This is a genomic window from Litorilinea aerophila (assembly GCF_006569185.2).
Taxonomy (GTDB): domain Bacteria; phylum Chloroflexota; class Anaerolineae; order Caldilineales; family Caldilineaceae; genus Litorilinea; species Litorilinea aerophila.
Genome location: NZ_VIGC02000002.1, coordinates 115,344 through 230,686 on the forward strand (window position 1 = coordinate 115,344; position 115,343 = coordinate 230,686).

Consider the following 115,343-nt stretch of genomic DNA (forward strand, 5'->3'; position numbering starts at 1 on the left):
AGGGTTTGACGGCCGCGCTCCCTGCCGCTATACTGATACACAAATCGAATACGACTGACAGAGTACCTTCGGGGCAAGGTGAGGACCCGGCCCAGGGCTGGGGTCCAATTCCTGACCGGCGGTGATCTGGCCCAACAGGGTCAGTAAGCCCGCGAGCGGCCTGGCGTACCAGGCCGCAGGAGTGCGGTGCGCTGGGAAACCAGCAAAGCCGACGCCGACGGTATAGTCCGGATGGGAGAAGGTCTTGACAGAGACAGCGCAACCGGAAAGGCCGGTTGGCGCCTCTTTGTGCTACGGATTTGTGCTACGGAAAACGCCCCGGAGTCTTGACATCCAAGACTTCGGGGCGTTGTGATCCGGCGGGCAGCTAACCCCGCCAGGAAGCCCGTGGACACCGAGGAGGCGCCTGCCGTCTGATGCCTGGCCGGTGGGCTGTGTCCCCGCGGGCTGGGCCCTGGGGAGGCGAGACGTGGACAGGTCCCGAAGTGTACAGATGAAACTTCGGGACCTTCTTCATTGGAACTTTATTGGAAGAGGAGCCCGGAGAGAATGAGGAGAAGAGCGCGGCCATGACCTTCGAAGCAAAGGTGAAAACCCAGACGGACCGTCCCCGGGGCGAGGGGACCTCAGCGCCGGGGCATTCAGCGGGCTGGCTCCTGCAACACCTGGAGTACCTGCTGGTGCCGGTGGTGTTGGGGCTGGGCCTCTTCGTGTGGGATCGGCTGGTGGTGTGGCAGGGCTATCCGCCCTTCATCCTGCCGGCACCGGCGGTTGTCTTTCGCAAATTTCTGCTCACCCTCCAGGATGGCACCCTGGTCCGCCACGGCCTGGTGACCCTGCTGGAGGTCCTTTTGGGACTGGCCCTGGGCCTGAGTCTGGCCTTCGTCCTGGGCTATTGGCTGGGGAAACATCGGGGCGCGGAGCGGCTGCTCTCTCCCTACATCGTGGCCAGCCAGAGCGTGCCCATCGTGGCCATTGCCCCGCTGCTGGTCATCTGGTTTGGCAGCGGCCTGCTGAGCAAAGTCCTGGTTTGCGGGCTCATCACCTTCTTTCCCACCCTGGTCAGCACCATGGTGGGCATCCGCAACGTGGACCGGGACCTCTACGACCTCATGCGCAGCCTGCGGGCCAGCCGCTGGCAGATCTTCCGGCTGTTGGAGCTGCCGGCCGCGCTGCCCATCATCTTCGGCGGGCTAAAGCTGAGTGTGATCTTGGCGGTGGTGGGCGCCGTGGTGGGCGAATTCTCCGGCGCGGATGTGGGGCTGGGCTTCCTGATCAACCTGGCCCGGGGCGTGTTGGACACGCCGCTGATGTTCGTCGCCGTGATCGCCCTGATCCTGCTGGCCCAGCTCTTGTATCTGGGCGTCTCCCTGTTGGAGAGCTACTGCCTGCGCTGGCAGCGGGCAGCCTGATGGTGTGGAATCCGACTTCAACGGAATGGAGTGACTATGCGCAAACTCAAGCTTGTGACACTTCTGCTGGCGGCCGTTCTCCTGGCCCTGGCCGGGTGCAGCCCCATCACGCCGCCGGGACAAGGGACAGGGGACGTCCCGGCCCTGACGCCCGTCACCCTGGGCGTGGGCTTCATCCCCAACGTTCAGTTCGCGCCCTTCTATGTGGGCATCGATCAAGGCTTCTTCGCCGCGGAAGGACTGGCCATTAACCTGGACTACGGCTTCGAAAACGATTACCTGAAACTGGTGGGCACCAACCAGCTTCAGTTCATGGTCGGCAGCGGAGACCAGGTGGTGTTGGGACGGGCCCAGGGCTTGCCCGTCCGCTACATCATGGCCTGGTATACCCGCTATCCCGTGGTGATCTTCGCCAAAAAGGACGCCGGCATCGTCCAGCCCGCCGACCTGGCCGGCAAGCGCATCGGCATCCCAGGCCCCTTCGGCGCGTCGTACGTGGCCCTGCGGGGCATCCTGGAGGCGGCCGGCCTGGAGGAACAGGACGTTCACCTGGAGAGCATCGGCTTCACCCAGGCGGCGGCTGTGAGCGAAGGGTTGGTGGATGCGGCCGTGGACTACGGCGTCAATGGGCCGGTCATCCTGGCCCAGGCCGGCATCGAGACCACCCAGATCGCGCTGGACGACTACCTGCAGATCCCTTCCAACGGCCTGATCTCCAACGACCAGACCCTGGAGCAGCATCCTGAGCTGGCGCGCCGGCTGGTGCGGGCGACCCTCCGCTCCATTCAATACACCCTGGAGCACCCGGACGAGGCCTTCGAGATTGCCCTGAAATTTGTGCCGGAAGCCGGGGGCGAAAATCGGGCGGCCAATCGCGCCGTCTTCGACGCCGTGTTGGCCTATTGGCAGCGCCGGCCCGGCACTCAGCCCGGCGCAACCCGGCTGGAAGACTGGCAGGCCGCGGTGGCATTCATGCAGCGTATCGGGCTGGTGGACAGCCCGGTGCCGGCGGAGGAGCTCTTCACCAATGAATTCGTCGTCGAATGAACGGGCGGTGGAGTGGCCGCCGCCATCGTCCGGCGTCGGCCAGCCCCTCCTGGTGGTCGACGGCGTGGGCAAATCCTTCACCGAAGGCCCGACGCCCATCCGTGCCCTCCAAACCGTGAGCCTTCAGGTCCAGCCCGGCGAGATCGTCTGCCTGCTGGGCCCCAGCGGCAGCGGCAAGAGCACCTTGCTGCGCATTGTGGGCGGCCTGATCCGCCCGGACCGGGGCCGGGTCTGGTTTGACGGCCAGCCGGTGCAGGAACCTCACCCCAGCATGGGTTTCATCTTCCAGAGCACCAACCTGATGCCCTGGCGCACGGTGCTGGACAATGTGCTGCTGCCTGTGGAGGTGCAAAAGGGGCGAGTGGAGGCCCGGGACCGGGAGCAGGCCCAGGAGCTCCTGGCCCTGGTGGGCCTGGACGGCTTCAGCCATCTCTATCCCCGACAACTCTCAGGTGGCATGGCCCAACGGGTGGTGCTGGCCCGGACCCTGCTCCATGGCGCCCGTCTGCTGCTGATGGATGAGCCCTTCGGCGCGCTGGATGCCCTGACCCGGGAACGGATGAACCTGGAGCTGCTGCGGATCCATCGCCTGCAGGCCAAAACCATCCTCATGGTGACCCACAGCATTGCCGAGGCCGTCTTCCTGGCCGACCGGGTGCTGGTGATGAGCGAGCGGCCCGGCCGCATCGTGGCCCAGCTCCCGGTGGACCTGCCCCGCCCCCGCACCATTGACATGATGGCCGGCGAAGCCTTCGGCCGCCTGACCCTGCAGGTCCGCCGGTACATCGGCGAAGTAGGGGAGCTGGACTGAAGGACCGGGTTCAGATTGACGCTGCCAGGTCCATATGGTACGCTTGGGGCAATTCTGAAGATGGCCCATCTGCCACAAATGTGCGCTACCCACCCCTGTTTCGCAGGGAACCAAGCAGATTCGCACACATTTGGGAGATGAGCTTCTGAACATTCTTTCTTGGGACATACTCTGGCAAGGACGTTGGCATGATGACCGAAAAAGGCAAAGGAGCACGGGTCCGTTTTGCGCCCAGCCCAACGGGCCCGCTTCATCTGGGGGGGCTGCGCACCGCCCTCTTCAACTGGCTCTACGCCCGCCACACCGGCGGTCAGTTCATCCTCCGCATCGAAGACACGGATCAGAAGCGCTACGATCCCCAAAGCCTGGATGAACTGATGGACGGCCTGCGCTGGCTGGGCCTGGACTGGGACGAAGGCCCGGACATCGGTGGGCCCTATGGGCCTTACATCCAAAGCCAACGCCGGGAAATCTATGCTGACTACGCGCAGAGGCTGGTGGAAAGCGGCCACGCCTACCGCTGCTACGCCACGGCGGAAGAGCTGGAGGCCATGCGGGCCGAACAGAAGGCCCGAGGCCTTCCCCAGGGCTACGACCGCCGCTACCGCTACATCAGCGACGAGGAGCGGGCGCGCCTGGAAGCCGAAGGGCGCCCCTCGGTCATCCGCTTTGCCGCCCCCCTGGAAGGCAAGACCGTCGTCCACGACCTCATCCGGGGCGACATCGAAATGGACAACAGCCGGATCAACGACCCGGTCCTGCTGAAGAGCGACGGCATGCCCACCTACCACCTGGCCGTGGTGGTGGACGACCACCTCATGCGCATCACCCATGTCCTGCGCGGGGAGGAGTGGATTTCATCGGCGCCACTCCACAAACTCCTCTACGATGCCTTTGGCTGGGAAATGCCCGTGCTGGTCCACCTGCCCGTCATCCTGGATCCCAGCGGCAAGGGCAAGATGAGCAAGCGTAAGAAGGTGGTGGGCGGCAAAGAGTACCTGGCCCTGGTGCGGGAGTTCCGGGAGGCGGGCTACCTGCCGGAGGCCATGTTCAACTTCCTGGTCAACGTGGGCTGGAACTTCGACCCGGAGCGGGAGATCTTCACCCGGGAGGAGGCCATCGAACGCTTCGACCTGGCCCAGATCAACCCCACCGCCGCCGCCCTGCCCTACGCCAAACTGGAGTGGCTCAACGGCGTCTACATTCGAGAAATGGATCCGGCTGAACTGCAAAAGCGGCTGGCCCCTTTCCTGGCCAAGCAATTGGGCCTGGATGAGGAAACCTTGCGTACCAGCCCGCGCCTGGCCAAACTGATCCCGTTGATTCAGGTGCGCATCAAGCTGCTCAGCGAAGCCGCCGACATCGTGGACTGGGCCTTCAAAGAGGCGTCGGAGATCACCTATCCGGATCCCACTCTGCTCATCGGCAAGAACATGGATACCGACCAGGCGGTGGCGGCCCTTCAGCGGGGGCTGGAGCTGCTGCGCAGCGTGGAGCCCTTCGATGCGGCCACCCTGGAGGCGGCCTTCCGTGCCGCCGCCGCGGAGATGAACGTGAAGGTGGGCAGCTTTTTCGCGCCCTTCCGGGTCGCCATCACCGGCAAAACCGTGGCCCCGCCCCTGTTTGAAAGCATGGAAGTATTGGGGCGAGAAGAGGTGGTCCGCCGGGTGGAAAACGCCCTCCAGGCCCTGGAAAGCTACGCCGCCCAGGCTGTCTGACGGGGTAGGCGGTCCCTGTCCCTGGCAAATTTTCCGTTGACAGCGGGGTCGGGTCGGCACCCGACCCCCTACCGGAACCAACTATGCGGTTCCAGCATAGACGAAAAAAGATGTGATTTTTTAACCCCATTTTTTGCCCGGTTTCAGGTGTATGTGGTATAGTTGAAAACAGTCAGGCGATGGGGGATAGTTTAATCGGCAGAACGTCTGACTCTGGATCAGATAGTTGGGGTTCGAATCCCTGTCCCCCAGCCTTCAAAGACCAAGTTCCCTGTGGGTCGCCAAACCATGAGCAGGGAACAAGGCCGAGCAGGCGTCCTGGTTCCGATGTTCATCTTGAAGTCGGGGCCGGGGCGCTTTCTTTTTTGCGCCTCAGCCCCGACCACCGCATGCAGTGTTCCCATGCCATCCGTCCAGATGACCACAGATTGGGCCAGATTCCTCTCTGAACATCCTTTACCACTCTCTTTGCAGATTTGAATCGATCCACAGATTCCACAGATGCACACGGCTTTGTATCGAGCTCTATTTGGGCAATCTGTGGCTAAACTCAAGTGCAAAGATGGTGTACTGGGGATGCCACTGAACTTCTGGTATAATCCTCCCGCGCAACGTTTTGTCATCTTGCCGTTACCCATTGACCACAAGCATTGACCACAAGGGATGGATGCTAACGCCATGGCCCCGCCCACCAATTCGAGCACCCCTGTGGTGGCCCTGGAACATGTGAGCAAAACCTTTCCCGGTGTGCGAGCCGTGGACCAGGTCTCCCTGGCCGTCTACCCGGGCACGGTACATGGGCTGGTGGGCGAAAATGGCGCGGGCAAATCCACCCTGATCAAGATCCTGGCGGGTGCCGTCCCCAAGGACGCCGGCCAGATCCGGGTCCACGGACAGCCCGCGACCATCAGCCATGTGCAGGATGCCCGACGCCTGGGCCTGGCCTTCGTGCACCAGGAGCTCAATCTGGTGCCCTACCTGGACGCGGCCGAAAATATCTTCCTGGGGCATCCCCTTCCCCAAACATGGTATGGCAAAATTCGCTGGCGCGAACTGCGCCGCCGCGCGGCCCAGATCCTGGACGAATTGGGGTGCGCCATCCCGGTGGATGTCCCCGTGGCACGGCTCTCGCCCGGGCAGCAGACCCTGGTGGCGGTCGCCCGGGCCTTTGCCGCCGATGCCGCACTGGTGGTGATGGATGAGCCGACCGCCACCCTGACGGAGCGGGAAATCGATTCGCTCTTTGCCGGGATCCGACGCCTGGTGCGCCAGGGGGCCGGCATCCTCTACGTCTCGCACCGCCTGGCTGAAATCTTCACCATCACCGACTGGGTAACGGTGATGCGGAATGGCCAGGTGGTGGCCACACGTCCCACCCAGTCCTGGGATCAGGAGCAGTTGATCCGGGCCATGACCGGCCGCGCGCAGGAGGTCATCTTTCCCCCACGCAGGCAGCAGCCCGGCCCGCCCGTCCTCTGGGCCGAGGAGCTCCATGGCGAGCGGATCCAGGGCGTCTCTTTCACCCTGCACCAGGGCGAGGTCTTGGGGATTGCCGGCCTGATGGGTTCAGGCCGCTCGGAACTGCTGCACCTGCTGTTCGGCGCAGCCCGGCTGCGAGGGGGCAGGCTCTGGCTACAGACGCCGGCCGGCGCACGGCACCCTCTGACACCCCGCTCTCCTGCCCATGCCCTGCGCCACGGCATTGCGCTGGCACCCGAGGAACGGCGCACCCAGGGGCTCCTCCTCTCCCGGCCGGTCTACGAAAATGTGACCCTGACCCACCTGGCCCGCTTTGCCCGGGGGCGCTTCCTGCTGGACCGGCAGCGTGAGCTGGACGCGACCCAACGGCTGGCCCAGAGCCTGGGGCTCAAAGCGGCCAGCCTGAAGCAGCCCGTCTACCAGCTTTCGGGTGGGAACCAGCAGAAGGTGGTCTTTGCCCGCTGTCTGGCCGGAACGTTGAAGATCCTCCTGCTGGATGAGCCGACCCGGGGCATCGATGTGGGCGCCAAATTGGAGGTGTATAAGCTGATTCAGGAGCTTACAGCGCAGGGCGTGGCCGTGGTGCTGGTCTCCTCGGAATTGCCTGAACTCCTCGCCCTGTCCGACCGGGTGCTGGTCCTCCATGAGGGACGTCCCGCCGGTATTCTGGATGCTACCGGGGCGGATCCGGAGGCGGTACTCCGCCGCTGCTACGGCGTGGATCGCCCGGCGGATGGGCCAATGCGCTAAAAAAACGAATTCACGGATCTGGAAAACACGTCTGGAAAGCACGTCTGGAAAACACGAAATCCATGGAAAGCCGGTTGGAATCCCAAAACACCCAGGTTGCTCCTGAGTCCCTGCCCTTCTCCCGGCGGCGTCTCGGCCCGTGGCTCCGGGCATACGGCACCTTTGCCGGCCTGTTGGCCCTGTTTGTCACCTTTGCCCTGCTGCGGCCGGGCGTCTTCCTCAGCGTCAACAACCTGCGCAACATCACCGAACAGGTGGCCATCCTGGCCATTGTGGCCACTGCGATGACGGTGGTGATGGTGGTGGGCGACTTTGACCTCTCGGTGGGGACGCTGGCCAGCCTGTGTGGCGTGGTGGTGGCGGATCTGCTCATCCGGGGCTTCGGACTGTGGCCCAGCATCGCCGTGGGGCTGGCAGTGGGCCTCCTGGCGGGCATGCTCAACGGCCTGCTGGTGGCGTACGCCGGCCTCTCGGCCTTTGTGGCTACCCTGGCCACCATGACCGCCTTTCGAGGCCTTTCCCTCTGGTACACCGGCGGCGCGACCCTGTTTTCGGGCATCGATGAATCATTCCGCTTCATCGGCCAGGGCATGACCGGCCCTGTCCCCAATTCGGTCTGGCTGATGCTGGCGGTGGTGGCGGTCACCTGGTTCCTGATGGAGCAGACTGCCTTTGGCCGCCGGCTGTACGCGGTGGGCGGCAACCCGGAAGCCTCTTTCCTGGCGGGCCTCCACGTGCGCCGGCTGCGCCTGGCCGCGTTTCTCTACTCCGGCCTGGGCGCGGCCATTGCCGGCATTGTGCTCACCAGCCGACTTTTCTCGGCCCACCCCACGGCTGGCGAGCCGTTGATGCTCACCTCCATTGCCGCGGTCTTCCTGGGCATGACCATGTTCCGGGAAGGGGAGGCCCACGTGCCGGGCACCGTGTTCGGCGTGCTGCTGTTGGGGGTGCTCAACAACGGCCTGAACATCCTGCACGTCAATTCCTACATCCAGAACGTCCTGACCGGCGCCATCATCGTGGCCGCCGTGTTGCTGTCGGGCCTGTCCCGCCGGGCACGCTAAACAGGGAGGTGCCTGCACGCCCGCTCCAAGCGCATCGTTCTGCCAGAGCCCCCCTGGCTTTGACCGTTAAAGACCGGTTCACGACCGGACACCATCCACAAACTCCAGGCCATTGCAAAGGATTGAACCCATGAACCGCATCGTGCGAACCTGCTACCTGCTGATCCTCATCAGCATCCTGTCTCTGGCTGGCTGTGTGGCCCCCCCGCCGCCCACCGCCGACACCGGTGCGTCCACCGGGTCGGAAACGGCGGCAGAAGCCACCACCGACACCGCCAGCGATACCGTAACCATTGCCGTCGTGACCCCGTACATGGCCAACGCCACCACCAAGTTCGTCATCGACCGCTTTGTGGCCTACGGCCAGGAGCAGGGCTGGGAGATCTCGGTGACGGACACCAATGCCGACTTCAACGCCCTGGTCAGCCGCATCGAAGACGCGGTCACCCAGGGCGTGGACGCCATCGTCCTGGGGATGGGCGACCCGGCCCAGATGACCAAAGGCCTGGAGAGCGCCCAGGCCGCGGGCATTCCCGTCTTTGGCCTGGACGCGGGCACCGGCCCCGGCGTGGTCCTCAATATCACATCGGATAACGCCCAGTTGGGCCGGGAGACCGCCCGCTACCTGGTGGAGGCGCTGGGGGGCGAGGGCAACGTCATCATGTTCACCCACGACCCGCATCCGGGCGTCCGGGCCCGCGCTGTAGCCGCGGCGGAGGTCTTCGAGGAAGCCCCGGGTATCACCGTGCTGGAGAAGAAGCACATCGAGGTGCCCGGCCCGGTGGACTTTGCCCGCAGCCTGACCCAGGATCTGCTGACCGCCTACCCGGAGCCCGGCTCCATCGCCGGCATCTGGGCCGGGTGGGATGAGCCAGCCCTGGGCGCGGTCCAGGCCATCGAGGCCGCAGGCCGCACAGAAATTCGGGTAGTGGGCATCGACGGCACCGACTTTGCCAAGGCCGAAATTGCCAAGGGCGGCCCCTTTGTCGCCACCATCGAGCAGGACTTCGACGCCATGGCCGCCGAGCTGGTTCGCATCATCGCAGACTACCTGGCCGGCAACCCGCCGGAAACGGACCTGGTCACCATCCCCGGCCGGCTGATTACCGCCGAGACCCTGGCTGAATAGCTGAGCCAAAAGCATGCAGACCCTGATCGCCGTTGACGTGGGCACCACCGGCGCCAAGGTGGCCCTGGTGAACCAGGACGGCGCTGTCCTGGCCACCGCCTACCGCGATTACCCCACCCTCAGCCGGCCGGACAACGGAGTGGAGCAGGATCCCGAAGCCTGGTGGCGGGCTGTGTGCCATGCATTGCAGGAAGTGGTCCAGGGTGGCCTCCACCAGGAGGTGGCCGGCATCATGCTCAGCGGGCAGATGCAGGACCTCATCCTGCTGGGGCCCGAGGGTGCCCTGGGCCATGCCATCCTCTACTCGGACCAGCGGGCCCAGGTGGAGGCCGACGAACTGGAGGCCCAGGTGGGAGCCGAGACGCTGATCCAGGTCACCGGCAACGCCCAGGGCGCGGCCAGCCTGCTGGCCAAATGGCGCTGGCTCTGCCGCCACGAGCAGGACCGGGTGCGGGCCTGTCGCTACCTGCTGCCTGGCGCCCATGACTACATCGCCTGGCGGCTGTGCGGCGTGGCCGCCACCGACTACACCACCGCGGCCACCACGGGCCTGCTGGCCCTGGCCGCTAACCAGTGGGCCACGCCGCTGCTGGAAGCCGTCCAGCTCCCTGCAGCGCTTTTGCCGCCCCTACGGCCAGCCGGCAGCCGCCTGGGTCTCCTCCACCAGGCGGCCAGCCAGGCTACCGGCCTGCCCGAGGGAATCCCGGTGTTGCAGGGCGTGGGCGACCTGGGCGCGGCCACCGTGGGGGCAGGCGCTGGCCGACCCGGACGGGCGTACGCCTACCTGGGTACCAGCGGCTGGGTGGCCTGTTCCGCTACCCAGGCCCAGCCCGATCCAGGGCGCGGGCTCTTTCTGCTGCGCCATGCGGATCCCCGGGGCTTCATTCAGGTGGCGCCCATGTTAACGGCAGGGGGCAATCTGGCGTGGCTGCGGGGGGTGCTTTCCAGTGAAGCGCTACTGGACTACGACCAGGTGGTGCGGCTGGCAGAGGCAGCGCCGCCGGGCTGCCGGGGCCTGCTCTACCTCCCCTACCTGGCCGGCGAGCGTTCGCCCTTCCAGGATCCCAACGCCCGGGCCTGCTTCCTGGGCATCTCCCAGGGGACAGGCCGGCCGGAGCTGGCCCGGGCCGTCCTGGAGGGGACCGCGCTGGCCTACCGCGCCCTCTGCGACGTGTTGGCCTTGCCGGCAGGCGCGCCCCTCTCCCTGGTGGGTGGCGGCGCCCAGTCGCCTCTGTGGTGCCAGATCCTGGCCGACGTGCTGGACAGGCCCGTCCACGTCCTGGCCGACGCGGCCAGTGTGCCGGCTCGGGGCGCCGCGCTCATTGCCGGCCGCAGCCTGGGCTGGTACGCGGACCTCTTCCCGGGCGAGGCCTTCTTTCCGACGGTGCGCACCCATCGCCCCGAAGCCGCGCACCGGTCCCTCTACGACCACCTCTACGGGCTGTTCCAGCGCCTCTACCCCAACCTGGCAGAGACCTTTGCCGGGCTGGCCCGACTGCCCCAGGTGGCCCCATCCGGCCCGGCGTGAAGGCTCCTGAAACGCCATCACGCCACCGCCGTTGCCCAGGAGAAGCCCATGCTGGAAATGGTCATCATCGCCTTCACCACCCTCTTCGCCACGGTGGGCCCACTGGATGTGGCGGCCATCTTCGCGGTGCTCACAGCAGAGCTGACGCCCCGGGCCCGGCGCGCCGTCGCCCTTCGGGGGACGGCCATCGCGACCGGGATCCTGGTGCTCTTCGCCTGGAGTGGAGAGACCCTGCTGGATCTGCTGGGCATCTCCCTGCCAGCCCTGCGGGTGGCCGGCGGCATCCTGCTGCTCCTCATCGGCATCGAGTTGGTCTTTGCCCGCAGTTCCGGCAGCACCTCGGCCACCGACGAGGAAGTCCAGGAGGCGACCACCCGGCAGGACATCTCCGTCTTTCCCCTGGCCACGCCCTTAATTGCCGGCCCCGGCGCCATGGGCGCCACCATCCTCCTCATGACCGGCACCCACGGCGACCCCCTCCTGCAGCTGGCCGTGATGGTGGGGCTGCTGGCCGTCATGCTCCTCACCCTGGCCGGCCTGTTGCTGGCCAGCCAGGTACAGCGCATTTTGGGCGTCACAGGGATGCATGTGGTCAGCCGGGTCTTCGGCATCCTGCTGTCGGCCCTGGCGGTCCAGTTCATCTTCGACGGCATCGCCCAGAGCGGCCTGCTGGGCCCCTGAACCGGTCAGGCCTGAGTCACGGGAGGACGTGACGCCCCTCCGGCACGCTGCTGCCGGGCCAGATCCCACACCAGAAAACCGAGAGGCAGGACCAGCAGGTAGTTCAGGCCCAGGGCTACCGGAAAGCCAGCCTGTTGGGCCACCACGCCGGTCCAGAGGGGAGGCACCATGGCCCCCAACGTCATGGCCACGTTGAGGGTGCCGGTCATGGTGCCCGTCTGCGCGGGATACAGGCGGCTGCCGTAGGCCAGGGCCGTGGGGAACAGGCCGGAGAGGCTCAACCCAGAACAGAAAACCCCGGTCGCCATCCAGAGCGTCCCCAGGTTGAGGAAGACCAGGGGATAGGTGAGGGCCATGCCGGCAGCCAGGAGGGCCAGGGTGGTGATGTATCCCAAGCGCTCGGCAAAGGCCGCACAGAGGAAGCGCCCGGCGGTCAAGGCCAGGTAGAAGAGGGAAATGAAGGAGACGGCGAAGAGGGCGGATGGGTTGCCCTGCTCCTGGGCCATGAGGGCGATCCAGCCCAGGAGACTATAGGCGACGCCATTGTAGATGAAAGCGATCAGGAAAAGGGCCACGAAGGAGCGCTGGCGCAGCATACCCAGATCCAGCTTCTGGGAGGCGGCCGATCTGGCCTCCGGTTTTGCTGCCCGGTAGAGGCCGTAGGCGCTGACGGCGTAGATCAGCCAGATCAGCCCTGTGCCGGCCAGGCTCCAACGCCAGGAAAGGCCCTGATCCAGGAGATAGCCGATGGCCAATGGGGAAAGGGCTGCGCCCCCGCCATAGACGCCGTGCAGAATATTGAGCGCGCGCGCCTGGGCCTGGAGATTGGCATCGGCGATCATGGCGTTGATGCCTGTGGACAGGGCTCCCTGGGCCCCGTTGGCCAGGAGAAATCCCAGCAACAAAAGCAACCAGGGCCTGGACGCGGCGGTCAGGCCTAACGCCCCGGCCAGCAGAAGCGCGGCCAGCCAGACCAGGCGCGGCCGGCCCAACAGGTCCGAACCGATGCCGGCCAGCACGTTGCCCAGGATGCCACCCAAGGCCCGGGCCGGGAAAATGAGCCCGATGGCAGCCAGGGTCAGGCCGGCTGCGCCAAATTCGGCGGTGATGGCGGGCATGACCGACGGGATCAATACTGCCGCGGTGCCGATGAAAAGATAACCAACCAGGCCGAGGAGCGTCTGCTGCCGTTCCATGGGGGCTTCCTTGAACATGGGCATTTGGGCACTAATGTCGTTACCTTACCAGCAACGGCTCCTTTTTCCAACCTGGGCGCCTTCAAATGGGCATTCTTCACCCGCGGCGGCAAGTTTTTCGGCAGGTGCGCTCCATCCGGTCCCATCCCGCTGCCATGGGGCCCTGGGGCGCCGACTTAACCCATGTTTCGGCCATGGCTCAAGGCCGTTTGAATTGGCATTTTACCGGCGCTGAATTCCCCGCTTAAACCTCCTTCGCTCATTCCTCAACCGGCGCCAAAAGCAGATCCGGCCAAATTCGCCCGCGAAACGTCGCCAAACCATGCTAGCATACGGGACGTGTTGGCCTTCAGACCCGGGAAGACGGCTTGTCCGGTATGGAAACCGGACCTGCGAAATCATGGGCGCTACTTCGCAAGGCAATCAGAATGAGTCATCGGCAAATCCATTGGGAAGGAGTGAGCATGTGTCAACAGATGTGGATGCTGGCGGAACAGAGCCATACCCGCTATGTCAGCCAGTGTGAACATGGAACCGTCCACCTGGTCTGGGACGGGGTGAGCGTCCACCTGGCGCCTGAGGCGTTCGCGCGCCTGTCCGGCCATCTGTTGCGCCTGGCCGCCCAGGCGGAAGCCCAGGTGGCTGGCGCGGGGGTGGTTGAGGCGGGCCAATGCCGCCTGCAGATCGGGAGCCTCTCGGTGGGGATCCCCCTCCAGGAGCTGGCTTCCATGGCGGCCCTGGTGGCGACGGCCGCCTCCTCCCTGGCCGGGGACCGACCGGCCACCCGTCCCCTGAGCGCGCTGCCCCTGTGGCAGGGTGAGATCCGCTGGTACTGCAACTGATTGCCCATCGGAGCTGGTGTCATGGAACCTGCTTTCATGGAACGACGGGTGGTTGTGAGCATGACCCTCCTGCTGGGCGTGCTGGCGGTTCTCTCCCTGTTCGTGGGCGCCCATACCCTGACCCTGAACGGGCTGCTTGCGTGGGACTCGACCCAGTTGCGGGTCTTCCTGGCCAGCCGGGTGCCTCGGCTGGTGGCGATTCTGACGGCCGGGATGGGGATGGGCGTGGTCGGGCTGGTGATGCAGCAGCTGGCACGCAACCGCTTTGTAGCGCCCTCGACCGCGGGCACGGTGGAATCGGCCACCCTGGGCATACTGGTGGCCTTGCTCCTGTTTCCCGCAGCCACCATGCTGCAGAAGATGGGCATTGCCTTCATCTTTGCGCTGGCGGGCACGGTGCTATTCCTGCAGATGTTGGCCCGCATCCCCCTGAAGGATGTCATCATCGTGCCCCTGGTGGGCATTATGTTCGGGCGGGTCATCGGCGCGGTGACCACCTTTTTCGCCTACCGCCACGACCTCCTGCAGAGCCTGGGCGCGTGGACCAACGGCGACTTTTCCGGCGTGTTGCGGGGACGGTATGAGCTTCTGTACGTGGCCATTCCGGCCGTGATGCTGGCCTACTGGTTTGCCGACCGCTTCACCCTGGCCGGCATGGGCGAGGATTTCGCCCGCAACCTGGGGCTGAACTACCAGCAGGTCCTCTACCTGGGCCTCTCCATCGTGGCCCTGGTCACCGCCGTGGTGGTCTTGACCGTGGGTGCCATCCCCTTCCTGGGCCTGATCGTCCCCAATGTGGTCAGCCTGCTGCTGGGCGACCACATGCGGCGGACCCTGCCCTACACGGCCTGGGGCGGCGCGCTGCTGGTGCTGGCCTGCGATCTGCTGGGCCGGCTGATCCGCTACCCCTACGAGATCCCGGTGGGCACCATCGTGGGCGTGCTGGGCAGCGGCATCTTCCTCCTGCTCATCCTGCGGAGGGAGGCCTATGCGGCTGGATAGTCTTTTGGCCCCGGCCCAAGGAAAGGCCCGGGCCGGCCGGCGGTTGCCCTGGGTCGAGTTCGGCAACAGGCCGGATGGGCGGCTGTGGGTGCTGGCCGTGGTGGCGGCGCTGCTGATCCTCCTCTTCCTGACCATCGACGTCCAGGGGCACTGGGACTTTGTGCTGCCGCGGCGGGGGCGGAAGGTGGTGGCCATGGTGGTGGTGGGCTACGCCATCTCCTACGCCACCGTGCTCTTCCAGACGGTCACCAACAACCGGATCCTGACCCCCAGCATGATCGGCTTCGACTCCCTCTACATGCTGATCCAGACGGTGGTGGTCTTTGCCTTCGGGGCCCTGACCCTCACCACCATGCCCCCTGGCATCCGCTTCCTGATCAACGCCGGGCTCATGATGGGGTTCGCGGGCCTGCTGTACCGACTCCTCTTCCAGCGGGAAGGCCGCTATCTCTACTTTCTGGTACTGGCCGGCATCATCTTCGGCACCTTTTTCAACAGCTTCACCAGCTTTCTCCAGCGGCTGATCGACCCGAACGACTTCGCCGTGCTGCAGGACCGCATGTTCGCCAGCTTCAACAGCGTTCCCGAGGAGCTGCTGTTGGTGGCCGTGGCGGGTGTGCTGGCCGCCACCGGCTTCAGCCTGCGGGATGCCCATCGGCTGGACGTCCTGGCCCTGGGCCGGGATCATGCCATCAACCTGGGGGTGGAGCACGAGCGGGTGGTGCAACGCCTGATGCTGGTCATCGCCGGCCTGATCGCCGTCTCCACGGCGCTGGTGGGCCCCATCACCTTCTTTGGGCTCCTGGTGGCGAACCTGGCCTACACCCTGATGCCCACCTACCGCCACCGGTACGTGATCCCGGCCGCCGCGCTGCTGGGGATCATTGCCCTGGTGGGCGGCCAACTGCTGGTAGAACGGGTCTTCACCTTTTCCACCAGCCTCAGCGTTATCATCAACTTCATCGGCGGAAGCTATTTCATCTTCATGGTTCTGAAGGAGTCTCGTGCATGATCCAGCTTCATCACGTGACCAAACGGTATGGCACCAAGGTGGTGGTGGACGATGTCTCGTTGACGGTGACCCGCCGGGGGATCACGTCCTTCATCGGCCCCAACGGAGCCGGCAAGAGCACCCTCCTCTCCCTCATCTGTCGCCTCCTGCCCCGGGATGCCGGAGAAATCTGGATCGACGGTGCGGAAATCAGCCGCACACCCAGCCAGGCGCTGGCCCGGAAGATCGCCATCCTGAAGCAGGAGAACCAGGTGCACGTGCGTCTGACGGTGCGGGAGCTGGTCAACTTCGGGCGCTTCCCCTATTCCCAGGGGCGCCTCAACCAGGAGGACCAACAACACGTGGAGCAGGCCCTGCACTACCTGGAGCTGGAACCCCTGGCCAACCGCTACCTGGACCAGCTCAGCGGCGGGCAGCGCCAGCGGGCCTTCATCGCCATGGTCCTCTGCCAGGATACGGACTACATCCTGCTGGACGAACCCCTCAACAACCTGGACATGCGCCACGCGGTCCAGATCATGCAGATCCTGCGGCGGCTGGTAACGGAGCTGGACAAGACCATCATCCTGGTGCTGCACGACATCAACTTCGCCTCCTGCTACTCCGACCGCATCGTGGCCCTGAAGGATGGGCGGGTGGTGGCCCAGGGCGACGTGGCCCACATCATGCAGTCCCCCACCCTGCGCCGGATCTACGACATGGAGATCCCGATTGAGGTGATCAACGGCCACCGCATCGGCGTCTACTTCGCCGCCGAGGACGGCTGTCCAGAGGTGATGCCAGCATGGGCCGGCGCCTTCCCGCCGGCGACCTGAATAATTCAGTTGATCCACCCGATCCCGGGGCTGCTCTGGTTATGGTGGACGGGAACCGGCAGCCCCGGATCGGCTTTCACTCAGTACAGTCTGGCGTAAATACCACGGCAGCAATTCGGCAACAACACCTACTACCTCCGGTGGATACTATCGCCGAATGTCTGCCGGGATTTACCAATCATCAACAACTTCAAAACGTTCAAGTGTGTTAAGGAGTGAAACGGATGCGTTACCAGACCAAACGACCACTGCTCTCCCTGCTCGGGCTGACCGTCGCCATTCTCCTGGCCGGCTGCGTGGCCGTGACGCCCACCACCCAGGGTACCTCTGCCACAACGGCAGCGGTGGATACATCCGGCCCGGCCGAAACCGAATCGGCCCAGGCAACGCCGGAGACGGTGACCATCACCCACGTGCAGGGGGAAACCCCCGTGGTCAAAAACCCCGAGACGGTGGTCGTCTTTGATTACAGCCTGCTGGACACCCTGGACCAGTTGGGCATACCCGTGGCCGCGGTGCCCCAGTCCAACCTGCCGCCGTTCCTGGCCCAATACGCCGACCCGGCCTACGCCAATGCCGGCACCCTGTTCGAGCCGGATTACGAGCAGATCAACGCCTTGGAGCCGGATCTCATCCTGGTGGCCGGACGCTCGTCCGGGGCCTACGGGGAGCTGGCCAAAATCGCCCCGACCATCGACATGACCATCGACGTGGCCAACTTCCTGGCCGACTTTGAGACCAACATGCGCCACATCGGCCTGATCTTCGACCGGGAGGAAGAGATCGAGGAGCGGCTGGCCGAGATTGAGGCTTCGGTGGAACGGGTGCGGGCGAAGGCAGCGGACAGCGGCCAGAACGCCCTGATCGTCCTGGTCACCGGCGGCAACGTCACGGCCTACGGCCCGGGCTCCCGCTTCGGCGGGATCATCCACGACCTGCTGGGCGTGCCGCCTGTGGTGGAGGATATCGAAGCGGCCACCCACGGGGACGCCATCTCCTTCGAGTTCATCCTGGAGCATGACCCGGACATTCTCTTCGTGATCGACCGGGATTCGGCCATCGGCCAGGGGACGGTGGCCGCCCAACAGGTGCTGGACAACGAGATCATCCACGCCACCAAAGCCTGGCAAAACGACAAAATCGTCTACCTCGATCCCGCCATCTGGTACCTGGCCAACAGCGGCCTGCGCACCTTCCCCCAGATGATCGCCGAGGTGGAAGCGGCCCTGGAGTAATCGGTCGCGCCGCCTCCCCGGCTCGTGGGGCCCCGTCCGGGGCTCCACGAGCGGACCGCCATCCGTTGAGAACAACCTGTGCCAATCATTTCAGGAGAGCCCATGACCCAGGAAACAACAGTCACCAGCGAGCAAAACGGCCCAGGGCCCCGGCGTACGCCCCCTCGGCTCCTGCAGGTGCTGCGGGCGAACCAGGTGACGCCCCGCATGCGCCGGATCACCCTGGGCGGGGAGCAGCTGGACGGTTTCCCCGCCGACAGCCCGGGACGCCACATCAAGCTCTTCATTCCCCGGGCCGACCAGGAAAAACCTTGCCTGCCCACGTGGAGCCCCCTGGGCATCCAGTGGCCGCCCCGGGAGGAGCGCCCCTACGTGCGCACCTACACCGTCCGCGGCTATGATCCTACCGCAGGAGAGTTAACCGTGGATTTCGTGCTCCACGAACATCAGGGGCCGGCCAGTGCCTGGGCAGCCCGGGCAAAGGCGGGCGACTGGATCGGCGTGGCTGGGCCGGGCGCACGGGGGAGCATTCCTCTGGATGCCGGGTGGTACCTGTTTGTGGGCGACGAGAGCGCCTTGCCGGCCATCAGCGCCTACCTGGAACGCCTGCCCGCGTCGGCCCGGGGCTACGCCCTGGTGGAAGTGGCGGACAGCCAGGAAGAGCAGCGGCTGCACTATCCCGCCGCGGTAGAGCTGATCTGGTTTCACCGCAACGGCGTGCCCGCCGGTCAGAGCCAGGTGCTGCTCGAGGCCGTAGCCCAACTGGCCTGGCCGTCCCAAAGCGGGCTGTTTGTCTGGATCGCCGGCGAAGCGGCCATGGTAACGGGACTCCACAGCTACCTGCGCACGGCTCGGGCGGTGCCCCGGGAAGCCATACGGGCCATCCCCTTCTGGCGGGCCGGCCTGTCGGAGGAAGAGTACCACGACGAACGCCATCAGGTGATGGACGCCCTGGGGAGTTAACCGCGGTTAACTCCCCAGTTAGGCGCCCTTTGCTGGCGCCTTCGGTGGCACCGAAACCAATTTTTCCCCAATTCGTCCTAAAAATGCCTCAACCTGATGGTATGATAAACCTGACGCAAGGTCGAACCTGGCAATAAGTCTGCTCGTAAATCCCGGCAGAAATTCGCCGGTATTTACGCCAGACTGTCCTAGTGTACCGGAGAAACGAGGCGAACATGGACTGGATTGGCTGGCTTCAAGTTGGTTTATTGGTGGGCATCGTTTCGGCCGTTGGCTTTCCCCTGACCCTCCAGGCGCGCTGTGCCGGGTTCAAGTGGTGCCGCGTGCAGGATCTGGGAAGCACAGGGAGGCGAGATATCACCCCCAGTTCTGAGAACCGCCCAGGTCCGTGGAACTCCATGGCCACCCACGCATCCCGCTGACGCGCAACCCGCCGAACCGGGAAGATGCGATGCCGGACTTGGGAAAGAGATAGACCGATTCAAATATGGCGAAATCACTTTGTAAGCTCAAAAAATCCCTGTTGAAGGGGGAGATCGAGGCGTACATGCAGTTGGTGAATCGCCCCACCCACGTCTGTACCAAGTGTGGCCGGGCAGCCAACAGTAAGAAACTTCTGTGTAGTCCGACGAAATTGAAAGACGTTTAACACAACGAATGATTCACGTACAGGGAAATCAACAACTGGCCCAAACGGGCATTGGCCGGGCCATCCACCGGCTGTCCGGCGGCCAGATCGAATTGCGCTGGGACCGCCTGGTGATCCACATGCGCCCGGCGGACCTGCTGGTGCTACATCAGGCGCTGCTGCGCTTCGCCGAAGCCACAGGCCGAGAGTGGACGTCAGACTACTGTATCGAGATGGGGTCCCAGATTATACTGTTCAATCGGGTTGAGCTGGCAGACTTTGCCAGGATGGTGCACCAGGCGGCGGAATCCCTCCCGCGGCGGGTCGTCCACTGGACGGACATTCCGGTCCGCATCAACGCCGTGGATGAGGGTTTCCCCCTGGCCCATCTGAGCCCCAATTGAAGCGGGTCCGATGAAACCTGTTTCAGGCTGCTCCACCGGTCAGTTTGAACAGGTTGAATCAGGCGAACAAACATTGCATCAGGAGGTTTGACAATGGCGACAAAAGGCAATGGCGCGAGTGTGAAAAATCTGACCGGTACGCTCCATGAGACCAGCGTGGAGATGTCCCAGGAGTTGCGGGCGCAGATGATCAGCCTCTGCAACCAGCAGCTGGCCAACACCAGTGATCTCTACAGCCAGACCAAGCAGGCCCACTGGAACGTCAAGGGCATGCAGTTCGAGCAACTGCACGTGCTCTTCGACAAGATGGCCGAGAGCATCCAGCCCTACATCGACATGATCGCGGAGCGGGCCACAGCCCTGGGCGGCACCGCGCTGGGGACCGTGCGTATGGCCGCCAACACATCCGAGCTGCCGGAGTTCCCGGCGGATGTCTTCGACGGGGAGACCATGCTCAAGGTGGTGGTGGAGCGCTGGGCCCAGTACGCCAACAGCATCCGTGCCGCGGCCACCCAGGCCGACGAGGCCGGAGACCTGGAGACGTCGGACCTCTTCATCGAGGTGGGGCGGGTGGCCGATAAGATGCTCTGGTTCGCCGAAGCTCACCTCCAGGCCTGATCACGGCTACTATCTTGCCAGAAAGTCCCATCGGGGCGGGTTTGAAACCCGCCCCGATTTTTTTATAGGCCAGGCCGGGGAGATCCGGCTTCAGTGACGTCCCTCTCCCTGCCGGTTGGCTCGCGTGCGCGGCGTCAGGTCGAAGTAAGTCTCGTGCCCCTGGAAGAAACGCTCCAGTTCATCCACCATCAGGGTGAAGAAATGGGGGTAGGGATCGCCCGTGTAGTAGCCCACGTGGGGGCTGAGGAAGACGTTGGGCAGACGCAGGATCTCGCTCTCCGGTGGGACGGGCTCCGGGTCGAACACGTCCAGCCCGGCAATGATGTCCCCCTGCCGCAGCCGCCGAATGAGGGCATCGGAATCCACCACGGCCCCCCGGGAGACATTGACAAAGACGGTGCCCGGGCGCAACAGGCTGAGTTCCCGCTCCCCCAACATGCCCCGGGTGGCGGGCGTCAGGGGGACCAGGCAGACCACCACATGACACCGGCTCAGCACGTTGTCCAGGGAAGTCTGGGTGAAGTCCAGGGCTTCGGCCAGCTCCCGGGGCAGGTAGGGATCGTGCACCCAGATCTCCACATCAAAGGGGCGCAGCAGGCGGATCAGGCGGCGGCCCATGTGGCCACAGCCGATCAGGCCCACCCGCTTGCCCGTCAGGCGGCCGGGCATCCGATCCCGTTCGGTCGGGTCCCGCCGGGTGTCACCCGCCAACATGCGGCGGAAATGGGCACCCCCGTTGCGCATGCAGAGCAGGATCAGCCCCAGGGCCCACTCGGCCACCGGGTAGGACGAGGCGTTGGTGACATCCACCGTCCGGATGCCCCGGGCCCAGGCCGCCTCCAAATCGATCCGGCTGGCGAAGCGGTCGCCTTCCAGCTCGCCGATGAAGCGTAGAGCGGGCGCAGCGTCCAGGATGTCGGCCGTCAGTCGGGGGGCCCCATGGCAGACCACCAGAGCCTGGTACGGGCCAATCTGCGCCCGCAGGGCGGCGGCCGCCTGGGGATCGGGATTGGCTTCGTAGATGCCACCCCCTTCGCACGGGAACCAATCCCAGTCGGCGAAGGTCTCCAGCCGTTCCAACTCCCAGGGGGGCACGTAGCCATCCCGCACCCGCTGACTAAAAGCAAACAGAATGCGAGGACGTGGGCCTGTCATCGTCTACGCTCCTGTGGATGGTGTTCCACGGGCAATGCCCGCCTGTTGGAAGGCGCGGGCCAGCACCTGGTACGACCGGCTGGCCACTTCCAGGGGCTCGTAGTCCGGCCGCCGCTGGACCATGTTGCTGATCTCCACCGAAATCACCCCGCGGTAGCCGTGGGCAGCCATGCAGCGCAGATAGGCCACATAATCGAACTCGCCCTCGCCGGGGATGACATACTCATAGTCCGGAACCCGCCCCCGTTCATCCTTGACGTGGGTGTGGACCGCATGGGGGAGCATCCTGGCCACCGATTCCTCCAGGGGAATGCCCATCACGTTGAAGTGACTGATGTCGAAGTTGACCCGCACCGCCGGCGAATCCACCTGGGCCAGGAGCGCCAGCATCTGGTCCGGTGTTTCCACCGCGGTGCCCACATGGGGCTCCAGGGCCAGGATGGCGCCCAGTTCCTGGGCTGCTTCCCCCAGCAGGGCCAGCCGTTCGGCCAGTTGAGGCAGGCGCGCCGGCAGCTCACCGGGCTGGCCGCCGATGCCGGTGATGACCACGGGCGTGTCCCCATCCATCCAGAGGGCAGCCAGCTCCATGACCTCTCGGAGCCGGGTGACAAGCTGGTCAAAGCGGTCGGGCGCTGGATCCAACAGGGAAGTGTAGTAGTTCAAGGCGGAAAGCTGCAGGGGCAGATCCGCGAGCAGGCGGCCAATGCGTCGACGGGCCGGGCCGTCTAACTGGTCCAGGGCAGTGGTGAAGCGGGGCAAGACCACCACCTCCACCGCGTCGAAGCCCAGGGTGGCCAGGTGGGATAACGCCACGTCGATGGGGACCTGGGGCATGCCCCAGGTGCTGAATCCGAGTTTCATGGGTGACTCCCCTGCAAAAAGGGCATTTTTAAACGCAAAGGCGCAAAGGCGCAAAGAACTCCGGGCGCGCTCCCTCTGGTGGATACCATCGGCGAATTTCTGCCAGGATTTACTGGTGTCACACCCGGCAGCAGGACCGCGTGCAGAGGGACAGCGATCACACCTGCCGGGCGGACGGGTCGATGGGTTTGCTTGGGTATAGGTGTTGAGGGCATCAGAGCCCAGGGATTGTATGGTGCAGCGTGGCCGGGGCAACCACGCCGATGGATCCTATCTTACCACAACAGCCCGGCCAGCACCTCCTGCAAAACAGATTTGACTTCTAATTGGGATTCAAATTACAATGACGGCTGACAGCCATTGTGAAAGCAGGCGCAATTCCAACGGTGCTTGCGTCTGAACATCGACAAACGAGCAGCCAACGTGATTCGTTACAGCGTCGTAGCAGTCAGATCTTGAAACCTCTGTGCTCTGGCGTGAGCCAGCAGAGGTTTTTTGCTGTCTGCGTGGCCTGACCGCCCGCGCTGTGACTCTGCCGGGGCTGAAACCTTGGGCACTCGTTTGAAGCACCCAGGAGTCTTCAGCACCCAGGTCTGTCACCGGCCCTTTTCTTATTTTTTATCCGCATGATGAAAAGGAGGTATCACTTTGTTACAGGGGACGGCATCGGTAATCTTTGCCTTGCTCATGGGACTCGTGGGCATTGGCTTTGTCATCTGGCAAATGCGCAATGTCCTTGCCGAGGAGACAGGCAATGAGACCATGCGCAACATCTCAGCCGCCGTACAGGAAGGGGCGGCCGCATTTCTCAACCGGGAATATACCTTCCTGACCGGATTCGTCATTATTGTGGCCCTGGTCATCACCATCTTTCTGGACTGGCAGACGGCGGTGGCTTTTATCGCCGGTGCCCTGGCCTCTGGCGCTGCGGGCTACCTGGGCATGATGGTCGCGGTGCGGGCCAACGTACGCACGGCCGCGGCCGCCCAGCGCAGCCTGAACGACGGCCTGCGGGTGGCCTTCCGCAGCGGCTCCATCATGGGCATGGCCGTGGTCAGCTTCAGCATCCTGGGTCTGACCATCCTCTACCTGGCCTTTGACGGCAACATCGCCTACATCACCGGCTTCGGTTTCGGCGCCAGCAGCATTGCCCTCTTCGCCCGTGTGGGCGGCGGCATCTACACCAAGGCAGCCGACGTGGGGGCCGACCTGGTGGGCAAAGTGGAACAGGGCATCCCCGAGGATGACCCCCGCAACCCGGCGGTCATCGCCGACAACGTGGGGGACAACGTGGGCGACGTGGCCGGTATGGGGGCCGACCTCTTCGAGAGCTACAGCGGCTCCATCGTGGCAGCCGCCACCCTGGGTGCGGTGCTCTCCGCCGGCGGGCAGAGCCCCCTGGCCTTCATCGGCCTCCCCTTCCTGGTGGCGGCCGTGGGCATTGTGTCGGCCCTGGTGGGCACCTTCATGGTGAAGACGGAAGAGAACGCCACCCAGGAGGATCTCCTCAACACCCTGCGCCGGGCCGTCTACACCGCGTCCGGGCTGGTGCTGGTGCTCTCGGCCATCATGGTACCCCTGGCCGGGCTGGATTTCCGCTTCTGGGTCATCATCCTGGTGGGGCTGATTGCCGGCAACGGCATCGCCTATTTCACCGAATACTACACCTCCTACTCGGAAAAACCGACCCAGAGCATTGCCCGCACGGCTGAAACCGGCTCCGCCACCCTGATCATCCAGGGGCTGGCCGTGGGCATGCTGAGCACGGTAGCCCCGGTCCTGATCGTGGCCTTTGCCATCCTGCTGAGCTTCTGGCTGGGTGCAGCCGCCACCGAGGGCAACCTCACGGGTGGCCTCTACGCGGTGGCCCTGGCCGGCGTGGGCATGCTGAGCACCCTGGGGGTGACCCTGGCCACCGACGCCTACGGGCCCGTGGCCGACAACGCCGGCGGCATCGCCGAGATGGCTGACCTGCCAGACTACGTCCGGGAGCGGACCGATGCCCTGGACAGCCTGGGCAACACCACCGCGGCCACCGGCAAGGGCTTCGCCATCGGCTCCGCGGTCCTGACCGCCCTGGCGCTGATGGCCGCCTACACCGAGGCGGCCCGGGTCAACAACCCGGAGTTCAGCCTCAACCTGTTGGACCCGGTGATGCTGCCGGGCATCTTGATCGGCGCCGTGCTGCCCTACCTCTTCGCCGCGCTGACCATGACCGCAGTGGGCAAGGCTGCGTACGAAATCGTGCTGGAAGTGCGCCGCCAGTTCCGGGAAATCCCCGGCCTGATGGAGGGGACCGGCCGGCCGGACTACCGGACGTGCGTGGGTATCAGCACCCAGAGCGCCCTGCGGGAGATGATCCTGCCCGGCGCCATGGCCGTGATTGCGCCCCTGCTGGTGGGCTTCATCCTGGGGGCAGAGGCCCTGGCCGGCATGCTGGTGGGCGCCACCGTGTCCGGCTTCCTGCTGGCGGTCATGATGGCCAATGCCGGCGGCGCCTGGGACAACGCCAAGAAGTGGATCGAGACGGGCCAGATGGGCGGCAAGGGCTCCGACGCCCACAAAGCGGCTGTGGTGGGCGACACGGTGGGCGATCCCTTCAAGGACACCAGCGGCCCCTCCCTGAACATCCTGATCAAGCTCATGAGCATCGTGAGCCTGGTCTTCGCCTCTGCCTTTGGCAGCGGCCTCCTCTGAGGATGGGAAGAGGCAACGGCGACCATCGTCTGAACCGACACCCCGTTTCCTGAAGCGCTGACAGGGGGAGCCCACGATGGCTCCCCCTGATCGTTCCAGCCTGGGCACCCGGACGGCCACGGGGAGACGGCCCCGACCGTAGGTGCGGTTTCTAACCGCACGAGGACGCCGGACCCGGGCGGGTTAAGGGGCGGCGACGCCGGGGCACCCGTTCCCGTAGGGGCGGGCCCCCGTGCCCGCCCGGGGCAGGCGGTTTGACAAGAAAACCATGAACATATATACTTCCACCTTGTTAACTATACGAAAGATAGAGATGGGGTGGAATGATGGCAACAGCATCTGACCGTGTTCAATCGGCCCGGACGCCACAGCCCGGGGAGACCACAGCCACTGAACAGGCGCCGGAGAGCCTGGCCCCGCCCCTGCGGGCGGACAGCACCCTGGGCGCCGCCATTGCCGCCTTCGATGAGTACATGGTGCGCAAAGGCTTCAGCATCAACACCATCAAGGCGTTCCGCAACGACCTGAAGATCCTCGCCTCCTTCCTGGATCCGTCGACCCTGCTCCACCAGATCAAAACCGAACATCTGGAGGACTTCCTGGAATGGCTGCAACACGGCCGGGGCAAGCCCTGCAGCGCCAAAACCCTGGCCCGTCGCATCACTACCCTGAAGGTCTTCTTCGGCTGGATCCACGGCATCGGCGTCATCGGCACCGACCCCGCCGCGCCCGTGGTGCAGCAAAGCGCACGCCCGCCCCTCCCCACCATCCTGCGGGACGACGAGGTGAACCGGCTTCTGCGCGCTGCCCAGGACTTCCTCTGGGATCGCCGAAAGCCGGATGCCCGGCCCTACCTGCTGGTCAGCCTGCTCCTGCAGACGGGCATGAAGAAGGCCGAATGTGCCAATCTCCTGATCAGCGACATCGACGTCTCCCGCCCCCAGGCGCCGGAAGTGGCCATCCGCTACAGCGAGGAACGCCACGCCCACAAGAACCGCCGCCTGGCCCTGCACCCCAACATTGTGCCCGCGCTGCAACAGTACCTGGACCAGTACAAGCCCGAGCACTACCTCTTCGAGTGCACGCCGCGCAACCTGGAATATGTGCTGGATGAAGTGGGGAAACGGGCCGGCATCAAGCGCATCCAGGTGGGCTTCGAAACCCTGCGCTGGACCTGCGCCGTGCGGGACTTTCGGACCGGTATGCCGGAAGATCGGCTGCGGGAAAAGATGGGGCTGAGCAAGATCTCCTGGCGGGAAACCCGGGAGAAGATTTTCCGGCTCACCAACCGCCAGTAGTGGCTCCACTGCGGGAACCACAGATTCCACAGGTGAACACAGTTTTTTCAGAGGGGAACCGGGTCAGTCGTTGTTGATCACCGGCAAGAGGGCCCGGAAGGAACTCTGGAAGACCAGGTGGGCGTCCAGGTAGTCGCCACTCCAACCGCCAACCAGGTGGATGACGCCGTCGCGGCTGGCCGCAGCCAGGTAGCGCCATTCTCCGGGGACGGGCGAGGGGAAGTTGCTCCACTGGCCTGTGTACGGGTCGTAGCGCTCGTGGGTATCCACCCGCCGGGTCCAGCCGCCGCCGCCCAGGGCCAGCACCGCCAGGCCGTCGTAGACCACGCTGAGCCCGCTGCGGGGCGTGGCCAAAGAGGCCAGCTGGCGCCACTCGCCCGTGGTGATCTGGTAGACCCACGCCTGATCCAACTCGTGTTGGCCGTTGTAGCCGCCCACCACGTAGATCTCATCCCCCACCACGGTTGCACCGAAAAACGCGCTGGCCTCGGGAAGCCGGCCCACCAGCTCCCACGGGAGCGGGGCGCCAGAAGCTGACGCCGTCGACGGCCGGTAGCGCCAGATTTCGTCGTGCATGGCTGTTCCGTCCCACCCACCCAACAGGTAGAGGCTCTCCCGGTGGGCCAGGAGGGCAGCGCCGGCCAGGGGACCGGGCAGGGTGCCCACGGGGGTCCAACGGTCGTCCGCCACATGGTAGGCCAGCAGCTCATCGCTCAGGACGATCCCGGCATCGTCGCCGGCCCGGTGATAGCTGCCCCCGGCCACGTAGAGGATGCCGTCCAAAGCCGCCGCGGCCAGATTGGCCCGGGGCTCGGGCAGGGGAGCCAGGCTCTGCCACTCGTTGATGCGCAAATCATAGGCATCCAGCGACGGGAGGGTCTCGCCGCCGACTCCTTCGCCGCCCACCACGTAGAGGGAATCGCCCATCAGGGCAGAAGCCATCCGACTGCGGGCCTGGGCCAGGGGCGTGCGCATCTCCCAGCGGGGCAGGAGAGTCAGCGCAGGCGGCCCCAGGGGCGTCTGGCCGGCATCGCTGAGCAGGGAGACCGGCGCCTGGACCTGATTCAGCCAGTTAGGGGCGATGAGAAAGAAGAGACAGAAGGCGGCGACCAGGGCCAGGTAAAGCTGTTGCCAGGCCGCGGGGCGGGCCGGCAAGTGTGGAAGCGGTTCGGGTTCGGGTACTGCCTCCTCAGCCGGTTGGGGAGGCGCCGGCACCTCGATGCCCGGCACCGTCAACCAGCCCCGTTGCAGCAGCACCATGGTGGCTTCGGTGCGGCTGCTCACCTGCAGCTTCTCAAAGACGTTACGCAGGTGCACCTTCACCGTGTGGGGGCTGATGAAGAGTTCCCGGGCGATCTCCGCGTTGGTCGCCCCGGTGACCAGCAGCCGCGAGACTTCCATCTCCCGCTCGCTGAGAGGATTTTCCAGCGGGGGAGCCCCTTTCATGTTGGATTCGTCATGGCCGCTTTCGGCCCTTTTCTCCACCACCATGGTCTGTCCACTGCTATCTATCCACTGCTGTCTGCCCGCTGTCCGCCGTTCCAGCCAAACGGCACACCGTGGCCGGGGGCTACTATAGTCTGGCGTAAATACCACGGCAGAAATTCCGGATACCCTCTGGGCGCACTCCCTCTGGTGGAAACCATCGGCGAATTTCTGCCGGGATTTACGACTACAGTCTGGCGTAAATACCATGGCAGAAATTCCGGATGCCCGCTGGGCGCATTACCTCTGATGGAAACCATCGGCGAATTTCTGCCGGGATTTACGACGGCCCGCCGCCATTATTCCACAAAGGCCAGCCCACACCCAAATATCCCGAAACCGGCGCCGAGCCCGGTTGGCTGCCCCAGGCGGGATTCATCCCGGGGGAGGGGCCTGGGGATCTTCGTCCAGGGCCAGGCAGATGGCGCGCCACTCGTCCAGGGAGAGCGTTTCCGGCCGACGCCGGGGATCGATGCCGGCCCCCTCCAACAGGCGTTGGAGCTGGGGTTTGGGCCAGTGGAGGCCGGCGCTCAGGCTGTTGAGAAGCTGTTTCCGCTTCTGGCTGAAGCCGGCCCGCACCACAGCGAAGAAGCGTTCGGGCGCCACATCCTGCACCGCAGGTTCCGGGAAGACCTCCAGCCGCAGGACTGCGCTGTCCACCTTGGGCCGGGGGTAGAAGGCCCCGGCCGGCACCCGATGGACCATCTGGGGACGGGCGTAGAACTGGACGCTCACCGCCAGCAGGGACATCTGTCCAGGCTGGGCACAGATGCGCTCAGCCACTTCCTTCTGCACCATGAGGACGGCCAGGGACGGCCGCAGGCGGGCCTCCAGGAGGTGGCGGAGGACGGCGCTGGTGATGTAGTAGGGCAGGTTGGCCACCACCTTGTAGGTTGCCCAGGTCAGGGACCCCGCGGTGGGGATCGCCCCGAGGGCGTCGGCGCCCGCCACCAGGGTCGCCGGGTCCAGCGCCAGGATGTCCCCATGGACGATCTGGACGTGGGGAAAGGGGGCCAGCTCCTCCCGGAGCACCTGGATGAGGCGGTCATCCAGCTCCACGGCCACCACCCGCCCGGCCTGTTGGGCCAGGCGCCGGGTCAGCCCGCCCAGGCCCGGCCCCACTTCCAGCACCACATCCTGGGGCGAGAGCTCCGCCGCCGCGGCAATGCGGTCCAGGTGGGTTTCGTCCACCAGAAAATTTTGCCCCAGCGAACGCTTGGGGCTGAGGTCATAGCGACGGATCAGTTGGGCGACTCCGGTCATGGCCATATCCAGGGGCCAAAGAAAGTGACTACTCGTCCTCCAGGCGCAGTACGGACATGAAGGCTTCCTGGGGGATCTCCACCTGTCCCACCATCTTCATACGCTTCTTGCCCGCCTTCTGTTTCTCCAGCAGCTTGCGCTTGCGGGTGACGTCGCCGCCGTAGCATTTGGAGAGCACGTCTTTGCGCAGGGCCTGGACGTTGGCCCGGCTGATCACCTTGTTGCCGATGGCCGCCTGGATGGGCACGGTGAACATCTGCCGGGGGATGATCTCCTTCATCTTGCTGACCAGCTTTTGCCCCTTGTGATAGGCATCGTCCCGGTGCACGATGACGCTCAGGGCGTCCACCGGCTGGTGGTTGACCAGGATGTCCAGCTTCACCATGTCCGAGGGGCGGTATTCGTCCAGGGTGTAGTCCATGCTGGCGTAGCCCCGGGTGCGGGCTTTCAGCTCGTTATAGAAGTCCACGATGATCTCCGAGAGGGGGATCATGCAGACGATTTCCACCCGTTTGGTGTCCAGCCAGTTCTGATTTTTTAGCTCGCCCCGCCGCTTGGTGACCAGATCCAGCACCGGGCCGATGTATTCGGCCGGGGTGAAGATGCGCAGCTCGCACCAGGGCTCTTCGATGCGCTCGATCTGGGTCGGATCCGGGAGCTGGGCCGGGCTGTCGATGGCCAGGACCGTGCCGTCGGTCTTGACCACCTTGTACTCCACCGAGGGCGCGGTGAAGATGATGTCCAGGTCATACTCTCGCTCCAGCCGCTCCTGGACGATCTCCATGTGGAAGAGGCCCAGGAAGCCCAGGCGGAAGCCGAAGCCCAGGGCCTGGCTGGTTTCCGGTTCGTAGACCAGGGCGGCGTCGTTGAGCTGGAGCTTTTCCAGGGCATCCCGCAGATCGCCGTAGTCGTCCGGGTTGGACGGGTAGAGGCCGGCAAAGACCATGGGCTTCATGGGCTTGTAGCCGGGCAGCCGCTCCTGGGCCGGCTTGCTGGCCAGGGTGATGGTGTCTCCCACGTCCAGATCCTGGACGCTCTTCAGGCCGGTGGCGATATAGCCCACCTCGCCGGCGTGGAGGCTGTTGGTGGCCAGCATGGCTGGCGTCAGAACCCCTACCTCCAGGGGTTCCATGGTCTTGCCGGTGCTCATGGCCAACAGGGCCGGCGTGCCGTTGATCTGGCCGTCCACCACCCGCACGTAGGCAATGACGCCCTTGTAGGGGTCGTACTGGCAGTCGAAGACCAGCGCGCGCAGGGGAGCATTCAGGTCACCCTTGGGGGGCGGCACCTGTTGCACCACCTGTTCCAGCACGGCCTCCACGTTGGTGCCGGCTTTGGCGCTGATGCGGGGGATATCCTCGGCGGGCACGCCCAACAGGTCCTCGATCTCCTGGGCCACCTCGTCGGGCATGGCACCGGGCAGGTCGATCTTGTTGATGACCGGGATGATGGTCAGGTTCTGTTCCAGCGCGGCGAAGAGGTGGGCCATGGTCTGGGCCTGGATGCCCTGGGAGGCGTCCACCACCAGGATGGCCCCTTCGCAGGCCTGGAGGGCCCGGCTGACCTCGTAGCTGAAGTCCACGTGGCCGGGGGTATCGATGAGGTTGATTTCGTATTCTTCGCCCTGGTACTTGTAGATCATGCGCACGGCGCTGGCCTTGATGGTGACGCCCTTTTCCCGTTCCAGGTCCATGGAATCCAGGAGCTGCTCCTTCATTTCCCGGTCGGTCACCGTTCCGGTCATCTGCAGCAGGCGGTCGGCCAGGGTGCTCTTGCCGTGGTCGATATGGGCGATGATGGATATGTTTCGAATGTGATCCAGGTTCATGGGACGATTATAGCCTGCCTTGGGCGAAAACCAAAGCCTACCGAGAATCCCGTGGCAAATGCCAGGGCGAGGACCATCAGGGCCGATCCAGGCGCGTCCGGAACCAGTCGATGGTCTCAGCCAAACCCTGCTCCAGGGGCACCTTGGGTTCCCACCCCAGGATACGCCGGGCCTTGGTGATGTCCGGCTGGCGCTGCTTGGGGTCATCCTTGGGCAGGGGTTCGAAGCGGATGCCGGCCTGGTTGCCGGTCAACTCGTTAATGCGCTGGGCGAACTCCAGGATGCTGATCTCCGCGGGGTTGCCGATGTTGACCGGCTCCACCTCGTTGCTCATGAGCAGGCGATAGATGCCGTCGATCAGGTCGCTGACAAAGCAGAAGCTGCGGGTCTGGCTGCCGTCGCCGTAGACCGTCAGGGGTTCCCCTCGCAGGGCCTGTTTGATGAAATTGGGCACCACCCGCCCATCGTTGAGGCGCATACGAGGGCCATAGGTGTTAAAAATCCGCACGATCCGGGTATCCACCCCGTGGGTGCGGTGGTAGGCCATGGTCATGGCCTCGGCAAAGCGCTTGGCCTCGTCGTACACCCCCCGAGGGCCAATGGGATTGACGTGGCCCCAGTAGTCTTCAGTCTGGGGATGGACCAGGGGATCGCCATAGACTTCGCTGGTGCTGGCCAGCAGGAAGCGGGCCCCTTTGGCCAGGGCCAGCCCCAGGGCGTTGTGGGTGCCCAGGCTGCCCACCTTCAGGGTCTGGATGGGCAGCTCCAGGTAGTCCACCGGGCTGGCAGGGCTGGCAAAGTGCAAAATGGCGTCCAGGTCGTCTTTGATGTATATATAGTTGGTGACGTTGTGGTAGATGAACTGAAACCGGCGGTTGCCGGCCAGATGGGCGATATTGTCGGTGCTCCCGGTGAGGAGGTTATCCATGGCGATCACCTCGTGGCCCTCGGCCAATAGCCGATCCACCAGGTGACTGCCCAAGAAACCGGCACCGCCGGTGACGAGAATGCGCATTGCCGCGATTCCTTTCTGGTCGTTCAATCACTATTCGAGAATAAGAGCGTATGCCGTGTATCCCATGATTCCTTTTGGTCCCTTTTCCCTGCCCACCGGCCCTATCCTGGCGCTGGTGGCAGGCGTTTTCGGCCTGGAGGTGGCCGCCCGCTATGGCCGTCGCCTGGGTCTGGACCCGAACCAGGTCTGGAACACGGGCCTGACTGCGCTGGTTGCTGGCCTGATTGTAGCCCGACTCTGGAATGTTTTCCAGTTTTGGCCAGTCTACCGGAGCGAACCCTGGCTGATCTTGAGCCTGCGGCCGGGGGGCTTCCACCTTTGGGCCGGCCTGGCCGCGGCGCTGGTGGGCGGCTACCTCTACATGCTGCGCCACGCGCTGGATCCGGCTCCCATGGCCGCGGCTTTCAGCGTGGGGATGGTGGCCGGCGGGGTCTTCCAGGCGCTGTCCGGCTTCCTGACCGGCAGTGTGGTGGGAACCCTCAGCGACGGCCCGTGGGCGTTGCCCTATTTCGGCGAGCTGCGCCATCCCGTGGGCCTGTACCGGGCAGGGGGGTTACTCCTCCTGTGGCTGCTCCTCTACCTGCCCCGGCGCACCCAACCGTCCCCATTCCGGGTGGTCCTCATGGCCCTCTTCGGCTACAGCCTCCTGCGCCTGTTCACCGACGCCTTCGTGGAGTATGCCGCCCTGGTGGGCTCCTTCCGCCTCAGCCAGATCCTGGCCCTGGCCACGGCCCTGGTCACCAGCCTGCTCCTGGCCCGGGGTTCGCGAGCCGTCGATTACACAGCGTTGGCCGGCGAAGGAGATTCACCCGCTGTGTAATCCGTGGCCTCGCAGTAAACGCCTCTATGGGCATCGATGATGCGCATCGGTGTCCATGTGGAGTGGCTATACGAATCGACGCAGTCGGTAGCTCACGTTTCCACGCCGCTCTGGACCACCAGCAAAAGGCCACGCTCGATCTGGATGGAGGCGGGCAGGCTGGCCACCTGGTTGCTGATGCCCCGGGTGCTGCCGAGATGCAGGGTGGCATTGTGGAGCGGATAGGCCAGCCCCTGGTAGGTGATACCGGTGACGGAGGCACTCAAGGGGAGGACGCTGACCAGGCTGCCTACCGGTCCGTCCAACACCAGGGTTTCACCGTCCCGCAGCAGGGTGGCCAGTTGGTCCCCATCGGCCAGGCGCACCGGCACCGGCCAGGGTCGCTGGGCCAGGATCAGGACATTGGCCAGGGTCTGATCCAGGCGGCCGCCCAGGGCTGCCAGCAGCAAGATCTCGTCCACTCCTTCCCGCAGAGCCCGCTGGATGGCCAGCTCCAGGTCGGTTTCATCTTTGGCCACGGGGTGGCGCTCAAAACGGGTCCCCTGGCGGGCCAGTTCGGCCACCACCTCGGGATCGACGCTGTCCATGTCGCCGACCACAATGTCCGGGCGGCGCCCCAGGGCCAGGCAATGGGCGGTTCCCCCATCGGCGGCGATGAGCAGGTCGTCGGGGCGCAGCCAGCCCCTCAGCCGGCCATAATCCTCCACCCTGCCGTTGATCATGATCACCCCACGCATGGCTGTCGCTCCCGGTGCGTCATGTGGTACGTGATGCCTGTCTGTTGGCGCACCACGTCACAAAACTACGTCACAAAATCGTTGGCCTGTTTACGTCCACGGAGTCCGGCCTGCGCCCCCCTGGATCAGGGCCTGGCCGTCCACCACTGTCAGCGGGAGGACGGTGCCGGCGCTAAAGAGGGGCGGCACTTCCAGGCCGAGACGCCGGTAGAGGCCCGGCGGCACGCTGATGTCGGCCAGGTAGAGGTCCCCGCTGAGGGCCTGCCCGGTTGGCGTCAACAGGCCTTGTTTGGGCAGGGCCAGGGTGAGGGTCGCCGCTGCCCGGATGTGGGGCGTGGCCCCCTGGCCGGTGTCGGCATCCAATCCGCTGGGCACGTCCAGGCTGAGGATGGGCGCCACGCTGCTGTTGGCCAGCTGGATCAGATCCCGGACCCGGCCCCGGGGGTCCCCCTTCAGCCCGTACCCGATGAGGGCATCCACCACCAGGTCGCAGGGAGGGAGTTCCCAGCCTTCCTCAGCCCAGGCCAGGGGCACTTCCATGGCCTGGAGGATGGCCAGTTGTTGGGCCGGCACCCCCTGGTAGGCGTCGGGCGGGTGGGAGCAGAGCACCTGGACCCATGCTCCCCAGTTGGCCAGGTGACGGGCCGCGACCAGGCCACCGCCGCCATTGTTGCCCCGGCCGGCCAACACGACGATGGGCCGGTCGACGAGATCTCCGTCCAGCCATTGGAGGGCCAGCCAGGCCAGGTTCCGGCCCGCGTTCTCCATCATCTGGAGCAGGGTGATGCCATACTCCTCCACCATGATCCGATCCACCTCCCGCATCTGCTCCCGGGTCAGTGCGGGCACGCTCGTACTTTCCACCGTGTTTTTCACGTCCACCCTCTCCTCGCCTCCTGGCGACGGTTCACTATCTCACTATCTTTGCAGATCCGCCCCATCGATTTCACAGCCGCCCCACCTATCCGTGGCGTCCGATCTGCGCGGATGGCGGCTCCTGTCGTAGGTGCGGTCTCCGGCCGCACGGTGGTGCCCGGAAGGGCGCCCGTTCCCGTCGGGGCGGGCCGCCGTGCCCGCCCGCTGTCGCGGTCGAACCAGCCACCCACGGCGGGCCAGAGACCCGCCCTACGCACGTATTGCACCCAATCCGGACAGGTGCAGGGACGGCAACGGCTGCGCAGCAACTGGGTCGGCATCTGCGGATGGCGGCTCCTCTCGTAGGTGCGGTCTCCGGCCGCACGGTGGTGCCCGGAAGGGCGCCCGTTCCCGTAGGGGCGGGCCGCCGTGCCCGCCCGCTGTCGCTGTTGAACCAGCCACCCACGGCGGGCCAGAGACCCGCCCTACGCACGGGTTGCACCCAATCCGGACAGGTGCAGAGACGGCAACGGCGGAGTGCGCATCCTCAGATGCGCACTCCACAAAAGGACCACCACGCGGCGTCGCCAATCTTCCGATGCCGGGCTGAATCTGCGTTCATCCACGTGGGTCAACGCATTTGACCTTTTGCCGCAGAGCCACGGAGGGGCACAGATTCAGCAGGTACAACTTTGACGGGATTATACCCCCAGGACGATGAAGGGCCAATCGTCCCATGTTCTGCCTCCGGTTGGGGCTCGTCTGATCGGCGTAGGGATCTTGCCCCGACTTCGGCGCCGATTTCCGGCCCAGGAAGTGGGCCAGTTGTGCTATGCTATTCCCACGTTCATAAGTGCAAACGAAACCAGCGGGCCGGAAGCCCGCCTGCCGAACCCAAGAATGAGCGGAGACAATCCCCCAGGCTGCACGTCTCTGACGTAACCGATTCTGACCAGAACGAGTCGAACGGCATCGCGTAGAAAGGGAACGCCATGGCATTGTCCCAGCGTCGCCTGGCCAGGGGTTGGCCCGTGATTGTGTCGGCCATGGTGTGCGCCGGGCTGATCCTGACACTGACCTGGCTTCTGCAGGGAATCCAGGGACCGGCGGCTACAGCCCAGGCGCTGCCCGGCCGCTACATCGTCGTGATGCAGCCAGAGGCGGTGAACCACCTGGCAGCACAGCTCTCATCTCCGGCAGCGCCCCCCGCCCGGGAAAGGGCTACCGCCATCCTGGCCCAGCAGCTCCTGGACGCCAGGGGCGGCAGGCTGATCCACCTCTACAGCCACGCCCTCCACGGCTTCGCCGCCGAGCTGGATCCAGCGGAGCTCGCTTCCCTCCGCCAGGATCCCGCCGTCCTCCTGGTGGAACCGGACCAGCCCATCGCCATCGCCGGGGTGCAGTCCCCGGCCCCGTGGAACCTGGACCGGATCGACCAGCGGACCCTGCCATTGGACGACCGATACGTCTACGAAAGCGGCGGTGCCGGCGTGCACGCCTACATCATCGACACGGGCATGCGCACCACCCACCTGGAGTTCAGCGGCCGGGTGGGCGAGGGGTTTACCACCTACGGCACGGTGGAAGACTGCAACGGCCACGGCACCCACGTGGCCGGCACCCTGGGGGGTACCCAGTACGGCGTGGCCAAGGCCGTCACCCTGCATCCGGTCCGGGTATTGGACTGCCAGGGAGATGGGTTCGTCTCCGACGTCCTCGCGGGGGTGGACTGGGTGACCGGCCACTTCATCCCGCCCGCGGTGGCCAACATGAGCATGGGCGGTCCCCCTTCGTCCGCGCTGGACGCGGCCGTGGAAGCATCCATCGCCGCGGGGGTCACCTACGTGGTGGCGGCCGGCAACGAAGCCAGCAACGCCTGTGGCGTTTCCCCGGCCCGGGTGGAAGAGGCGCTGACGGTGGCCGCCATGGGCCCGGACGACGAAGCGGCGGACTTTTCCAACCATGGCTCCTGTGTGGATCTCTTCGCCCCCGGCGTGGACATCCTCTCCGCCTGACACACGAGCGATGGCGCAAGCGAATGGCTGGAAGGGACCTCCATGGCCGCGCCTCATGTGGCCGGCGCGGCAGCCCTCCTGCTGGCCCAACAGCCGGATGCCACACCCCAGGAGGTGGCCGACGAGCTTCTGGAAATGGCCACCCCTCAGGCCCTGAGCCAGGTTCCGCCGGCAACGCCCAACCGCCTGCTCTTCACCGGCTGTGCCGGGGCCAGCGTGGTCACCACCGCCGTGGACGGCGGTCCCGGCTCCCTGCGCGCGGCTGTGGACTCGGCCTGCTCGGACAGCCCCATCACCTTCGCCCTGGACACGCCGACCACCATCACCCTGACCCAGGGGGCGTTGGTCGTGGACAGGCCCCTCACCATCCAGGGGCCGGGCGTCCAGGCCCTCACCCTCCAGGGCGGAGGCGACCGGATCTTCCAGGTGACACCGGCAGGACGGCTGACCCTGGCCGATCTGACCATCGCCGGGGGCCAGGCTACCACAGGCGGGGCCATTGCCAGCCTGGGCAGCCTGACCCTCACCCGGGTGGTGGTGACCAGCAGCCTGGCGACCCAGGCCGGCGGCGGCATCTTTGCCGCCGGGGAGCTCACCCTGCTGGACAGCACCGTGGCCAACAACCAGGCGAGCCAGGGCGGTGGCATTTATGTGGCCCAGGGGCAGGCCCGGCTGACCAACAGCACCCTCAGCCACAACCGGGCCGATGAAGGGGGTGGGCTGCTGGTGGAAGCGGCGGGCGCAGCCACCCTGGAGTTCGTCACCGTGGTCTCCAACACGGCTGTGGAAGCGGGTGGCGGCGTGCTGGCTGCCGGCGGACCGGTGGCCGTGGACAACAGCCTGATCGCCGCCAACGCCAGCCAGATGACCGCCGCGCCGGATGTGGCCGGTTCCTTCCTCAGCCTGGGCCACAATTTCATCGGCGCCGCAGCGGCGGAGACCGGTTTCGTCCACGGCCAGGGGAACGACCAGGTGGGCAGCCCCGCCCAGCCTCAAAGCCCTGCCGTGGCCCCCCTGGCCCCAGGGGCGGGTGGACTGCCGGCCCATGGACCGCTGCCGGGGAGCCCGGCGGTGGACAGCGGCTACTGTGGCTCGACCGTGGCCTGGGACCAGCAGGGGACGGTCCGTCCCTACCCGGGCAGCCTGCGCTGCGACGTGGGCGCCATCGAATCGCCCTACGTGGGTGCGGCCGACCTGCTTCTGCAGGTGGCAGCGGCCTGGGGTACCTTGTCTCACCCCATGGAGGTCAGCCCCGGCGCGATCCTGAGCTGGACTGTAACCTATACCAACCAGGGTCCCTCTTTGGCGCCGAATCTGGTGCTCACTGCCTCGGTGACGCCCACAGCCGTCATTGCCCTCCAGGATGGCCAGGGCCAACCCCTGCCCCTGGATGAAACGGGCCGGGTGAGTTGGGTGGTCGGGGATCGGGTGCCAGGCACCGGCGGCTCCCTGGCAGTCCAGGCCCGGGTGCCGTTGCCCCTGGCCGCGGGCACGGCCTTCACCGTCTCCTACGCCGTGGCCAGCGCCCAAGAGGACACCGCCCCCGGGGACAACGGAGCGGTCTTCCCGTATCAGGTGCGCAACGTAGCGCCCACGGCGCGGGACGACCAATTCACCGTCTGGGCCGGGGCCCCCCGCTCCCTGGTGGTCCTGGCCAATGATGGGGATGACAACAGCGATCCGCTGGAGGTGGTGGATGTGGGGCGGCCCTTCAGCGGGACCGCCGCCCTGGCCGATCCAGAGACCATCGTCTATTCGGCCACCATCCTCCCTGCCCCCGGCGGCCACTACACCGACGTTTTCACCTACACCGTCTCCGACGGCGCCCTGGCTGCCTCTGCCTGGGTCACGGTGGTGGTCCGGGCAGACAACCAGCCGCCCGTGGCCGTGGATGACTGGGTTACCGTAAGCCCAGACATGGCCGTGGGCATCCCCGTGCTGGCCAACGACTGGGATCCCGATGGCGACCTCCTCCGGGTGACCGGCGTGGGAGCAGCAGGCCACGGCACAGCCATCACCGACGGCCGGGTGGTCACCTACACCGCCCCAGCCGGGTTCACAGGCCAGGATACTTTCCCCTACCGGCTGTCGGATGGATACGCGGAAGTGACGGGGACCGTCTGGGTGTCGGTCACCGGGACGGTGCCCACCCAAAGTGGTTCGGTGGTGGGCAGCGTGTATGTGGATCGCAACCGTAACCACCTGTACGAGGCGGATGTAGACATGCCGCTGGCTGGCGTTCAGGTGCGCCTGGTCCCTGCTGGTGATGGAGATCCCGACGGCGCCGAATGGGTGGGCGCCACCGATGCCCAGGGGCTCTTCCGGCTAACCGACATCCCCTGGGGCAGCTACCTCCTGGAGCTTCAACCGCCATCCGGCTACCTGCTGTCGGGCCCGGGGCAGATTCCCGTGCACGTGGGTCCCCAGGGGGCGGCCCTTTCCCCGCTCCTGGTCCAGGAGGCACCAGGCGTCCTCTACATTCCCCTGATCCAGCGTTGACCGTGGGACGTCCAGGCTGTCGCCATCTGGAAATCGATCAAAAATGATTTGATATTGCATTGGGTCTATGATACTATGATGAGCGGGCAGCATATATTTGCCCTCCTGTAGTTGAGGATATCGTAAACTGGTTCTGCTCTCATTGTCATGAGCTTTTATTCTTTGCGTATTTATCCATTGTTGGGAGAACCTGCCCATGAGACAACCACGTTCGGTTTATCTAATCTTCATGGTGGCCGTACTCCTCCTGTTGGGCATGACCCTGCTGCCCGGGCTGGTGACCGGCACAGGGGTGCTGGCCCAGGGTGGGCCGGCCGCTGAGACGCCCACAGAGCAGCCACCGCCGCCTACGGTGACCACCCCTGCTCCTGGGGAGACGGAAACCCCGGTGCCAGCCACCGAGACGCCGGTCCCGCCCACCGAGGAGCCACCGGCCGAGACGGCCACCCCGACGGCCACCAGCTCTGGGCCCGGCAGCTCACCCGGGCCGTCCCAGCCGGTGACGATTCCAGAGCCCATCACCGTGGTCCTGTTTGGGACCGGTTTGGCGGCCCTGTCGGCAGCCGCGGCATCCCGGCGCAAGAAGGACGAGTAGGGTCGTATTGTCGTATTATCGTCAGTCATCGATTTTGCACGCCATCGTGAACAATTGAGCACCAGGAAGGCAAGGGCTACGAGAGTTCTCGTAGCCCTTGTCTTTTGCCAACCAAACCCACGTTTCACCTACGCTGCCAATCTGATAGGCAGGTGACAGTTTTGACGCCACTTATCTCTGGTATAATGCCAGGGTTGTTGACGGGTTATCATCGTTCTACACGACAAACGTTTGCTGCAAATATCATCCCTTTGAGGAGCCGGCATGAACAGAAGTGCAGGAGAGCCCACCCGTCCCCCATACCAGCACCCATCCAGGCAGGATCCATCTCATGAGCCATGCGATGCAGGGTTGGAGAGCGTCGAGCACCTGCCATCGCCGGGGCGGCCATACAGACGGCGAGGCTGGCTGGCCGCTCCCTGGTCGGTCATGGGCGCGCTGGCCATTCTCTGGCTATGGCTGACGACGGCACCGCTGGCTGCCGCCGAGTCCCCCCTGGCCATGGACACTGGCCCGGACGGGATCGCCCTGCGCTGGTCTGGAGATGGGTCGGAGGTGACAGCCGCCTCCCTGACCGATGAACTGCCCATGGCCGTCTACGGGGGCTATCGGCTGCCTATGCGCCTGATGACGGTGACCCTGCCCGAAGGCGTCGCCGCAGCGGCCACCATCCAGGCCCTGGAAAGTGTCCCCTACGCCGGCCCCCTGGAGCAGGTCCCCGCCCTGGAGCCCCCGGCCCTGGGCTGGGAGCCCATCCCCGCGCTCCTGCCCCAAACCCAGACCGGCCTGCCCTCCTCGCCCCTGGTGCTGCTGGGCGAGGGACGCCTGCGAGGAACCCGGCTGGCCGTCCTGGCCTTCAGCCCCATCTACCAGGACCCGGCCGACGGCACCGTGCGGCTGGCCACCCGGCTGGAGGGGCTCATCCCCCAGGCCCAGCTGATGGTGGATTCACCCGCCGCCTTCCTGCAACGGCAGATGGCCCGGGGCCCCCTGGCAGCCGCCCCGGCCACCCCACTGGACGCGCCCGCGCCCACCAACCCCCTGGCCAACCGCCCCAACGTGGTGACCGTCCACGTGGCCCAAGGGGGCATCCAGCGCATCACCGCGGCGGACCTGGCCGCCGCCGGCCTCGCCAACCCCGCGAGCGGGAAGCTCCAGCTCTGGCACCAGGGCATCCAGATCCCCCTGCAGATCCTGGACCGCAATGGCAACCAGAGCTTCGACCAAAACGATGAACTGCGCTTCTATGCGCCCCAGCCCGGCGACCGCTGGAACCAGGAAGCCGTCTACTGGCTCACCGTGGGCAGCGAAGATGGCGCACGCATGGCCAACCGGAACGTGACCTCGGCGGACGCGCCCCTGCGCACCACAGCCCTGGCCCGGGGCGTCTGGGTCGATAACCAGTTGTACGAGTCCACCATGCCCGGCCTGGACGGAGATCACTACTTCCACCTGGACGCTCGAGTGGACGCCTCCATGAAGGGCGAAGTAGATCGCTACCCCCGCTTTCAGGTGACCCTGACATCGGCCCTCCCGCCCACAGCCGACGGGCCGACCTCCACCGTGGTTACCCTCACCCTGACCACCTACGACCGCCGCCTGGCCGGCGAGCCTGCCCAAATCCCCCACCGAATCGAGGTGTCCGGGGCCGGGTTCACGGCCACCGACACCTGGACCGTGGACTTCAACCAGGGGCAGATCCAGAACTGGCAGCGGACCATCGCCAGCCCGACGCCCCTGGGCACCTTCAGCGTCACCCTGGTGGCGGATTCAGCCACCAACGCGGTGAAATTTGACCAGGTCTACTGGCAACAGGCAGTCACCTTGGACTTCAACGGCCAGGGGGCCAACTTCTCCGGCCTGCCCGGCCTTTTCCGCTACCGGCTGAGCAACCTGCCCGACGACGCCACCCTCTACGACGTGACCGACCCCGGACAGCCCGCCATCCTCACCGGGGGTAACCGCAACGGCCAGCAGTTGACCTTCCAGGATGGCCCCACAGCCCGGGACTATGTGGTGAGCGGGCCGGGCACCCTGGTCACGCCCCGGCTGCAGGCCCACCCGCCGGCCACACCCGGAGACGCCACAGCCGGCGCCGACGAGGTGTTCATCGCGCCGGCAGAGTTTCTGCCCACCCTTCAGCGCCTGCTGGACCACCGCCGCAGCCAGGGATACAAGGTCCAGGCCATCGACGTCCAGGCCATCTACGACCACTGGAGCTTTGGCCAGGTGGATCCCCGAGCCATCCGCAACTTCCTGCGCTACGCCGTCGGCACCTGGCAGACGCCCCCCATCGCGGCTGTCCTGGTGGGCGACAGCACCTGGGATCCCCACGACTACGAGGGTTTTGGCAACCCCAACGTGATTCCGGCCTACCTGGCCAACGTGGATCCCTGGATCTACGAGACCGCCTGCGAAAATTGCTACGCGCAACTGGACGGGGACGATCCCCTGGCCGAAAGCGCCTTCTTCATCGACATCTGGCTGGGGCGATTCCCGGTGGTGAACAACGACGAGCTGAACGCGGTCATCGACAAGATCATCAGCTACGAAACCCGGCAGGATCTGGCGGCTCCCTGGCGCGCCACCAGCCTGTTCCTGGCCGACGACTACATCAAGCCCGACGGCCAGATCGACAAAGGGGGCAACTTCCCCCGCTTTACCGAGGAGATCATCGCCCTGCAGCCGGCGGAGCTCAAGATCCGGCGCCACTATTTCGGCATCAGCCCCCCGGTGGATAGCGCCGATGAGGAGCTCAGCCGCTTCTACGCCAGCATTCAACCCTGGCTGGAGCCCGATCCGGAGAAGGCCCTGGCGAAGAGCATCGCCTACATGAACGGGGGCAACGCCCTGGTCACCTACACCGGCCACAGCCACCACTGGCAATGGGCCGAGACCGATAAGACCAGCCCCTATAACCGGCTCTTCGGCCTTTGGGATGTGCTGGAGCTGCATAACCGGGACCAGCTCTTCATCGCCCTCTCCATGACCTGCTACACGGCCCAGTTCATCCGGCCGGCCAACTATCACTTCACCCTGGACGAGCACCTGCTCATCCACCCCGATGGCGGCGCGGTGGCCGTCTGGGGGCCGGCCGGCCTGAGCGTGGCCCATGGCCACGACAAGCTCCAGGTGGGCTTCTACGACGCCCTTTGGTCCGCGGAACCCATGACAGCGACCCTGGGTCAGCTTGTCCAGGCCGGCTACTTCGAAGTGATCACCGGCAGCCTCACCGGCAACACCTGTTGCCGGGACGTGGCCCAGACCTTCCTCCTCCTGGGCGATCCCCTGACGCCGGCCCTGGTGGAACCCCTTCAGTTCATCTACCTGCCCACGGTCAATCGGTAGCGGTTAGGGAATTGGGTGATTGGGGAAGGACGGGTGCAAGGCCCCTAATCACCCACTCCCCCCAATCACCCACCCAGCTTCACCCCAGGCCCAGATCAACGGTATAATGGAAGGCAGCGAGCATGCCCACGCCAGTTCGATGGAGCTGACCATGGACCGCAATTACGCTGCCATCCAGCGGGTGTTGATGATCACCCTGGCACTTAATGTAGTGGCCACCCTGGCCAAACTGGCCGTTGGCTTCCTCACCGGCGCCCTGAGCCTGATTGCCGACGGTCTGGACACCCTCTTTGACGGCCTCTCCAACGTGGTGGGTCTGGTCGCGGTCCGGGTCAGTAGCCGGCCGCCGGATCGGGAACACCCCTACGGCCACCGCAAGTTTGAGACCCTGGCCGCGCTCCTCATCGCCTCTGCCCTCTTCGTCACTGCCTGGGAGCTGGCCCGCAGCGCGGTGGAACGACTGCTGGAGCCCCCCACCCCCGTGGTCAACCAGTGGAGTGTGGCCGCCCTGGTCTTCTCCGGCCTGGTGCAGGGGCTCACCGGCTGGTGGGAACTGCGGCGGGCCCAGGCACTGAACAGCGAGGTCCTGCGGGCCGATGCCCGCCACACCCTGGCCAGCATCGGCGTCAGCGTGGCCGTGCTGGGCGGGTTGGGCCTGGTCCGGCTGGGCTACGTCTGGGCCGACCCCCTCATGGCCCTGCTGGTGGCCGGCGTCATCCTCAAAATCGGCATTGACACCGTGCGGGAAAATATCCCCGCCCTGGTGGACCGGGCGCCCCTGGAGCCGGAGAACATCGCCGCGGTGGTGGCCGGCGTGGAAGGCGTGCGCAGCTTCCACCGCATCCGCAGCCGGGGCCCGGCCGACAACGTGGCCATCGACCTCCACGTGCGGGTATCGCCCCACCTCTCCATGCAGGATGCCAACGCCATCGCCGACGAAGTGCGCCGCCGCCTGTTGGCTCTCCCCGGTGTGGGGGACGTCACCGTCCACGCCGAGGCAGAACGGGAGGCAGACAGCGCCATGGACCTGTACACCGCGGCCAACCTGGCTGCCCAGGAGCTGGGCATCGTCCTCCACGAGTGGTGGGTCCAGTCCATCGACGGTGAGCAGAGCCTCCACCTGCACGTGGGAGTGGACCCGAACCTGACCCTGGCGGAGGCCCACGAGCGGGTGGACCAGCTGGAGCGGACCATTCTGGAGCGGCAGCCCCACATCGCCGCGGTCTATTCCCACATCGAGCTGGCCAATTCGGAAGTTCTGCCCAGCGCCCGGGTCAGCAGTGGACTCCAGCGGCGTATTGCCGAGGCCATCGCCCGGGCAGCCCGACAGGTGGGCCAGGTCCAGCACCCCCACGACATCCAGGTCCGCCAGGTGGAGGGGCGACTGTTCATCAGCCTGGAAGCCTACGTACCCGGCGATCTGTCCATCGCCGAGGCCCACGAGCTGAGCACCCGGCTCCAGGAAGCCATCCGGGCCCAGGTGCCCAATGTGGGGGAAGTGCTGATCCACCTGGAGCCGCTGGAAGCCATGGAGGCCGTGGAGGCGGAGGCCACGCCCGCTGCGGGGGAGGGCTAAGGCGGGGCCAGCCCATTCAAAACCCTGCCACAACCGGGCGGTGAGATACTGGTGCCGATAGGCATCCATTCGCCTGGGAATCGAGCTGTCCATGCTCTCCCCGGCAAACCTCGACTGCTGCCCCAGAGTTGCCTGTGTAATCCTAAGGAGTGAACTATGCCGTACGGAATCGAACGAGCCACCGTCATCGGCGCCGGCACCATGGGCGCGGCCATCGCCGGCCATCTGGCCAACGCCGGCATCCCGGTCACCCTGCTGGACATCGTCCCCACCGAGTTGACCCCTGAAGAAGAAGCCGCCGGCCTCACCCTGGAGCATCCCCAGGTGCGCAACCGCATTGTGCGGGCCGGCTTTGAACGGATGGTGAACGCCAGCCCCAGCAACCTCTTCAGCAAAGCCCTGGCCGCCCGCATCGAGCTGGGCAATGTGGAGGATGACTGGGAGCGGGCCGTGGGCCGAAGCGACTGGATCATCGAAGCCATCGTGGAGCGGCCCGGCCCCAAACAGGCCCTGATGGCCCGGCTGGACGCCACCGCCCCGGCCACGGCCATCATCAGCAGCAACACCTCGGGCATCCCCATCCACATCCTGGCCCAGGATCGCAGCCCCGAGTTCAAACGCCGCTTCCTGGGCACCCATTTCTTCAACCCACCCCGCTACCTCCACCTGCTGGAGGTGATCCCCCACGGGGAGACAGACCCGGCGGTGGTGAACCGGATGCGCCAGTTCGCGGAAAATGTGCTGGGCAAGGGCGTGGTCGTCTGCAAGGACACGCCCAACTTCATCGCCAACCGGCTGCTCACCTTCATCCAGTGTGACATCCTGGAGTATGCCATCCAGGAAGGGTACACGGTGGAAGAGGTGGATCTGCTCACCGGCACCCTGCTGGGGCGACCCCGCACCGCCACCTTCCGCCTCAACGACGTCATCGGCCTCGACGTTCTGGTCCTGGTCACCGAGAACCTCTACCCCATGATCCCCCACGACGAAGAGCGGGAGATCCTGCGCGCCCCCCTGGGCAGCGCAGTGCTGAAGACCCTGCTGGCCCACGACCTGCTGGGCGCCAAACGAGGACAGGGCTTCTACAAAACGGTGGTAGATGAACAGGGCAATAAACACTTTTGGGGGCTGGACCTGCGCCGGGCCGCGCACGAAGGCGTGGTCGACTACCTGCCGCCCCAGCAGCCCCGCTGGGAGAGCGTCGAGGCCGCCCGGCGGCTTCCCTTGCCGGAACGGCTGCGGGCCCTGGTCAACGCCGATGACCGGGCCGGCGCCCTCATCTGGCACACCCTCTCCCGCACCCTGGCCTACGCCTCCCGGCGCATCCCCGAGATCGCGGACAGCCTGGTGGATGTGGACAACGTGATGCGGTGGGGTTTCGCCTGGGAGATGGGCCCGTTTGAGATCTGGGATGCCCTGGGCGTGGCCGAGACGGCAGAGCGGATGGAGCGGGAAGGCACCCCGGTGGCGCCCTGGGTTCGGGAGATGCTGGAGAAAGGGCACAAAACCTTCTACAGCCACCAGGGGATGATGCGCACCGCCTACAGCCCCCGCAGCAAGGCGTACACCCCCATCCAGGAAAACGAGCGGGTGCTGCGCATCCCGGAGATCAAGCGCTGCCACCGCACCCTGGCCGAAAACGACTCGGCCACCCTGGTCAACATGGGCGACGGCGTGATGTTGCTGGAATTCCACAGCAAGATGAACGCGCTGGATCCCCTCATCTTCCAGGTGATGCAGGCCGCGCTGGAGCGCCTCCACGGCGATGCAGCAGGCCTGGTCATCGGCAACGAAGGGCCTCACTTTTCCGTGGGCGCCAACCTGGTGCTCCTGGGCAACGCGGCCCAATCCGGCCGTTGGGACGAGCTGGAGCAGATGCTGAAGGTGGGGCAGGATACCCTCATGGCCCTGCGCACCGCGCCTAAACCGGTGGTGGCGGCCCCCTTCCAGCGGGTGTTGGGCGGCGGCGTGGAAGTCTGCATGGCCACGGACCGGGTCACCGCCCACGCCGAAACCTACATGGGCCTGGTGGAGGTGAGCGTGGGCATCGTCCCCGGCTGGGGCGGCTGCAAGGAGATGGTCCGCCGCCACGTCAGCCCCCACATGCACGCCACCAACGTCAACCCCCTGCCCTACCTGCGCCAGGTCTTCGAGACCATCGGCTTCGCCAGGGTCTCCACCTCGGCGCTGGAGGCCCAGGAGCTGGGCTACCTGTCGCCCCAGGACCGCATCGTCATGAACCGGGATCATTTGCTCTACGAAGCCCAACGGGAGGTGCTCTGGATGGCGGACACCGGCTACCGGCCGCCCGTGGTCCAGGGCAACGTCTACGCCGCGGGCCGGGATGCCCTGGCCAGCATGCGCATCGAGATCTACTCCCTGCAGCAGGCCGGCTACATCAGCGAGCACGACGCCAAGATCGCCGACCGGCTGGCCTACGTCCTCTGTGGCGGGGAGCTGAGCCGGCCCACCTGGATGGACGAGCAGTACTTCCTGGACCTGGAGCGGGAAGCCATCCTCAGTCTGGCCGGGGAAGAGAAAACCCAGGCGCGGATCTGGCACATGCTGCAGCACGGCAAGCCGCTGCGCAACTGAGAAAGGGGGAAAGCCATGGGAAACGCAGTGATCGTTGCCGCTGCCCGCACGGCCGTGGGCAAGGCACCCCGGGGAAGCCTGCACACCGTCCGCCCGGACGACATGGCCGCGGCTGTAATCCAGGCCGTCATCCAGCGGGCCGGCATTGACCCAAAGGAAGTGGAGGACGTGATCCTGGGCTGTGCCTTCCCCGAGGCCGAGCAGGGCATGAACGTGGCCCGCATCGCGGTGTTGCGGGCTGGCCTGCCCGAGACGGTGGCCGGCCAGACGGTGAACCGCTTCTGCTCCAGTGGCCTGCAGACCATCGCCACCGCAGCCCAGCAGATCATGGCCGGCATGGGAGATGTGATCATCGCCGGGGGCGTGGAGAGCATGTCCATGGTGCCCATGATCGGCCACAAGTTCATGGCCAACCCGACCCTGGCCCAGGAGCACCCGGGCGTCTACCTGGGCATGGGCCTGACGGCGGAAAACCTGGCCCGCAAGTACGGCATCTCCCGGGAAGACCAGGACGCCTTCGCCCTGCGCAGCCACCGACGGGCCGCGGCCGCCCAGGATGCCGGCAAGTTTGACGCCGAAATCGTGCCCCTGCCGGTGACGGTCCGCGCCGGGAACGGCAGCCAGGTGGAGGAGACCCAATTCATTTTCGACAAAGATGAAGGCATCCGCCGGGACACCTCGGCCGAAGCCCTGGCCCGGCTGCGGCCGGTCTTCCACGCGCGGGGGACCATCACCGCGGGCAACAGCAGCCAGACCAGCGACGGTGCAGCCGCGGTGCTCCTCATGCGGGAGGAGAAGGCCCGGGCCCTGGGCTTGAAGCCCCTGGCCCGCTTCGTGAGCTTTGCCGTGGCCGGGGTCGCGCCCGAGCTCATGGGCATCGGGCCGGTGGCGGCGGTGCCCAAGGCGCTGGGCTACGCCGGCATGAGCCTGGCCGACATGGATCTCATTGAGCTCAACGAGGCCTTCGCCGCCCAGGCCCTGGCCGTCATCCGGGAGCTGGGGATGGACGAAGAGCGGACCAACGTCAACGGCGGCGCCATCGCGCTGGGCCATCCCCTGGGCTGCACCGGTGCCAAGCTGACCGTCCAGATCCTCCACGAACTGGCGCGCCGGGATGGACAGTTCGGCCTGGTGACCATGTGCATCGGCGGGGGCATGGGCGCAGCCGGCATCTTCGAGCGCCTGAACTGAGTATCCAGGTCCAGTTGTACACCGCAGGTCCGGTCTCCTGGCCGGACAGAGAAGCCAGAGTTCCGGGCGCCCCTGTCACGCAGGGATGCGTGACCTACACAGGCGGGCCTCACCGTAGGTCCGGTCTCCCGGCCGGACAGGGAAGCCAGGACTCCGGGTGCCCCTGTCACGCAGGGATGCGTGGCCTACACAGACGGGCCTCACCGCAGGTCTGGTCTCCCGGCCGGACAGGGAAGCCAGGACTCCATGTGCGCCCCTGTCACGCAGGGATGCGTGGCCTACACAGGCGGGCCTCACCGCAGGTCCGGTCTCCCGGCCGGACAGGGGGGCCAGGACTCCGGGTGCGCCCCTGTCACGCAGGGATGCGTGGCCTACGCAGGCGGGCCGCACCGCAGGTCCGGTCTCCTGGCCGGACAGGGAAGCCAGGACTCCGGGTGCGCCCCTGTCACGCAGGGATGCGCGACCTACACAGGCGGGCCGCACCGCAGGTCCGGTCTCCCGGCCGGACAGAGAAGCCAGAGTTCCGGGCGCCCATGTCACGCAGGGATGCGTGACCTACACAGGCGGGCCTCACCGCAGGTCTGGTCTCCCGGCCGGACAGGGGGGCAGGGTTCTGCGTGCGTCTGTCACGCAGGGATGCGTGACCTACACCATACGCCTTATCAACCAAATTTTCAGGAGAAGTACCCATGAAAGCCATTCGAGTGCATGAGACCGGAGGACCAGAAGTCCTGCAGTACGAAGAGGTGCCCACGCCGGAACCAGGCGAGGGGGAAGTGCGGGTTCGGCTGGAGGCCGCGGGCCTCAACTACATCGACGTCTATCATCGGATGGGCCTCTACCCCTTGCAGCCGCCCTTCATCCCCGGCCAGGAGGGCGCCGGCGTGGTGGACGCGATCGGACCGGGGGTGACGGGCTTCCAGGTGGGCGATCGGGTGGCCTACACCCTCCAGTCCCAGTCCTACGCGGAATATGTGGTCGTACCGGCCTGGAAACTGGTCCACGTTCCCGAGGGCGTGTCCACCCAGGAGGCGGCCGCCGTGATGTTGCAGGGGCTGACCGCCCACTACCTGGTCCGCAGCACCTACCCCCTGAAGGAAGGGGAGCGAGCCCTGATCCATGCGGCAGCCGGCGGCGTGGGTCAGCTGCTGGTGCAGATGGCCAAGCTGTGCGGCGCCTGGGTGGTGGGCACCGTCTCCACGGAAGAGAAGGCTCAACTGGCCCGGGAGGCCGGCGCGGACGAGGTCATCCGCTACACGGAGCAGGACTTTGAAGCGGAGGTAAAGCGATTGACCGACGGCGCGGGCGTCCATGTGGTCTACGACTCCGTAGGCAAGACCACCTTCGACAAGGGGCTCAACTGCCTGCGCCCCCGGGGCTACATGGTCCTCTTCGGCCAGGCCAGCGGCCCCGTCCCGCCCTTCGATCCCCAGATCCTCAACCAGAAGGGCTCCCTCTTCCTGACCCGGCCCAGCCTGGGCGCCTATGTCCAGAACCGGGAAGAGCTGCTGGCCCGCTGCGACGAGATGTTCGGCTGGATGGCCGAGGGCAGGCTGCGGGTCCGCATCGACCGCACCTTCCCCCTGGCCCAGGCCGCGGACGCCCATCGCTACATCGAAGCCCGCCAGACCAAGGGCAAAGTGCTGTTGATCCCGTAACTCCTACCACCTGGCGTAAAGACCCTGGCAGAAATTCGGCTGTGCCTTCCATCAGGGAGAAGGACGCCGAATTTCTGCCGGAAATAACCACCCTACCACCTGGAAAGGATCTGCCTCCATGCGCATCGAAAGCGGCACCATCAAACGCCTGCATGTGGTCCACCTGAACCCCGGCGACGACATCCTCCTCTCCCTGCAGGAAGCCGTGCGCCAGAAGAACATCCGCCACGGGGTGATCCTGGGCGCCATCGGCTCCGTCACCAGCTACCACTTCCACGTGGTGGCCAGCACCGACCTGCCGCCGGCCGAACTCTACCCCCGGCGGGAGGGCGCCTACGACATCGCCACCATGACCGGCTTCATCTTCAACGGCCGCATCCACTGCCACATCATCTTCTCCGACGACAAGATCGCCTTCGGCGGGCACCTGGAAGAGGGCTGCAAGGTGCTGACCTTCAACGTGGTGCCCATTGCCGAGGTGGAGGAGATGGACCTGACCGACTTTGATACCATGGAACCTCTGAATTAAGGCGGGGGCGATCATGTCCAACGGGGTAACAGTGGGTTTCATCGGCCTGGGCATCATGGGCGCGCCCATGGCCCACAACGTCCTGAAGGCAGGCTTTCCCCTGGTGGTCTTCGACCTGATGGAGGAAGCCATGGCGCCCCTGGTGGCGGCCGGTGCCACGGCTGGGTCATCCCCCCGGAGCGTAGCCGAAGCCGCCGATGTGGTCCTCCTCTGCCTGCCGGACTCGGGGGATGTCCAGGCGGCCCTGGCTGGACCCAACGGCGTCTTCGAAGGGGTCAACCCTGGGCAAATCCTGGTGGATATGAGCAGCATCTCGCCGGTGGTGGCCCGGGAGCTGGCTGCGGCCGCCGCGGCGCGGGACGTGGTCCTGCTGGATGCGCCCGTCTCTGGGGGGCAGGCCGGCGCGGTGGCCGGCACCCTGTCCATCATGGTAGGCGGCGACGCCCAGGCCCTGGAACAGGTGAAGCCCATTCTCCAGGCCATGGGCAAGACCATCGTCCATGTTGGTGGGCCCGGCGCCGGCCAGGTAGCCAAGGTTTGCAATCAGATCGTCATCGCGGTGACCATTGAAGCGGTGGCCGAGGCGCTGGTGCTGGCCGCCCGGGCCGGGGTAGATCCGGCGCTGGTGCGGGAGGCGCTGCTGGGTGGCTACGCCTACAGCCGGGTGCTGGAAGGGCACGGTGAACGCTTCCTCCAGCACCACTTCGAACCCGGCTTCAAGACCCGGCTCCAGGTGAAAGACCTGAACATCGCCCTGGAAACGGGGCGATCCTATGGCGTGCCCCTGTTGGGCACCGCCCTGGTCCACCAGCTTTACATGTCCCTGATGGCCCGGGGCAAGGGAGAGGCAGACCACGCCATCCTGGTCACCCTGCTGGAAGAGCTGGCGGGCCAGGCCCTGGACCAGGCCCGCCCCCAGTAGCGGGAGTTGGCAAACGCTGGTGTATAATAGGAGTTATGAGCGTTGCAGATTTGATTCGTACCCAAACTCATCAATGACTCCGCTGCAAAAAGGTCAAATAGGACGCTGACCCACTTATATTTCCGGCTGGATGAATCGGCGATGGTCGAGTCTGAAGAAATCAGACCAGGCGTGATCCTGGACTATGATGCCAGCGATAACGTGGTTGGCATTGAGATTCTGGGCCTGAGTCAACGTGTCCCAGCGGAAATGTTAAAAAGCTTGCAATTTGAGACGGTATAACTTCGGCTGAATCTGCCGCGGCCGGCCGCGGCGACGGGTTGAGGAGAAAAGATGGCTGTTCGGAACATTGTACATGCAGGCGACCCCAACGACGCGGTGCTCTACCAGCGGGCCGCCCGGGTGCGCAACTTCGGCCCGGAGCTCCACCAACTGCTGGATGACATGCTGGAGACGTTGCGGGCGGCGCCGGGCGTCGGGCTGGCGGCCCCCCAGATCGGGGTAGGCCTGCGGGTGACGGTGGTGGAATATCCGGAAGACGAAGAGGATCCTGAAAACACCTTGCGGGTCTACGAGTTGATCAACCCGGAAATCATCAAAGCCCGGGGATCAGAGACGGCCCAGGAGGGATGCCTCAGCCTGCCCGGCCTGGCCGCCGATGTGGAACGGGCCACGTATGTGCTGGTGCGCGCCCAGGACCGGCACGGCAAGGAGTTCCGCATCAAGGCCTACGACTGGCTGGCCCGGATCTTCCAGCATGAGATCGATCACCTCCACGGCATCCTCATGACCGACCGGGCCCAACAGATCTACCGGGTCCAACAGAATGAAGCGGGCGAAGTGGAGATGGTGCCCATTGAACGGTCCCTGGCGCCCCGCTCCACCGTGAGATGAAGTGAAGCCTTGGGCCGATGATTGAAATCATCGGCTGACACACCCCAAGTGCGTTGAAACGCACTCCACGGGGCGGATGGTGCCCGGCCTCAATCCGTTTTCAACGGATTTCCTGCCCCAGCGAGGCATTTCAATGCCTCGTCACCGGGCCGATGGACGTACCACGGTTGATTGTGGTCCTACCGACTACACGGCGTCGATGGCAGCCGTCGTCATCCTTTCATCCGCCTGGGTCCGGCACCATCGGGCGGCTGGGAGCCGCCCCTACGGCAAACCGGCGCCTTTTCGCGATTGGCGACAGCAGGTGGGCACGGAGGCCCGCCCCTACGGAAACGGGCACCAGGTCGTAGGCGTCGTCATCCTTTCATCCGCCTGGGTTCTGTGGATCGGATCTGCAAAGATAGTGCTACACAAAGGCCGTGAAACAAGTCATCAAAAAAGTGGGAAGCCCATGGGCTTCCCACTTTTGCTTCATCCTCCGCCCCGGACTCCATGGGGGCGTATCCCATTTGGGAGCGGGAGAGGGTGGCCAGAAACAGCCAGTGGTCCCAGGGGGGTGGACGGGTGGGCTCAGTTCTGGATTACCACCGACACCTGACAGGGTGGCGGGAAATTGCCCGTCTGGTCCACCACCGTCAGCTGGATGGTGTAGGCGCCGTTGGGCAAGGCTCGGGTATCCAGGCTGCCCAACAGGCCGCCGTTCACCGGGCCGTTGGCCCCAGCGAAATAGATGAAACCGCCGGCCGCGTTGGCCCCTTCCGCGTACTCCAGCTTGTAATACTGGAACTGCTCGTGGACCGCGGTCCCCATCACACCGATGACCCCGTTCACCACCTGGTTCACCCCTGGCGCCGTGATCACCGCCCGAGGATCCGGGCAGGCCGGCGCAACCACCGGCAGCGGTTCCGGCGTGGGTGTATCGGTGGGCAGGGCCGGCTCCGGCGTGAAGGTGGGCGTGGGCGGGACCGGCGTAAAGGTAGGCGTGGGCGGCACGGGGGTCGGTGTGTCCGCGGGTGCATCCTGAACGACGGGCGCCGCCGGTGCAGTGGGCGTGGGCGTGTCGGTCGGAACCAGGACGGGCGCAGCCCCACCCAGGCCGCCGGCCTGGCTCCCGGCATCTCCGCCCGCTCCCTCGCCCTGGCCTCCCCCGGGCGGGGTGATGTTTTGGGCGTTCACCACGCCGGCCACCACCGTCGTGGGTGTGGCTTCGGGCCCCGACAGCACCTGGGCCGTGCGCTCCCGGGCCCCAGTCCACAAGGCGCCAATGGGGCCGCTCAACCGGCTGATGCCCCACCACCCCAGGAAGACCAACGCCACCAGGGCCAGACCCACCAGGAATGGCCCCAGCCGAATCTCGCTGCGAGGGATCCCGTCTGGCTCGTCCTTCAGGTCGACTTCCTTCGGCCGGTAGTCCACCTGGCGCTCCGGCGGCAGGGAGGTACCGGCGCTGGTATTGGCCAGGGCGGCCGCCAGGGACACGTCCACAGCCTGGCGCCGCAGCTCCAGGACCTCATTGCCGTCCAGGCCCAGGTACTCGGCATAGTTGCGCAGAAAGCCGCGCCCCACCACTTCCCCAGGCAGGAGGTGCCAGTCGTCGGACTCCAGGGCCGACAGGTATTTTTGACGAATACGGGTCGCCGCCTCCACCTCTGCCAGGGAGATGCCAATGGCTTCCCGGCGCTCCCGCAGCATGGCGCCAAGGGACTGGATGGATGACGCGCCGTTGTGCGCGGCCGACGACCTTCGCTCGCTCGATTGGGAAGAGGTTCTGGGCAGTCGCTGCGAATCAAATCCAGACATGGACGTCATGTAATACTCGTGTTACGCCCCTTGCAGACGCCTTCCCCGCCCCCGAGAGCCGCTGCGGGAAGCCAGCCAGCCCGGTGGATTCGTGGTGGCGTGTACCAGGAGCCCAATCCATACGAAGGTCACCGTGGTTCGGGCATCGTACCCAAGATCGACAGTCTAGCCTGCGCGGGGCCCTTTGTCAATTTCACACAAACGTGCATCAGGCGTTTCAGCACCGCCGGCTCCCTTTGCCCACGGGGCGGCATGCGTGCCATCAGGACAACCCAGCCACCCTGCTCGCTTATCTGCTGGGACGCGACGCCACCAGGAATCTCTGAGCGACCAAAGTGAACGATGCTCCCAATCCACAAGAAGGTTGACAGGCCCACACCCGTGGTTACAATGGAGGCGCTGTACAGGGATCGGGATAGGCCCCAATGCCGGGAAATGGATGACGTCCCCGTCCCGCTTCCCTCGGGTGACAACGCCAGGCAAGCCCTGCCTGCACCGATGACGGAAGGCTCAATGTGCGCCGCAACACCCTCCTGCGTCTACAACGACTCTTGACCCTGGTCAGCCTGGCGGCCCTCCTGGCCATCCTGGCCACGGTGGCCCGCATCGCCGGCTTCGGCCTGCCCGGGCTGGATGGCGTGCCGCCCCAGGGGCTGGTGCCCGCCGCCTTTGACCGCCAGGTCGCCCTGGTGAGCGGCCACGCGGGCTTCGACTCGGGCGCCGTCTGTACCGACCCGGAGGGAAACGTGACTGTCACCGAAGCCGAGGTGAACGCCCGCATCACCGGGCTGGCCGCCGAACGGCTGCGGCGGGCCGGCGCCGATGTGCTGGTGCTGGATGAGTACGACCCCCGCCTCCAGGGTCTGGCGGCGGACGTCCTCCTGAGCCTCCACGCCGACAGTTGCATCCAGGCCAGCGGATACAAGGCAGCCTACCCCCCTGGGTCGCCCATCGCCGCCACCAACCAGCGCCTGCTGGCCTGCCTGGACGAACACTACGCGCCGGTAACCGGCCTGAACCTGCATCCCAACACGGTCACCCACGACATGACCGGCTACCATGCCTTCAACCGCATCAACCCCTACACGCCCGCCGCCATCCTGGAAATGGGGTTCCTGGGCGGCGACCAGGATCTGCTGGTGGGGCGTCCCCGGGTGGTGGCCCGGGGCGTGGCCGACAGCATCCTCTGTTTCCTCCAGCAGACCGGGCCAGGCTCCTGACCCCACAGCCCCAATTCTTTGACCCGACCTGCCGGCTGGCCGTATACTAATCCCGGCAGAAATTCGCCGATAGTTGCCACCTGAAATAGTGCGCCCAGAGGCCACCCGGAATTTCTGCCGTGGTATTTACACCAGAGTGTACTCGTGAAAAGTGGCACAAAGACGCCTGCGGATTTCGTGGCGCGTAGTGGGTGGACCGACGGTGTAGCCCGCCTGCGCGCCAGACACAACGCAGCAACGCCCATCAACGGTTATCCCCCCACCGTTTCCAGAGCTCGGCAGTTCAAAAATCGGCAGCACGCACCGCCCGGCCCAACGCCCCGCCATGGCCAAGGCCGCCGCGCCGGCGCTGCCGGCTGCCTGAACCAGGAGCAGAATGACCCAGCGTATGACACGTCCCAAACTGACCCTTCAGCCCATCCAGCCAGGGGAGATCGGCCAGGCCACGGCCATGGCCACCGTGTGGAACGCGGCCTGCGGCGCCGACTGGATGATCTCGCCCCAGTTCGCCGCATCTGCCACCCGCCCGCCTGCGAACGGATGCCAGGCCGGACGCCTGGCGGTGGCAGATGGAGAACCCCTGGGCTTCGTCCTGGCCAGCACCCGGACCGCGCCGCCAGATGGCCCCACCTGGGGCTGGCTGGATGGGCTGGCGGTGACCCCGGCCGCGCAGGGCCAGGGCATCGGACGGCTCCTGGCCGATTGGGCCGAAGGGTGGCTGGCCGAACAGGGCTGCAGGACCGTCCAGGTGGGGGGTGGGAGCCGCTCCCTGGTGACCGGGCTGCCCACTGAGCTGGAAAGCCAGCCCTTCTTTGCCCGTCGAGGCTATGCGAAAACCCCGACGGAGGCCGAGGTGTGGGACATGGCCGCCAACCTGGCCGGCTACACGCCCCCCGCCGATCTGCCCGCCATCCCCGGACAGGTCCGGCCGGCCCATCCCGGGGACGCAGCCGCGCTGCTGGATTTCGTGCGCCGGGCGTTCCCCGACAGCTGGTACCCAGAGGTGGCCGAATTCCTGGCGGATGGCGGGCGGCCTTCCGACTTCATGCTCCTGTGGACAGAGCGGGGGGTGGATGGCTTCTGCCAGCTCACCTTCCTGGACTCCCGCCGCCCCCTGAACCGCTTCTACCCCTTCCGCCTGCCCCAGCCGTGGGGACACCTGGGCCCGGTGGGCGTCAGCGCCGACCGCCGGGGACAGGGCTTCGGACTGGCCCTGGTGGACGCGGGCCTGCGACGCCTCCACAACAACGGCGTCAACGGCTGCATTATCCATGGGGTGAGCCGGCCTGCCTCCCTGGCCCGCTTCGACTTCACGCCCCATCGCCCATATGCCCGTCTGCAAAAATCCCTCTGAGGGTCCTCCGCCGCCGGCGAGGGCCCCCAAACGTGCCACGGAACCCAGGCCATGAACTTCGCAACCCTTGACCGCATTCTGCAAGAGGCCGTCCCCACCGTCGCGCCGGCTGTGGTCTGCCGGGTGGAACAGGCCGGACAACTCCTCTACGAAGGCTGTTACGGCTGGCTGAACCCCATGCTCAAGACCCAGCCAGTCACCCCGGAGACCCTCTTCGACCTGGCCTCCCTCACCAAGCTCTTCACCGCCACCGCCTGCCTGCGCCTGCATGACGCGGGCAAACTGGCGCTGGATCAGCCCCTCGCCCGGTGGCTGCCCGCCTTTGCCGGCGAGCGCCCCATCGGGGAGACGGAAGATCCCCTGGAGAAGGTGGTGCAGCCGCCCCATCCCCGCTGGGCGGACAAGGGCCCGGTGGACGCGACCACCGTCACCCTCCGCCAGCTGTTGACCCACACCAGCGGCCTGCCCGCCTGGCGCAGCGTCTACCTGGCCTGTGGGCCGGCGCCGGCCCGGGGACCGGCGCACCGGGCCGAGATCCTGCGACGCCAGCAGGCGGGCCTCCAGGCCCTGGTCCAGTATCCCTTCGCCTACCCGCCCGGCCAGAGCTACCTCTACAGCGACATTGGGCTGATGCTGCTGGGGATGGCCCTGGCCCGGTGCAACGACGATGTGAGCCTGGCCGAGACCCTGGCCGAATGGGTGATGGAGCCCCTGGGGCTGCAGGCCTGCTTCAACCCGCCGGTCATTCTGTGGGATCAGGTAGCGCCTACTGAATATTGCCCCTGGCGGGAACGCCGCCTGCGGGGGGAGGTCCACGATGAGAACGGCGCCGGGCTGGGGGGCATCGCCGGCCATGCCGGCCTCTTCGGCACCGGGGCGGATCTCTGCCGGTTGGGACGCCTCTACCTGGCCGGCGGGGAAGGGCTGCTGCAGCCGGAAACGGTGGCCGAAAGCTGTCGAGTCCAGGTCGAAGTCGACGAGCCAGGCGCTCCCCTGCGCACACGTCTGCACGCCGAGCCCGCTGCAGCCATCCGCCGGGGGCTGGGCTGGATGCTCCGCAGCGGCGCCGAGCCCTCCTGCAGCCTGGCCTTTGGCCCCCGCAGCTTCGGCCACACCGGCTTCACCGGCACCTCCCTCTGGTGCGACCCGGATCGGGAGCTGGCGGTGGCGCTGCTGACCAACCGGGTCTACCATGGCCGGGATCCGGCAGCCATCACCCGGCTGCGGCCGGCGGTACACGAGGCGGTCATCGCGGCCCTGTCGTGAAGGCGAGTCAAAACGTCAACCGTGAGGCAATGAATCTCCATGAGTGCAGAGCGCACCATTGTGCTGGGCCTGGACGGCGGCGGCACCAAGACCGTCTGCGTGGCCTTGCCGTTGGCGGCCGGGCCGGACGAGGATACGATAGCCGGGCCGCGGATTTTGGGTCGGGGCCAACAGGGCTCCAGCAACTGGAACAGTGTGGGGGTGGAAGCGGCCCGGGCCCACTGCCAGGAGGCCATCCTGGAAGCTGTGGCGGCCGCCGGGGCCACCCTGGCGGATGTGGCGGCCATTTGTCTGGGGATGAGCGGTGTGGGCCGCCCGGCGGATCGGGCGCGGGTTCAGGAGTGGATGGCGGAGCTCTTGCCGTCCGCGTGCGCTGTCATCCACAACGACGCGGTGATTGCCCTGGCCAGCGGCACTGGGGGTGAGCTCTTTGGCGTTGTGGTCATCAGCGGCACCGGCATGATCGCCTATGGGGTGAACCGCCAGGGGTGCACCCGGCGGGCCGGCGGGTGGGGTGCCCTGCTGGGGGACGGCGGCAGCGGCTACGCCATTGGCGCGGCCATTCTGCGGGCCGTCACCCATGCGGCCGACGGCCGGGGCCCCCAGACGACCCTGCAGCCGGCCCTGTTGGCCCACCTGGGCCTGGAGCAGCCAGAGGAGCTGATCCGCTGGACCTATGACGACATCTCGTGGCACCGGATCGCCCGGCTGGCGCCCCTGGCTCTGGAGGCGGCGGCCCAGGGGGATGCGGTGGCGCAGGCCATCCTGGATGAAGCGGCCGAGGAGCTGGTGGCGGCAGTGCTGGCGGTGGCCCGGGGCCTGGGTTTGGCGGAGGGCCCGGAGCCCTTCCCCCTGATATTGGCCGGCAACCTGCTCCAGGCCGCCACTGGGCCGGGTCACCTGGCCGCCCGGGTGCGAGAGCGGGTGGGGCACCTGCTGCCCCAGGCCGTTGTGGGCCACCCGACCGTGGAGCCGGCCGTGGGTGCGGCGTGGCTGGCCCGGGCAGCCCTACAGGGGTCTTGATGATGTCGCCCACGCCAGGCGAGGAGGAACGTTCCTCCCCGCCTGGCGTTTTCGCGTGGGGTAGATTCGCGGAGCTCAGAATGATGAAAAGCTGAACTTGCGCTACTCCTGCGGTTCACGGCCACGTCATAAGTCCGGCCTCCTGGCCTCTCTGCGTGGCAGGGAGGCCATCATCCGCTTCGCCCCCAAGATAAATAAGACGCCTCTCACAAAGAAAAAAAGCCGCCCCACGGCGGCCTTTCAGCCCCTATCAGGATTTCTGCGGGAATTCCGGGCGGGGATTTTTTGTTTCGGCTCAAATGAACAACCGTTTCTTTGGCTCACTGGTCGCCATTGGTCGCAATCCCCTGGCGGGGATTTTTTGTTTCGGCTCATGGCGACCCGGTAAAGTAACCAACCCATAAAAAAACAGGTCGCAATCCCCTGGCGGGGATTTTTTGTTTCGGCTCAGAGACTTGTCCTGTTCATTTGCATTAGTGCGCTTTTGGTCGCAATCCCCTGGCGGGGATTTTTTGTTTCGGCTCCGTTGACCCACATGTTCAATTGGAGGTTGACCAGGTAGGTCGCAATCCCCTGGCGGGGATTTTTTGTTTCGGCTCCCCCTGATCGCGCCAGATTTGCCCGTTTTTCACCCCGAACCGTGGTTTTATCGCGCCACTTTTCGGCTCGCCCCCCCCTACAGGCCACTTTTCGCGGTGAAATGGACAACACAACCCCTCCAAACCTTCACAATCTGGCGCGATTTGACGCGTCTCCCTTCACCTGCCATACTTATTATACGTCCAGACGCCCCAGGCGTCAAACTCGATTTTTTCCCCCTCCCTAGGTCGTCACCATGTCCACACTCTGGCACCATCTGCAGCGTCTTCCCCACCGGGATTTGCGCGCCATGGCCACCCGCCTCTCTCTGCGCCGGAGCCATGTCAATCAAAAGGAGGCATGGGTGCAGACCATTCACGCGTTCTTGCTCTCCCCCCAGGCGCCCCCTCGTCTCCTCTCTTTGCTTTCCCCGTCCGCTCAGGTTGCGCTCCGGCGTCTTCTGGCTGTGGAGGCCCTGCCCACCGCCCTTTTTCTGGCCGAGTATGGACCCATCCGCCGGCCCACGCCCCAGCTTCCCGCCAGGGCCAAACCGGTCACCGGCCCGACATGTGGGCCACCGAACGACGAACCAACTCCGCCAGGACATCCAGATCCACGTCATCCAGGCGCCGCAGGTAGAGGCAGGATTTGCCCGTCTTGAACTTCCCCAGCCGGGCCAGGAGATCGCCGTACTGGTCAAAACCAGCCATGATGTAGACCGTCAAAGCCTGCTTCCGGGGTGCAAAGCCGGTCAACATCCAATCTCCCTCGTGACCGCTGGCATAACGGTAATGGTAGCGGCCAAACCCCACGATGCTGTCCCCCCAAAGGACCGGCTTCTCACCGGTCACCTCTGTCATCAGGCGCAACAGACGAAAACAATCTTCCCGCTTGCCCGGGTCGGGCACGGCCTGGAGATACGCCTCCACATCCCCGTCGGTGGGCCGGGTCTTGAGCGCGGCAGCCATGGACACCTCCTTCGTAGACGAAATCCCTCTCCCCGGATCAGAGGGGCCAGGGCGAACATAACCGGCGAGGGATACCCCAGGATACGCCGGAACGGGCCCAAAAGCAACCCCCGCCAATCCCGCCAATCCAGGAATCTCTGTTACCGACCGGAAAGGGCAGACCGGCTATGGTAGGCCACGGGCAGGGCCGCCTGCCGGCCCACTGCTACAGCCTGGCGTAAATACCACGGCAGAAAACAGCCGTTCCAACCCATTGGCCAAACCCATCAAGCCCATCAGGAGGAGCCCATCCATGCCCACCCAAAGCCGCTTTGTGCCCATCGGCACCCAGGCCCCAGACTTCACCCTGCCTGCCACCGATGGCAGCACCGTACGCCTGTCGGACTACCGGCAGCGGGCCCACGTGGTCTTGGTCTTTCTTCGGGGCTTCCAGTGACCCTTCTGCCGCCGGCATCTGGCGCAGTTGCGCCAGGACTATGGAGCGTTTCAGGCCCGGGGTGCGGAAATCCTGGCCGTCGCACCCGACACCCTGGAGCATGCCCGGGCCTTCCTGCAACAGAACCCCCTGCCCTTCCCCTGCCTGGTGGATGAATCCCACCAGGTCTTCGACCAGTACGACGTGCAACGCCGGTGGCTTTCCCTGGGCCAACGTCCCGGGCTCTTCCTCATCGACCGGGACGGCCTGGTCCGCTTTGCCTACGTGGGAACACAGCAGTGGGAGATCCCGCCCAACCGCCAGATCCTGGCCGAACTGGACCGCTTCCAGGAGGGCCCCGGCGGGTAGCCCGCCTCAGGCCGAAGAGTCCGGCTGTCCGTCGGCCTGCCAGGCTTGAAGCCGGGCACGAGCCACCCGGGCCGTGAAGTCCAGGGAGAGGGGCGTCACCGAAACCACCCCATCCAGCGCCACGGCCCGAATGTCCGAATCGGGCTCCAGCCGGGCAGGATCCAGGCGGGCCTCGAAGCCCATGGCCGCGGGCTCGTCCAGCCGACGCCGCCTGGGCGGAACGGGGTAAAAGTACCGCTGCCGGCTCAGCCGGGTCCAGCGGAAGGGCGTCGCCGGGGTGGCCTGGCCGGGCACATCGATCTTGAGCAGGTCCACCCCATCCGGCAGGCCCTGGGCCAGGATGGCCGCGGCGAAACGGCGGGTGAAGTGGGCCGCGGCGCCAAAATCCACCGCAGCCACATGGTTCAGGTAATGCTCCGGCGAGGTCTGCAGGGAGACGGCCAGCGCGGGGATGCGGAAGGAGGCCGCTTCCATGGCCGCGCCCACCGTGCCGGAGACGGTGATGCCCTCGCCCAGGTTTTCGCCGTAGTTGATGCCCGAGACCGCCAGGGCCACCGGCCGGGCCAGGGGCGGGGCCAGCTCCACCAGCGCATGCTCCACCACCTGGGCGGGGGAAGCCTCCACCGCGTAGGCCTGGAAGGTCTGGCCCGCCACTTCCAGCCGCCGGGCCAGGATACGGCCGCCGTTGCCCGGCGGCTTGGAGCGCCCCGCCGCGGTCTGTTGGCCCGCCGGCGCGGCGATGAGGAGGTCGCCCAGGGGGGCGCAGGCCGCCACGGCCGCCAGCAGCCCCAGGGAATCGATGCCGTCGTCGTTGGTGATAAGGATCAGGGGCCGTGGAGACGTGGTCATGATGGCGTGGTCATGGGGTGCACCCGTCAGATGGCCCGCTCCCGCAGCAGGGAGCTGATGTAGTCCATCAAGGAGACCACGATGGCGATGGCCAGGATCTGGGCGCTGGCCGCCCGGTAGTTCAGCAGGTTGATGTTCTGCTGCAGCAGGAAGCCGATGCCGCCGCCGCCGGCAAAGCCGATGATGGTGGACATGCGCACGTTGATGTCCCAGCGGTACATGGTGAAGGAGATGTACGGCGGGATGATCTGGGGGATCACCGCGTAGATGACCATCTGCATGCGGCTGGCGCCGGTGGCCAGCACCGCCTCCAGGGGGCCGGTCATGATGCTCTCCACCTGCTCCGAGTAGAGCTTGGCCAGGGCAGCCACGGTGTGCAGCCCCAAGGCCAGCACCCCGGCGAAGGGGCCAATCCCCACCCACACGGCAAAGACGATGACCATGATGAGGGCTTCCACCGACCGCAACGCGTTGAGGATGGTGCGGGTGACGCTGTAGATGGCCAGGCCCACGGGCAGGGGCGTCCGGTAGGGAACCCGCCAGGCCAGCACCAGGCCCGCCGCGGCCCCCACCAATGCCGGCCCGTAGTAGGTCAGCCACGGCTGGTTCAGCTGGTAGAACCAGTTGACCAGCGCCCCCAGCAAGAGGGCCAGGGTGGCGCCACCGGCCGCGGCCAGGAGCAGGTTCAGGGGCATCCCCAGCCGCTCCGGGAGCCGATCCACCAGGAGCTGGCCCACCCGGCCGGCCAGCCCGACGGCCAGGCCGGCGCCGATGAGGGCGCAGATGGGCACCAGGATCAGGCGCAGGATCTCCCCCAGGGTAGCCACAAAGGTGCCCAGGAAGGCGAAGGGTCCCAGCCAGGTGGCCAGGGCCTCCCCCAGCGCCATGGCCAGCTCTCCCAGGAGGTAGAGCATCAGCAGGATGCCCAGCAGGCTCACCAACAGCACCAGCACCTGGAGCAGCCGGTTGCCGCCGGAAGGGGGCGTGGCATCTTCCTGGGGCAGCCCCCAGCGCAGCGCGCCCCAGACCACCACCGGCGTGACGATGAGGCCGCCCAGGTTCAGGGCCAGGCTGGTGGTCAACACCTGGCTCAGGGACGCGATCCAGCCGGCCAGCCCGGCCCCCACCAGGACCCCCACGGGCGCGGCCAGCAACGACAGGGAGAGGCCGGGCAGGGAGGAGCGGACCATGCGCATCAGGTTGCGGGCGGCAAAGAAGCTGATGGGCACCGCCAGCAGGGTCCCCAGGGTGGTGGCCAGCAGGGCCATGAAGACCGTCTCGATGATCTTGTCGATGGTGTCGATGCCGTTCTGGGAGAGGCGAGGCAGGCCCACGTTGCGCCGGGTCACCGCCCGCAGCAGTTGAGGCTCCGGGCTGGTGCGGTTGCGCAGGCGCACGGTCATCACAAAGTGGCCGTTGCGGTCGGTCTCGATGCGCCCCAGGGAGAGGGAGACGCCGCTGGGCGGGATGAAGTTGAGGGGGCCGCTGGTGTTGGGGGCAAAGTTGAAGCCCTCCACCGTGATCTCCGCCCCCGGGTCCGCGCAGGGCGGGGTGACCACCATGTAGGGCGCGCCCGGATCCGCGGGCTCCGGGGGTGTGACGCCGCCCGGCGGACAGGGGACGTAGATGGGCACCTCCACCTGGAACTCCTGCTGTTCGTAGGTGAAGAAGTCCGGGCGGGCCAGGGCCCGGAGGATGCGGGTCAGGGATTCCTGGCGCGTGGGTGAGCCCAGCTCGGCCAGGTTAACCTGGGTCACCGAAAAGCCGTAGGCGTAGACCACAATGGCCGCCACAATACCGACGGCCAGCAAGAGGGAACGTTTCATGGGCAGCTCATGGGTGTTGGTTCATCCGACCCGCTCCGCCTCCTGGCCGTAGATTTCCTTGAAGCGGGCGTCGTCGATCTCTTCGGGCAGGCCGTCGAACATGAGACGGCCCTGGTTCAGGGCCAGCACCCGGTCGGCGTAGCGATGGACCAGGTCCAGGAAGTGGAGGCTGCAGATGACGGTCACGCCGTCCTCCCGGTTGATCTCCTCCAGGTGCTGCATGATGCTGTGGGCCAGCACCGGGTCCAGGCTGGCCACGGGCTCGTCGGCCAGGATCATGTCCGGATCCTGCATCAGGGCCCGGGCGATGCCCACCCGCTGCTGCTGGCCGCCGCTGAGGGCATCGGCCCGGCTGTTGGCCTTGTCCGCCAGGCCGACCCGGGCCAGCTGCTCTCGGGCCTTGGCGATGTCCTCCGGCGGGAAGCGGTTGAAGAGGCTCCAGACCGGGTTGACGTAGCCCAGGCGGCCGGTCAGGACGTTGGTCAGCACGGTGGAGCGGTGGACCAGGTTGAAGTGCTGGAAGACCATACCGATGCGCCGGCGGATGCGCCGCAGCTCTGCGTCGTTGGCCGCGGTGACGTCGATGCCGTCGAAGATGATGCGGCCGCTGGTGGGCTCCACCAGGCGGTTGATGCAGCGCAGGAGGGTCGATTTGCCCGAGCCGCTCAGGCCGATGACGGCCAGGAACTGGCCCCGGGGCACGGTGAAGCTGACGTCGTCCAGGGCGAGCACGCCGTTGGGGTAGATCTTGGTCAGGTGTTCCACACGCAGGATGGGATCCATAGACAGGCCTGGCGTCGTTCTTATTTCTGATGTGGTGCGTGGTGCGTAATGCGCGATCGACGACCATGCATTACGCACCACGTCCCACGCTTCTCCTCTAGGTGACGTCTAGGTGATGCGACGGTAGGTGACGCGACAGTGATAGTCAATCCTGGCTGAAATGCGCCGAACGTTTCCACCAGAGGTAGGACCGCCGAATTTCAACCGCGGTATTTACCCAGACTGTAGTAGACGTTTTTTCCGCAGCGTCCGCCTTTATTGACCCAGGTCCTCCAGGCTCATGCCGGAGACCTCGATCATCTTGCGGACCACGTCGTACTCCTCGTCCGAGGCCGGGGCGATGCCGGTCCAGCCGTAGAAGTCCTGGTTACCGATGGATTCGTTCCAGGCTTCCGTCTGGGAGAAGGCGATCAGGGCCTCCTCGATCTGGCTGCGCAGCTCGGCCGGGAACTGGGGCGAGAAGGAGAGGGTGTCGTTGGGAATGGGCGGCGAGATGGCCAGGATGCGGATCTTCTGGACCACGTCCGGGGCTTCCTGGCGCAGGCTGGCCCGGGCATCCAACACCCGCCAGCCGTCGCACATCAGCCGGCTGCCATCCTCGGTGACGGCACACTCGTCCACCAGCTCGTCGGGGATGTCCGGCGGGTCGCCGGGCTGCCACGGGGGTTCACCCTCGGGCTTCAGGGGCGGGCTGTAGAAGGTGCTGGCGAAGTCCGCCTGCTCCAGGTAGACCGCCCGCACCGCGCCGGTGTGGCCACCGGCTTCCAGGGTTTCGCCCGGCTGGATGTTGTTCTCCGCCAGCATGGGGAGGATGGCCAGGTAGCCGGAGGTGGAGCCGGCATCCGGGTAGGCCCACTTCTTGCCGTTCAGGTCGGCCAGGGTCTGGATGTCGCCATCCCGGCGCACCAGGATCTGGGCCCAGTAAACGTCCCAGCCAAAGCGGATGGCCTTGAAGGCCACGTCCACCCCGCAGAGCTGGTTGGCCAGCACGTAGCCCAGGCCCGGGATGAAGCCGATGGAGTCGGTGGGCGAGGCGCACATCTCCTCGATGGTGGCTGCGTAGGAGGTGGGCACGCTCACGGTGAAGTGGAGGCCGGTGGCCTCGTTCAAGGCCTGGGCCATGATCTCACCGCCGCTGACGATGACCTGGGCGTCCACCGACGGAACGAAGAAGACCTTGATGGGGTGGGCTTCAGAGCCGATGTCTGCAGCTTCACCGGTGGCCTCGGCCGTGGGCTCCGGTGCGGCCGCACCTTGAGGGGCCGGCGTCACCACTGGCGCGCAGGCGCTGAGGACCAGGACCAGCAGGAGCAACAGGGCTCCAACCTGGAAACGGGTGCGTTTCAGTTGCATATCCATCTCCTTTGCAAAGGCAAGAAAAGAAAAATAGCGGGACGATGGAACCCATGGGGAACAAACGCGGGTTTCTCTGTCTGTGGACAACCATGTCGGCAACGCCATACCTGCCCGACCCTATGGTAATCCAAGTTCAGCCAACATGCAACACAACATTTCCAATCCGCGCGGATGGCACCCGTTCCCGTAGGGGCGGGCCCCCGTGCCTGCCCGCTGTCGCCACACCCCGGCCGGTGAAGGAACGGCGACGGCTGCGCCATAGGTAGGGGCGAATCATGATTCGCCCCTGCCGCCTACGATGGGGTACACTCCTCCGGTAGCCGGTTCCCCGCAGAACCGGCCACCCCCGGCGGGCCAGAGACCCGCCCTACGCACCCCTGGTACCCAATCCGCACCAATGCGCCTCACCGTAGGGGCGGCCTCCAGCCGCCCGATTGCGCCACACCCCGGCCGGTGAAGGAACGGCCACCCCCGGCGGGCCAGAGACCCGCCCTACAGCAGCCAGCCCAGCGCGAACAGCAGGCTGAACAACAGGCTCAGCCGCGCGGTGCCGGCCAGGGTGGCGTTGAGGGTGGGACCATCCTGGGCTGTCAGCACATTGCGCCCCAGGGGCATGGTCAGGGGCAGGGTCAGCCAGGGCAGGAGCACCCAGGCGCTGCCCTGGCCGGCCAGCCAGATGCCCAGCACCACCAGGTACGCGCCGGCCAGCAGCAGGAAATACTCGGCCCGGGTGCCCCGCCGCCCCAGCATCACCGCCAGGGTTCGCTTGCCGGCTCGCCGATCGGTCTCGATGTCCCGCAGGTTATTGACCACCAGGATGGCGGTCACCAGCAGGCCCACAGGCACAGCGGCGGCCACCACCACCGGCCGCAGGGTCAGGGCCTGGACGTAGTAGGTCCCACAAACGGCCACCAACCCGAAGAAGAGGAAGACGAAGAGGTCGCCCAGGCCGTGATAGCCGAAGGGAAACGGCCCCCCGGTGTAGGCGATGGCCGCGAGGATGGAGAGGACGCCGATGGCCAGGATGGGCCAGCCTCCCACCGCGATGAGGTAGAGGCCCACCAGCGCGGCCAGGCCAAAGACCACCATCATCCCGACCCGCATGGCCGCCGGGGTGATGAGGCCGCTGGCGGTCACCCGCACGGGCCCCAGCCGATCGCCGGGGTCGGCGCCTTTGAAGAAGTCGAAGTAATCGTTGGCGAAGTTGCTGCCGATCTGGAGCAACAGGGCGCCGGCGGCGGCGGCCAGGGCAGGCCCGGCGGCAAAGGCGTCGTGGGCGTGGGCCAGGGCAGTGCCCACCAACACTGGCCCCACCGCGGCCGGCAGGGTTTTGGGGCGGGCAGCCATGAGCCAGGCTCGATGAGGGGCGATGGTGCGGGTCGTGTTCATGGGTGCTGCTCCGTCTCTCTGCTCCGTAATTGCATTCCATTATTGTATAATGGAACCTGTACTGCGGTCCGATAGAAAATTGTACTTCATGATAGCGTAAATTGTGGATGCATCCCTAAATTCAGCAGTTCACGATTTCGACGCGGAGTCGGCATCCTCAGATGCCGACCCAGGCGGGACAGCGCCGCATCTGAGGATGCTCACTCCACAAATGGGCAATGGGCAACAATCGTGAAGCACTGAAATTGGCAGATGCTTGGGGCACGGCTGCGGCTGTGGTAGAATCGATGGCTACTTATGCGTGCATCTAAACTGTTCATCTACCTGGGGCTGGTCTCCTGCCTGCTCCTGGCCTTCGGCATTGGGTATATCAGCTACCCACTGCTCCATACGGCCCCGGACCCCACCGGGCGGTCGACGACAGAGGATGACCCGGAACTGGCCCTCTATCGGGAAGCCGTCCGGCTGCTGCAGCGAGACTTCTACGGCCGGCAGCCCACGGCCACCCAGCGCATCTACGGCGCCATCCGTGGCATGGTGGAAACTTATAACGACCCGTACACGTTCTTTGTGGAGCCACACCCCCGAGAGCTGGAACGGGACGAGCTGCGGGGCAGCTTCGGCGGCATCGGCGCCGAGATCGAGGAGGGCCCGGATGGCTTCCTCCTCCACCCCCTGCCGGACCAGCCCGCCGCCCAGGCCGGCGTGGAGGATGGCGACCTGCTCCTGATGGTGGACGACCAGGAGATCACCCAGTCCATGACCCTGAACGAGGTGGTGGCCCTGGTGCGGGGACCGGTGGGCTCCCAGGTCAGCCTGGTGTTGCGCCGCCAGCAGGGCGACACCAGCGAAGAGCTGACCGTCCAGATCACCCGGGTCCAGATTGAGACGCCCACCATCGAGTTTCAGCTGCTGGAGAGCTCGACCCAAGGAGGCGCCATCGGCTACATCCGCCAGAGCCTCTTCAGCGAACGCAGCCCCCAGGAGATGCGCCAGGCCATCGAGACCCTGCTGGCGCAGGGCGCGGATCGCTTCATCCTGGACCTGCGGGGCAACCCGGGCGGGCTGGTGGACGCCGCGGTGAAGATCGCCGACCTCTGGCTGGACGGCGGCCCCATCGTCATCGAGCGCCGGGCCGACGGCAGCGAGGAAGTCCTGAGCGCCCAGCCAGGCACCCTGGCGGACGACGCGCCCCTGGTAGTCATCGTGGACGGCGGCTCGGCCAGCGCCAGCGAGATCGTGGCCGGCGCCCTGCAGGACCGGGGGCGGGCCACCCTGGTGGGCGAGAAGACCTTCGGCAAGGGCAGCGTTCAGCTGATCCATGAGCTGTCGGACAGCAGCAGCCTGCACATTACCTATGCCCAGTGGTTCACGCCCAACCGCCACCAGATCAGCGACCAGGGCTTGACGCCCGACATCCTCGTGGCCGCCGGCGAGGATCCCCTGCCCGCCGCCATCGCCGCGGTGGATCGGGCAGCCGTGGCCCGGGCGCCGGCCGACTGAGCCCCAGCAGGGCAGACCGTTCCGCGGAGCGTTTTTCTCAGCATGAAAGTCGATACAATGATTCCAGAGCAAAAATCAACCAACGGCCTGATCACCGGCCAGCGAATCGTCCTGGGCTGTGTGGCTGTGATGATCCTGACCGCCACCTTCCTCATCGGCCTGGGCATGGGCTATGGCCTGGGGAACTGGCGCGCGTCCGCCCTTATCCCCTGGGGAGGGCCGGTCATCGGCCAGCCCAGCTCCTCTGATGCCGACACCCGGTCGGCACGGGAGCGCCTGGCAGAAGAGTTCGACGTCTTCTGGGAGGCCATGGACCTCCTCTACCGGGACTACTACGGCGAACTGCCCGACCCGGAATCGGCCACCTACGGCGCCATCCGAGGCGTGCTCAACCTGCTGGATGACCCCAACACCTCCTTCATGACGCCCGAGGAGGCCGACTTCTTCCGCACCAACATCGAGGGCAGCTTCGAGGGGATCGGCGCGCGGGTGGCCTGGGATTCGGAGGCCAACACGGTGATCATCACCGAGCCCTTCGAGAACCAGCCGGCCTGGAACGCGGGCCTGCGCCGCAACGACCTGATCCTGGCCGTGGACGGGGAAAGCCTGGTGGGCACCGACCTCACCTACGCGGTGCAGAAGATCCGGGGGCCCAAGGGCAGCAAGGTGATCCTCACCATCCAGCGGGAAGGGGTGGAAGAGCCCTTCGACGTGGAGGTGATCCGGGATCGCATCGAGATCCCCACCATCAGCACCGAGGCCCTGGGCGAAAACGGCCAGATCGCCTACGTGCGCCTCAACAGCTTCAACGAAAACGCCGGCCAACTGGTGCGGGAGGCGGTCAACGACGCGGTGAAGCGGGAGGCCCAGGCCCTGATCCTGGACCTGCGGGGCAACACCGGCGGCCTGCTGCGGGAGGCGGTCAAGGTGGCCAGCGTCTTCCTGCCAGAGGACCAGACCGTGCTGCTGGAGCGCTTCAGCGACGGATCGACGGAAGTCTACAAGACCACCGGCAACCCTGTGGCCACCGACATCCCCATGGTGGTCCTGGTCAACGGCGGCAGTGCCAGCGCCAGCGAGATCGTGGCCGGCGCCTTGCAGGACACGGGGCGGGCGGTGCTGGTGGGCACCACCACCTTCGGCAAGGGCAGCGTCCAGTTGCCCCACACCCTGAGCAACGGCGCCATCCTGCGGGTCACCATCGCCCGCTGGTACACGCCCAATGACCGCTCCATCGACGGCGTGGGCCTGGAGCCGGACTACGTGGTGGAGGTCAGCGAAGAAGAACAGTCCGCCGGCGAGGATCCCCAGCTGGACATGGCGGTGCAGCTCCTCACAGAACAGCTTTCGGCGGAGCCAGGAGCGGAGTAACCGGACAATACACCATGAGCAAGAAAAACAACCAGGCGCCGGCCCGGGGACCACGCACGGTGGCCACCAACCGCAAGGCGCGCCACGAATATTTCATCGAAGAGACCTACGAGGCGGGCATCGCGCTCACGGGCACGGAGATCAAGTCCGTGCGCATGGGCCGGGTCAACCTGCAGGACGGCTTCGTCTTGATCCGCAACGGCGAGGCCTTCCTGATGAACGTCCACATCGCCCAGTACGAGCAGGGCAACCGCTTCAACCACGACGAGACCCGCCCCCGGAAGCTGCTGCTCCACAAGCAGGAGCTGCGCCGCCTCCACAGCCAGGTCACCCAACGGGGCTGGACCATCGTGCCCCTGCGCATGTACATCAACGAACGGGGGTTGGCCAAGGTGGAGATCGCCCTGGTGCGGGGCAAACAGCTCCATGACAAGCGGGCCACCATCGCCAAACGGGAGACCGAACGAGAGCTGCGCCGCATGTTGAAGAACTATTGAAGCCACGGCCGAAGCTGACCACCATGCCCGCATCTGTTCCCGCCTCCTCTGCCGGCGGCCCGCCTGCCGCCCAGCTGGCCCTGCCCCACGGCGCCCTCCAGTTGCCGGCTTTCCTGCCCGACGCCACCCTGGGCGTGGTGCGGGCCGTGGACAGCGTGGATCTCTGCCACTGTGGCGTCCAGGCCCTGGTGATGAACACCTTCCACCTGATGCAGCACCCGGGCTCGTCCACGGTGCAGGCCCTGGGTGGCCTGCACCAGATGTGTGCCTGGCCCCGCCCCATCGTCACCGATTCGGGCGGCTTCCAGGCCTATTCCCTGATCCGCCAGAATGCCCGCTACGGCTCCCTCACCGACAACGGCATTCTCTTCCGGCCCGAGGGCAGCCGGCGCAAGCTCCAGTTGACGCCGGAGAAGTGTGTTCAGCTACAGCTCAGCTATGGCGCGGACGTGGTCATGTGCCTGGACGACTGCACCCACGTGGACGATCCCCTGGAGAGCCAGGAGGAGTCGGTGCGGCGCACCATCCTCTGGGCCCGCCGCTGCAAAGCGGAGTTCCAACGGCTGCTGGACCAGAAGCAGCCGGCCCAGCGCCCTCTGCTCTTCGCGGTGATTCAGGGGGGCGGCTCCCGGGAGCTACGCCGCCGCTGCGCCGAGGCCCTGCTGGAGATGGGGTTCGATGGCTACGGCTATGGCGGCTGGCCCCTGGACAGCCAGGGGAACCTGCTGGAGGAGCTGCTGGCTTACACCCGCTCGCTGATCCCGGCCGACTATCCCATGCATGCCCTGGGGGTGGGGCACCCCCGCAGCATCGCCGCCTGTGTGCGCATGGGCTACAGCCTCTTCGACTCCGCCCTGCCCACCCGGGACGCCCGCCATGGCCGGCTGTACGTCTGGGAAGGCGATGGGGATGACAGCGACGGCCACGGGGCAGCCGGGGGCGATCGCTTTCGCTTCCTCTACATCAACGATGCCCGGCACATCAAGGACGGCCGCCCCCTCTCCGCCACGTGCGACTGCCTCACCTGTACCCACTACGCCCGGGGCTACCTGCACCACCTCTTCAAACAGGGGGACACCACCTACGTCCGGCTGGCCACCATCCACAACCTGCGCTTCATGGCCCGCCTCATGGCCCACCTGCGTGAATCCCATCAGTCGCCTGCTGCGCCATGAACCCGAACCCGGAACTGCTGGCCCGCCTGGTGGAACAGGTCCTGGCCAGCAAGAAGTATGCCACCATCCAACCAGAGCTCATCCGCACCATCGGCGCCCAGGAGCTGGCCAAACGCCGCAGCCTGAAGGAGGCGGTCAAGGCTACCCGAAACAAGCTCCACCAGACGGTGGGCGCCTACCGGGAGGGCCAGGCGCCCTCGTACGACGCCTGGCTGGCCCAGCTCCACCAATGCCCGCCAGCCGAACGGAGCCAGCTCTGCCGTCGACTCCTCACCCACCACGCCTCCACCCGAGAGCGGCTGCCCATCCTGGACGAGTTTTATGGCCGGCTCTTTGCCGGACTGCCGCCCATCCGCACCCTCCTGGACCTGGCCTGTGGCCTCAACCCCTTGACCGCGCCGTGGATGGGGCTGCCGCCGGGCACCCGCTACCTGGCCTGGGATGTGGACTACGCGCAGATGGCTTTTCTGCAACAGGCGCTGGCCCTGCTGGGGGTGGCCGGAGACGTGGCCATCCACAACCTGCTGGCCCCCCTGCCCCCCCACCAGGCCGACGTGGCCCTGCTGCTCAAGACCCTCCCCTGCCTGGAGCAGGTGGACAAAACCATCGGACTCCGCCTGCTGGACGGCATCCACGCGCCGGTGATCTTTGTCTCCTTCCCGGCCCAGAGCATCGGCGGGCGCGCCAAGGGCATGGCCGCCAACTACACGGCCCACTTCCTGGAGCTGGTCGCCTCCCGCCCCTGGGCCGTGACCCGCTTCGACTTCGCCACCGAGGTGGTCTTCCGGGTGGTCAAGTGAAAGCAGAAGAGAACCGCATCGGAGTGCTTCATGGGCCTCCATGGCACGGTAGGGGATGAACAATCGGCACGATCCGTAGGTCACCCATCCCTGCGTGACAGGGGTTTAGGTCACGCAGAGTGCGGATGTCCGGCCAGGAGACCGGACCTACCGCCCGGGTCCATCCGTGATTCATCCACGCCCCATTTTTTCAGGGCCGGGTGAACAATCGGCACGATCCGTAGGTCACCCATCCCTGCGTGACAGGGGTTTAGGTCACGCAGAGTGCGGATGTCCGGCCAGGAGACCGGACCTACCCACCCGGGTCCATCCGTGTTCATCCGTGCCCCGTTCAGACCACCCGCGGCGGCGTGACGGCGCGCCCCTCTTCCGCCGCCTGCAGGATGGCCTCCATCACAGCCAGATCCTGGAGGGCCTCCTCCGGCGGGTTGCGGTGGCCCTGGCCCAGGCGAATGGCGTCGGCAAAGGCAGCCAGCTCCACCTCCACCCCGTTGAAGCCCGGACAGGTCAGGCGCCGGGTCTCCCCGTTGGCCACCACCTCCACTTCCCGCCGCTGCACCCGCAGGCAGCCCAGCTCGCCGGCGATGTGCAGCAGGGGCGGCCATGGCGTCCCCGTGGCATAGGTGGCCAGGTACGCCCCCAGGACGCCGTTCTCGAAGCGCAGGGTGGCGCTGACCGTGTCCGCCGGAGGCAGGGCTGGCGAGTTCTGGACCAGGGCGGCGGTCACCTCCTCGATTTCTCCCAGGATCAGCCGCAAGGCAGCCACATGATGGATGCCACCATCTAAAATGAATCCGCCGGGGAACGAACTATCCCGCCGCCACGTCGTGTGATAGTATTTACTGTTGGCCGTGATGGGCGTGTAGATGGCCCAGTGGCAGGTGAGGGGCCGGCCGATGGCCCCTTCCCGGATCAGCCGGGCCGCCAGGAGGAAGGCCTCTTCATAGCGCCAGTTCTCGCCCACCATCCAGACGGGGGTGGGATGTTGCCGGCGTTGCGCCAGGAGTGCCTGGCCCTGGGCCACATCGGGCGCGATGGGCTTTTCGCTGATGACATGTTTGCCGGCGGCCAGGCACTGGGCCACCACGCCCGGCATGACCGGGATGGGCAAGGCCACATCCACGGCTTCGATGTCGTCCCGGGCCAGCAGGGCCTCCAGGTCGGTGTACAGATCCACCGGATGGGGCAGCTGCTGGGCCAGGGCCGCGGCGGTGGCCTCGGTGCGGCTGTAGATGGCCACGATCTGGAAGCGCTCCGGCAGGCGCAGGAGCGAAGGCAGGTGGGCATCCCGGACAAAGATGCCCGCGCCCACCAGGGCAAGGCGGACCGGCGGGCCATCGAAGGACGGAGCGGCAGACATTTCGGCCGCCTGGTGGCGAGGATCGGAAGTTTCGTCTTTTTTCATGGCGCTCTTTCCAGGGAATTTTGGAGAATGCACGTGTCTGTTTCCATAGCCAAGGGCTCGCCGGTCCAGAAGGCCGTACCGGCGGAGTATCGGGCCCGTTTCTTACACCTGTACTGGGACATCGCCTGGTTCGGCATCCTGGCGGGCAGCAGCATGGCCTTCCTGTCGGTCTACGCGGCCCGGCTGGGGGCGGATGCCTTCCAGATCGGCCTGCTGAACGCGGGTCCGGCTGCAGTGGGCCTCCTCTTTACCATGCCGGCGGGGCACTGGCTGCGCCGCCGCTCCGTGGGAAAGGCCGTCTTCTGGTCGGCCGTGGCCGGGCGGATCCACTACCTGTGGTGGATCTTTCTGCCCCTGCTGCTGCCGGCCCAGAGCCAGATCTGGCTCTTCATTCTGTTGGTACTGCTCATGACCATCCCAGGGACGGTGTTGGCGGTGGGGTTCAACGCGCTCTACGCCGCCGCGGTGCCGCCGGAATGGCGAAGCCATGTGGTGGGGATCCGCAACGCGCTGCTGTCCCTGGTCTACGTGGCCACCTCCTTGCTCTGCGGTTACATCCTGGACCACACGCCCCTGCACACGGGCTATGCCATCATCTTCGGGCTGGGCTTTGTGGGCGCTGTCATGAGCACCGTCCACCTCTGGTTTCTGCGCCAAACCACGCCCGAAGAGCAGCCTGAGGAGGAGGCCATCCGGGCCCCCCTGGGCGACTTTGCCCGCCCCGGCCACATCCGCCTGCTGGGGCTGAACCTGCGCACCGCGGTGGGGCTGCGGGCCTTCACCCGGGGCCGGGACCTGCTGCGGCTGGAGGTGCTGCAAGGCCGCTATGGCCGGGTGGTGGCGGCCATGTTCGCCTTCCACTTCGCCCAGTACCTGCCCATCCCCATCTTCCCCCTCTACTGGGTGGAGCAGCTCCACTTCAACGATGGGTCCATCAGCCTGGGCACGGCGGCCTTTCACCTGGCGGTGCTGCTGGGTTCCCTGCAGCTGGCCCGCTTGAGCCAGTGGTGGGGCAACCACCGGCTGACGGTGGTGGGGGCCCTGCTGTTGAGCAGCTACCCCCTCCTGACGGCCTTCACCCCTGGGCTCGGCCTCTTCCTGGTCACCTCCCTGATCGGCGGGGTGGCCTGGTCCATGGTGGGTGGATCCCTGGGCAACTACCTGCTGGAGCAGATCCCCCCCACGGATCGGCCGGCCTACCTGGCCTGGTACAACCTGGCCCTGAACGCGGCCATCCTGTTGGGTTCCCTGAGCGGATCCCTGCTGGCAGAGGTCTTCACCCTTTCTGAAGCCCTGCTGGTGGCCTTTGTCCTGCGCCTGGCTGCGGGCCTTGCCCTCTGGCAGTGGCGCTGATATCATCATACTGCATCCGGCGCCAAAGCCGAAGAGATGGATCGATTATGACGAAAGCGAACCTGCTCCTGCTCCTGGCTGTTCCGCTGCCACCCATGGCCCTGGACATCCTGGGGGAGCTCCAGGCCGAACAGACCTTGCAGACCCCCTACGGCGCCTTCGGGCCCCTGGCCCTGCGGGCCCCGGCAGAAGGGCCGGCCGTTTGGGTGCAGCCCTATACCGGCCTCCCCTCGCGGACGGACCCGCGCGCGGCCATCTACGCCTGCCGGGCGCTGGGGGTACAGCGCATCCTGGCCTGGGACATGGCTGTGGCCCTGAATCCCCTGCTGCGTCGAGGTGCGCCGGCCATCGTCACCGACTACATCGACTTCACCAGCCAGCTCCCCACCACCTTCTACGAAACGGAGGTGGCGCCCGAGGTGGATCCGGAGCAGGTGGCCCAGCGGCCAGCCTTCTGCCCGGAGATGACCGCAGCCCTGCGCCAGGTCCTGCCCGGGGTGCCCGAAGTGGTCTACCTGGGCGTGGATGGCCCCCGGCGGGAAACGCCGGCCGAGGCTCGCATGTTTCGCCTCTGGGGAGCGGATGTGATCGGCCAGAACATGGTGCCGGAGGTTTCCCTGGCCCAGGAGATGGAGCTCTGCTTTGCCGGCCTGGTGACCGTGGCCAGCACCGGGGCCGACCGCCCGCCGGCCGAGCCCCACGGCGAGGTACGGGCCAGCCTGGGCGTGATCGCGGACCTGCTGCCCACCCTGGCATCCCTGCTGGCGCCGCCCTACGCCTGCCAGTGCGCTTCAACCCCGGCCTGAAGGGGATAAATAGATTTGCCGATGTTTGTGCTGGAGATGTTGACCGTTCTACCCAGGAGGTCTCATGACTTGGAACAGCCAGTTCGAGCTGCTGCGGGATGAATACATTGATGAGCTCAGGACCCGCGCCCGCCTCTTCCGACACCGGCCCACGGGCGCGCAACTCCTGTCCCTGGAAAACGACGACGAAAACAAGGTCTTCGGTATCACCTTCCGCACGCCGCCTGCGGACTCCACCGGGATTGCCCACATCCTGGAGCATGCCGTGTTGGGCGGCTCCGAGAAGTACCCGCTCAAGGAGCCGTTTGTCCAACTGCTGAAGGGCTCCCTGAAGACCTTCCTGAACGCCATGACCTACCCGGACCGGACCGTCTACCCGGTGGCCAGCCAGAATCTCCAGGACTTCTACAACCTGGTGGACGTCTACCTGGATGCGGTCTTCCACCCCTTGATCACGCCCTACCACCTGCAACAGGAGGGCTGGCACTACGAGCTGGAGAGCCTGGATGCGCCCCTGACCTACAAGGGCGTGGTCTTCAACGAGATGAAAGGGGCCTACTCCTCGCCGGACAGCCTGCTCTACCGCTACAGCCAGCAGTCCCTCTTTCCGGATACCCCCTACGGGCGGGATTCCGGCGGCGATCCCCGGGTGATTCCGGAGTTGACCTACCAGGCCTTCCGGGAGTTCCACCGTCGCTACTATCACCCGTCCAACGCCTTCATCTACTTCTACGGCGACGACGATCCGGAAGCCCGCCTGCGCATCATCGGCGAGGCCCTCCAGGGGTATGGGCGGGCCGAGGTCCAGGCGGAGGTGCCCCTGCAGCCTCCCTTCCCAGGCCCCCGGCGGCTGGTCCAGCCCTTTGGCGTGGCCGCGGAAGAGCAGGCGCCCAAGGGGCTGGTACAGCTCAACTGGCTCCTGCCGGAAAACACCGACCCCACCCTGACCATGGGGCTGAGCGTCCTCTCCTATGCCCTGGTGAGCACCCAGGCATCGCCCCTGCGCAAGGCCCTGATCGACTCGGGCCTGGGCGAAGATGTCACCGGCGGCGGGCTCAGCACGACCCTGCGCCAGATGACCTTCCGCGTGGGCATGCGGGGCGTGGATCCTGCCAACATGGACAAGGTGGAGGCCCTCATCCTGGACACCCTCCAGCAGTTGGCCCGGGATGGCTTCGAGGAAGAGATGGTGGAGGCGGCCTACAACTCCATCGAGTTCAGCCTGCGGGAGAATAACACCGGCGCCTACCCCCGGGGTCTGAGCCTGATGATGCGGGCCCACAGCACCTGGCTCTACGGCGGCGATCCGCTGGCCACCCTGGCCTTTGAACGCCCGCTCCGGGCGGTGCGCCAGGCGTTGGACAGCGATCCCGAGTACCTGCAGCGGCTGCTACGCACCTACCTGGTGGAAAACGCCCACCGCACCACCGTGATTTTGCAGCCCGACCCCGAGCTGAACCGGCGGCTGGAAGAGGAAGAGCGGGCCCGGCTGGCCGCCATCCGCCAGCAGATGAGCCAGCAGGAGCTGGAAGCGGTGATGGAAAATGCCCGGGAGCTGAAGCGCCGCCAGGAGACGCCCGACGATCCCGAGGCCCTGGCCAGGCTGCCCACCCTCACCCTGGCCGACCTGGATCCAAAGATCAAGACCATCCCGCTGGCCCAGAGCGAGGTCCACGGCCGGCCGCTCCTCTTCCACGATCTCTTCACCAACGGCATCCTCTACCTGAGCGTGGGCTTCGACCTCCATGGGCTGCCCCAGGAACTGTTGCCCTATGCCAAGCTCTTCGGCCAGGCCCTGGTGGAGATGGGGACCCACCGGGAGGATTTCGTCAAACTTTCCCAGCGCATCGACCGCACCACCGGCGGCATCAGCCCTGGCCTGTTCCTCTCGGCCCAGCGGGAACGGCCCGGCAGCCAGGCCTGGCTCTTCCTCCACGGCAAGGCCGTGGTGGACCGGGTGCCGGAGATGCTGGCCATCTTCCACGACGTACTCACCGACGTCCGGCTGGACAACCAGGAGCGGTTCCGCCAGATCGTGCTCAAGGACAAGGCCCGGATGGAGTCGGCCCTGATCCCGTCCGGCCACAGCGTGGTCTACGGGCGGCTCCAGGCCGGCTTCAACGAAGCCGCCTGGATCAGCGAACAGATGGGCGGCATCAGCCACCTGTTTTTCCTGCGGGAGCTGGCCACCGCGGTGGATCAGGACTGGCCGTCGGTGCTGGAAAAGCTGGAAGAAGTGCGCCGGCTGCTGGTCAACCGCAACCTGGCGCTGGTCAACGTCACCCTGGACGCCGACAACTGGAGCCGACTGGAGTCGCACCTGGCCGAATTCCTGGCGGGCCTGCCGGCCGCCGCGCCTACCTTCGCCCGCTGGTCTGCCGACCTCCCCGCAGGAGACGAGGGCCTGGCCATTCCGGCTCAGGTGAACTACGTGGGTAAAGGAGCGGATCTCTACCGGCTGGGATACCGGCTCCACGGCTCGATCCTGGCCATCACCAATTTCCTGCGCACGGTCTACCTGTGGGATCGGGTCCGGGTTCAGGGCGGGGCCTATGGCGGATTCTGCCGCTTCGGCCAGCAGTCCGGTGTCTTCGGCTTCCTCTCCTACCGGGATCCCAACCTGTTGAACACCCTGGACGTCTACGACCAGGCAGCCACCTTCCTGCGGGAGCTGGCCCTGAGCCCGGATGAGCTGACCCGCAGCATCATCGGCGCCATCGGCGCGCTGGATGCCTACCAGCTTCCCGACGCCAAGGGGTACACCTCCATGGTCCGCTACCTGGTGGGCGAGACAGACGAACACCGGCAGCAGATCCGGAATGAGCTGCTTTCCACCCGGCCGGTCCATTTCCGGGAGTTCGCCGACGTGTTGGCCCAGGTGAGCGCCCAGGGCCGGGTGGTGGTGATGGGGGCCCGGGAAGCCCTGGAGCAGGCCAACAGCGCACGGGGCAACCGGCTACAGGTGCAGAAGGTCTTGTAGGGACAGGTCCCCGTGCCCACCCGAAGCGGGCCGCCACGGGGCAGTCCCTACAGCACCCTCGCGCCCCGTTTGCAAATTGGCCTCAATCTGGAGCACACCCTGGATGATGGCTTACTGGTCAGGCAGGCGTGGAATCTGGTATACTGAGCGGCAGCGAAGCGGCTCCCCTCTTCCCGACAACGAAGCCATGTGGCAGCCGGGGAGGATTCCAGGGGAGCCGGGATTCAACAGGAGGTGTACGTGAACACAAACTGGAGCCGCAACGCATTTGTCTATCTGCTGATTCTGGTGGCAGGTGCAGCGCTCTTTTTCAATATTTATCGCCCTGATGAAGCGCCGCAACAGATCAGCCTGAGCCAGCTGGCCAACGCCATCGAAAACGGCCGGGTGCAATCGGTGGTGGTGCGGAGCGAGGAAGTCCAGGTCATCATGAGCCAGGACCGCCCCCCCCTGGTCACCCGCCGGGAACCGGGCGTCCCCCTGACCAAGACGCTGGTCGGCCTGGGCGTCAGCCCGGAAAAGCTGGCCCAGGTCAAGATCCAGTACGAGGCGCCGGGCAACACCAGCAACTGGCTGGCCTTGCTCATCAACCTGTTGCCCCTTATCTTCATTGCCGGTCTCTTCTTCATCCTGTTCCGGCAGACCCAGGGCAGCAACAACCAGGCCCTCTCCTTCGGCAAGAGCCGAGCCCGTCTCTTCACCGGGGACAAGCCCACCGTCACCTTTGACGACGTGGCCGGCTCCGACGAGGCCAAGGAAGAGCTGCGGGAGGTGGTGGAGTTCCTCAAGGAACCCCAGAAGTTTGCCGCGCTGGGCGCACGCATCCCCAAGGGCGTGCTCCTGGTGGGGCCGCCCGGCACCGGCAAAACCCTCATGGCCAAGGCGGTCTCCGGCGAGGCCGGCGTGCCCTTCTTCAGCATCTCTGGCTCCGAGTTCGTGGAGATGTTCGTGGGTGTGGGCGCCAGCCGGGTTCGGGACCTCTTCGAACAGGCCAAACGCAACAGCCCCTGCATCATCTTCATCGACGAGATCGACGCGGTGGGCCGCTACCGGGGCACTGGCCTGGGCGGCTCCCACGACGAACGGGAGCAGACCCTCAACCAGATCCTGGTGGAGATGGACGGCTTCGGCACCGACACCAACGTCATCCTCATCGCCGCCACCAACCGGCCCGACATCCTGGACCCGGCCCTGCTGCGGCCTGGCCGCTTCGACCGCCGGGTGACCATGGATCGGCCGGACCTGAAGGGCCGGCGGGCCATCCTGGACGTCCACGTGCGGGGCAAGCCCATCGCACCCGATGTGGACCTGGATGCGGTGGCCCGGCAGACGCCCGGCTTTGTGGGCGCGGACCTGGAGAACGTGGTCAACGAGGCGGCCATCCTGGCGGCTCGCCGCAACAAGCGGGCCATCGGCATGGCCGAGCTGCAGGAGGCCGTGGAACGGATCGGCATGGGCGGCCCGGAACGGCGCAGCCGCCTCATGTCGCCCCGAGAGAAAGAGGTGGTGGCCTACCATGAAGCCGGCCACGCCCTGGTAGCCCGCCTCTGCGAACACTCGGACCCCATCCAGAAGATCACCATCGTGCCCCGAGGCGGCGCGGGCGGCTACGTCTGGCGGGTCTCGGAGCAGGATCGGGTCCTGGTCAGCCGCTCCTACTTCCTGGACAACATCGCAGTGGCCCTGGGGGGACGGGTGGCGGAGGAGCTGATCTTTGGGGATATCTCCAACGGGGCCAGCATGGACATCCAGCAGCTCACCACGGCGGCCCGGGCCATGGTGACCAAGTACGGCATGAGTGAAGTCATGGGGCCGCTTCAGTTTGGCCAGCAGGATGAGCTGGTCTTCCTGGGGCGGGAGCTGGCCGAACAGCGGGATTACAGCGAGGAGGTGGCGGAACAGATCGACGCCGAAGTCCGGCGCATTGTGGACGAGGCCTACGCCCGGGTCCACAACATGATCTCCAGCCACCTGGACAAGCTCCACGCCATCGCCCGGGCGCTGCTGGAGCGGGAGACCCTGGACCGCCAGGAGTTCGAAGCCGTCTTCCAGGCCGCGTGAGGGGAAATGAAAGATTAAAGATAAAGATTGAAGATTGGGGCTGGTGTGAAGGCCTGGTTTGCCCCGCAAAAACGCAGAGGACACAGCGATGTTCCGGGGAAAATCCTGTGTCCTCTGCGGTGTTTTTGTTCAAGGTCTCAAAACTGGTTAACACCCCCAATCTTCAATCTTTAATCTTCAACCTTCAACCTCACCTTCCTCGTCCTCTTCTTCCTTGAGCAACACTTCCCGGCCCTGGCCGCCTCCCAAATCCGGGCCGACGATGCCCCGGGCCTCCAGCTCCTCCATCAGTCGGGCGGCCTTGGGGTAGCCCACCCGCAGCTTGCGCTGTAACAGGCTCGTACTACAGCTGGACATGCCCCGCAGGACGTCGATGGCATCCTGGATCAGCTCATCTTCGTCGTCGAGCTGATCCAGCAGGCTGTTCCAGGGGGGAACGGCGGCAGGGCTTGTGTCGCCGGCCTCGGCCTTCCAGAACGCCACCACCCGGGCAATCTCCTCGTCCGAGACGAAGCAGCCCTGACAGCGAAGGAGCTTGGCGAGATCAGGGCGCATGAGGAGCATGTCTCCCCGGCCCAGCAGCCGCTCCGCGCCCGGCGTATCCAGGATCACCCGGCTGTCCACCTGGCTGGAGACGGCAAAGGCGATGCGGGAGGGGAAGTTGGCCTTGATCAGGCCGGTCACCACGTCGGTACTGGGGCGCTGGGTGGCCAGGATCAGGTGGATGCCTGTGGCCCGGGCCATCTGGGCCAGACGACAGATCTGGCGCTCAATGTCCTCGCCCGCGGTCATCATCAGGTCGGCCAACTCGTCGATGATGAGCACGATGTAGGGCATGGGTTCCAGCCCGGCCTGTCGCTTGCGGCCCCGGGCCAGCTTGTTGTAGGCGTCGATGTTGCGCACGCCCAGCTCCCGGAAGAGCCGGTAGCGGTCGTCCATCTGCAGCAGCAGCCAGGTGAGCGCCCCCATGACGTGGTCCACGTCGGTAATCACGTTGCCGATCAGGTGGGGGATGCCGTTGTAACCGGGCAACTCCACCATCTTGGGATCTACCATCACAAACCGCAACGTCTCCGGGCCGTGCTGCATGAGCAGGCTGGTGATGATGGTGTTGATGCAGACCGACTTGCCCGCGCCGGTGGCGCCGGCAATCAGGAGGTGGGGCGCCCGGGCCAGGTCCATGACCACTGGCGCGCCCGCGGTGTCCCGGCCCAGACCCACGAGCAACGCGCCGCTCTGTCGCCGCATGGCCTCACTCTCCAGGATGCCCCGCAGGCCGACCATGGTCTTCTCGGGATTGGGCACCTCGATGCCCACGTAGGGGCGGCCCGGCACTGGCGCTTCAATGCGCACGGCCGGGGCGGCCAGGGCCAGGGCCAGATCGTCGGCCAGGTTCACAATGCGGTTGACCCGGACCTTGCGGCGCTTGCCCGAGCGTTCCACGTAGAGGGGCTCGACCCCAAACTGGGTCACCGTGGGGCCGCTCTCCATGTGGACCACCTTCACCGGCACGTTGAAGTCGTGGAGGGTCTGTTCGATTAGCTGCCCCAGGAGGTGGACGTCCCCACTCTGGAAGGTGCCTGAATCGGGCGTCAGCAGATCCAGGGAAGGCAACCGGGAGTTCTCGGGGCGTACCGGACGCTGGGCTCTGGCTCCCTTTTCTCGCCCTTTGCGGGTAGGTTTCGACGCTTCCCTGGCCTGGGCGGGGGAGGAGGCCCTGGCTCGCCGGGGGGCAGGAGTCGCCGCGGGCGGCTCCTCATCCACGGGCGGCACGAAGTTTTCCGTGGCCGGCAGGGGCGCCCGCCATTCCGCTTCCGGCTCCTCCAGCTCTTCGGGCGGCGGGAACCAGGCGCTCAGGCGCTGGCCGACGGCCCTGGCCAGGGGCGGGAGGTAATGGGCCAGCAGCGCGGCCACGTAGAGCAAGGGGGTGTAGCGCCAGAGCAAGACCAGCCCCACCAGCCCCACCAGGCAGATGAACACAAAGGCAGGCCACTGCCCCAGGGTCGCCACCAGAATGCCGCCCAGGGCCCACCCCACCAGGCCCCCATTGGTGCCGTCCGCGCGCAGGGACCAGTCAAAGGTGGCGTGATGCCAGGCGAAGGTGCCGCTCTGCAGGGCCAGCAGGGTGAGCTCCGCGCCCAGGATGGCCTCCACGCTCCAGTAGCCCAGCCGCCCCCGGGACATGAGCACGCCGCCGGTGAGCAGCAGGGCCAGCGCCCACAGGGGCGCAGTCCACCCCACCATCTTCTCGGCCCAGGAAGGGGTATCTCCCCCCAGCGTAAAGAGCACCAGGGCACCGGCTACGAAGAGCACCAGGCCCACGAACTCAGCCCGCAGGTACTCCCGAAGCTCCTGGACGAGATCGGTCATCTGGGTGGATGCGGATACGGTGGTCTTGGCCATGGTCAGATTCTACCTGTGCCGTCACGGACTTCTGCCGTCGTATTTTCTGCCGTCGTATTTCGCCAGGCTATCAGGATGCATGGTACGTGGTGCGTCAACCCGTCCACGCACTACGCTTTACGCTCGCCGGCCTCTTCCAGCACCTGGCTGCGGCTGTTGCGCTCCAGGGCGTTGTCCTGCTCCATTTCGGTCAGGACTCGAGCCACCTGGCCGATGGCCACCCGCTGCTTGCGGTAGAGGTCGCTCTCGCTGATGGCCAGCCGGTCGGCGATCTCCCGCACCTTCCGTCCCTGGATGAAGCGCATCTCCAGGATGTTGTAGAGCAGCCACTCGGGTGCGCTCAGGTTGGGCTTCCCCTCGGGCCTCAGCTTCTCGATGGCGGTCCCCAAGACCAGGCGCAGGGCCTTGGTGGGGTTGCCGTCGGCCTGCTCCAGCGCGGCCCCCACCACCCGCAGATGGACCAGGGGGCTGCGGGTCAGCTTGGGGCCGCCCCAGTAGTGGCTGAGGGCATCCTTGACCCACGCCTCAAACTCCGGGCTGTGGATGGGGCTGGGGTTCAGCAGCGCCTGGGCGGGCGGCTCCGCGCTGTCCACCGTCTGGTAGGGGATCAGCCCCCGCAACTCCTGGATGCGCTCGATGTCCGGGATGATGCGGCGCAGGGCGACGAAGACGCCCTGCTGCAGCTTGCGGTCCAGCAAAGCCCGGGCCACCCGCTGGATCATACGCTCCAGCACCGCGAGCTCGTCCTGGCTCAGCAGGGGCGTCTCGGTCCGGGCCTTCACCCCCAGCATGCCCAAGACAGGAGGCACCGGGGCGCGGCTGCCGTTGTCCTGGGCCGGCTCCAAAAGGGGCCAGAGCCAGAAGCCGGCGTGGGAGATGGGGTAGAGGCCCTGGGACTGCTTCAAAGCCCGGTTCAGGGCATCACTCCAGTCGCTCACGGCCAGCACCTGCTGCCGGGTATCGGGCGGCCCCACCACCACCTCCAGGATCAAGTCTGGCCCCACTACAGAGGCCACGAAGCCCGAGGGCACCCGCAACAGCTCGCACAGGGCCACCAGGCTGTTTTCCAGAAACTGGCGCAGGTCGCTGGTGGTGAGCAGGCGGCGGTCCAGTTCCCGCAACCAGGCAATTTCATCCCGGTCCTCACGATAGATGACGTAATCCACCAGGGTTTTGGTTACGCTCAATATGAGCTGGCTGAGCACAATGACCCCGGTGATGACGCTGAACAGGACCAGATCCCGGGGCAACCCCAGGATGCGCTCCACCGTGGGCACCGTCTGGATGGCCAGGATGACCAGGATGGCCACCACCGGTCCCCGGGTGAAGAAGCGCAGCAGCCGGTAGCGCACCACCCGGTCCGGCGTGAGGACGCCGAAGTAGGCCACCGTGTAGCTCATCAGCACCAGCATGATCCCCACGGCGCTGTTTACGGCCAGAGAAAGGAGCAAGATCGGGATGCCGGAACCGGGCGCGCCGATGAAGGGGCTCAGGCCGACCAGGTAGGGGAAGATGCCCACGCCCGGCGCCAGGAACGCACCCAGCAGGTAGGTCATCCGCTGGCGGCTGCTGTCGGTGAGGCAGCGCTGGCGGGCCTTCCAGATATTGCCCAGGGAGAGGCTGACGGCCAGTACGAAAAAGAGGGCGAAGAGGCCGAAGTAGGGCCCGGCCTCCAGGTAGCTGATGGGAGGGTAGTAGCGCACTTCGCCCACCAGCTGCCGGCCAAAGAGGGCGCTGGCCGCGCTGAGCAGGGAAATGGTGAAAATCATCCAGAGCACCCGGCGCCGCCGGGCCACCGGGTAGTTGGTGGTGCGCAGGACAGCCAGGGAGAAGGCGTAATAGGCCACCGGCAACAGGGCGATGCCCAGCCACTGGAAGCGGAGCCAGCGCGCGGCCGAGTCGGCCGAGATGACCCGATCCAGCGCCACGTCGCTGGCGTAGACCAGCATGACGCAGGCCAGGAGCAGGGCAAAGCGCCGGGCGACCGCGTCCCGAAAATTGTATGTGAGGGTGTAGGCCAACAGGGAAAAGCTCAGGATAGTCAGGACCGACGACAGGGCAACGTTGGCGAAGGTCAGCAGGTGGCCCAGACTGAACATGGCGTCCGACATGGCGTTTAACTCACCCATTCCACTTCTTCATCCACCACAATCCACATTTTGCGGCGCTTGCGCAACACCAGCCGAAAACCGCCCCCCACGGTAGGCGTACGCCGGATGTGAATCCGGAGTTCCGCATCCTGCAAGGTGTGAAAGTCGATGGGCTCCATCTCGATGATGGGGCCTTCGGCGGGCGGCGCCGGCTCGTCGGGCATCAACCACAGGGTTTCCCCTTCGAACCCCAGGTCGCCCTCCACCTCGGCCGGATGGCAGCGGATGCGCAGCTGGGCCGGCTTGCCGTCCGGATTGGGTTCCAGATAGCGCAACTGCCCCAATTTGTGGATGAGCACCGTCCGCCGGATGCGGATGGTGTCGGGCTCCTGGGGATCCGCGCTGCGGTAGTAGCGGGCCAGGGCATAGGTGGGGCCAAAGGCGTTCTGTTGGCTGAGGAGCCGCAACAGCTCCTCCCGCACGGCGCTCCAGCGGTAGCGCCACTCCTTGGTCCGGATCTGATCGCCATACTCCAGCAGCTCCAGGGTCGCCTCGGCGCCCAGCCGGCTGATGATGGAGAGGGGCGACATCCGGGTGGGGTCCTGCTTGAGCCGGGCCAGCAGGATCTCCGGCGTGGACTCGATTTCATCGGTCGCCAGAAAGGAGCGCCGGGTGCTTAGCGTAAAAAAGATGCCCAGGACGATGGCCGCCGCCAACAGCCCGATCAGGGTCCAGGCCACCGGGTCCATCGCGGCCAGGATGCGGGATAATGAAGGAAATTGGTCCAATTCCCAGCGCTGCAGGAGCTGCTGGACGAGCTCAAAAAGATCAGGCATGGCGTACAGATCACCACCGCTGCGACTTTTGGTATATTGATGCCGGCCGCACGTCAGGCCGCGCGGTGAATTGTACCATAGCCCCGCGCGGCCCGCCCAGGAGTAGGGGCGGGGGGGGGTATAGTTCAAGATCGTCGGGGTTCTCCCATCGGACGCCGCTGTAGGGGCGCTGCTTGCTGCGCCCGCCTATGCCGGACAGGGCTTGCCCTGTCCCTACATCCTGCATCGACGATTCTGAACTATACCCGGGCGGGGGGCGGGAGGAAAATGACAGGGTGCGTCCCATTTTGGGGGGAACCGGTGGCAGCGCCCAGGGTGTGGCCCCCGCGGCCCCAAAATGTGGTACGCACCCAAAATGACACAACATATTGACACACCCTAGATATGTGTGCATAATAAACACAAGGAGGTGTGTCATGAATATGTACCGTGCTCAAATCATCCTGGAAAAAAAGCAGCATGAGTTGCTGTCTCGTATCGCTCGGGAGGAGGGCAAATCCATCTCTGAGACGGTACGCGATCTGCTCGAGCTGGCCCTCCGGGAGCGCCGACGCCACCAGATGGAGCTGGCAGCCCAGGCTCTGCTCGAGGACTATCACAGCGACCCCGAGCTGACCGCCTTCACCGCGCTGGACGGTGAGGATGTGCAGGAGGCGGCATGAAGCGCGGCGAGGTCTGGCTGGTCAACCTCGACCCAACCGTCGGGGCGGAAATCCGCAAGACCCGGCCGGCGGTTCTCGTCTCCAGCGACATGGTGGGCATCTTGCCCTTGCGGGTGATTGTACCCATCACCGAGTGGAAAGACCGCTACGGCATGGCCCCCTGGATGGTGCGCATCGAACCCACACCCGCCAACGGATTGGCCAAGACTTCCGTGGCCGACTGCTTTCAGATACGCTCCATTTCCACCGGCAGACTGGTACGAAAAGTCGGACAGGTCGCTGCCGAGGAGATGGATCGGATCGTGGAGGGCATCAAACTGGTGATTGAGGCATAGGCAGCCGCTCACCCCTGGGACTCTCCGACGGGTGCGTTCCAAATTTTTGGGAAAGCGGGCGCAGCACGTTACGTCCACCGGGGGACCGACACCGGGGACCCTGGCGCCCCCGAGGCCGTAGGTCCCGTTTCCATACGGGACCGCATCCGTGCGGTATGGAAACCGCACCTACTGGCCAACAATCTGGGACGCATCCCTCTCCGACCAAACTGCTTGACAATTTCCGTTCATCTGCTATGCTGAATTTCAGAATTGCAGATGAACGGAGGCGAACATGTCTGTCTATCCAATCCAGGTGACAAAGCGTGGTGTGATTACGTTGCCGGCTGCAGTCCGCAAGGACAACCAGATCCGGGAAGGCCAAATGATGACTTTGGTGGACCTGGATGGAGTTTTCATTCTGATGCCAAGAGAACTCCAAACTGATCGCCTGGCGAACCGTCTGGCCCAGGCGTGGCAAGAGCAGGGTTTAGACCTTGAAACAATGCTGAAAACACTGCGCGAGGTCCGGAGTGAGTCCACCCCCTAACGTGTTTTTAGACACCAGCGTGATCTTTGCCGCAATTCTTTCTCCCCAAGGAGGAGCCAGGATGGTGTTTCGTTTGGGGGAGAGCGGCCTGGTGCACTTGTGGATCGGGAGGCAAGTTTTGCGGGAATGTGAAGCCGTAGTGCAGCGGAAAGCTGCCCCTACCCTGCCCGACCTTGCTTTGCTGTTGCACACGGCCGGCGTTCAAGTAGGTCCGGAAGCTGGCGCAAATCATCTGGAAGATGCAAAGCGGCTGGTCGCGTATCTGCCGGATGCCCTCGTCCTGGCAGAAGCCCTCGAAACCCAGCCGGACTGGTTTCTTACCCATGATCACCAACACTTCTTGAAGCTTTCAAACGAAGAAGTATCGTTTCAGATTGGAACCCCCGGTGACTTTTTGACCTGGTTTCGAGAGAGGACGATCCAGGGAGACTGACACTTCGATTTTCAGGCGTATCTCCACCGGTGGCCGTGAGGAATGTCCTGCGGCCCGATCACCCCCGGGAGAAGGGAAGCACTGCATGCACACACTGATCCGCTTGACGCTGTTCACCCTGTTGGCGCTGGCCCTGACGGCCTGCCGTCCCACGCCAACCCCCACGCCGAGCCCGGTCCCACCCACAGCCACGGCGACGCCAGAGCCCACCGCGACGCCCGTGCCCCCCACGGCGACGCCAGAACCGGTCGTGATGGATCTGGTGGATACCCTCCAGGCCCGGGGAAATTTCTCCATCCTCCTCCAGATCATCCAGCAGACCGACCTGGTGGAAAAGCTGAAGAGTGAAGGTCCCTTCACCCTCTTCGCCCCCGATGACGCAGCCTTTGCTGCGCTGCCCGAGGGAACCCTGGCATCCTGGCAGGCCGATCCCACTGGCCCCCTGACCGACGTCCTCCTCTATCACCTGGTCGCCGGCCAGCTTTCCAGCGCCGACCTGGCCGGGGCTGAAAGTTTGACCACCATCCTGGGCGATCCGCTGCCGGTTTCTGCCCAGGGCGAAGTTCTGCAGGTGGGCAACGCCCAGGTGGTCCAGCCCGACGTACCGGCCACCAATGGCGTGATCCACCAGGTGGACGCCGTTCTCCTGCCCCCGAGCCTGGAGAGTGGAGCCCCATAAAAGTGCCGCCGACATCGGCGCAGATGGTGATCTTACGAAGTGGTACGCATGATTCCGTAGGTCCGGTTTCCATAGCAGACCGGCGATCTTAAAACAAACCCACCAAGATGGTGACAGATAGTATCCGGAGATTGACCCAGGCTATGGCCGATTTCACCCTTTCCTTCAATGAGATTGCGCCCGGCGTCGGCGTGGGCACCCCGGCGCCGGGCGGCTGGCAGCCCATTCACCAGCGCCCCCTCCTGATCCTGGTGGGCCTCACCGGCGTGGGCAAGAGTACCACCCTGGCCTACCTGATGGACGGGGAGCCCGGCTGGGCGCTGCTGCCGGACCGCCGCACCCTGACCGACCGCCTGATCATCGCCGCCATGCAGGCAGCCGCGGGCGAGCCGGTGGAGCCGGTCCGGGATCGGATCCGCCGCTTCCAGTACACCCGCCGCTATCGAGAGCTGTACCCGGGCGGCATGGCCCATGCCCTGGCCCAACTCTGGATCGACCCGGGGCAGTTGCCGGGGCCGCTCCTGTTTGACGGCCTGCGGGGCGACAACGAAGTGGCCTTCGCCGCCGGCGCGCTGCCCCAGGCCCACTTCGCCATGCTGGACGCCCCCGATGTCATCCGGGTGCAGCGGCTCCTGGGCCGCAACGACGCCTTCGACCAGGTGCATCTGGAGGGCGGGAACGTCGACAGCACCGCCACCACACGCCTGGCGGACCTGGGCATCCAGGGCGCGGAAGCGCTCTTCACCCCGGGCGAAGCAGAACGCCTTCTCCGGCTTGTCCACAGCGGCGCAGTGCCCCTGGATGAGCTGCGGGCCCGGGTCAAGATCGTGGCCGAGGAGCGCCAAAACTACGATCCCGACGCCACCCGCGCCGCGCTCTTGCGGGAGGCCGGCAGCCGGAGCCTGGTGATCGACACCGTGGCCCATGGTCCAGCGGAAGTGGCCCGCCAGATCCTGGCCTGGTTCCCCTGCACCCCGGCGCAGCAACCCGCCTCCCCTGCATGAGCCCGAAGGATGGATGCCATGCCGCCTACACCGACCATCCAACAGATCGACACCACCGTCTTCCGCCTGCCCATGGCGGGGACTTTGCGTTGGGGCAAGAGCAGCGCCCTGGATGAAGTCCGCCACGTGCTGGTCCAGGTGACCCTGAGCGACGGCAGCGTGGGCGTGGCCGAAGCGCCGCCCCGCCCCACCATCTACGGCGAGACCGCCCAGAGCATCACCGGCATCATCCGCCACGAGCTGGCGCCCCGGCTCCTGGGCCTGCCCGTGGTCGCGGAGGAGGGGCCCGTGCTGCCGAAGGTCCAGGCCCGGCTCCGCCAGATCCCTTTCAACTATGCGGCCAAAGGCGCGCTGGACATGGCCATCCACGATGCCCTGGCCCGACACCGGGGCATCAGCCTGGCCGAACATCTGGGCGCCGGCGCCTCCCGCATCAAGGTCAGCTACATTCTGGGCATCGGCGACCGGGAGACGGTCCTGGCCGAGGCCGTGCGGGTGGTGGAAGCGGGCGTCCGGGTGTTGAAGGTGAAGGTGGGCCGGGACTGGGAAGAAGACCTGGCCCGCATCACCGAGCTGCAGGCCATCCTGGGCGACGGCGTCTCCCTCTATGCCGACGCCAACGAGTGCCTGGAGGCCGAAGAAGCACCCCGCCGTCTTCGCCAGCTGGCCGAGATGGGCCTGCTCTACTGTGAAGAGCCCCTGCCCGTGGAGCTGGTCCGGGAGCGGGCAGCGTTGCGGGCCGGTGGGCACCTGCCCCTCATCGCCGACGACAGCGCCTTCAGCCTGCGGGATCTGCGCCGGGAACTGGCCCTGGACACCTTCGACATCCTCAACATCAAGACGGCACGGACAGGCTACAGCGAGTCCCACCAGATGCTGGCGCTGGCCCTGCAGGCCGGCAAGGGCGTCATGGTGGGCTCCCAGGCCAGCGCCGGCCTGGGGACAGCCCGGGCCGGACTCTTCGCGGCCAGATCGGGCATCGAGCACCCCTCGGAGCTGAGCTTTTTCCTCAAACTCCGGGAGGACATCATCGACCGGCCCCTGTGCCTCCAAGATGGCTATATCGACGTGGCCACCCTGGCATCCGTCCAGGTGGATCCGGACCGTCTGCGCGCCGCAGCCGTGACGGAGCCCTGAAAGCTGCACCCATCGGTCGTCCACCCAACCGGGGCATCATCTGTCGCCCAGGCCGACACTCTGTTCAACAGGAGGAAGCCACCATGTCCATTCACCAGCTAGCCGGAAAGCCAGCCCCGCGGGAACTGCTGATCAACATCCCCCGCCTGGTCGCGGCCTACTACGTCCAGCACCCGGACCCGGCCGACCCGGGCCAGCGGGTGACCTTTGGCACGTCGGGCCATCGGGGGACGTCGGCAGAGAACAGCTTCAACGACGACCACATCGCGGCCATCTGCCAGGCCATTGTGGAGCACCGCCGCAGCCGCGAGATCCAGGGGCCCCTCTACCTGGGCATGGACACCCACGCCCTGTCCGAGCCGGCCTGGATCACCGCGGTGGAGGTCTTTGCCGCCAACGAGGTGGAGCTGGTCGTCGACCAGGCCCGGGGCTACACCCCTACGCCGGTGATCTCCCACGCCATCCTCACCCACAACCGCCGGCAGGGCGCAGCCCAGGCCGATGGGGTGGTGATCACCCCTTCCCACAACCCACCGGAAGACGGCGGCTTCAAATACAACCCGCCGGAAGGCGGCCCTGCGGATACGGCCACCACCCGGGCCATCCAGCAGCGGGCCAACGAAATCCTGGCCGATGGCCTGCGGGAAGTGCGCCGCCTGCCCTTCTCCCGGGCCATGGCCGCTTCCACCACCCACCGCCACGACTACATCACCCCCTACGTGGCCGACCTGGATCAGATCATCGACATGGAGGCCATCGCCCAGGCCGGACTCAAGATCGGCGTGGATCCCATGGGGGGCGCCGGCCTGGCCTACTGGGATCCCATCGCCGAACGCTACGGCCTCCAGATCGAGGTGGTGAACCGGGCCGTGGACCCCACCTTTTCCTTCATGACCGTGGACTGGGACGGCAAGATCCGCATGGACTGCTCGTCTCCCTACGCCATGGCCAGCCTCATCCAGCTCAAGGATCGCTTCGACATCGCCTTCGGCAACGACCCGGACTACGACCGCCACGGCATCGTCACCCCCAGCGTCGGCCTGATGAACCCCAACCACTACCTGGCCGTGGCCATCTGGTACCTCTTCCAGAACCGACCCCAGTGGCCGGCCGAGGCCGCGGTGGGCAAGACCCTGGTCTCCAGCTCCATGATCGACCGGGTGGCCCAGCATCTGGGCCGGCGGCTGGCCGAGGTACCGGTGGGCTTCAAGTGGTTCGTGGATGGCCTGCTGGATGGGAGCTACGGCTTCGGCGGCGAGGAGAGCGCAGGCGCCTCCTTCCTGCGCAAGGATGGCACGGTGTGGACCACCGACAAGGACGGTTTCATCATGGACCTGCTGGCGGCGGAAATCACCGCGCGCACGGGCCGGGACCCGGGCCAGCACTACCAGGCGCTGGAGGAGCAGTTCGGCAGCCCGGTCTATGAGCGGCTGGACGCCCCGGCCACGCCGGCCCAGAAGCAAGCCCTGGCCAACCTCACCCCGGAGATGGTGACCGCCACCCACCTGGCCGGCGATCCCATCGTTGCCCGGCTCACCCACGCGCCGGGCAATGGCGCGCCCATCGGCGGCCTGAAGGTGGTGACCGAGAACGGCTGGTTTGCTGCCCGTCCCTCAGGCACCGAGGACATCTACAAGATCTACGTGGAGAGTTTCAAAGGCCCAGAGCACCTGGAGCAGCTCAAGGCCGAGGCTCAGGAGATCGTCCAGAGCGCCTTCCGGGCTGCCGGGCTGTAGTAAATCCCGGCAGAGAGTCGCCGATGATCGTTTCCACCAGAGGGAGCGCGCCCAGAGGGCACCCGGAATTTCTGCCGTGGTATTTACGCCAGTCTGCAGCAGGCCTCATCCCCCCTACCAGAGGCGGCAGTTGGGCTGTTCCAGCACCGCGGGGTTGACCACATGGGCCGGCCGCTCGCCGCGCAGGGCCTGGGCCACGTGCACCGCGGCCCGGCGCTCCAAGTCCTGGATGGCGGCCTCGGAGTAGAAGGCGGCATGGGGCGAGATGATGACGTTGTCCAGGGAGAGGAGGGGATGGTCTGGCGGAGGCGGCTCCTGGCTCAGCACGTCCAGGGCGGCCCCTGCGATCCAGCCCTCGGTCAGGGCCCGGTAGAGGGCGGCTTCATCCACCACGGCGCCCCGGGCGGTGTTGATCAGGTAGGCCGAGGGCTTCATACGACGCAACGCCCGCTCATCGATGAGGTGCCGGGTCTCCGGCGTGAGGGGGACGTGGAGGGAGACATAGTCCGCCCGGCTCAGGAGTTCATCCAGGTCGTTGGTGGCCTGGCCCCACGGCGCCAGGGCGTCGGCGGGCAGCCGGGGCGCGTAGGCCAGGATCTCCAGGCCGAAGCTCCGGGCCTTGGGCACCACAGCCTGGGCGATGTGGCCGTAGCCCACCAGCCCCAGCACCTGACCCCGCAGCCGGGGCATGGGCCGGCCGGCCTGCAGATCCCAGATGCCGGCCCGGGTGGCCCGGGCAAAGGGGACGATCCGCCGCGCGCAGGCCAGCAGCAGGGCCATGGTGTGGTCGGAGACTTCGTCCAGGCAGAAATCCGGCACGTTGGTCACCACGATCCCCAGTCGCGTGGCGTGGTCCACCGGGATGTTGTCCAGGCCGATGCCGTAGCGGCTGACCACGCGACAGCGGGGTGCGGCGTCCAGGACCGCCGGGGGAATAGGCCGCCAGCAGGTGAGGATGGCATCCGCCTGGGGCGCCAGGCGCAGCAGTTCGGCGTCGTCGCCCTGGGCGGCCACCAGGAGCGCTGCATCCACCTGGGCCAGGATTTCCCGCTCGATGGCCAGGGAAGGCCAGGCGTAGTCCGTCACCAGTACCTGATATCGGGGCATGATCTTCACTTCCTGGGTGATGCAGTTCAGGATACCTGTTGGGAGAGGGCCAGGGGCGTGCCCGGCTGCTGAAACAGATCCGCCGGCGCGCAGTCCGGCACCAGCAGGCGCAGCGCCCGGGGCAGGAGGGTGCAGGCGAAGGGCGTATCGCCCACCGGCTCGCCATCCAGGTGAAAGGGCGTGGACGGTTCGGTCTTCACGGCCACATAGCGCCCCCGAAAGACCTGGACGTTGGGATCGTCCCGGTGGCTTTCAAAGCCGATCTCCACGGTGTAGCGCAGGATGGTGGGCCAGCGCTTGCCTCGAAAGAGCCAGACCTCAAAGAGGCCGTCATCCAGGAGGGCGCCGTCATTCAGGCGCAGCTCGCCGCCAGCAAACATGCGACAGTTGCTCACGTTCACCAGCAGGAAATCCCCTTCGACCACCTGGTCATCCACCACCACCGTGGCCCGCAGCCCCTGGAAGCTGGGCAGGAAAAAGAGGGCCTTGGCCGCATAGCCCGCCGCGCCCAGCCGCTTGAACCAACGGGGGCGGGGCTCCACCCGTTTCACCACGAAGCCATCCACGCCGGTGCTGGCCCAGAGCAGCCAGTAGCGGCCGTTGTCGCACTTCCCCAGGTCCACCTGCTGGATCCGCCCCTGGACCAGGTGTTGGGAGACATCCACGAACCAGTTGGGCTGGAACAGGTTGGGGCGGGGCAGGCCCAGCTCCTTGGCAAAGGAATTGGTGGTGCCCACAGGCAGGGGTGCCAGCACCGTCTGGGTACCGGCCAGGCCATTGGCCACTTCGTTGAGGGTGCCATCTCCGCCCGCAGCCAATACCAGGCCATGGCCGGCCTCCGCGGCATCCCGGGCCAGGGTGGTGGCATGGCCCGGCCTATCGGTGGCCTGGAGCCGGACCTCCCAGCCCCGCTCCTGCCAGAAGGTGGCGACGCGCTGGACCACGTCGCCCCAGTCCCAAAAACCGGCGTAGGGGTTGTAGATCAGCGTGGCACGATTGGCGAGATGAGGCATGGGCGTCCCTGTCTCCGGTGAAGCACGAATCGTCCAGGAGAGCCTGGCACAAACTTACTGGCCCAAATTGACCAGCACCCGTCCCACCTGCTGCCCGGCCAGGATCCGGTCGATGTGGCCACTGAGCGCCTGGAGGCTGCACTCGGTGACCATGTGCTCCAGCTGAGGCAGCTTCCAGCGGGTGGCCAGCTTCTGCCAGATGTGGCGACGCACCTGGATGGGGCAGTTGCCGGCGTCGATACCCAGCAGGGCGACCCCGCGCAGAATGAACGGGTAGACCGTCAGGTGGAGTTCCGGCGAGGCGGCATTGCCGCAGCAGGTCACACAGCCCTGGGGGCGAGTGGCCCGGATGGCCGTGGCGAGGATGTTCCCGCCGACCGTGTCCACCACGCCGGCCCACCGCCCCTTGAGCAACGGCCGGCCGCTGGCATCGTCCACCTCCTGACGGTGAATGATCGCGGCGGCGCCCAACGCCTGCAGATAGGAGGCCTGGTCCGGCTTGCCAGTGGCTGCGACCACGGTGTAGCCCTCCAACGCCAGCAGCGCGACCGCCACACTGCCCACACCGCCCGTGGCGCCGGTGACCAGGATCTCCCCCTGGCCGGGCTCGATGCCATAGTCCATGAGGCGCTCCACACACATGGCCGCGGTAAAGCCCGCAGTGCCATAGATCATGCTTTCCCGCAGGGAGAGATCGGCCGGCCGGTGGACGGCCCAATCCGCGGGCACCCGGATGAACTGGCCAAAGCCGCCGGGCGTGTCCATCCCCAGGTCGTAGCCGATCACGATCACTTCGTCGCCCGCCTGAAAGGCCGGCGACTGGCTCTCTTCCACCACGCCGGCGGCGTCGATGCCCGGCGTGTGGGGATAGTGGCGGGTCACGCCCCGATGGCCGCTGGCCGAGAGGGCGTCCTTGTAGTTCAGCGACGAGTAGTGCACCCGGATCAACAGCTCGCCGGGGGGGAGCTCCTCGATGCGCCGTTCCTCCACCTGGCGGGTGAAGGTGCCGGGTTCAACTTCCCGGACCACCAATGCTTGAAAGGATGAATGTCTGTCCATGGCTGCTGGGATAGGAGCGCCAGTCCGGCGCCACCTGCAACTTTCTTGTCGGTTTTCCGTAATCCGAGAGAGGGTGGTTACCGGGCAACAGTGTATCATTGCCTATCCCTTGTTGCCAATTGCCCCTTTTTCCGCTCGGGTTGACCGGCTTCAGCCCCTTGTGCCAGAATAGTCGGAATGAAAAGAAACAGGAAGGAACCATGACCCTTTACCTGGCTGCCCACCACGTCCAAAAACGCTACGGCCGTCACGTGGCCCTCCAGGACGCCTCCCTGACCATGCACCAGGGGGAGGTGTTGGCCCTGCTGGGTCCCAACGGCGCAGGCAAGACGACCTTCATCAAAATCCTGGCCACCCTGCTGACCAAGGACGCCGGGGACGTTCAGATCCTGGGTCACGACCTGGACCGGGAGCCGGAGGCCATCCGCCATCTGCTGGGCTACGTGGGACAGGACACGGAGCGCTCTGCCTACGCCCGGCTGACCGTGGCCGAGAACCTGCGCTTTTTCGGCCGGCTGCGGGGGCTCAGCCGGGCCCAGATCGAACAGCGCATCGAAAAGCTGGCCCACGACTTCGACTTCACCGCCAACCTGGACAAGCTCTTCGTGACCCTCTCCGGCGGCCAGAAGCAGACGGTGGTCATCATGCGGGCCCTGCTCCATGACCCGCCCCTGGTCTATCTGGATGAGCCCACCAAGGGGCTGGACCCCATCATCGCCCGGAAGATCCGGACCTTCCTGTGCCGGCTGGTCCGAGAAGAGGGCAAGTCCCTGCTGCTCACCTCCCACATCCTCTCCGAGGTGGATGAGATGGCCGACCGGGTGGCCCTGATCCAGGGAGGGCGCATCCCCATTGTGGGGCATCCGGACGAGCTCAAGGCGGCCATCGGCGCCACCGAGTTCGTGGAGGTAGAAAAGGCCGCCCTGCCCCCAGCCATCGTGGACAAAATCCTGGGGCTGGAGCCGGTGCTCCTCTGCCTGGAGCGCAACCACGGCTGGCTGGCCTTTGGTGTCAGCGACATCATGACCGGCGCGGAAGCCATCATCCGGGTGCTGCGGGAGGAGGGAGTGGTGGCCGGGTTCCGCCATCACAGCGCCACCCTGGAGGATGCCTTCATCTACCACATCGGGGAGCTCGACGAACGTTTTGAGCGGTGAAACCAGCACTCAGGAGAAACCAGCATGATGGATCCATCCCTGTCGTCCACCCAAGTACAAGGCCGGACGGTGGCCGTGGCCACGCCCCCACAGGCGGCGCGCTGGCCAACGGCCGGCAACATCCGCAGCCTTTCCCGCCCAGTCCCGGCCTGGCAGATTACCCTGGCCACGGTGATCAAGGGGCTCCAGGTGGCGCGGCGCTATCTGCCCAACCTGGTCGGCAGCTTCGTGCAACTGGCCCTGCGGGTTCTGTTCTTTCTGCTCATCGCCAATTCCGTGGCCTACCGGGTGCCCGGCGAGGCGGATGGCCTGGCAGGCCGGGAACTGTTTCTTTTCTTCCAGGGCGCGCTGCTGCTGTTGGTCTTCAACGGCGCCACCCTCTGGGCGCCCATCCACTCGGTGACGTCAGACCTGTACAACGGCACGCTGGAATACCTCTACAGCAGCCCCGGCTCTCGATACGCCTACTACGTGGGCACGGTCATCACAGAAGTGATCATTAACGGCATCCTCTTCTTTCCGTTTTATCTGTTCCTGGTCTTCTACGCCCAGGCCAGCCTGGTCAACATGGTGTTGATCCTGGTGGTCTGCGTCACCGTGTTGATCGCGCTGACGGCCATGGGCATCCTGATCGCGCTGCTGGCCCTGCTGTGGCGCCAGGTGGGCTCCATCGCCCAGGTGCTGGGGATCCTCTTTGAGTTCCTGGCCGGGGCCTATCTGCCCGTCTCCACCTTTCCGCCGGCCCTCCAGTACCTGGCCTACCTGTTGCCCTATACCTGGGGCTATGACCTGATCCGCTACTACACCTTCAACGGCCAGTGGACGACCCTGCGGCCGGTCTGGCAGGAGTGGCTGATCATCGGCGTCTACGCGGTGGTCTACACCCTCCTCTCCCGGCTGTTGCTGCGGCGGGCTGAAGTTCAGGCCAAACAGATGGGCCTGCACATCATTTGATGCTGCATATCATTTGATTTCACGTGATTTGATTTCGTGTGATTTCGTGCCTGCCCATGCTTTGCGGATATGGGCTGATGGGTTAGACTCTGCACCATGACCACGAATGCATCCTTTTCACTGCCTCGTTCTCTGGCGTTGGTTCTCCTGCTGGCGTGGCTGTTGGTACTCCTGGGTGGCTGTGGCCAGCTGGACCTGAGCATGGGGCCGCTGCTCTACGACGTCCGGGTGGCGCCCGACTTCATTACCCCCAATGCCGACGGCAACCAGGACGTCACCGAAATTCGCTACAGCCTGCGCCGCTCGGCCACGGTGAGCATCTACTTCGAAAACGAAGCCGGCCAGCGCTTCTACTTTCGCCAGGAACGGCGCCGTTCCCCGGGCGACTACAGCGTCCAGTGGGGCGGCGTGGTGGATGAGCCCCGCACGGTGGAAACCGACTACGGCACCCAGGAGATCCTGAGCCAGGTCCTGCCCGATGGCCGGTACCGCTGGGTCATCCAGGCCGTGGAAGATAACGGGCAACAGGCCACGGTGACCGGAGAGATCACCCTCCAGGATGCGGACACCCGGCTGCCCGAGCTCCACAACTTCGCCGTGGTGCCCCAGGTCTTCACCCCCAACCAGGACGGCATCGACGACCGGGTGAGCATCAGCTACTACCTGACCAAGGACGTGGAATCGGTCCTGGTCTACCTGGTGGACCCGGCGGAGCCGGACATTCGCTACTTCCTGGCCGAAAGCCCCAGCGTGGCCAAACCCACCGAGCAGGGCTATCACAGCTACGACTACGACGGCGGCGTGGACCTGAACGCGGAGCCCCCGCCGGATGGCGTCTACCAGGTGGTGGGCGAAGCCCGGGACCGGGCCGGGAACGCGGTGCGGGTCATCAGCCAGCTCACCATCCGAGAGGGCGGCAAACCCCGGGCCGATGTGGCCCAAGGCGAGATCGACTGGGTGGGGGAGATGAACCGCCAGGTGAGCATCCCCCTGGGCGAGAGGCTCTGCTTCCGGGCAGTGGTCCGCAACGAAGGGGTGGTGCCCATCCGCACCACAGGGCCCCAGCCCGGCCAGGAGTACCGGTTCAGCGAGAACTACAACACCCTGGCCGCCCAGGGCCACAAGGAGTGGTACAAACAGGCCGGCGCCTGGCGCTTCGGCATCAACTTCGAGACATCGGGCACCGATTTTCCCTTTCGCTGGGCCATCGGCCGGCCCGAAGATCTGGAACGGCGGGTGATCGACGGCCAGGAACAGTGGTATCTCCTGCCTGGCCAGGCCGGCGAGGTGAGCGGCTGCATCATCATGGATGAGCCGCCTCCCCTGGCCGCCACCCTCTGGTGGGGCGGCCTGATCCACGAAGATGTGGCGGTGGTCAACAACTACATCGACCGCATCTGGGTGGAAGTGGGCGTCCCCTGAGCGAAAACCATGCACATTGGGGTCATCCTGGTCAACTACAATACCCGGGAACTGCTGCGCCGCAGCCTGGCCAGTGTCTTTGCCTCCGCGGCGGCGGGCGGGTTGCCGTCGCCCCAGGTGGTGGTGGTGGACAACGCCAGCCAGGACGGCAGCGCCGCCATGGTGGCGGAATGCTTCCCCCAGGTGCGGCTGGTGGCCTCGCCCCAGAACCTGGGCTACACCCGGGGAAACAACCTGGGGTTGCGGCTCCTGGGCTTTGACATCCCCACAGAAGCCCCACTCCCGCCGACGCCGGCATCCACGCCGCCCCCGGACGCGGTGCTGCTGCTAAACCCCGATGCCGAGCTGGTGGAGGACGCCCTGGGCCAGCTGGCCGGGTTCCTCCAGCACACCCCCGACGCCGGTGCCTGTGGCGCCCACCTCCGCTACGGCGACGGCCGTTTTCAGCACGGCGCTTTTCGTTTCCCTTCCCTGGCCCAGGTGGCCCTGGACTTCTTCCCGTTGACCGGCCTGCCGGGAGCCCATCGCCTGCACCACAGCCGGCTCAATGGCCGCTATCCGGCGCGCCTCTGGCAGGGCCGGGCGCCTTTTCCGGTGGACTTCGTCCTGGGGGCCGCGTGGATGGTGCGGGGGGAAGCCCTTCGCACGGTGGGCGGCCTGGACGAAGGCTACTTCATGTACTGCGAGGAGATGGACTGGTGCCTGCGCCTGGCCCAGGCCGGCTGGCGCACCTACGCAGTGCCCACCGCGCGGGTCATCCACCACGAGGGGCAGAGCAGCCGCCAGGTGCGCTGGCACGCGTACGAGCAGCTCTGGCGTAGCCGTCTGCGCTTCTACCGGAAGCACCGGCAGCACTACCCGCCGGGCCATCTGGCCGCCGTATGGACGTTGGTGCGGCTGGGGCTCTGGTGGCGGCGACGCCAGATCCTGGGCGCGTTTGCCGCCGGCGAGCTGGACGGCAGCCAGACGGCGGCGGCCCTCTCTGCCTTCACCCACATTGTCAGGATGGGACAGCCATGACCGCAGAACTGGTTGCCGTCATCTTGACCCGGGACGAAGCCCGGCACATCGAGGCCTGCATCGCCAGCCTGGTGGACTGGGTGGATGCGGTGGTGGTGTGGGATTCGGGAAGCCAGGATGAAACCTGCGCCCTGGCCCGCCGGGCCGGCGCGCTGGTGGTCCAGCGCCCGTTCGACAACTACGCGGCCCAGCGACAGGCCGCGCTGGATACCATCGCGGCGCGCTGGATCTTGTTCGTGGATGCGGACGAGCGGGCCACGCCAGAGCTGGCCCGGGAGGTGCGGGCCCAGGTGCGGGCCGGCCGCGCGGACGGCTACTGGATTCCCCGGCGCAATTTCATCGTGGGGCGGGAGATGCGGGCGGGCGGCTTCTACCCGGACTACCAGCTGCGACTGTTGAAGCGGGGAGCGGCCCGCTACGTGGCCGAACGGGAAGTCCACGAGGTGGTGGAGCTCCTGGGAACGGAAGGGTACCTGCGCTCCCCCCTGATCCACCACAACTACCAGGACTGGGGGCAGTTTCACCGCAAGCAGCGTTTCTACGCCCGCTACGAAGCCCGCATCCTGGCCGCCCGGGGCATCCGCCCCCGCCCCCACAATTTCATCCTGCAGCCCCTGCGGGAGTTCCGCCGGCGCTTTCTCAGCCTGGGGGGCTGGCGGGACGGCCGCCATGGCCTGCGGCTGGCCCTGCTGCTGGCCTGGTACTACGGCTTCCTACCCTACTGGATCCTGCTGCGCGGATTAGAGCAGACCGGCCAGGGAGGCCGCCCCGGTTCAACTTGACGGAAACCAGGCCGTCGTCTATGATCCACCGGCGATGGCCCGCCGGATCCACAGCATAAGCGAGAAATCCACCAAGGTAACGAACATGAACCAGCATCGCCCCGACACTTCCCTGGCAGACGCGATGCCCCAGCGTCTGGGGGACCAGGGTTTCCACCGGGTCGGCATCTTGCATCACCCTAAAAAGCCGGAATCCATCCAACTGGGCCAGCAGATCGCGGCCTTCCTGCGGGCCCATGGCCTGGAGGAGATCTGGTTTGAGTCCGCATGGGAAAGCGAAGCGGTGTTGGAGCACCTGCCCAATGTGGATCTGCTCATCACCCTGGGTGGTGATGGCACGCTGCTGCGCGCCGCCCGGCTGGGGGCTCGCCACAACGTGCCCATGCTGGGCGTGAAAATGGGGCGGCTGGGCTTCCTGGCAGAGATCTTCCCGGATGACTGGCAGGCCCCCCTCACCCGCATGCTCCAGGGCAGTTACTGGGTGGAACAGCGCCTCATGGTCCGGGTTCGGCTGGAACGGAGCCCGGCAGAAGGGGCTCCCCGGGCCTCCCTCTGCGAATACGATGCCCTCAACGACGTGGTGTTGAGCCGGGGAGGCCTGGCCCGGGTGGTCCGCATTAGCGTCCAACTGGATGGAGGATACCTGACGACATACACCTGTGATGGGTTAATTGTCAGTACGGCAACCGGCAGCACCGGCTATGCCCTGGCCGTGGGGGGGCCCATCCTGCCGCCAGAGCTGCGCAACATCCTGGTGATTCCCATCGCCCCCCACCTGAGCATGGACCGGGCTGTGGTGTTGTCGGAAGGGACGGAGATCCGCATGCGGGCGTACAGCGATCACGAAGCCATGCTGACCGTGGATGGCCAGTTCGTGGTGGAGGTGCGGGAAGGGGACGAGATCATGGTGACCGGCAGCCCCCATCTGGCACGCTTCATCCGCATGCGGGATCGCAGCTACTTCTATCGCACGTTGATGAACAAGCTGCGGGGGCCATCCACACAAGAAGGTGAATGATGACTGAATCCATGCCCACCCGCCAGCCGGAGCACCCGACGGCGGACCCGGCGTTGGCGGCCGCACCCGGCACGGAAGAGGCTGAGGTGCTCTATTGTGCCAATCACCCCAACGTGGAGACGTTGCTGCGCTGCAACAAATGTGGCAAACCCATCTGCCTCAAATGCGCCCAACTCACCGATGTGGGGTACCGCTGCAAGGAGTGCATCCGCAACGTCCAGGACAACTATTTCAATGCCGTGACGGTGGACAACGCCATCGCCTTTGCCGTGGCCCTGGTGATTGCCGGCATCGCGGTGCCCATCCTCAGCATCCTGCTGGGTATGTTACGCGGTTTCTTCTTCTGGGGGCTGATCATCGCCTTCATGTTGGGTGGCGGCGCCGGCGGCGCCCTGGCCCAGATCATCCGGGCCGCAGTGGGCCGGCGGCGAGGGCGATACCTGCGCTACTTCGCCCTGGCTGGCATCATCTGTGGCTCCCTGGCCAGCCTGGTGCTCCTGAACCTGCCCCTGCTAAACCTGCCTTTGCTGGTCTTCGGCGTGCTGGCCACGGCCACCGCCTTCCAGATCCTGCGCTGATCGCCGGCAGCCCCCTGCCAGGCCCACTGTCCCTGGCGCACCCTGCCCCCTCCGGCAGGAGTTTGCGCCAGGTATTGGCCTGTGCTATGATGCCATCGCTACGCCAGTTGCCACAGAACCCGGAACAGAACCGGAGGTACGACCGTGGGCACCCATCTCCGCCTGATCATCATCCTGACCACAGCCCTGCTCCTGGTTGCCTGCACGCGGGATCGCCCCACGCCAGAGCCGACGGCCACCAGCGCCGTCGCCGAGACGCCCACGCCGGCCAGCGCGCCCGTCCAGGAGCCCGAGGTCACCGTGACCACGCCGGAGGCTACCACCGAGACGCCGGCGCCCGAGGGAACGGCCACCCCCGAAGAGCCCACCACCTTCCAGTACACCGTCCAGCCGGGGGACACCCTCTTCTCCATCGCCCAAAAATTCGGCACCGACGTGGAGACCATCCGCCAGCTCAACGCCCTGGCCGATGACAACATCATCGTGGGGCAACCCCTCTACGTGCCCTACGTGGAGGGAATGACCGCCGAAGGCCTGCCCACCCCCACGCCCGGCCCCTACCGCTACGTGATCCAGAGCGGGGACACCCTCAGCGCCATCGCCCTGCGCTTCGGCGTGGACCCCATCCAGATCATGGAGGCCAACAACTTGCTGGACCCCAACACCCTGACCGTGGGTGCGGAGATCATCATCCCCAACTACCAGCCGCCGGCCGAGACCGGCACGGCCAGCACCGGGGGCCAGGCCGCCCAGGGTGAGCCGGTCATCCACGTGGTTCAACCGGGGGAAGGGCTGTACGAAATTGCCGTGAAATATGGGGTCAGCGCGGCGGAGATTGCGGCTGCCAACAACATCACCAACCGCAACCTCTTGCGGGTGGGCCAGGAGCTGATCATCCCCGGCGTGACCCGGCAACAGGTGATTGCCGAACGGGGCGTCGTCCATGTGGTGCAGCCGGGCGAAAGCCTGCTGGGCATCGCCATCCAGTACGGCGTGGATGTGGAAGCCATCATCGAGCTCAACGACATCACCGACCCCGACGCCCTTTCCGTGGGGCAGGAACTGGTGATTCCGGTCCAGCAGTGAGGGAGGCGCCGGTTTTAGACCAGCAGCCCCCGCAGAACGGTGACAGCCTGTCCGCCCAGGATCACCCGATCCCCCGCCAGGCGCACCCGCAGCACCCCCCCCCGGGGGGAGGCCTGATAGGCCAGGAACTGCGCCTTGCCCAGCCGTCGCTGCCAGAAGGGGGCCAGGCAACAGTGGGCCGAACCGGTGACCGGATCTTCCTGGACGCCGGCGCCAGGGGCGAAAAAGCGGGAGACGAAGTCGTAGCCGCCGCTGGTGGCCGGAGCGGTCACGATCACCCCCCGGACCGGCAGCCGGGAGAGGGCGACGAAATCGGGGTTGGCCGCGCGCACTTCCGCCTCGGAAGCCACTTCCACCACGTAGTCAAATCGATTCTTGCCCACATAGACCGGGGAGACGCCCAGGGCTTCGGCCAGGCCGGGCACGGCGTCCACCGGTTCATCTGGCGTGGCCGGAAAGTCCAGCTCGATCCACTCGTCCCGTTTGCTGGCGGTGAGCAAGCCGCTGCGGGTGTGGAAGCGGGCCGTTTCGCCCCCCAGCAGGTAGCCAGCCTCCCAGAGGATGTGGGCCGCTGCCAGGGTGGCATGGCCACAGAGATCTACCTCCACCGTGGGGGTAAACCAGCGCAGGCGGTAGCCCTCGGGCTCCCGCCAGAGGAAGGCCGTCTCCGACAGGTTCATCTCCTGGGCCACCTTCTGCATCCACGCCGGATCCACCGGGCCCTCCAACATGCAGACGGCAGCCGGATTGCCGGCAAAGGGTGTGTTGGTGAACGCATCGACTTGATAGATGGGAATTCCCATGGCTTGCCCTGGCCTTCCGTGGTTGCTGGTTTCTGCTCCTGATTCTGAGCCCGGTTTGCGTCTCGGTTTGTTTCTTGGAGCGGTGAATCCAGACGCTTCCGTGCCTGCGCTCGCTTCATTGTAGGTTCTATCCGGGCGACCGTCAACCTGCAGGAGCTGTTCCTGTTCCTTGTCCATAACGCCATCAACAAGATCTGACAGACCAAGGACTCGATTCATGTTTCCCAAAATCGCGCCCGTCCGCCAACGGGTCACCGACGAACAAATCCACGACATCGAGGCCCATGTCCGAGCGCAACTCCAGGCCCTTCCCCTGGCCCAACGGGTACAACCGGGGATGCGGGTTGCGGTGGGTGTGGGCAGCCGAGGTATCTCCTGCATCCGCCCGGTGGTGACCACCCTGGTGCGGGAGCTGCAGGCCCTGGGCGCGCAGCCCTTCCTGGTGCCGGCCATGGGCAGCCACGGCGGCGGCACAGCCGAAGGCCAGCGGGAGGTCCTGGTGGGCTATGGCCTGGGGCCGGATGAGCTGGGTGTGCCCATCCTCAGCAGCATGGAGACCGTCCAGGTGGGCGTGACGCCGGCGGGCATGCCGGTCTACTTCGACGCCCAGGCCGCCCAGGCCGACGCCATTGTGGTGGTCAACCGCATCAAGCCCCACACCGCCTTCCGCAACCGGTGGGAGAGCGGCCTGTTTAAGATGCTGGCCGTGGGCCTGGGGAAGCCCAAGGGCGCGGCCACCATCCACGGCTGGGGGATCGTGGAGGCCATGCCCGCGGCCGCGCGGGTCATCCTGCAAACCATGCCCGTGATTGCGGGCATCGGCATCGTGGAGAACGGCCATCACCAGCCCGCCCGCATCGCCGTGCTGCCAGCCGAGGCCATCGAGGCGGAAGAGCCTAAACTGCTAGAGGAGGCCTGGCGACATCTGCCCCGCATTCCCCTGGAGCCGCTGGATGTGCTGGTGCTGCAGGAGATTGGGAAGGACATCAGCGGCACCGGCATGGACCTGAACGTGGTGGGCATGTGGCGGCGCACCGGTGGCCCGGTAGAGCCCCGCTTCGAACGCATCGTGGCCCTGGATCTGACGCCCAACAGCCACGGCAACGGGGTGGGCGTGGGCTACTGCGACGTCATCCCCCAGCGCCTGCGGGACAAGCTCGACATCCAGGCCACCTACACCAACTGTCTGACTGCCGGCAACTTCAACGGCGCCAAGCTGCCCATCACCCTCCCCACCGACCGGGACGTGCTCCGGGCCGTATTGCCCGCCAGCAAGGAGCCCGACGCGGTGCGCCTGGTCATCGTCCGCAACACCCTGGAGCTGGAGACCCTGTGGGTCTCCCAGGCCCTTCTGCCCGAGGTCGCCGCCTCGGACCAGCTTCACCAGATCGGCGAGCTGCGGCCCCTCACCTTCGACGAGACGGGCGCTTTGCAGATGGATGCTTTGTGGGTGAGAACGTGACGGCGTGACACGTGACACCGTGACTCGCCGTCACGCCGTTACGCTGTCACGTTGTTACGTTGTTACGCTGTCACGTTGTTACGCTGTCACGTTGTTACGCTGTCACGTTGTCACGTTCTCGCGCCTCATCCGGCTGACCCAAGATCACCAGAAAGAGGGCATAGAGCAGCGGCTTGCCCACCATGTTCAGGCCACTGATGGCCGCGTCCCCGGTGAAGGTCTCCACGTAGGAAAGGTTGTGGGCGGTGAGCATCCAGTTCACCAGGATGACGGTGAAGAGCACGTAGCCCAGGTAGAGGAAGATACGGCTGAGGCGGGGCAGCGCCGGGCTGCCCCGGTTGGCCCAGCCGCCGATGGTCAGGGCGTCCCAGATCAGGCCGAAAGCGATGAAGCCCACCCCCGCGAAGCTGAACAGGGGGCTGAACGGGTTCTCGATGAAATCGGTCTGGCGCAGGAGGGCCGCCATGACCAACACCAACAGCAGCCGGGCGCCGCGGTCAGGGGTCAGCCTGGCCCGCACCAGCCAGTACAGGCCCAGGCCCAAGAACCAGACCACCCACCAGAACCCGGCCTCCGGTCCCTGCCAGGCCAGGAAAGCCAGCGGCCGCCCGGGCGCGGTGAGATCCCCCCAGAGCAGGATGGTGCCCAGGGTACCCAGATAGAGCCCCATGGCCCACCGGCCCCGCCAGGCCATCCACAGGCCGACACCCAGGGCTATCGCCAGGACCAGGCTCATGAAGTTCCGCTGGTACAGCCCGTAGAAGCGATCGACGGACTGGCTCACCTCCTCCAGCACGTGCACCTCGCTGCCCAGGGCCGTGACCACGCTCAGCAGGACGATCAAGACCAGGTTGCTGGCGAGAAAGGCCAGGATGAACCAGGGTGCGGCACGATGGGCAGCCGCCACCACGGCCTCCTCATCCCATCGCCGGGTGCCGGCCCCGTTCCACCGCCGCACCAGCAGCCAGATACAAAGCGCGCCCAGGGGAACGGGCAGGGCACTGGCGTAGGCCAGAAGCACCCCAGGCAGAGGGTCCGCGGCCAGCCGCTCCCCGACCTGCTCCGTCAACGTCACCCCCCACCAAAGGGAGAGGGCCCCCAGCAGCCCATACAGGCCCCACCCCGGCAGGCGCTGCCCCGCGATGCCGCTCACCCAACTCCCGGCCCGGTGGACAAAATCGGCAATGTCCAGGCCCAACAGGAGTAGCAGGGGCAGGGCCAGCCCCGCGTAGGAGACCATGTTGCTGTCCAGGATGCTGAGGAACAGGGGCGCGTCGCTGACCCGCCACATCTCCACCAGCCGCTGCTGGATCACGCCGAAGGCGGCCATGACCAGCAGGAACAGGGCCACGAACTCCTCGGTAGGCCGGGCAGGTCGGCGCCAGCGCAGCAGAAAGAGGAGAAGCACCCCGGCCAGCGGCGCCCAGCCCAACGCCACCATCCACCCGGCGGACGTGGCCAGCAGGCTGGCCCGCAGCCAGAGCACCATGATGATGCTGTAGCCCAGCAGGACGGCCAGCCGAACCCCGACCCCGCTGTGCAGGGCGCCGGCCAGGGCAAAACTCCAGGCCAGGGCCAGCATGTAGAGGGTGACCGGAATGACTGCTACCGGTACCAGGGAGCCCCGGCCAGGCGTGCCCGCGGTGGCTGCCAGCAGGGGAAAGTGGGCCCGCCAAAAGTCGTTAAAGACCAGCACGGCCGCCATGACAAAAAGCAGCCCGAAGCCCATCCAGACCAGCAACCGGGTCGAGCGGGACATGCCTCGCAGATCCACCAGGCCGTCCCGCAGGTCGGCCCAGACAAAATCTCGCAGGGCATCGAAGGAGATGGACCAGAGGAACCCCACCAGGGCCAGCCAGGTGGTGCGGGTGGGACGAAGGCGAGAGAGGTTCATGGGCGGGCCTCCGGCAACTCTACAGAGGGGACATCGAAACCCAGGAGCATGATGCCCAGGGGTGCCAGCAGGGTCTCCCGAACCAGCGCAGGCCGCTGGGCAAAGCTCATCTGTGCCAGGTTGAGCTCCATCTGCTGGAAGTGGGCCACCGGCCGACCCGAGGCCACGTCCAGCCCCCACACCGCGCCGTCCTGCAAAGCCAGCCAGACACGACCCTCCGCCACCGTGATTGTCCCCAGCCGCGGCCCCGGCGGCGTATATCGCCAGCGTTCCTGGCCATCCCGGGCATCCAACCCGTAGAGGGTGCCCTCCAGGCCGGGCACCACCAGCATCTCCCCGTCGGGCCAGAGCCGGTCAACCGGGTTCAAGGCATCCCCCGGGAGGGTGACCACCCACCGGGCCGCGCCGTCGGCTGTGTCCAGCGCCGCCACCTGGCCGTCGTTGCCCTCCGGGTGGACCAGGCCCACGTAGAGGGTGTGGCCGTCTGCGCTGAGGCCAGGGCCACCCAGGCCGGGCCCTGGCAGCGCTGCCTGCCAGCGCTGGACACCGGTGGTCAGGTCATAGGCGCCGGGCGGCGTGCTGACGTAGACCGTTTCCCCAGCCACCACCGCACCCCCGACCATGTAAAACGGGGCCAGCGTCGCCTGCCATTGGACCTGGCCGTCGGCCAGGCGAAGGGCATGGAGCACCCCCTGGTTGAGCCCTTCGGCCGCGCTTCCCTCCAGCCAGAGGACCATATCCCCGGCGGCGACCGGCGGCTGCCAGGTAACCCCCTGGCCCGGAGCCGTCCACCGGGGCTGCAAGTCGGGCAGGGAGAGCGCATGGAGCTGGCTGCCGGCCACAGCCAGCAGGGTATCCTGGACCACCACGGGCTCCACCAGGGCCGATGTGCCCTGGCCAAAGGCGCCCAGGTAGCGTGCCTGGCCCGTATCGGGATCCAGCTGGTAGACGTGGTTGCCGTGTTCCATCACCAGGGCGCCACCCCGATAGGAAATGGGGGGTTGGAAAAAACCGGTGCCGTGAAACGGCGTCGTCAGGCTGTGCTGGGACCAGCGCAGGGTCAGGGCGGCCGGCAGTGAACCGCCACCGGTGGAGGACGTCATGTCATCGGGTGCGACGTGGGGAGCCAGGCGATAGATCACCGCGCCATCATCCACCAGCCAGAGGCTATCGCCCCCGGCGGCGGGACCCAGGGAGAAGGCCGGAGGTGGGTCCACCGGCAGGCGAGCCGTACTGGCATCCCACTGGGCCAGGCGGGTTCCGGTGGCGTCCATCAGGTCGATCTTGCCGTCCTTCCTGGGCACCAGCGCCTGATCGGCCAGGGCCAGGGGCGGTCCCACGTAGGTCACCCATTCAGTGCTCTCCCAGCGCTGTCGGCCCCGCTCCCGGTCCACGATGAAGAGGGTCCCCGCCGCATCCACCAGCCAGATGGCCTCGGCGCCCACGGCCGGCGCGGTGCGGAAAGCAGAGCCGCCGCCTGTGCCCAGGGTGACCTGCCAGCGCTCCTGGCCGTCCTGGGCCCCCAGGGCGGTGAGGGTGCCGTCCCGGCTGGCCACGTAGACGATGCCGTCCCGGACCACCACGCCTGCCTCCACAGGGCCTTCGGTGGCAAAGGTCCAGCGGATGGTCCCCGTGTCTACATCCAGCCCGTAGACGGCGCCGTCATCGGCGCCCATGATGGCCACGGATCCATCCACGGCCGGGTCTGACACCACCGGGCCGCCCACCTGTACCTGCCAGGCCAGCGCGCCGGTGACCGTGTCCAGCCCGACCACGGTGCGGTCTTCGCTGCCGAAGATGACCCGGTCGTGGACCACGGCGGGTCGGGTGGCCACGTTGTCGCCCGCCCGATAGGACCAGCGGAAGAGGCCCTGGCTATCCACGGCATAGAGTCGTTTGTCGCTGGCGCCGAAGTAGATCACGCCCGTGGCGGGATCAAAGGCCGGCGCGCCGTAGATGGTCCCCTGGGGATGAAACCGCCAGGCCACCTGGCCATCCTGGGTAAAGGCCAGGAGATCGCCGTTGTAGCCGGTGGCCAGAAGCAGGGGCGGATCGGTGGGAAGCCAGGCAGGTGGGACCGTGCCGGCGCCGCTGATGTTGACCGGCAGCGCACGCCCGAAGCGAACCAGGCGCCAGTTCTCCACCCCCGGCGGGAGGTCTGGGGATGGGGCTAACGGAGGCGGAGACGGCAGCCGGCTGAAGGAGGGCGGCGCCTCGTCCACGGACACCAGCAGGGCCCGTTCGTAGTACGCGCCGCCCTCCTGGACGGTGACCGATTCCACCGGTCCGACTCCGGCGCAGTAGTGGGTCCGGGTGATGAGGGTATACGCCTCTGTCTGGGCCCCCTTCAGGGTCAGGGTCTGTTCCACCTCCAGGCAGTCAGCATGGACGCCGTGGGGTCCCGTGGCCAGCACCCGGCCCTGGCTCATGTAGTCCACCTGGCCGGAAACCTGCCCCTGGCTCGACCAGCCTGACCCGGCCAGGAGGTCAGCGGGGAGGAGCAACAGAGGTGGGTCATAGAGCTGTTCCTGGCCGCTGGTCAGGTCCTGGATGGCCACCAGAAACTGGCCCTCGGGATCTTCCACCAGGTAGATCCGCTGCCGGGTGAGGGTGCCATCCAGGGTCAGGGTGTGGATGCGAAGTTCGCTGACGGTGACCTGGGCCAGCACATCCATGATCGCCTGGGCATCGGTGGTGGCTGCCGGGTTGTCGCCGGAAGCGGGAAAATAGCGACGGTCGATCAGCTCCCGGGGGCCGGCGGGCAGATCGGTGTAGATGTTCAGGGTGGGCACCACGGCCTGGTTCTGGCTCCGCCAGCCAATCAGCGTGCCGGAGCGGTCGTAGAGCTCGCTCAGGGAGGAATGGCCATCCCCACCGGGGGCATAGCGGGCCAGGGAAGGTTCCGCCTGCAGCGGCATCAACCCCCATGGCCACAGGAAGAGGATAAGGGGTCCCAGCACCAGGAGCCCCAGAAGCAGCAGGGCAAAGAGTCCGGGCTGGCGGGATAGCTCTGCCAATTGTGGTTCAGATAGGTGTGACAGATGTTGGGATCTGTTCAAGGCCAGCTCCAGTCAGACGGAACGCCTGCCGCCGGGATGCATCTGGTGGGTCGGCCTGGTTTGACAGATGCAAGCGTGCCGCCGATAATGAAAATCGGGCCTGGGCAGACAGGTTTGATTCATGGCCCATCCTGCTGGCCCCATGCCCGATGGACCCGGGTCCATGCCCCGTGGGGAAGGTAAGAACGGACAGCCGTTCCCAGGGTTCCCTTAAATCATTGGGACACGCCCCACTTTACCACAAGATGTGTACAACGTTGTGAACAGATTTAGCCAGGAGCGCGTATCCCGTCGGGGACTCACAGCATCCAATCCTTGTAAATGCCCTCCGAAATGGGACGCGCCCGCCAGCCAACCGCACCGGAATCAGAGGAGCTAGCCTTGGAGCCAATTCGATTTGCCCTGATCGGGGCCGGAAACATCGCCCAGATCTACGTGGACGCCTTTGAGCACATCCCCGACGCCCGGGTGACGGTGGTCTGCAACCGCACAGAATCCAGGGGCCGCGCCCTGGCCGAGCGATGTCAGGCCGAGTGGACAGACGACTACACCCAGGCCGTCCGCCGGGACGACGTGGATGCGGTGGTGGTGGCCACGCCCAGCGGCACCCACATGGAGATTGCAGTGGCCGCCGCCCAGGCCGGCAAACATTTGCTGGTGGAAAAGCCCATCGACATCACCCTGCCCCGGGTGGACCGGATCATCCAGAGTGCCCAGGAGGCGGGCGTGGTGCTGGCCTGTGTCTTTCCCCTGCGCTTCTCCGCCGGCGTCCACAAGGTGAAGGAAGCCCTGGATGCAGGGCGCCTGGGACGCCTGACCCTGGCCGACGTTTACGTCAAGTGGTATCGCCCCCAGAGCTACTACGACGGCAGCTGGCGGGGCACCTGGCAGTACGACGGCGGCGGCGCGCTGATGAACCAGTCCATCCACAACATCGACCTCCTGCAGTGGCTGGCCGGGCCGGTGGCCAGCGTCTATGGCCGCACCGCCACCCTGGCCCACCAGATGGAGACCGAAGACACGGCCAGCGCAGTCTTGACCTTCCAGAGCGGTGCGTTGGGGGTCATCCAGGGCGCCACCAGCGCCTGGCCTGGGGATCCGGCCCGGGTGGAGCTGCACGGCGACCGGGGGACCATCGTGCTGGAGGAGGGGCGCATCACCCGCTGGAAGCTGGCTGACGGGTCGCCTGAGGAGGAAGAGGCCATGCTGCAACTGGATCAGGTGGGGGGCAGCGGCGCTTCTGACCCCATGGCCATTGGCTACGAAAAGCATCGCCGCCAGATCGTGGACCTGATCCAGGCCATTCGGGAAGGCCGTGCGCCGGCCATCCAGGGGGCCGAAGCCCGCCGTTCGGTGGAGATCATCCGGGCCATCTACCGTTCTGCCGCCACCGGCGCCCCGGTGGAACTGCCCCTGGTGGATGAGTAGCCCGGGCTTCCGACCAGACAGAAGTGCCAGGTAGAGCTCCAAAAACAAGCCGGCGGCCCAATCGTGGCCGCCGGCGTACGTTGTACAGAAAAGTTAACAGGGGACGGTTACTCGCCGCGATCCGGCGCCTGTTGCCCATAGGCAGGCGGCAACAGCTCACCGAACAGGGTGGCGTACATCAGGCGGTAGACGTCTGTGCTGTCGAACTGACCGGAGAAGTGGGTCCGCAGCAGCTCCGCGTTCAGCCCTTCCGCCCGGCTCAGGATGGCGCCGGCTACATCATTGGTACCACTCCAGCCGATGGCAAAATCCAGCTCGTTGCCGAAGGCATCCGGTGCGGCCACGAACGGGGCCGTGTGCTGGCCTTCCACGCCGTCCAGGGGGAAGCCCTGGTCCAGGCCGATGCCGGTGGGATTGCCACCGCTGGTGGTGACAAGGCCGCTGCCATCCACAGGCGCGGGGCTAAAGACCTGGAGGCCGCCGGCGTCGCTGTCCGCTGCAGTCAGTAGCAGGGTGTTGGGGTTCTCGGCGATGAACTGGCGGATCACACCGATGGCATCATCCGCCGCTTTGAGGGCCCGTAGCGTGCCGATGGCGTTGGCGTTGTTGGCCAGGTTGTCAGTACTCTCCACCTCGGTCACCAGGAAGAAGGGCTGGCCTGCGGCCTCGCTGTGGCGACGCAGCAGCTCCAGGGCCATCTGGGTCATCTCAGCCGGGGTGGGCGGGTTGTAGCCGGGTGTGTCCGGACGGCTGCCCCAGATAATCAGGCGTCCCTCCTTGGTATCCGCCATGGCATCATCCACCAGCCCGCGGGCAATCAGACGCTCTTCGGTGGTGTCATTGAAAATATCATCCCGGGCAAAAAGGCCAAGCACCATGGGTGCGTAGTCCGGCTCAGCCTGGATGCGCCCCCACAGCGCATCGAACTCGGCCCGGGTGCGGATCACTTCATAGCCCAGCTCGGCGGCCTCCTGCAGGAGATTGCGCCCATCGTCCCGGGCCGGGCCGCGGCCGTTAACCTGATCCACGTGCACATAGCACTCCAGCGTGATCTCATCGTCACACGCGGGCGCATCGGCAGGCAAGAAGAAGGCCTCACCACCGCCCAGCATCACCTTGGGCAGGGGCTCCCCTTCGAAACCAGGGCGTCCATCGAGGAACTGGCGGGCGATCTCATTGGACAGGTTGCGGTCGCCCACTTCGGCCAGGAAAGCCCCTGTGCCCGGCTCCGGCAGATCACCATCGTTCACAATGCCGATGGGCATGCCGGCAGCGGCAGCTTCCCGCAGTAGGCTGCCGGGATAGCCGCTCAGAGCCTGGATGGGCCGCCCGTCACTGCCTGGCTCATCAGGATCGATGCCGCCATCCTGGCCGAACGAGCCCGGGCCCAGCACCTTGTAGCCGAAGGCATGGACGGTGGCGCCCCCATTGGAGGTCCCCACCAGCCGGTCACTCATGTGACCCCGATAGACGGCCATTTCCGGCAGTCCATCCCAGTGGAGCGCGCCATCCGGACCATACCAGTACATCCGGGCGGCGTTCCAGTGGTTCAGGCCAGAGCCGTCCGGGTGGAAGAAAATCACGTTGCCGGTCTGGATCTCTTCCTGGCTTTTGACCGGGGCGACGGAGACGGCCAACAGTGCCAGGGCCAACACCAGCATTCCCAACTTGCGCATAACTGCCCTCCTTCTGCTTGATGGTTTGAAGCCCATTGGTTGGAAGCCCATGGAGCCTGGATATAATGCAGAGACAGGATTGACTCCACGGCTACATGTCGAAGGTAGGGCAGGCGTGTCAACAGACGAGTAAATGTCAGTTAAAACGATGTGAACGAAGATTCAACAGCCCGTGAAAGCCAGCAGTTGACACCCATGCATGAACTTGCTATCTCTGCACGGGTGTATTTCAACTTTGGGACAAGCGGACGGGGCTTGCCCCGTCCCAACCGGATCTGCCCACACCAGGTGTCGGTAGGACTCGAATCCTACCCCCAACTTGAACTGCACCCCTCTGCACCTTATTGTCAACCATGCTCTGCTGCAAAAAGTCACGGAATACACCGCATCTGAGCCACCATTATGACGTGGGGTCGACATCCTCAGATGCCGACCTCAGGTGGGACGGAGCCGCATCTGAGGATGCTCCCTCCGCACATAGGCCACACATAGGCCACACATAGGCCACCATCGGAAGGACTGAATCCGTGCTCATCTGTGGAATCTGTGGTCTTCCATGCTTCCATGCATCACAATTGACGCCCTTCCTCACCCTATGTTATAGTTCTGCTAGAAAAACGATTGCGCAATCGTTTTTCCAAACGCTTTGCCCGACTTTAAAAT

General features: G+C 66.1%; 91 protein-coding genes, 1 tRNA gene, 1 pseudogene and 1 riboswitch (1 of these 94 only partly in view). Of the genes and pseudogenes, 66 read left to right on the top strand and 27 right to left on the bottom strand.

The genetic code is table 11. From position 1 onward, the window contains the following. The 11 genes from FKZ61_RS01730 to FKZ61_RS01780 form a co-directional block, all read left to right on the top strand. On the top strand, position 1 holds a 1-nt sliver of the coding sequence (locus tag FKZ61_RS01730) for a hypothetical protein (protein ID WP_141608342.1). The gene continues 1,043 nt to the left of window position 1, outside the view; just 1 of its 1,044 coding nucleotides falls inside the window; the start codon falls outside the window, past its left edge; its stop codon straddles the left edge of the window (only 1 of its three bases is visible, at position 1). Between the two features lie 59 nt (positions 2–60). Further along, positions 61–247: riboswitch (FMN riboswitch) on the top strand. Positions 248–569: 322 nt separating this feature from the next. Next, the gene (locus tag FKZ61_RS01735; protein WP_141608343.1) at positions 570–1,412 is read left to right on the top strand and encodes an ABC transporter permease; all 843 of its coding nucleotides are present in this window, start codon (positions 570–572) and stop codon (positions 1,410–1,412) included. 36 nt (positions 1,413–1,448) lie between these two features. Beyond that, the gene (locus FKZ61_RS01740) at positions 1,449–2,459 is read left to right on the top strand and encodes an ABC transporter substrate-binding protein (RefSeq protein ID WP_141608344.1); all 1,011 of its coding nucleotides are present in this window, start codon (positions 1,449–1,451) and stop codon (positions 2,457–2,459) included. After that, positions 2,440–3,270 carry an ABC transporter ATP-binding protein gene (locus tag FKZ61_RS01745; RefSeq protein ID WP_141608345.1) on the top strand — a complete coding sequence of 277 codons (831 nt, stop codon included), beginning with the start codon at positions 2,440–2,442 and terminating at the stop codon, positions 3,268–3,270. Before FKZ61_RS01740 ends, FKZ61_RS01745 begins: the two co-directional genes overlap by 20 nt. A 188-nt stretch (positions 3,271–3,458) precedes the next feature. Continuing rightward, complete coding sequence (gene gltX / locus FKZ61_RS01750) at positions 3,459–4,988, top strand: glutamate--tRNA ligase (RefSeq protein ID WP_211358362.1); 1,530 nt, start codon at positions 3,459–3,461, stop codon at positions 4,986–4,988. 180 nt (positions 4,989–5,168) lie between these two features. Then, positions 5,169–5,240, top strand: a tRNA-Gln gene (locus FKZ61_RS01755). 426 nt (positions 5,241–5,666) lie between these two features. Next, complete coding sequence (locus FKZ61_RS01760) at positions 5,667–7,217, top strand: sugar ABC transporter ATP-binding protein (RefSeq protein WP_170199077.1); 1,551 nt, start codon at positions 5,667–5,669, stop codon at positions 7,215–7,217. Positions 7,218–7,291: 74 nt separating this feature from the next. Beyond that, complete coding sequence (locus tag FKZ61_RS01765) at positions 7,292–8,281, top strand: ABC transporter permease (protein ID WP_229964095.1); 990 nt, start codon at positions 7,292–7,294, stop codon at positions 8,279–8,281. 130 nt (positions 8,282–8,411) lie between these two features. Beyond that, a complete protein-coding gene (locus FKZ61_RS01770; protein WP_141608348.1) occupies positions 8,412–9,410 on the top strand; it encodes a sugar ABC transporter substrate-binding protein in 999 nt (332 codons plus the stop codon). Positions 9,411–9,423: 13 nt separating this feature from the next. Next, the gene (locus tag FKZ61_RS01775) at positions 9,424–10,938 is read left to right on the top strand and encodes a xylulokinase (RefSeq protein ID WP_141608349.1); all 1,515 of its coding nucleotides are present in this window, start codon (positions 9,424–9,426) and stop codon (positions 10,936–10,938) included. A 48-nt stretch (positions 10,939–10,986) separates the two neighbouring features. Further along, entirely contained in the window at positions 10,987–11,619 is a 633-nt protein-coding gene (locus FKZ61_RS01780) for a MarC family protein (protein WP_141608350.1), read from the top strand. 5 nt (positions 11,620–11,624) lie between these two features. Here the strand turns inward: FKZ61_RS01780 and FKZ61_RS01785 are convergent, their stop codons facing one another. Next, positions 11,625–12,815, bottom strand: a complete 1,191-nt coding sequence (locus tag FKZ61_RS01785) for an MFS transporter (RefSeq protein WP_170199079.1) — start codon at positions 12,813–12,815, stop codon at positions 11,625–11,627. A gap of 464 nt (positions 12,816–13,279) precedes the next feature. Between FKZ61_RS01785 and FKZ61_RS01790 the strand changes: the two genes are divergently transcribed. From FKZ61_RS01790 to dps, 8 genes are all read left to right on the top strand, one after another. Beyond that, on the top strand, positions 13,280–13,657 hold the full coding sequence (locus tag FKZ61_RS01790; RefSeq protein WP_141608352.1) for a hypothetical protein: 378 nt from the start codon (positions 13,280–13,282) through the stop codon (positions 13,655–13,657). A 36-nt stretch (positions 13,658–13,693) separates the two neighbouring features. Beyond that, on the top strand, positions 13,694–14,659 hold the full coding sequence (locus FKZ61_RS01795) for an ABC transporter permease (protein WP_141608353.1): 966 nt from the start codon (positions 13,694–13,696) through the stop codon (positions 14,657–14,659). Beyond that, complete coding sequence (locus FKZ61_RS01800; RefSeq protein WP_141608354.1) at positions 14,646–15,671, top strand: iron chelate uptake ABC transporter family permease subunit; 1,026 nt, start codon at positions 14,646–14,648, stop codon at positions 15,669–15,671. Before FKZ61_RS01795 ends, FKZ61_RS01800 begins: the two co-directional genes overlap by 14 nt. Continuing rightward, positions 15,668–16,486 (top strand): iron ABC transporter ATP-binding protein, encoded by an 819-nt coding sequence (locus tag FKZ61_RS01805; RefSeq protein ID WP_141608355.1) that lies wholly within the window; start codon positions 15,668–15,670, stop codon positions 16,484–16,486. Before FKZ61_RS01800 ends, FKZ61_RS01805 begins: the two co-directional genes overlap by 4 nt. Before the next feature lie 224 nt (positions 16,487–16,710). Next, entirely contained in the window at positions 16,711–17,721 is a 1,011-nt protein-coding gene (locus FKZ61_RS01810) for a siderophore ABC transporter substrate-binding protein (protein WP_141608356.1), read from the top strand. A gap of 102 nt (positions 17,722–17,823) precedes the next feature. Continuing rightward, entirely contained in the window at positions 17,824–18,684 is an 861-nt protein-coding gene (locus FKZ61_RS01815) for a siderophore-interacting protein (protein WP_141608357.1), read from the top strand. Positions 18,685–19,341: 657 nt separating this feature from the next. Next, positions 19,342–19,716, top strand: coding sequence for a hypothetical protein (locus FKZ61_RS01820; protein WP_141608358.1), 375 nt, complete (start codon positions 19,342–19,344; stop codon positions 19,714–19,716). A gap of 93 nt (positions 19,717–19,809) precedes the next feature. Next, the gene (gene dps / locus FKZ61_RS01825) at positions 19,810–20,334 is read left to right on the top strand and encodes a DNA starvation/stationary phase protection protein Dps (protein ID WP_141608359.1); all 525 of its coding nucleotides are present in this window, start codon (positions 19,810–19,812) and stop codon (positions 20,332–20,334) included. A gap of 90 nt (positions 20,335–20,424) precedes the next feature. Here dps and FKZ61_RS01830 read toward each other — a convergent pair whose 3' ends face one another. After that, on the bottom strand, positions 20,425–21,489 hold the full coding sequence (locus FKZ61_RS01830) for a hydroxyacid dehydrogenase (protein ID WP_141608360.1): 1,065 nt from the start codon (positions 21,487–21,489) through the stop codon (positions 20,425–20,427). Positions 21,490–21,492: 3 nt separating this feature from the next. Continuing rightward, positions 21,493–22,350: a sugar phosphate isomerase/epimerase family protein gene (locus FKZ61_RS01835; protein WP_141608361.1), complete on the bottom strand. Its 858-nt coding sequence runs from the start codon at positions 22,348–22,350 to the stop codon at positions 21,493–21,495. A gap of 687 nt (positions 22,351–23,037) precedes the next feature. Between FKZ61_RS01835 and FKZ61_RS01840 the strand changes: the two genes are divergently transcribed. Both FKZ61_RS01840 and FKZ61_RS01845 read left to right on the top strand, forming a co-directional pair. Continuing rightward, complete coding sequence (locus FKZ61_RS01840) at positions 23,038–25,047, top strand: sodium-translocating pyrophosphatase (RefSeq protein ID WP_407659842.1); 2,010 nt, start codon at positions 23,038–23,040, stop codon at positions 25,045–25,047. A gap of 326 nt (positions 25,048–25,373) precedes the next feature. Then, a complete protein-coding gene (locus FKZ61_RS01845; protein ID WP_170199083.1) occupies positions 25,374–26,345 on the top strand; it encodes a tyrosine-type recombinase/integrase in 972 nt (323 codons plus the stop codon). Between the two features lie 63 nt (positions 26,346–26,408). On the opposite strand, the gene FKZ61_RS01850 is transcribed toward FKZ61_RS01845, so the two are convergent. The 4 genes from FKZ61_RS01850 to FKZ61_RS01865 form a co-directional block, all read right to left on the bottom strand. Beyond that, positions 26,409–27,836 (bottom strand): helix-turn-helix domain-containing protein, encoded by a 1,428-nt coding sequence (locus FKZ61_RS01850; RefSeq protein WP_229964097.1) that lies wholly within the window; start codon positions 27,834–27,836, stop codon positions 26,409–26,411. Between the two features lie 369 nt (positions 27,837–28,205). Next, entirely contained in the window at positions 28,206–29,093 is an 888-nt protein-coding gene (gene rsmA / locus FKZ61_RS01855) for a 16S rRNA (adenine(1518)-N(6)/adenine(1519)-N(6))-dimethyltransferase RsmA (RefSeq protein WP_211358364.1), read from the bottom strand. A gap of 28 nt (positions 29,094–29,121) precedes the next feature. Continuing rightward, complete coding sequence (gene lepA / locus FKZ61_RS01860) at positions 29,122–30,921, bottom strand: translation elongation factor 4 (protein ID WP_141608365.1); 1,800 nt, start codon at positions 30,919–30,921, stop codon at positions 29,122–29,124. 76 nt (positions 30,922–30,997) lie between these two features. Next, positions 30,998–31,936, bottom strand: a complete 939-nt coding sequence (locus tag FKZ61_RS01865; RefSeq protein ID WP_141608366.1) for a UDP-glucuronic acid decarboxylase family protein — start codon at positions 31,934–31,936, stop codon at positions 30,998–31,000. A 64-nt stretch (positions 31,937–32,000) separates the two neighbouring features. Here FKZ61_RS01865 and FKZ61_RS01870 point away from each other — a divergent pair, with 64 nt between their 5' ends. Beyond that, positions 32,001–32,756 (top strand): prolipoprotein diacylglyceryl transferase, encoded by a 756-nt coding sequence (locus FKZ61_RS01870; protein WP_170199085.1) that lies wholly within the window; start codon positions 32,001–32,003, stop codon positions 32,754–32,756. Between the two features lie 92 nt (positions 32,757–32,848). On the opposite strand, the gene FKZ61_RS01875 is transcribed toward FKZ61_RS01870, so the two are convergent. Both FKZ61_RS01875 and FKZ61_RS01880 read right to left on the bottom strand, forming a co-directional pair. Next, positions 32,849–33,493, bottom strand: coding sequence for a thiamine diphosphokinase (locus FKZ61_RS01875; protein WP_141608368.1), 645 nt, complete (start codon positions 33,491–33,493; stop codon positions 32,849–32,851). 90 nt (positions 33,494–33,583) lie between these two features. Further along, entirely contained in the window at positions 33,584–34,342 is a 759-nt protein-coding gene (locus FKZ61_RS01880; protein ID WP_211358365.1) for an NAD(P)H-hydrate epimerase, read from the bottom strand. A gap of 1,052 nt (positions 34,343–35,394) precedes the next feature. On the opposite strand from FKZ61_RS01880, the pseudogene FKZ61_RS24400 reads away from it, so the two are divergent. From FKZ61_RS24400 to def, 12 genes and pseudogenes are all read left to right on the top strand, one after another. Further along, positions 35,395–36,495, top strand: a pseudogene (locus FKZ61_RS24400) (S8 family peptidase); the annotation flags it as partial. Continuing rightward, positions 36,478–38,862 (top strand): Ig-like domain-containing protein, encoded by a 2,385-nt coding sequence (locus tag FKZ61_RS24405; RefSeq protein ID WP_407659843.1) that lies wholly within the window; start codon positions 36,478–36,480, stop codon positions 38,860–38,862. The pseudogene FKZ61_RS24400 and the gene FKZ61_RS24405, both read left to right, overlap by 18 nt. Positions 38,863–39,058: 196 nt before the next feature. Next, the gene (locus FKZ61_RS23815) at positions 39,059–39,457 is read left to right on the top strand and encodes a PEP-CTERM sorting domain-containing protein (RefSeq protein WP_141608371.1); all 399 of its coding nucleotides are present in this window, start codon (positions 39,059–39,061) and stop codon (positions 39,455–39,457) included. A 264-nt stretch (positions 39,458–39,721) separates the two neighbouring features. Further along, entirely contained in the window at positions 39,722–42,805 is a 3,084-nt protein-coding gene (locus FKZ61_RS01900; protein WP_141608372.1) for a C25 family cysteine peptidase, read from the top strand. Positions 42,806–42,956: 151 nt separating this feature from the next. Next, positions 42,957–44,381: a cation diffusion facilitator family transporter gene (locus FKZ61_RS01905; protein ID WP_170199087.1), complete on the top strand. Its 1,425-nt coding sequence runs from the start codon at positions 42,957–42,959 to the stop codon at positions 44,379–44,381. A 156-nt stretch (positions 44,382–44,537) separates the two neighbouring features. Then, positions 44,538–46,976, top strand: coding sequence for a 3-hydroxyacyl-CoA dehydrogenase/enoyl-CoA hydratase family protein (locus tag FKZ61_RS01910; protein WP_141608374.1), 2,439 nt, complete (start codon positions 44,538–44,540; stop codon positions 46,974–46,976). Positions 46,977–46,991: 15 nt separating this feature from the next. Further along, entirely contained in the window at positions 46,992–48,167 is a 1,176-nt protein-coding gene (locus tag FKZ61_RS01915) for a thiolase family protein (protein WP_141608375.1), read from the top strand. Positions 48,168–48,856: 689 nt separating this feature from the next. Continuing rightward, positions 48,857–49,825 carry a quinone oxidoreductase family protein gene (locus FKZ61_RS01920; protein ID WP_141608376.1) on the top strand — a complete coding sequence of 323 codons (969 nt, stop codon included), beginning with the start codon at positions 48,857–48,859 and terminating at the stop codon, positions 49,823–49,825. Positions 49,826–49,943: 118 nt separating this feature from the next. Beyond that, positions 49,944–50,354: a PPC domain-containing DNA-binding protein gene (locus tag FKZ61_RS01925; protein ID WP_141608377.1), complete on the top strand. Its 411-nt coding sequence runs from the start codon at positions 49,944–49,946 to the stop codon at positions 50,352–50,354. A 13-nt stretch (positions 50,355–50,367) separates the two neighbouring features. Next, a complete protein-coding gene (locus FKZ61_RS01930) occupies positions 50,368–51,276 on the top strand; it encodes a 2-hydroxy-3-oxopropionate reductase (RefSeq protein ID WP_141608378.1) in 909 nt (302 codons plus the stop codon). 126 nt (positions 51,277–51,402) lie between these two features. Beyond that, positions 51,403–51,558, top strand: coding sequence for a DUF2283 domain-containing protein (locus tag FKZ61_RS01935; protein WP_268251844.1), 156 nt, complete (start codon positions 51,403–51,405; stop codon positions 51,556–51,558). Between the two features lie 51 nt (positions 51,559–51,609). Next, positions 51,610–52,170 carry a peptide deformylase gene (def, locus tag FKZ61_RS01940; RefSeq protein ID WP_141608380.1) on the top strand — a complete coding sequence of 187 codons (561 nt, stop codon included), beginning with the start codon at positions 51,610–51,612 and terminating at the stop codon, positions 52,168–52,170. 570 nt (positions 52,171–52,740) lie between these two features. Here the strand turns inward: def and FKZ61_RS01945 are convergent. After that, on the bottom strand, positions 52,741–53,862 hold the full coding sequence (locus tag FKZ61_RS01945; protein WP_170199089.1) for a helix-turn-helix domain-containing protein: 1,122 nt from the start codon (positions 53,860–53,862) through the stop codon (positions 52,741–52,743). A gap of 623 nt (positions 53,863–54,485) precedes the next feature. Here FKZ61_RS01945 and FKZ61_RS01950 point away from each other — a divergent pair. The 4 genes from FKZ61_RS01950 to FKZ61_RS01965 all read left to right on the top strand — a co-directional run bounded on the left by FKZ61_RS01950 (position 54,486) and on the right by FKZ61_RS01965 (position 58,833). Next, on the top strand, positions 54,486–55,190 hold the full coding sequence (locus tag FKZ61_RS01950) for an N-acetylmuramoyl-L-alanine amidase family protein (protein ID WP_141608382.1): 705 nt from the start codon (positions 54,486–54,488) through the stop codon (positions 55,188–55,190). 388 nt (positions 55,191–55,578) lie between these two features. Then, positions 55,579–56,544: a GNAT family N-acetyltransferase gene (locus FKZ61_RS01955; protein ID WP_170199091.1), complete on the top strand. Its 966-nt coding sequence runs from the start codon at positions 55,579–55,581 to the stop codon at positions 56,542–56,544. 51 nt (positions 56,545–56,595) lie between these two features. Further along, positions 56,596–57,810 (top strand): serine hydrolase domain-containing protein, encoded by a 1,215-nt coding sequence (locus FKZ61_RS01960; protein ID WP_141608385.1) that lies wholly within the window; start codon positions 56,596–56,598, stop codon positions 57,808–57,810. A 39-nt stretch (positions 57,811–57,849) separates the two neighbouring features. Next, positions 57,850–58,833 carry a BadF/BadG/BcrA/BcrD ATPase family protein gene (locus FKZ61_RS01965; RefSeq protein ID WP_141608386.1) on the top strand — a complete coding sequence of 328 codons (984 nt, stop codon included), beginning with the start codon at positions 57,850–57,852 and terminating at the stop codon, positions 58,831–58,833. Between the two features lie 1,133 nt (positions 58,834–59,966). Here the strand turns inward: FKZ61_RS01965 and FKZ61_RS01970 are convergent. Further along, positions 59,967–60,380 (bottom strand): DUF1801 domain-containing protein, encoded by a 414-nt coding sequence (locus tag FKZ61_RS01970; protein ID WP_141608387.1) that lies wholly within the window; start codon positions 60,378–60,380, stop codon positions 59,967–59,969. A gap of 292 nt (positions 60,381–60,672) precedes the next feature. Here FKZ61_RS01970 and FKZ61_RS01975 point away from each other — a divergent pair, with 292 nt between their 5' ends. Beyond that, positions 60,673–61,164, top strand: a complete 492-nt coding sequence (locus FKZ61_RS01975) for a peroxiredoxin family protein (protein ID WP_229964098.1) — start codon at positions 60,673–60,675, stop codon at positions 61,162–61,164. Between the two features lie 6 nt (positions 61,165–61,170). Here the strand turns inward: FKZ61_RS01975 and surE are convergent, their stop codons facing one another. The 5 genes from surE to FKZ61_RS02000 all read right to left on the bottom strand — a co-directional run bounded on the left by surE (position 61,171) and on the right by FKZ61_RS02000 (position 67,367). Next, positions 61,171–62,013: a 5'/3'-nucleotidase SurE gene (surE, locus tag FKZ61_RS01980; protein WP_141608390.1), complete on the bottom strand. Its 843-nt coding sequence runs from the start codon at positions 62,011–62,013 to the stop codon at positions 61,171–61,173. Positions 62,014–62,039: 26 nt separating this feature from the next. Then, positions 62,040–63,839, bottom strand: a complete 1,800-nt coding sequence (locus FKZ61_RS01985) for an ABC transporter permease subunit (RefSeq protein WP_211358366.1) — start codon at positions 63,837–63,839, stop codon at positions 62,040–62,042. Between the two features lie 21 nt (positions 63,840–63,860). After that, complete coding sequence (phnC, locus tag FKZ61_RS01990; protein WP_211358367.1) at positions 63,861–64,604, bottom strand: phosphonate ABC transporter ATP-binding protein; 744 nt, start codon at positions 64,602–64,604, stop codon at positions 63,861–63,863. 273 nt (positions 64,605–64,877) lie between these two features. Continuing rightward, positions 64,878–65,975 carry a PhnD/SsuA/transferrin family substrate-binding protein gene (locus FKZ61_RS01995; protein WP_170199095.1) on the bottom strand — a complete coding sequence of 366 codons (1,098 nt, stop codon included), beginning with the start codon at positions 65,973–65,975 and terminating at the stop codon, positions 64,878–64,880. A 495-nt stretch (positions 65,976–66,470) separates the two neighbouring features. Further along, a complete protein-coding gene (locus FKZ61_RS02000) occupies positions 66,471–67,367 on the bottom strand; it encodes a 1,4-dihydroxy-2-naphthoate polyprenyltransferase (protein ID WP_141608393.1) in 897 nt (298 codons plus the stop codon). Between the two features lie 297 nt (positions 67,368–67,664). Here FKZ61_RS02000 and FKZ61_RS02005 point away from each other — a divergent pair, with 297 nt between their 5' ends. Genes FKZ61_RS02005 through FKZ61_RS02025 form a run of 5 tightly spaced genes read left to right on the top strand, consistent with a single transcriptional unit; the run spans position 67,665 to position 72,713 of the window. Beyond that, the gene (locus tag FKZ61_RS02005; RefSeq protein WP_141608394.1) at positions 67,665–68,870 is read left to right on the top strand and encodes a S41 family peptidase; all 1,206 of its coding nucleotides are present in this window, start codon (positions 67,665–67,667) and stop codon (positions 68,868–68,870) included. A gap of 42 nt (positions 68,871–68,912) precedes the next feature. Continuing rightward, positions 68,913–70,241: a S41 family peptidase gene (locus FKZ61_RS02010; RefSeq protein WP_141608395.1), complete on the top strand. Its 1,329-nt coding sequence runs from the start codon at positions 68,913–68,915 to the stop codon at positions 70,239–70,241. Positions 70,242–70,255: 14 nt separating this feature from the next. Next, the gene (smpB, locus tag FKZ61_RS02015; protein ID WP_141608396.1) at positions 70,256–70,738 is read left to right on the top strand and encodes an SsrA-binding protein SmpB; all 483 of its coding nucleotides are present in this window, start codon (positions 70,256–70,258) and stop codon (positions 70,736–70,738) included. A 23-nt stretch (positions 70,739–70,761) separates the two neighbouring features. Beyond that, entirely contained in the window at positions 70,762–71,913 is a 1,152-nt protein-coding gene (gene tgt / locus FKZ61_RS02020; RefSeq protein ID WP_141608397.1) for a tRNA guanosine(34) transglycosylase Tgt, read from the top strand. Beyond that, positions 71,910–72,713 carry a class I SAM-dependent methyltransferase gene (locus FKZ61_RS02025; protein ID WP_141608398.1) on the top strand — a complete coding sequence of 268 codons (804 nt, stop codon included), beginning with the start codon at positions 71,910–71,912 and terminating at the stop codon, positions 72,711–72,713. The genes tgt and FKZ61_RS02025 overlap by 4 nt, the downstream gene beginning before the upstream one ends. Positions 72,714–73,044: 331 nt before the next feature. On the opposite strand, the gene FKZ61_RS02030 is transcribed toward FKZ61_RS02025, so the two are convergent. Then, positions 73,045–74,118 carry a Gfo/Idh/MocA family protein gene (locus FKZ61_RS02030; RefSeq protein WP_141608399.1) on the bottom strand — a complete coding sequence of 358 codons (1,074 nt, stop codon included), beginning with the start codon at positions 74,116–74,118 and terminating at the stop codon, positions 73,045–73,047. Between the two features lie 33 nt (positions 74,119–74,151). Between FKZ61_RS02030 and FKZ61_RS02035 the strand changes: the two genes are divergently transcribed. The 4 genes from FKZ61_RS02035 to ftsH all read left to right on the top strand — a co-directional run bounded on the left by FKZ61_RS02035 (position 74,152) and on the right by ftsH (position 81,318). After that, positions 74,152–75,471: an MFS transporter gene (locus FKZ61_RS02035; protein ID WP_170199097.1), complete on the top strand. Its 1,320-nt coding sequence runs from the start codon at positions 74,152–74,154 to the stop codon at positions 75,469–75,471. 47 nt (positions 75,472–75,518) lie between these two features. Further along, positions 75,519–76,277, top strand: coding sequence for a phosphorylase family protein (locus FKZ61_RS02040; protein ID WP_141608401.1), 759 nt, complete (start codon positions 75,519–75,521; stop codon positions 76,275–76,277). A gap of 64 nt (positions 76,278–76,341) precedes the next feature. Further along, positions 76,342–79,257, top strand: a complete 2,916-nt coding sequence (locus tag FKZ61_RS02045; RefSeq protein ID WP_141608402.1) for an insulinase family protein — start codon at positions 76,342–76,344, stop codon at positions 79,255–79,257. Between the two features lie 240 nt (positions 79,258–79,497). Continuing rightward, the gene (gene ftsH / locus FKZ61_RS02050) at positions 79,498–81,318 is read left to right on the top strand and encodes an ATP-dependent zinc metalloprotease FtsH (RefSeq protein ID WP_141608403.1); all 1,821 of its coding nucleotides are present in this window, start codon (positions 79,498–79,500) and stop codon (positions 81,316–81,318) included. Between the two features lie 177 nt (positions 81,319–81,495). Here the strand turns inward: ftsH and FKZ61_RS02055 are convergent, their stop codons facing one another. From FKZ61_RS02055 to FKZ61_RS02065, 3 genes are all read right to left on the bottom strand, one after another. Then, a complete protein-coding gene (locus FKZ61_RS02055) occupies positions 81,496–83,721 on the bottom strand; it encodes a DNA translocase FtsK (RefSeq protein ID WP_141608404.1) in 2,226 nt (741 codons plus the stop codon). Between the two features lie 110 nt (positions 83,722–83,831). After that, positions 83,832–85,850 carry a histidine kinase N-terminal 7TM domain-containing protein gene (locus FKZ61_RS02060; RefSeq protein ID WP_141608405.1) on the bottom strand — a complete coding sequence of 673 codons (2,019 nt, stop codon included), beginning with the start codon at positions 85,848–85,850 and terminating at the stop codon, positions 83,832–83,834. Beyond that, the gene (locus FKZ61_RS02065; protein ID WP_141608406.1) at positions 85,838–86,647 is read right to left on the bottom strand and encodes a hypothetical protein; all 810 of its coding nucleotides are present in this window, start codon (positions 86,645–86,647) and stop codon (positions 85,838–85,840) included. Before FKZ61_RS02065 ends, FKZ61_RS02060 begins: the two co-directional genes overlap by 13 nt. 416 nt (positions 86,648–87,063) lie before the next feature. Here FKZ61_RS02065 and FKZ61_RS02070 point away from each other — a divergent pair, with 416 nt between their 5' ends. The 8 genes from FKZ61_RS02070 (at position 87,064) to pgm (ending at position 93,162) form a co-directional block, all read left to right on the top strand. Beyond that, on the top strand, positions 87,064–87,309 hold the full coding sequence (locus FKZ61_RS02070) for a hypothetical protein (protein WP_141608407.1): 246 nt from the start codon (positions 87,064–87,066) through the stop codon (positions 87,307–87,309). Continuing rightward, positions 87,306–87,644, top strand: coding sequence for a type II toxin-antitoxin system PemK/MazF family toxin (locus tag FKZ61_RS02075; protein ID WP_141608408.1), 339 nt, complete (start codon positions 87,306–87,308; stop codon positions 87,642–87,644). The genes FKZ61_RS02070 and FKZ61_RS02075 overlap by 4 nt, the downstream gene beginning before the upstream one ends. 274 nt (positions 87,645–87,918) lie before the next feature. Further along, positions 87,919–88,173, top strand: a complete 255-nt coding sequence (locus FKZ61_RS02080) for an AbrB/MazE/SpoVT family DNA-binding domain-containing protein (RefSeq protein ID WP_141608409.1) — start codon at positions 87,919–87,921, stop codon at positions 88,171–88,173. A gap of 1 nt (position 88,174) precedes the next feature. Next, entirely contained in the window at positions 88,175–88,606 is a 432-nt protein-coding gene (locus tag FKZ61_RS02085) for a PIN domain-containing protein (protein ID WP_170199099.1), read from the top strand. Positions 88,607–88,691: 85 nt separating this feature from the next. Then, entirely contained in the window at positions 88,692–89,285 is a 594-nt protein-coding gene (locus tag FKZ61_RS02090) for a fasciclin domain-containing protein (RefSeq protein WP_141608411.1), read from the top strand. A 143-nt stretch (positions 89,286–89,428) separates the two neighbouring features. Beyond that, positions 89,429–90,289 carry a hypothetical protein gene (locus tag FKZ61_RS02095; protein WP_211358368.1) on the top strand — a complete coding sequence of 287 codons (861 nt, stop codon included), beginning with the start codon at positions 89,429–89,431 and terminating at the stop codon, positions 90,287–90,289. Between the two features lie 18 nt (positions 90,290–90,307). Continuing rightward, positions 90,308–91,426 carry a mandelate racemase/muconate lactonizing enzyme family protein gene (locus tag FKZ61_RS02100; protein ID WP_141608412.1) on the top strand — a complete coding sequence of 373 codons (1,119 nt, stop codon included), beginning with the start codon at positions 90,308–90,310 and terminating at the stop codon, positions 91,424–91,426. 83 nt (positions 91,427–91,509) lie between these two features. Beyond that, entirely contained in the window at positions 91,510–93,162 is a 1,653-nt protein-coding gene (pgm, locus tag FKZ61_RS02105; RefSeq protein WP_141608413.1) for a phosphoglucomutase (alpha-D-glucose-1,6-bisphosphate-dependent), read from the top strand. Between the two features lie 114 nt (positions 93,163–93,276). On the opposite strand, the gene FKZ61_RS02110 is transcribed toward pgm, so the two are convergent. Genes FKZ61_RS02110 through FKZ61_RS02120 form a run of 3 tightly spaced genes read right to left on the bottom strand, consistent with a single transcriptional unit; the run spans position 93,277 to position 96,341 of the window. Continuing rightward, positions 93,277–94,269, bottom strand: coding sequence for a C-terminal binding protein (locus FKZ61_RS02110; protein ID WP_211358369.1), 993 nt, complete (start codon positions 94,267–94,269; stop codon positions 93,277–93,279). Between the two features lie 26 nt (positions 94,270–94,295). Then, the gene (locus FKZ61_RS02115; RefSeq protein ID WP_141608414.1) at positions 94,296–95,282 is read right to left on the bottom strand and encodes a diacylglycerol/lipid kinase family protein; all 987 of its coding nucleotides are present in this window, start codon (positions 95,280–95,282) and stop codon (positions 94,296–94,298) included. Positions 95,283–95,336: 54 nt separating this feature from the next. After that, positions 95,337–96,341 carry a YhdH/YhfP family quinone oxidoreductase gene (locus FKZ61_RS02120; protein ID WP_141608415.1) on the bottom strand — a complete coding sequence of 335 codons (1,005 nt, stop codon included), beginning with the start codon at positions 96,339–96,341 and terminating at the stop codon, positions 95,337–95,339. Positions 96,342–96,541: 200 nt separating this feature from the next. On the opposite strand from FKZ61_RS02120, the gene FKZ61_RS02125 reads away from it, so the two are divergent. The 8 genes from FKZ61_RS02125 (at position 96,542) to FKZ61_RS02160 (ending at position 104,358) form a co-directional block, all read left to right on the top strand. After that, entirely contained in the window at positions 96,542–97,498 is a 957-nt protein-coding gene (locus tag FKZ61_RS02125) for an ABC transporter ATP-binding protein (protein ID WP_141608416.1), read from the top strand. 24 nt (positions 97,499–97,522) lie between these two features. Next, positions 97,523–98,452 (top strand): ABC transporter permease, encoded by a 930-nt coding sequence (locus FKZ61_RS02130; protein WP_211358370.1) that lies wholly within the window; start codon positions 97,523–97,525, stop codon positions 98,450–98,452. Between the two features lie 96 nt (positions 98,453–98,548). Further along, positions 98,549–99,874, top strand: a complete 1,326-nt coding sequence (locus FKZ61_RS02135) for a hypothetical protein (RefSeq protein WP_141608417.1) — start codon at positions 98,549–98,551, stop codon at positions 99,872–99,874. A 9-nt stretch (positions 99,875–99,883) separates the two neighbouring features. After that, the gene (locus tag FKZ61_RS02140) at positions 99,884–100,894 is read left to right on the top strand and encodes a glycosyltransferase family 2 protein (RefSeq protein ID WP_141608418.1); all 1,011 of its coding nucleotides are present in this window, start codon (positions 99,884–99,886) and stop codon (positions 100,892–100,894) included. Continuing rightward, complete coding sequence (locus FKZ61_RS02145) at positions 100,891–101,676, top strand: glycosyltransferase family 2 protein (RefSeq protein WP_170199100.1); 786 nt, start codon at positions 100,891–100,893, stop codon at positions 101,674–101,676. Before FKZ61_RS02140 ends, FKZ61_RS02145 begins: the two co-directional genes overlap by 4 nt. Before the next feature lie 85 nt (positions 101,677–101,761). After that, the gene (locus FKZ61_RS02150) at positions 101,762–102,694 is read left to right on the top strand and encodes an NAD(+)/NADH kinase (protein WP_170199101.1); all 933 of its coding nucleotides are present in this window, start codon (positions 101,762–101,764) and stop codon (positions 102,692–102,694) included. After that, the gene (locus tag FKZ61_RS02155) at positions 102,694–103,272 is read left to right on the top strand and encodes a B-box zinc finger protein (RefSeq protein ID WP_141608421.1); all 579 of its coding nucleotides are present in this window, start codon (positions 102,694–102,696) and stop codon (positions 103,270–103,272) included. Before FKZ61_RS02150 ends, FKZ61_RS02155 begins: the two co-directional genes overlap by 1 nt. 144 nt (positions 103,273–103,416) lie before the next feature. Continuing rightward, positions 103,417–104,358: a LysM peptidoglycan-binding domain-containing protein gene (locus tag FKZ61_RS02160; RefSeq protein ID WP_141608422.1), complete on the top strand. Its 942-nt coding sequence runs from the start codon at positions 103,417–103,419 to the stop codon at positions 104,356–104,358. A 14-nt stretch (positions 104,359–104,372) separates the two neighbouring features. On the opposite strand, the gene FKZ61_RS02165 is transcribed toward FKZ61_RS02160, so the two are convergent. Next, complete coding sequence (locus tag FKZ61_RS02165; RefSeq protein WP_141608423.1) at positions 104,373–105,161, bottom strand: PhzF family phenazine biosynthesis protein; 789 nt, start codon at positions 105,159–105,161, stop codon at positions 104,373–104,375. A 217-nt stretch (positions 105,162–105,378) separates the two neighbouring features. Here FKZ61_RS02165 and FKZ61_RS02170 point away from each other — a divergent pair, with 217 nt between their 5' ends. Next, entirely contained in the window at positions 105,379–106,623 is a 1,245-nt protein-coding gene (locus tag FKZ61_RS02170) for a nickel pincer cofactor-dependent isomerase, group 22 (protein ID WP_141608424.1), read from the top strand. Between the two features lie 94 nt (positions 106,624–106,717). Here the strand turns inward: FKZ61_RS02170 and FKZ61_RS02175 are convergent, their stop codons facing one another. Further along, the gene (locus FKZ61_RS02175; protein WP_141608425.1) at positions 106,718–108,517 is read right to left on the bottom strand and encodes a hypothetical protein; all 1,800 of its coding nucleotides are present in this window, start codon (positions 108,515–108,517) and stop codon (positions 106,718–106,720) included. Then, a complete protein-coding gene (locus FKZ61_RS02180) occupies positions 108,514–111,534 on the bottom strand; it encodes an outer membrane protein assembly factor BamB family protein (protein WP_141608426.1) in 3,021 nt (1,006 codons plus the stop codon). Before FKZ61_RS02180 ends, FKZ61_RS02175 begins: the two co-directional genes overlap by 4 nt. A gap of 423 nt (positions 111,535–111,957) precedes the next feature. Between FKZ61_RS02180 and FKZ61_RS02185 the strand changes: the two genes are divergently transcribed. After that, positions 111,958–113,004 carry a Gfo/Idh/MocA family protein gene (locus tag FKZ61_RS02185; RefSeq protein WP_211358371.1) on the top strand — a complete coding sequence of 349 codons (1,047 nt, stop codon included), beginning with the start codon at positions 111,958–111,960 and terminating at the stop codon, positions 113,002–113,004. A 107-nt stretch (positions 113,005–113,111) separates the two neighbouring features. Here the strand turns inward: FKZ61_RS02185 and FKZ61_RS02190 are convergent, their stop codons facing one another. Continuing rightward, positions 113,112–114,680 (bottom strand): alkaline phosphatase, encoded by a 1,569-nt coding sequence (locus tag FKZ61_RS02190; RefSeq protein ID WP_229964100.1) that lies wholly within the window; start codon positions 114,678–114,680, stop codon positions 113,112–113,114. Positions 114,681–115,343: the final 663 nt, after the last annotated feature.

Coding starts and splice junctions, on each gene's coding strand:
- FKZ61_RS01735 (WP_141608343.1), top strand. CDS start 570: ATGACCTTCGAAGCAAAGGTGAAAACCCAGACGGACCGTCCCCGGGGC.
- FKZ61_RS01740 (WP_141608344.1), top strand. CDS start 1,449: ATGCGCAAACTCAAGCTTGTGACACTTCTGCTGGCGGCCGTTCTCCTG.
- FKZ61_RS01745 (WP_141608345.1), top strand. CDS start 2,440: ATGAATTCGTCGTCGAATGAACGGGCGGTGGAGTGGCCGCCGCCATCG.
- gltX (WP_211358362.1), top strand. CDS start 3,459: ATGATGACCGAAAAAGGCAAAGGAGCACGGGTCCGTTTTGCGCCCAGC.
- FKZ61_RS01760 (WP_170199077.1), top strand. CDS start 5,667: ATGGCCCCGCCCACCAATTCGAGCACCCCTGTGGTGGCCCTGGAACAT.
- FKZ61_RS01770 (WP_141608348.1), top strand. CDS start 8,412: ATGAACCGCATCGTGCGAACCTGCTACCTGCTGATCCTCATCAGCATC.
- FKZ61_RS01775 (WP_141608349.1), top strand. CDS start 9,424: ATGCAGACCCTGATCGCCGTTGACGTGGGCACCACCGGCGCCAAGGTG.
- FKZ61_RS01780 (WP_141608350.1), top strand. CDS start 10,987: ATGCTGGAAATGGTCATCATCGCCTTCACCACCCTCTTCGCCACGGTG.
- FKZ61_RS01785 (WP_170199079.1), bottom strand. CDS start 12,815: ATGGAACGGCAGCAGACGCTCCTCGGCCTGGTTGGTTATCTTTTCATC.
- FKZ61_RS01790 (WP_141608352.1), top strand. CDS start 13,280: ATGTGTCAACAGATGTGGATGCTGGCGGAACAGAGCCATACCCGCTAT.
- FKZ61_RS01795 (WP_141608353.1), top strand. CDS start 13,694: ATGGAACGACGGGTGGTTGTGAGCATGACCCTCCTGCTGGGCGTGCTG.
- FKZ61_RS01800 (WP_141608354.1), top strand. CDS start 14,646: ATGCGGCTGGATAGTCTTTTGGCCCCGGCCCAAGGAAAGGCCCGGGCC.
- FKZ61_RS01805 (WP_141608355.1), top strand. CDS start 15,668: ATGATCCAGCTTCATCACGTGACCAAACGGTATGGCACCAAGGTGGTG.
- FKZ61_RS01810 (WP_141608356.1), top strand. CDS start 16,711: ATGCGTTACCAGACCAAACGACCACTGCTCTCCCTGCTCGGGCTGACC.
- FKZ61_RS01815 (WP_141608357.1), top strand. CDS start 17,824: ATGACCCAGGAAACAACAGTCACCAGCGAGCAAAACGGCCCAGGGCCC.
- FKZ61_RS01820 (WP_141608358.1), top strand. CDS start 19,342: ATGATTCACGTACAGGGAAATCAACAACTGGCCCAAACGGGCATTGGC.
- dps (WP_141608359.1), top strand. CDS start 19,810: ATGGCGACAAAAGGCAATGGCGCGAGTGTGAAAAATCTGACCGGTACG.
- FKZ61_RS01830 (WP_141608360.1), bottom strand. CDS start 21,489: ATGACAGGCCCACGTCCTCGCATTCTGTTTGCTTTTAGTCAGCGGGTG.
- FKZ61_RS01835 (WP_141608361.1), bottom strand. CDS start 22,350: ATGAAACTCGGATTCAGCACCTGGGGCATGCCCCAGGTCCCCATCGAC.
- FKZ61_RS01840 (WP_407659842.1), top strand. CDS start 23,038: ATGGGACTCGTGGGCATTGGCTTTGTCATCTGGCAAATGCGCAATGTC.
- FKZ61_RS01845 (WP_170199083.1), top strand. CDS start 25,374: ATGGCAACAGCATCTGACCGTGTTCAATCGGCCCGGACGCCACAGCCC.
- FKZ61_RS01850 (WP_229964097.1), bottom strand. CDS start 27,836: ATGGTGGTGGAGAAAAGGGCCGAAAGCGGCCATGACGAATCCAACATG.
- rsmA (WP_211358364.1), bottom strand. CDS start 29,093: ATGACCGGAGTCGCCCAACTGATCCGTCGCTATGACCTCAGCCCCAAG.
- lepA (WP_141608365.1), bottom strand. CDS start 30,921: ATGAACCTGGATCACATTCGAAACATATCCATCATCGCCCATATCGAC.
- FKZ61_RS01865 (WP_141608366.1), bottom strand. CDS start 31,936: ATGCGCATTCTCGTCACCGGCGGTGCCGGTTTCTTGGGCAGTCACCTG.
- FKZ61_RS01870 (WP_170199085.1), top strand. CDS start 32,001: ATGATTCCTTTTGGTCCCTTTTCCCTGCCCACCGGCCCTATCCTGGCG.
- FKZ61_RS01875 (WP_141608368.1), bottom strand. CDS start 33,493: ATGCGTGGGGTGATCATGATCAACGGCAGGGTGGAGGATTATGGCCGG.
- FKZ61_RS23815 (WP_141608371.1), top strand. CDS start 39,059: ATGAGACAACCACGTTCGGTTTATCTAATCTTCATGGTGGCCGTACTC.
- FKZ61_RS01900 (WP_141608372.1), top strand. CDS start 39,722: ATGAACAGAAGTGCAGGAGAGCCCACCCGTCCCCCATACCAGCACCCA.
- FKZ61_RS01905 (WP_170199087.1), top strand. CDS start 42,957: ATGGACCGCAATTACGCTGCCATCCAGCGGGTGTTGATGATCACCCTG.
- FKZ61_RS01910 (WP_141608374.1), top strand. CDS start 44,538: ATGCCGTACGGAATCGAACGAGCCACCGTCATCGGCGCCGGCACCATG.
- FKZ61_RS01915 (WP_141608375.1), top strand. CDS start 46,992: ATGGGAAACGCAGTGATCGTTGCCGCTGCCCGCACGGCCGTGGGCAAG.
- FKZ61_RS01920 (WP_141608376.1), top strand. CDS start 48,857: ATGAAAGCCATTCGAGTGCATGAGACCGGAGGACCAGAAGTCCTGCAG.
- FKZ61_RS01925 (WP_141608377.1), top strand. CDS start 49,944: ATGCGCATCGAAAGCGGCACCATCAAACGCCTGCATGTGGTCCACCTG.
- FKZ61_RS01930 (WP_141608378.1), top strand. CDS start 50,368: ATGTCCAACGGGGTAACAGTGGGTTTCATCGGCCTGGGCATCATGGGC.
- def (WP_141608380.1), top strand. CDS start 51,610: ATGGCTGTTCGGAACATTGTACATGCAGGCGACCCCAACGACGCGGTG.
- FKZ61_RS01945 (WP_170199089.1), bottom strand. CDS start 53,862: ATGCTGCGGGAGCGCCGGGAAGCCATTGGCATCTCCCTGGCAGAGGTG.
- FKZ61_RS01955 (WP_170199091.1), top strand. CDS start 55,579: ATGACACGTCCCAAACTGACCCTTCAGCCCATCCAGCCAGGGGAGATC.
- FKZ61_RS01960 (WP_141608385.1), top strand. CDS start 56,596: ATGAACTTCGCAACCCTTGACCGCATTCTGCAAGAGGCCGTCCCCACC.
- FKZ61_RS01965 (WP_141608386.1), top strand. CDS start 57,850: ATGAGTGCAGAGCGCACCATTGTGCTGGGCCTGGACGGCGGCGGCACC.
- FKZ61_RS01970 (WP_141608387.1), bottom strand. CDS start 60,380: ATGGCTGCCGCGCTCAAGACCCGGCCCACCGACGGGGATGTGGAGGCG.
- surE (WP_141608390.1), bottom strand. CDS start 62,013: ATGACCACGTCTCCACGGCCCCTGATCCTTATCACCAACGACGACGGC.
- FKZ61_RS01985 (WP_211358366.1), bottom strand. CDS start 63,839: ATGAAACGTTCCCTCTTGCTGGCCGTCGGTATTGTGGCGGCCATTGTG.
- FKZ61_RS01995 (WP_170199095.1), bottom strand. CDS start 65,975: ATGCAACTGAAACGCACCCGTTTCCAGGTTGGAGCCCTGTTGCTCCTG.
- FKZ61_RS02000 (WP_141608393.1), bottom strand. CDS start 67,367: ATGAACACGACCCGCACCATCGCCCCTCATCGAGCCTGGCTCATGGCT.
- FKZ61_RS02005 (WP_141608394.1), top strand. CDS start 67,665: ATGCGTGCATCTAAACTGTTCATCTACCTGGGGCTGGTCTCCTGCCTG.
- FKZ61_RS02010 (WP_141608395.1), top strand. CDS start 68,913: ATGAAAGTCGATACAATGATTCCAGAGCAAAAATCAACCAACGGCCTG.
- smpB (WP_141608396.1), top strand. CDS start 70,256: ATGAGCAAGAAAAACAACCAGGCGCCGGCCCGGGGACCACGCACGGTG.
- tgt (WP_141608397.1), top strand. CDS start 70,762: ATGCCCGCATCTGTTCCCGCCTCCTCTGCCGGCGGCCCGCCTGCCGCC.
- FKZ61_RS02025 (WP_141608398.1), top strand. CDS start 71,910: ATGAACCCGAACCCGGAACTGCTGGCCCGCCTGGTGGAACAGGTCCTG.
- FKZ61_RS02030 (WP_141608399.1), bottom strand. CDS start 74,118: ATGAAAAAAGACGAAACTTCCGATCCTCGCCACCAGGCGGCCGAAATG.
- FKZ61_RS02040 (WP_141608401.1), top strand. CDS start 75,519: ATGACGAAAGCGAACCTGCTCCTGCTCCTGGCTGTTCCGCTGCCACCC.
- FKZ61_RS02045 (WP_141608402.1), top strand. CDS start 76,342: ATGACTTGGAACAGCCAGTTCGAGCTGCTGCGGGATGAATACATTGAT.
- FKZ61_RS02055 (WP_141608404.1), bottom strand. CDS start 83,721: ATGGCCAAGACCACCGTATCCGCATCCACCCAGATGACCGATCTCGTC.
- FKZ61_RS02060 (WP_141608405.1), bottom strand. CDS start 85,850: ATGGGTGAGTTAAACGCCATGTCGGACGCCATGTTCAGTCTGGGCCAC.
- FKZ61_RS02065 (WP_141608406.1), bottom strand. CDS start 86,647: ATGCCTGATCTTTTTGAGCTCGTCCAGCAGCTCCTGCAGCGCTGGGAA.
- FKZ61_RS02070 (WP_141608407.1), top strand. CDS start 87,064: ATGAATATGTACCGTGCTCAAATCATCCTGGAAAAAAAGCAGCATGAG.
- FKZ61_RS02075 (WP_141608408.1), top strand. CDS start 87,306: ATGAAGCGCGGCGAGGTCTGGCTGGTCAACCTCGACCCAACCGTCGGG.
- FKZ61_RS02080 (WP_141608409.1), top strand. CDS start 87,919: ATGTCTGTCTATCCAATCCAGGTGACAAAGCGTGGTGTGATTACGTTG.
- FKZ61_RS02090 (WP_141608411.1), top strand. CDS start 88,692: ATGCACACACTGATCCGCTTGACGCTGTTCACCCTGTTGGCGCTGGCC.
- FKZ61_RS02095 (WP_211358368.1), top strand. CDS start 89,429: ATGGCCGATTTCACCCTTTCCTTCAATGAGATTGCGCCCGGCGTCGGC.
- FKZ61_RS02100 (WP_141608412.1), top strand. CDS start 90,308: ATGCCGCCTACACCGACCATCCAACAGATCGACACCACCGTCTTCCGC.
- pgm (WP_141608413.1), top strand. CDS start 91,510: ATGTCCATTCACCAGCTAGCCGGAAAGCCAGCCCCGCGGGAACTGCTG.
- FKZ61_RS02110 (WP_211358369.1), bottom strand. CDS start 94,269: ATGCCCCGATATCAGGTACTGGTGACGGACTACGCCTGGCCTTCCCTG.
- FKZ61_RS02115 (WP_141608414.1), bottom strand. CDS start 95,282: ATGCCTCATCTCGCCAATCGTGCCACGCTGATCTACAACCCCTACGCC.
- FKZ61_RS02120 (WP_141608415.1), bottom strand. CDS start 96,341: ATGGACAGACATTCATCCTTTCAAGCATTGGTGGTCCGGGAAGTTGAA.
- FKZ61_RS02125 (WP_141608416.1), top strand. CDS start 96,542: ATGACCCTTTACCTGGCTGCCCACCACGTCCAAAAACGCTACGGCCGT.
- FKZ61_RS02130 (WP_211358370.1), top strand. CDS start 97,523: ATGATGGATCCATCCCTGTCGTCCACCCAAGTACAAGGCCGGACGGTG.
- FKZ61_RS02135 (WP_141608417.1), top strand. CDS start 98,549: ATGACCACGAATGCATCCTTTTCACTGCCTCGTTCTCTGGCGTTGGTT.
- FKZ61_RS02140 (WP_141608418.1), top strand. CDS start 99,884: ATGCACATTGGGGTCATCCTGGTCAACTACAATACCCGGGAACTGCTG.
- FKZ61_RS02145 (WP_170199100.1), top strand. CDS start 100,891: ATGACCGCAGAACTGGTTGCCGTCATCTTGACCCGGGACGAAGCCCGG.
- FKZ61_RS02150 (WP_170199101.1), top strand. CDS start 101,762: ATGAACCAGCATCGCCCCGACACTTCCCTGGCAGACGCGATGCCCCAG.
- FKZ61_RS02155 (WP_141608421.1), top strand. CDS start 102,694: ATGACTGAATCCATGCCCACCCGCCAGCCGGAGCACCCGACGGCGGAC.
- FKZ61_RS02165 (WP_141608423.1), bottom strand. CDS start 105,161: ATGGGAATTCCCATCTATCAAGTCGATGCGTTCACCAACACACCCTTT.
- FKZ61_RS02170 (WP_141608424.1), top strand. CDS start 105,379: ATGTTTCCCAAAATCGCGCCCGTCCGCCAACGGGTCACCGACGAACAA.
- FKZ61_RS02175 (WP_141608425.1), bottom strand. CDS start 108,517: ATGAACCTCTCTCGCCTTCGTCCCACCCGCACCACCTGGCTGGCCCTG.
- FKZ61_RS02190 (WP_229964100.1), bottom strand. CDS start 114,680: ATGCGCAAGTTGGGAATGCTGGTGTTGGCCCTGGCACTGTTGGCCGTC.